This window comes from Pseudomonas sp. 10(2024) (genome assembly GCF_045164175.1).
Classification (GTDB): Bacteria; Pseudomonadota; Gammaproteobacteria; order Pseudomonadales; family Pseudomonadaceae; genus Aquipseudomonas; species Aquipseudomonas alloputida.
The window spans coordinates 337,063-452,405 of record NZ_CP174006.1; the positions used below are offsets into that span (position 1 = coordinate 337,063).

Annotated in this window: 89 protein-coding genes, 1 tRNA gene and 5 pseudogenes (2 of these 95 only partly in view); 48 read left to right on the forward strand and 47 right to left on the reverse strand. The window is 61.8% G+C overall.

Annotated features, from left to right (window positions below; genetic code table 11):
- The 4 genes from dgcB to ACI7M0_RS01470 form a co-directional block, all read left to right on the forward strand.
- A protein-coding gene (gene dgcB / locus ACI7M0_RS01455; RefSeq protein ID WP_129932080.1) for a dimethylglycine demethylation protein DgcB crosses the window boundary here: on the forward strand, positions 1-743 show its end. 1,210 nt of this gene lie to the left of the window's left edge; 743 of the gene's 1,953 nt are visible here — the last part of the coding sequence; the start codon falls outside the window, past its left edge; the stop codon is at positions 741-743.
- Positions 743-1,975 carry an electron transfer flavoprotein subunit alpha/FixB family protein gene (locus tag ACI7M0_RS01460; RefSeq protein WP_129932081.1) on the forward strand — a complete coding sequence of 411 codons (1,233 nt, stop codon included), beginning with the start codon at positions 743-745 and terminating at the stop codon, positions 1,973-1,975. The genes dgcB and ACI7M0_RS01460 overlap by 1 nt, the downstream gene beginning before the upstream one ends.
- 10 nt (positions 1,976-1,985) lie before the next feature.
- On the forward strand, positions 1,986-2,756 hold the full coding sequence (locus ACI7M0_RS01465; RefSeq protein WP_003255694.1) for an electron transfer flavoprotein subunit beta: 771 nt from the start codon (positions 1,986-1,988) through the stop codon (positions 2,754-2,756).
- Positions 2,757-3,399: 643 nt separating this feature from the next.
- Positions 3,400-4,254 carry an RHS repeat-associated core domain-containing protein gene (locus ACI7M0_RS01470; RefSeq protein WP_223843614.1) on the forward strand — a complete coding sequence of 285 codons (855 nt, stop codon included), beginning with the start codon at positions 3,400-3,402 and terminating at the stop codon, positions 4,252-4,254.
- Between the two features lie 43 nt (positions 4,255-4,297).
- Here ACI7M0_RS01470 and gbcA read toward each other — a convergent pair whose 3' ends face one another.
- Positions 4,298-5,590: a glycine-betaine demethylase subunit GbcA gene (gbcA, locus tag ACI7M0_RS01475; RefSeq protein ID WP_014589386.1), complete on the reverse strand. Its 1,293-nt coding sequence runs from the start codon at positions 5,588-5,590 to the stop codon at positions 4,298-4,300.
- A gap of 295 nt (positions 5,591-5,885) precedes the next feature.
- Here gbcA and gbcB point away from each other — a divergent pair, with 295 nt between their 5' ends.
- On the forward strand, positions 5,886-6,986 hold the full coding sequence (gene gbcB, locus ACI7M0_RS01480) for a glycine-betaine demethylase subunit GbcB (RefSeq protein WP_129932083.1): 1,101 nt from the start codon (positions 5,886-5,888) through the stop codon (positions 6,984-6,986).
- Positions 6,987-7,094: 108 nt separating this feature from the next.
- On the opposite strand, the gene ACI7M0_RS01485 is transcribed toward gbcB, so the two are convergent.
- Together ACI7M0_RS01485 and ACI7M0_RS01490 are read right to left on the reverse strand one after the other, a co-directional pair.
- The gene (locus ACI7M0_RS01485; protein WP_405314607.1) at positions 7,095-7,967 is read right to left on the reverse strand and encodes a methyl-accepting chemotaxis protein; all 873 of its coding nucleotides are present in this window, start codon (positions 7,965-7,967) and stop codon (positions 7,095-7,097) included.
- Between the two features lie 30 nt (positions 7,968-7,997).
- Positions 7,998-8,720 (reverse strand): annotated as a pseudogene (locus ACI7M0_RS01490) (MCP four helix bundle domain-containing protein); the annotation flags it as partial.
- Positions 8,721-8,986: 266 nt separating this feature from the next.
- On the opposite strand from ACI7M0_RS01490, the gene ACI7M0_RS01495 reads away from it, so the two are divergent.
- The 4 genes and pseudogenes from ACI7M0_RS01495 to ACI7M0_RS01510 all read left to right on the forward strand — a co-directional run bounded on the left by ACI7M0_RS01495 (position 8,987) and on the right by ACI7M0_RS01510 (position 11,807).
- Positions 8,987-9,217, forward strand: a complete 231-nt coding sequence (locus tag ACI7M0_RS01495; RefSeq protein WP_003255686.1) for a hypothetical protein — start codon at positions 8,987-8,989, stop codon at positions 9,215-9,217.
- Positions 9,214-9,516 (forward strand): cell division protein ZapA, encoded by a 303-nt coding sequence (locus ACI7M0_RS01500; RefSeq protein WP_003255684.1) that lies wholly within the window; start codon positions 9,214-9,216, stop codon positions 9,514-9,516. The genes ACI7M0_RS01495 and ACI7M0_RS01500 overlap by 4 nt, the downstream gene beginning before the upstream one ends.
- 536 nt (positions 9,517-10,052) lie before the next feature.
- Positions 10,053-10,895 (forward strand): annotated as a pseudogene (mcpH, locus tag ACI7M0_RS01505) (methyl-accepting chemotaxis protein McpH); the annotation flags it as partial.
- A gap of 207 nt (positions 10,896-11,102) precedes the next feature.
- Entirely contained in the window at positions 11,103-11,807 is a 705-nt protein-coding gene (locus tag ACI7M0_RS01510; protein WP_371920356.1) for a methyl-accepting chemotaxis protein, read from the forward strand.
- A 34-nt stretch (positions 11,808-11,841) separates the two neighbouring features.
- On the opposite strand, the gene ACI7M0_RS01515 is transcribed toward ACI7M0_RS01510, so the two are convergent.
- Positions 11,842-12,882 carry a low specificity L-threonine aldolase gene (locus tag ACI7M0_RS01515; protein ID WP_104960629.1) on the reverse strand — a complete coding sequence of 347 codons (1,041 nt, stop codon included), beginning with the start codon at positions 12,880-12,882 and terminating at the stop codon, positions 11,842-11,844.
- Positions 12,883-13,205: 323 nt separating this feature from the next.
- Here ACI7M0_RS01515 and ACI7M0_RS01520 point away from each other — a divergent pair, with 323 nt between their 5' ends.
- From ACI7M0_RS01520 to fdhA, 7 genes are all read left to right on the forward strand, one after another.
- Positions 13,206-14,459, forward strand: a complete 1,254-nt coding sequence (locus ACI7M0_RS01520; protein WP_003255681.1) for a serine hydroxymethyltransferase — start codon at positions 13,206-13,208, stop codon at positions 14,457-14,459.
- 15 nt (positions 14,460-14,474) lie between these two features.
- Positions 14,475-15,725 carry a sarcosine oxidase subunit beta family protein gene (locus tag ACI7M0_RS01525; RefSeq protein WP_003255680.1) on the forward strand — a complete coding sequence of 417 codons (1,251 nt, stop codon included), beginning with the start codon at positions 14,475-14,477 and terminating at the stop codon, positions 15,723-15,725.
- 14 nt (positions 15,726-15,739) lie between these two features.
- Entirely contained in the window at positions 15,740-16,075 is a 336-nt protein-coding gene (locus ACI7M0_RS01530; protein ID WP_010951682.1) for a sarcosine oxidase subunit delta, read from the forward strand.
- Positions 16,072-19,086: a sarcosine oxidase subunit alpha gene (locus tag ACI7M0_RS01535; protein WP_104960630.1), complete on the forward strand. Its 3,015-nt coding sequence runs from the start codon at positions 16,072-16,074 to the stop codon at positions 19,084-19,086. The genes ACI7M0_RS01530 and ACI7M0_RS01535 overlap by 4 nt, the downstream gene beginning before the upstream one ends.
- 170 nt (positions 19,087-19,256) lie before the next feature.
- A complete protein-coding gene (locus tag ACI7M0_RS01540; protein WP_014589391.1) occupies positions 19,257-19,889 on the forward strand; it encodes a sarcosine oxidase subunit gamma in 633 nt (210 codons plus the stop codon).
- An 11-nt stretch (positions 19,890-19,900) separates the two neighbouring features.
- Positions 19,901-20,758, forward strand: a complete 858-nt coding sequence (purU, locus tag ACI7M0_RS01545; RefSeq protein WP_016714526.1) for a formyltetrahydrofolate deformylase — start codon at positions 19,901-19,903, stop codon at positions 20,756-20,758.
- Positions 20,759-21,060: 302 nt separating this feature from the next.
- Positions 21,061-22,260 (forward strand): formaldehyde dehydrogenase, glutathione-independent, encoded by a 1,200-nt coding sequence (fdhA, locus tag ACI7M0_RS01550; protein WP_011953256.1) that lies wholly within the window; start codon positions 21,061-21,063, stop codon positions 22,258-22,260.
- A gap of 160 nt (positions 22,261-22,420) precedes the next feature.
- Here fdhA and ACI7M0_RS01555 read toward each other — a convergent pair whose 3' ends face one another.
- Positions 22,421-23,380 (reverse strand): RHS repeat-associated core domain-containing protein, encoded by a 960-nt coding sequence (locus tag ACI7M0_RS01555; RefSeq protein WP_165366972.1) that lies wholly within the window; start codon positions 23,378-23,380, stop codon positions 22,421-22,423.
- Positions 23,381-23,555: 175 nt separating this feature from the next.
- Between ACI7M0_RS01555 and ACI7M0_RS01560 the strand changes: the two genes are divergently transcribed.
- Complete coding sequence (locus ACI7M0_RS01560) at positions 23,556-24,131, forward strand: DUF2780 domain-containing protein (protein ID WP_064490905.1); 576 nt, start codon at positions 23,556-23,558, stop codon at positions 24,129-24,131.
- A 96-nt stretch (positions 24,132-24,227) separates the two neighbouring features.
- On the opposite strand, the gene ACI7M0_RS01565 is transcribed toward ACI7M0_RS01560, so the two are convergent.
- Positions 24,228-25,577, reverse strand: a complete 1,350-nt coding sequence (locus tag ACI7M0_RS01565; protein ID WP_129932088.1) for an APC family permease — start codon at positions 25,575-25,577, stop codon at positions 24,228-24,230.
- A 239-nt stretch (positions 25,578-25,816) separates the two neighbouring features.
- A complete protein-coding gene (locus ACI7M0_RS01570; protein ID WP_014589394.1) occupies positions 25,817-26,704 on the reverse strand; it encodes an acyltransferase in 888 nt (295 codons plus the stop codon).
- Between the two features lie 182 nt (positions 26,705-26,886).
- On the opposite strand from ACI7M0_RS01570, the gene ACI7M0_RS01575 reads away from it, so the two are divergent.
- From ACI7M0_RS01575 to creD, 4 genes are all read left to right on the forward strand, one after another.
- On the forward strand, positions 26,887-27,387 hold the full coding sequence (locus ACI7M0_RS01575; protein WP_014589395.1) for an ATP-dependent zinc protease: 501 nt from the start codon (positions 26,887-26,889) through the stop codon (positions 27,385-27,387).
- A gap of 132 nt (positions 27,388-27,519) precedes the next feature.
- Complete coding sequence (creB, locus tag ACI7M0_RS01580) at positions 27,520-28,200, forward strand: two-component system response regulator CreB (protein WP_019437093.1); 681 nt, start codon at positions 27,520-27,522, stop codon at positions 28,198-28,200.
- Complete coding sequence (gene creC / locus ACI7M0_RS01585) at positions 28,200-29,636, forward strand: two-component system sensor histidine kinase CreC (RefSeq protein ID WP_020192503.1); 1,437 nt, start codon at positions 28,200-28,202, stop codon at positions 29,634-29,636. The genes creB and creC overlap by 1 nt, the downstream gene beginning before the upstream one ends.
- Before the next feature lie 106 nt (positions 29,637-29,742).
- Positions 29,743-31,071 (forward strand): cell envelope integrity protein CreD, encoded by a 1,329-nt coding sequence (gene creD / locus ACI7M0_RS01590; protein ID WP_129932089.1) that lies wholly within the window; start codon positions 29,743-29,745, stop codon positions 31,069-31,071.
- A gap of 167 nt (positions 31,072-31,238) precedes the next feature.
- Here the strand turns inward: creD and ACI7M0_RS01595 are convergent, their stop codons facing one another.
- From ACI7M0_RS01595 to aceE, 5 genes are all read right to left on the reverse strand, one after another.
- The gene (locus tag ACI7M0_RS01595; RefSeq protein ID WP_104960635.1) at positions 31,239-31,862 is read right to left on the reverse strand and encodes a glutathione S-transferase; all 624 of its coding nucleotides are present in this window, start codon (positions 31,860-31,862) and stop codon (positions 31,239-31,241) included.
- 3 nt (positions 31,863-31,865) lie between these two features.
- Positions 31,866-32,534: a peptide-methionine (S)-S-oxide reductase MsrA gene (msrA, locus tag ACI7M0_RS01600; protein ID WP_010951691.1), complete on the reverse strand. Its 669-nt coding sequence runs from the start codon at positions 32,532-32,534 to the stop codon at positions 31,866-31,868.
- Between the two features lie 168 nt (positions 32,535-32,702).
- Complete coding sequence (locus tag ACI7M0_RS01605; RefSeq protein WP_129932090.1) at positions 32,703-35,393, reverse strand: bifunctional diguanylate cyclase/phosphodiesterase; 2,691 nt, start codon at positions 35,391-35,393, stop codon at positions 32,703-32,705.
- A gap of 306 nt (positions 35,394-35,699) precedes the next feature.
- A complete protein-coding gene (gene aceF, locus ACI7M0_RS01610) occupies positions 35,700-37,343 on the reverse strand; it encodes a dihydrolipoyllysine-residue acetyltransferase (RefSeq protein WP_104886797.1) in 1,644 nt (547 codons plus the stop codon).
- Positions 37,344-37,356: 13 nt separating this feature from the next.
- Positions 37,357-40,002: a pyruvate dehydrogenase (acetyl-transferring), homodimeric type gene (aceE, locus tag ACI7M0_RS01615; RefSeq protein WP_003255651.1), complete on the reverse strand. Its 2,646-nt coding sequence runs from the start codon at positions 40,000-40,002 to the stop codon at positions 37,357-37,359.
- A 383-nt stretch (positions 40,003-40,385) separates the two neighbouring features.
- On the opposite strand from aceE, the gene glnE reads away from it, so the two are divergent.
- The 8 genes from glnE (at position 40,386) to ACI7M0_RS01655 (ending at position 50,482) form a co-directional block, all read left to right on the forward strand.
- A complete protein-coding gene (gene glnE, locus ACI7M0_RS01620; protein ID WP_010951694.1) occupies positions 40,386-43,319 on the forward strand; it encodes a bifunctional [glutamate--ammonia ligase]-adenylyl-L-tyrosine phosphorylase/[glutamate--ammonia-ligase] adenylyltransferase in 2,934 nt (977 codons plus the stop codon).
- A gap of 202 nt (positions 43,320-43,521) precedes the next feature.
- Positions 43,522-44,571: a lipopolysaccharide heptosyltransferase II gene (gene waaF, locus ACI7M0_RS01625; RefSeq protein ID WP_064492516.1), complete on the forward strand. Its 1,050-nt coding sequence runs from the start codon at positions 43,522-43,524 to the stop codon at positions 44,569-44,571.
- Entirely contained in the window at positions 44,572-45,630 is a 1,059-nt protein-coding gene (waaC, locus tag ACI7M0_RS01630; RefSeq protein ID WP_129932091.1) for a lipopolysaccharide heptosyltransferase I, read from the forward strand.
- The gene (locus ACI7M0_RS01635; RefSeq protein WP_129932092.1) at positions 45,630-46,754 is read left to right on the forward strand and encodes a glycosyltransferase family 4 protein; all 1,125 of its coding nucleotides are present in this window, start codon (positions 45,630-45,632) and stop codon (positions 46,752-46,754) included. Before waaC ends, ACI7M0_RS01635 begins: the two co-directional genes overlap by 1 nt.
- Positions 46,751-47,557, forward strand: a complete 807-nt coding sequence (gene rfaP / locus ACI7M0_RS01640; RefSeq protein ID WP_010951697.1) for a lipopolysaccharide core heptose(I) kinase RfaP — start codon at positions 46,751-46,753, stop codon at positions 47,555-47,557. The genes ACI7M0_RS01635 and rfaP overlap by 4 nt, the downstream gene beginning before the upstream one ends.
- The gene (locus tag ACI7M0_RS01645) at positions 47,557-48,291 is read left to right on the forward strand and encodes a lipopolysaccharide kinase InaA family protein (protein WP_010951698.1); all 735 of its coding nucleotides are present in this window, start codon (positions 47,557-47,559) and stop codon (positions 48,289-48,291) included. The genes rfaP and ACI7M0_RS01645 overlap by 1 nt, the downstream gene beginning before the upstream one ends.
- Positions 48,288-49,040, forward strand: coding sequence for a lipopolysaccharide kinase InaA family protein (locus tag ACI7M0_RS01650; RefSeq protein ID WP_003255640.1), 753 nt, complete (start codon positions 48,288-48,290; stop codon positions 49,038-49,040). Before ACI7M0_RS01645 ends, ACI7M0_RS01650 begins: the two co-directional genes overlap by 4 nt.
- Entirely contained in the window at positions 49,040-50,482 is a 1,443-nt protein-coding gene (locus tag ACI7M0_RS01655) for a lipopolysaccharide kinase InaA family protein (protein WP_129932093.1), read from the forward strand. Before ACI7M0_RS01650 ends, ACI7M0_RS01655 begins: the two co-directional genes overlap by 1 nt.
- 17 nt (positions 50,483-50,499) lie before the next feature.
- Here ACI7M0_RS01655 and ACI7M0_RS01660 read toward each other — a convergent pair whose 3' ends face one another.
- The 8 genes from ACI7M0_RS01660 to ACI7M0_RS01695 form a co-directional block, all read right to left on the reverse strand.
- Complete coding sequence (locus ACI7M0_RS01660) at positions 50,500-53,286, reverse strand: dermonecrotic toxin domain-containing protein (protein ID WP_129932094.1); 2,787 nt, start codon at positions 53,284-53,286, stop codon at positions 50,500-50,502.
- Between the two features lie 67 nt (positions 53,287-53,353).
- On the reverse strand, positions 53,354-53,539 hold the full coding sequence (locus ACI7M0_RS01665; RefSeq protein WP_014860432.1) for a hypothetical protein: 186 nt from the start codon (positions 53,537-53,539) through the stop codon (positions 53,354-53,356).
- Entirely contained in the window at positions 53,536-54,648 is a 1,113-nt protein-coding gene (locus ACI7M0_RS01670) for a PepSY domain-containing protein (RefSeq protein ID WP_129932095.1), read from the reverse strand. Before ACI7M0_RS01670 ends, ACI7M0_RS01665 begins: the two co-directional genes overlap by 4 nt.
- A 56-nt stretch (positions 54,649-54,704) precedes the next feature.
- Complete coding sequence (locus ACI7M0_RS01675; RefSeq protein WP_104960644.1) at positions 54,705-57,137, reverse strand: TonB-dependent siderophore receptor; 2,433 nt, start codon at positions 57,135-57,137, stop codon at positions 54,705-54,707.
- 517 nt (positions 57,138-57,654) lie between these two features.
- Positions 57,655-58,611: a FecR domain-containing protein gene (locus ACI7M0_RS01680; RefSeq protein ID WP_020192758.1), complete on the reverse strand. Its 957-nt coding sequence runs from the start codon at positions 58,609-58,611 to the stop codon at positions 57,655-57,657.
- The gene (locus ACI7M0_RS01685) at positions 58,608-59,126 is read right to left on the reverse strand and encodes an RNA polymerase sigma factor (protein WP_129933717.1); all 519 of its coding nucleotides are present in this window, start codon (positions 59,124-59,126) and stop codon (positions 58,608-58,610) included. The genes ACI7M0_RS01680 and ACI7M0_RS01685 overlap by 4 nt, the downstream gene beginning before the upstream one ends.
- 147 nt (positions 59,127-59,273) lie before the next feature.
- The gene (locus ACI7M0_RS01690) at positions 59,274-59,984 is read right to left on the reverse strand and encodes a PolC-type DNA polymerase III (protein ID WP_104960646.1); all 711 of its coding nucleotides are present in this window, start codon (positions 59,982-59,984) and stop codon (positions 59,274-59,276) included.
- The gene (locus ACI7M0_RS01695; protein ID WP_129933718.1) at positions 59,981-61,918 is read right to left on the reverse strand and encodes a putative nucleotidyltransferase substrate binding domain-containing protein; all 1,938 of its coding nucleotides are present in this window, start codon (positions 61,916-61,918) and stop codon (positions 59,981-59,983) included. Before ACI7M0_RS01695 ends, ACI7M0_RS01690 begins: the two co-directional genes overlap by 4 nt.
- Before the next feature lie 116 nt (positions 61,919-62,034).
- On the opposite strand from ACI7M0_RS01695, the gene ACI7M0_RS01700 reads away from it, so the two are divergent.
- A complete protein-coding gene (locus tag ACI7M0_RS01700; RefSeq protein WP_129933719.1) occupies positions 62,035-62,580 on the forward strand; it encodes a response regulator in 546 nt (181 codons plus the stop codon).
- Between the two features lie 45 nt (positions 62,581-62,625).
- On the opposite strand, the gene ACI7M0_RS01705 is transcribed toward ACI7M0_RS01700, so the two are convergent.
- A complete protein-coding gene (locus tag ACI7M0_RS01705; protein WP_104960648.1) occupies positions 62,626-64,803 on the reverse strand; it encodes a malate synthase G in 2,178 nt (725 codons plus the stop codon).
- Positions 64,804-65,252: 449 nt separating this feature from the next.
- Here ACI7M0_RS01705 and ACI7M0_RS01710 point away from each other — a divergent pair, with 449 nt between their 5' ends.
- On the forward strand, positions 65,253-65,771 hold the full coding sequence (locus ACI7M0_RS01710) for a glycine cleavage system protein R (RefSeq protein WP_010951709.1): 519 nt from the start codon (positions 65,253-65,255) through the stop codon (positions 65,769-65,771).
- A 325-nt stretch (positions 65,772-66,096) separates the two neighbouring features.
- Here ACI7M0_RS01710 and rarD read toward each other — a convergent pair whose 3' ends face one another.
- From rarD to ACI7M0_RS01730, 4 genes are all read right to left on the reverse strand, one after another.
- Positions 66,097-66,984, reverse strand: a complete 888-nt coding sequence (gene rarD, locus ACI7M0_RS01715; RefSeq protein ID WP_003255619.1) for an EamA family transporter RarD — start codon at positions 66,982-66,984, stop codon at positions 66,097-66,099.
- Between the two features lie 64 nt (positions 66,985-67,048).
- On the reverse strand, positions 67,049-68,023 hold the full coding sequence (locus ACI7M0_RS01720; protein WP_129933720.1) for a serine/threonine protein kinase: 975 nt from the start codon (positions 68,021-68,023) through the stop codon (positions 67,049-67,051).
- 158 nt (positions 68,024-68,181) lie between these two features.
- A complete protein-coding gene (locus tag ACI7M0_RS01725) occupies positions 68,182-68,946 on the reverse strand; it encodes a TOBE domain-containing protein (protein ID WP_104960650.1) in 765 nt (254 codons plus the stop codon).
- A gap of 49 nt (positions 68,947-68,995) precedes the next feature.
- Positions 68,996-69,727, reverse strand: coding sequence for a ComF family protein (locus tag ACI7M0_RS01730; protein WP_129933721.1), 732 nt, complete (start codon positions 69,725-69,727; stop codon positions 68,996-68,998).
- An 89-nt stretch (positions 69,728-69,816) separates the two neighbouring features.
- Between ACI7M0_RS01730 and bioB the strand changes: the two genes are divergently transcribed.
- The 9 genes from bioB (at position 69,817) to ACI7M0_RS01775 (ending at position 80,731) form a co-directional block, all read left to right on the forward strand.
- Complete coding sequence (bioB, locus tag ACI7M0_RS01735) at positions 69,817-70,875, forward strand: biotin synthase BioB (RefSeq protein ID WP_014589423.1); 1,059 nt, start codon at positions 69,817-69,819, stop codon at positions 70,873-70,875.
- A 1-nt stretch (position 70,876) separates the two neighbouring features.
- Positions 70,877-72,049, forward strand: a complete 1,173-nt coding sequence (gene bioF / locus ACI7M0_RS01740; protein WP_064490768.1) for an 8-amino-7-oxononanoate synthase — start codon at positions 70,877-70,879, stop codon at positions 72,047-72,049.
- Positions 72,042-72,773, forward strand: coding sequence for an alpha/beta fold hydrolase (locus tag ACI7M0_RS01745; RefSeq protein WP_004577121.1), 732 nt, complete (start codon positions 72,042-72,044; stop codon positions 72,771-72,773). The genes bioF and ACI7M0_RS01745 overlap by 8 nt, the downstream gene beginning before the upstream one ends.
- Positions 72,766-73,584, forward strand: coding sequence for a malonyl-ACP O-methyltransferase BioC (bioC, locus tag ACI7M0_RS01750; RefSeq protein WP_104960652.1), 819 nt, complete (start codon positions 72,766-72,768; stop codon positions 73,582-73,584). The genes ACI7M0_RS01745 and bioC overlap by 8 nt, the downstream gene beginning before the upstream one ends.
- Before the next feature lie 10 nt (positions 73,585-73,594).
- Positions 73,595-74,275, forward strand: a complete 681-nt coding sequence (gene bioD / locus ACI7M0_RS01755) for a dethiobiotin synthase (RefSeq protein WP_003255605.1) — start codon at positions 73,595-73,597, stop codon at positions 74,273-74,275.
- 212 nt (positions 74,276-74,487) lie between these two features.
- The gene (locus ACI7M0_RS01760) at positions 74,488-74,784 is read left to right on the forward strand and encodes a pyrroloquinoline quinone biosynthesis protein PqqE (protein WP_129933722.1); all 297 of its coding nucleotides are present in this window, start codon (positions 74,488-74,490) and stop codon (positions 74,782-74,784) included.
- Positions 74,785-75,072: 288 nt separating this feature from the next.
- Positions 75,073-76,878, forward strand: a complete 1,806-nt coding sequence (locus tag ACI7M0_RS01765) for a phenylacyl-CoA dehydrogenase (protein ID WP_010951720.1) — start codon at positions 75,073-75,075, stop codon at positions 76,876-76,878.
- Positions 76,879-77,544: 666 nt separating this feature from the next.
- A complete protein-coding gene (locus ACI7M0_RS01770) occupies positions 77,545-78,828 on the forward strand; it encodes a diguanylate cyclase (protein ID WP_064491642.1) in 1,284 nt (427 codons plus the stop codon).
- Positions 78,829-78,952: 124 nt separating this feature from the next.
- Positions 78,953-80,731 (forward strand): acyl-CoA dehydrogenase C-terminal domain-containing protein, encoded by a 1,779-nt coding sequence (locus tag ACI7M0_RS01775; RefSeq protein WP_064491643.1) that lies wholly within the window; start codon positions 78,953-78,955, stop codon positions 80,729-80,731.
- A gap of 369 nt (positions 80,732-81,100) precedes the next feature.
- Here the strand turns inward: ACI7M0_RS01775 and ACI7M0_RS01780 are convergent, their stop codons facing one another.
- Complete coding sequence (locus tag ACI7M0_RS01780) at positions 81,101-82,024, reverse strand: LysR family transcriptional regulator (protein WP_010951723.1); 924 nt, start codon at positions 82,022-82,024, stop codon at positions 81,101-81,103.
- 210 nt (positions 82,025-82,234) lie between these two features.
- Here ACI7M0_RS01780 and ACI7M0_RS01785 point away from each other — a divergent pair, with 210 nt between their 5' ends.
- Positions 82,235-83,515: an aspartate aminotransferase family protein gene (locus ACI7M0_RS01785; RefSeq protein ID WP_129932926.1), complete on the forward strand. Its 1,281-nt coding sequence runs from the start codon at positions 82,235-82,237 to the stop codon at positions 83,513-83,515.
- A 147-nt stretch (positions 83,516-83,662) separates the two neighbouring features.
- The gene (locus tag ACI7M0_RS01790; protein ID WP_003177654.1) at positions 83,663-83,821 is read left to right on the forward strand and encodes a YqaE/Pmp3 family membrane protein; all 159 of its coding nucleotides are present in this window, start codon (positions 83,663-83,665) and stop codon (positions 83,819-83,821) included.
- A gap of 63 nt (positions 83,822-83,884) precedes the next feature.
- Here the strand turns inward: ACI7M0_RS01790 and ACI7M0_RS01795 are convergent, their stop codons facing one another.
- The 10 genes from ACI7M0_RS01795 to ACI7M0_RS01840 form a co-directional block, all read right to left on the reverse strand.
- On the reverse strand, positions 83,885-85,708 hold the full coding sequence (locus ACI7M0_RS01795; RefSeq protein ID WP_129932925.1) for a S9 family peptidase: 1,824 nt from the start codon (positions 85,706-85,708) through the stop codon (positions 83,885-83,887).
- Positions 85,674-86,834: a pyrroloquinoline quinone biosynthesis protein PqqE gene (gene pqqE / locus ACI7M0_RS01800; protein ID WP_014860209.1), complete on the reverse strand. Its 1,161-nt coding sequence runs from the start codon at positions 86,832-86,834 to the stop codon at positions 85,674-85,676. Before pqqE ends, ACI7M0_RS01795 begins: the two co-directional genes overlap by 35 nt.
- Entirely contained in the window at positions 86,806-87,081 is a 276-nt protein-coding gene (pqqD, locus tag ACI7M0_RS01805) for a pyrroloquinoline quinone biosynthesis peptide chaperone PqqD (RefSeq protein WP_010951728.1), read from the reverse strand. Before pqqD ends, pqqE begins: the two co-directional genes overlap by 29 nt.
- Positions 87,078-87,833 carry a pyrroloquinoline-quinone synthase PqqC gene (gene pqqC / locus ACI7M0_RS01810; RefSeq protein WP_003255592.1) on the reverse strand — a complete coding sequence of 252 codons (756 nt, stop codon included), beginning with the start codon at positions 87,831-87,833 and terminating at the stop codon, positions 87,078-87,080. Before pqqC ends, pqqD begins: the two co-directional genes overlap by 4 nt.
- Before the next feature lie 162 nt (positions 87,834-87,995).
- Entirely contained in the window at positions 87,996-88,907 is a 912-nt protein-coding gene (gene pqqB / locus ACI7M0_RS01815; protein WP_010951729.1) for a pyrroloquinoline quinone biosynthesis protein PqqB, read from the reverse strand.
- A gap of 78 nt (positions 88,908-88,985) precedes the next feature.
- A complete protein-coding gene (gene pqqA / locus ACI7M0_RS01820) occupies positions 88,986-89,057 on the reverse strand; it encodes a pyrroloquinoline quinone precursor peptide PqqA (protein WP_003243383.1) in 72 nt (23 codons plus the stop codon).
- Positions 89,058-89,216: 159 nt separating this feature from the next.
- A complete protein-coding gene (pqqF, locus tag ACI7M0_RS01825) occupies positions 89,217-91,517 on the reverse strand; it encodes a pyrroloquinoline quinone biosynthesis protein PqqF (protein ID WP_129932924.1) in 2,301 nt (766 codons plus the stop codon).
- Positions 91,518-91,657: 140 nt separating this feature from the next.
- Positions 91,658-92,452: a carbon-nitrogen hydrolase family protein gene (locus ACI7M0_RS01830; protein WP_104960658.1), complete on the reverse strand. Its 795-nt coding sequence runs from the start codon at positions 92,450-92,452 to the stop codon at positions 91,658-91,660.
- A gap of 14 nt (positions 92,453-92,466) precedes the next feature.
- Entirely contained in the window at positions 92,467-94,149 is a 1,683-nt protein-coding gene (locus ACI7M0_RS01835) for an NAD(P)/FAD-dependent oxidoreductase (RefSeq protein ID WP_003255585.1), read from the reverse strand.
- A 339-nt stretch (positions 94,150-94,488) separates the two neighbouring features.
- Positions 94,489-94,950 carry an Lrp/AsnC family transcriptional regulator gene (locus ACI7M0_RS01840; protein ID WP_003255583.1) on the reverse strand — a complete coding sequence of 154 codons (462 nt, stop codon included), beginning with the start codon at positions 94,948-94,950 and terminating at the stop codon, positions 94,489-94,491.
- Between the two features lie 187 nt (positions 94,951-95,137).
- On the opposite strand from ACI7M0_RS01840, the pseudogene ACI7M0_RS01845 reads away from it, so the two are divergent.
- Positions 95,138-95,529, forward strand: a pseudogene (locus ACI7M0_RS01845) (serine acetyltransferase).
- Positions 95,530-95,872: 343 nt separating this feature from the next.
- Here the strand turns inward: ACI7M0_RS01845 and ACI7M0_RS01850 are convergent.
- From ACI7M0_RS01850 to ACI7M0_RS01865, 4 genes and pseudogenes are all read right to left on the reverse strand, one after another.
- A pseudogene (locus ACI7M0_RS01850) lies at positions 95,873-95,992 on the reverse strand (site-specific integrase); the annotation flags it as partial.
- 295 nt (positions 95,993-96,287) lie between these two features.
- A complete protein-coding gene (locus ACI7M0_RS01855; protein WP_129932922.1) occupies positions 96,288-98,819 on the reverse strand; it encodes a S8 family peptidase in 2,532 nt (843 codons plus the stop codon).
- Between the two features lie 21 nt (positions 98,820-98,840).
- Entirely contained in the window at positions 98,841-99,830 is a 990-nt protein-coding gene (locus ACI7M0_RS01860) for an AAA family ATPase (RefSeq protein ID WP_129932921.1), read from the reverse strand.
- Between the two features lie 537 nt (positions 99,831-100,367).
- Positions 100,368-101,551: pseudogene (locus tag ACI7M0_RS01865) on the reverse strand (IS256 family transposase).
- A 202-nt stretch (positions 101,552-101,753) separates the two neighbouring features.
- Between ACI7M0_RS01865 and ACI7M0_RS01870 the strand changes: the two are divergent.
- Entirely contained in the window at positions 101,754-102,653 is a 900-nt protein-coding gene (locus ACI7M0_RS01870) for an endonuclease/exonuclease/phosphatase family protein (protein WP_129932920.1), read from the forward strand.
- On the forward strand, positions 102,646-103,098 hold the full coding sequence (locus ACI7M0_RS01875; protein ID WP_129932919.1) for a hypothetical protein: 453 nt from the start codon (positions 102,646-102,648) through the stop codon (positions 103,096-103,098). The genes ACI7M0_RS01870 and ACI7M0_RS01875 overlap by 8 nt, the downstream gene beginning before the upstream one ends.
- 537 nt (positions 103,099-103,635) lie before the next feature.
- Here ACI7M0_RS01875 and ACI7M0_RS01880 read toward each other — a convergent pair.
- The 5 genes from ACI7M0_RS01880 to rpsU all read right to left on the reverse strand — a co-directional run bounded on the left by ACI7M0_RS01880 (position 103,636) and on the right by rpsU (position 112,020).
- A tRNA-Ile gene (locus tag ACI7M0_RS01880) sits at positions 103,636-103,712 on the reverse strand.
- A 16-nt stretch (positions 103,713-103,728) separates the two neighbouring features.
- Positions 103,729-107,472, reverse strand: coding sequence for a bifunctional diguanylate cyclase/phosphodiesterase (locus ACI7M0_RS01885; RefSeq protein ID WP_129932918.1), 3,744 nt, complete (start codon positions 107,470-107,472; stop codon positions 103,729-103,731).
- Between the two features lie 127 nt (positions 107,473-107,599).
- A complete protein-coding gene (gene rpoD / locus ACI7M0_RS01890) occupies positions 107,600-109,450 on the reverse strand; it encodes an RNA polymerase sigma factor RpoD (protein WP_003255578.1) in 1,851 nt (616 codons plus the stop codon).
- Positions 109,451-109,517: 67 nt separating this feature from the next.
- Positions 109,518-111,500 (reverse strand): DNA primase, encoded by a 1,983-nt coding sequence (gene dnaG, locus ACI7M0_RS01895; protein WP_020190522.1) that lies wholly within the window; start codon positions 111,498-111,500, stop codon positions 109,518-109,520.
- A gap of 304 nt (positions 111,501-111,804) precedes the next feature.
- Positions 111,805-112,020, reverse strand: coding sequence for a 30S ribosomal protein S21 (rpsU, locus tag ACI7M0_RS01900; protein WP_003255575.1), 216 nt, complete (start codon positions 112,018-112,020; stop codon positions 111,805-111,807).
- A 204-nt stretch (positions 112,021-112,224) separates the two neighbouring features.
- Between rpsU and tsaD the strand changes: the two genes are divergently transcribed.
- Positions 112,225-113,250 (forward strand): tRNA (adenosine(37)-N6)-threonylcarbamoyltransferase complex transferase subunit TsaD, encoded by a 1,026-nt coding sequence (gene tsaD / locus ACI7M0_RS01905; protein ID WP_010951736.1) that lies wholly within the window; start codon positions 112,225-112,227, stop codon positions 113,248-113,250.
- Between the two features lie 17 nt (positions 113,251-113,267).
- Here the strand turns inward: tsaD and plsY are convergent, their stop codons facing one another.
- On the reverse strand, positions 113,268-113,837 hold the full coding sequence (gene plsY / locus ACI7M0_RS01910; protein ID WP_010951737.1) for a glycerol-3-phosphate 1-O-acyltransferase PlsY: 570 nt from the start codon (positions 113,835-113,837) through the stop codon (positions 113,268-113,270).
- Positions 113,838-113,911: 74 nt separating this feature from the next.
- Here plsY and folB point away from each other — a divergent pair, with 74 nt between their 5' ends.
- Both folB and folK read left to right on the forward strand, forming a co-directional pair.
- Complete coding sequence (gene folB / locus ACI7M0_RS01915; RefSeq protein ID WP_004576188.1) at positions 113,912-114,268, forward strand: dihydroneopterin aldolase; 357 nt, start codon at positions 113,912-113,914, stop codon at positions 114,266-114,268.
- Positions 114,259-114,768 carry a 2-amino-4-hydroxy-6-hydroxymethyldihydropteridine diphosphokinase gene (gene folK, locus ACI7M0_RS01920; protein ID WP_003255569.1) on the forward strand — a complete coding sequence of 170 codons (510 nt, stop codon included), beginning with the start codon at positions 114,259-114,261 and terminating at the stop codon, positions 114,766-114,768. Before folB ends, folK begins: the two co-directional genes overlap by 10 nt.
- 248 nt (positions 114,769-115,016) lie before the next feature.
- On the opposite strand, the gene ACI7M0_RS01925 is transcribed toward folK, so the two are convergent.
- Positions 115,017-115,343 carry the 3' end of a multifunctional CCA addition/repair protein gene (locus tag ACI7M0_RS01925; RefSeq protein ID WP_129932917.1) on the reverse strand. It continues 780 nt past the right edge of the window, so the window shows 327 of its 1,107 coding nt (coding positions 781-1,107); its start codon lies off the right edge, out of view; the stop codon is at positions 115,017-115,019.

The window sequence follows — 115,343 nt, forward strand, 5'->3', positions numbered from 1 at the left end:
ATGGTGCCTTCGACATGCGTAACCAGCGCACTTTGCGTTCGTTTGTCAAAGTATTGAAAGCCTCGGGTGTGGACTTCGCCGTACTCGGCCTGGAAGAGCGCGACAGCGGCGACGTGGCGCGCCGCCTGGGCGATGAGGCAACCTTCCAGCAACTGGCCAAGCGCAACATCCAGACCCTGGCCAAGTACAAGTTCCAGCGCATCGTCACCTGCGATCCGCACAGCTTCCATGTGCTGAAGAACGAATACGGCGCCCTGGGCGGTGACTACCAGGTGCAGCACCACAGCACCTACATCGCCGAACTGATCGCGGCCAAGAAGCTGAACCTGGGCCAGCACAAGGGCGGCAGCGTCACCTACCACGATCCGTGCTACCTGGGCCGCTACAACGGCGAGTACGAAGCCCCGCGCGAAGTGCTCAAGGCGCTGGGTATCGAGGTGCGCGAGATGCAGCGCTCGGGCTTCCGTTCCCGTTGCTGCGGTGGTGGTGGCGGTGCGCCGATCACTGACATCCCTGGCAAGCAGCGTATTCCCGATATGCGCATGGACGACATCCGTGAGACCGAGGCCGAGCTGGTAGCCGTGGGTTGCCCGCAGTGCACCGCCATGCTTGAAGGCGTGGTCGAGCCGCGCCCACAGATCAAGGACTTGGCCGAACTGGTGGCCGACGTGCTGATCGAGGAGGACGCATCCACTGTCCCAAAGCCGCAAACGGCTAAACGTGAACCTGCGGAGGTGCACTGATGAGCGACATTATCCGCCGCGATCCACGCGCCGAGTGGATCGCCCGTAACCGTCTGCACCCGCTGCATGCCGCGATGCAGACGCAACAGACCAGCTGGATGGGGCCCAACGGCATCATCCGCAAGAACCCACATGCGATTGCCGCAGGCTTTGTCGGCCCGGCCGGCATCAAGCGCATCGACCGCAGCGGCGCCCAGCAGGGCACCGGCGCGGGCGGGCGGCGCACGGCAGCAGCCGAGGTCAAGTTGCCACTGCACCAGGTGGCGGCGCCGGCGTTCTACATTGCCGTCGTGCCGGACATGGTTGGCGGCCGCCTGAGCAGCCACGACCGCGACCTGCTTGGCCTGGCCCACAGCCTGGCCGGCAGCGACGGGGCGGTGCTGGCCGTGGTGTTCAACGAGCACAAGGAAAGCAACTTTTCCACAGCCGGTGTCGATCGCCTGCTGGTTATCGAAGGCGAGGCCTTTGAAGGTTATGCACCGGAGCAACTGGTGCAAGGCCTGCGGGCTGTGGATAACCAGTTCGCTCCGCGCCACTGGCTGCTGCCTGACAGCCGCACCGGTGGCGGCGAACTGGGTCGGCGCCTGGGCGCCGCGCTGGGCGAGCGCCCGGCAACGCGGGTATGGCAGGTCAAGGACGGCCAGTGCATCGGCCGCGCCGGCGCCGGCCAGCAAGACCTGCAACGCACTGTGCCGCGCCTGATCCTGGCGGCGGCCGAGTGCGCCGAGCCGGTCAGCGAAACCCGTCACGAAGCGTTGCCGGTGGAGTTGTCCATAAGTGTGGTGCGCAGCCTGCCGCGCATCGAAGACCTTGGCTCGGTGGCCGTCGACCCGGCCACCATTGCCATGGCCGAAGCGGAGTTCATCGTCTCGGGCGGCAACGGTGTCAAGGACTGGGACCTGTACCACAAGGCCACCGCAGCCCTCGGCGCTACCGAAGGTGCCTCGCGGGTGGCGGTGGACGACGGCTTCATGCCGCGCAACCGCCAGGTGGGGGCTACCGGCACCTGGGTTACCGCGCGTGTCTACGTGGCTGTGGGTATCTCGGGCGCGATCCAGCACCTGCAGGGTATCGGTGCCTGCGACAAGGTGGTGGCGATCAACATGGATCCGGGCTGCGACATGATCAAACGGGCTGACCTGTCGGTGATTGGCGACAGCTCGGCGATTCTCAAGGCGCTGATCGAGGCTGTGGACAACTACCGCAGCGGCGGCCAGCGCGACGCGGCATAAGGGCACGAGCATGAGTACGAAAGTGATCAGCCTGGTTTCCATTGGTGCCCACCCCAGCTCCGGCCGCGCCCGCCGCGCCGAGCAGGATGCCCGCGCCGTGGAGTTGGGTTTGCAGCTGGCTGGGGATAACTTGCAGGTGGTGCATGCGGGCGATCCACAGGAAGAGGCCTTGCGCGCTTACCTGGGCATGGGCCTGGACCACCTCGACGTGCTGGAGCAACCGGCCGGGGCCGATGTGCTGGGCGTGCTGGGCGATTATCTGCGCGACGCCGGGGCCCAACTGGTGCTGACCGGCAGCCAGGCCGAGACTGGCGAGGGTTCGGGCATGTTGCCGTTCCTGCTGGCCGAAAAGCTCGGCTGGCCGCTGATTGTCGGGCTGGCTGAGGTGGAGTCGATCGACAACGGCACCGCGCAGGTATTGCAGGCCCTGCCGCGTGGTCAGCGGCGTCGGCTGAAGGTACGTCTGCCATTGCTGGCGACTGTGGATAACGCTGCGCCCAAGCCGCGCCAGAGCGCTTTTGGGCCTGCGCGCCGGGGGGTATTGGCGGCGCGTAACGTGGCCATTGTCGAAGATGAGCTGTTGGCTGAAGCCGAGCTGCAACCGGCCCGTCCAAGGCCCAAGCGTTTGAAGGTGATCAAGGCCAAGAGCGGCGCCGACCGCATGAAGGCCGCGACGGCCAAGGCCAGTGGCGGTGGTGGCAAGGTGCTGAAGGACGTTTCGCCGCAGGAAGGCGCTGAGGCGATCCTCAAGCTGCTGGTGGAAGAGGGCGTATTGCGCTGAGTCCCGTGGGAGCGGCCTGTGTGACGCGATGGGCCGCTTAGCAGCCCTGACAATCCTGAGCCAGACTCGAGATCCTGGGGCCCGCTGCGGCCCCTGCGACACAATTCATAGCCCAGTCCCCTGTGTATAAGTTATTCACTTCCCCCCTCACATGCCTGGATTCCAGCAAACTGGCCGAATGTCAGGTACGCTCCGTTTTGCCCACGGAATCTGTTCGCCAAGGTGTGGATAAATTGTTGGTGCATGGCTGGAAGCCTTATATAACGGCGCTTACACGGTTTAGATCATAAAATGATCAGCTTCCCTTGGCATCGCCTGATGCGGGCATGCTGCTTTTTGCCAGGATTTTCCCACAATCTCTGTGAGCCGGTCTGTGGATAATCTGTTTGATACCGGCTGTAGGCCCCGCCGTTCCTGTCTTCGAGTGCTTTGATCAGAAAACAGCCAATCGGGGCTCACACACGCTTGAACCCTGAGGGCAGGTAAAAATTCAGGATCACCTGAGTCAAAACCTGTGAATAAGTAACAAGAACCTATCATTTCTATCAGTTAGCAGTCCTGTTTCAGGCGAGTAGAATGAGCGATCACTATCGGCTGAGCGTTCATCATGCATGGCATGCTGCAACCCGTTATCCCTACCCACATGGGCGGGATTCCAAGGTCGTATTCAGCATACGGGGCCTATGCTGGTGCAAGAAATATTGCCTTCGCCGGGCAGATGGTCGATCGCCTGACGGGTTGCTATCACCTGGGCAATGGCCGGCGAACCTACAACCCTGTGCTGATGCGCTTTCACTCTGCCGACTCACTCAGCCCTTTCTCGGAGGGTGGGTTGAATGCCTATGCCTACTGCGGTGGCGACCCGATCAACCGGGTCGACCCCAGTGGCGCCGTCCCGGCCATCCGGTCCGCCCGCCCCCAGGTCGACGTGATTAGCCCGGCGATCAGTGGCATAAGCATGTTTTCAAGTTCGGTGACGCTGGGCGGGGCTATCGCGCGAACGGCCAGAAACGTGGTCGCCGACTTGCAAAGACCGCATTCCGGTCCGGAATATACCGCGCCGAGCCTAAGATCCCGGATTGGTAATACTAGCCTTTTCTACACAGGAGTAATGGGGGTTGCAGGCACCGCAATGAGCGGAGTCGAACAAGGGTGGATTGGTAATGTACTGACCAGTCACGGCCGTCGCCTGGGGCTGGGCAACGCAATTGGGAACATCAGCGGTGGCTTGTTCTCCAACGCCGAGGCGGCACAGGCTGTGTGGAGGGGGGTAGGACAGCCCGGAGTGTCGGGGGTAAGGGTAGCCTGGGAGACATTCTATGAAGTCACCGGTGTGCGCATGGTTGTCGAAGGGGCTTCGTACGTGTGGGGCAGAGGCACGGCACTCGGGGCCAGGATCGCTTCGGCAGGTCGAGCAGCTATTGATGCATGGCGTCGCTGGGGTACTGAACCCAGTGCGCCGCCTCCGTCTCCGAATCGGGACATAAGGCGACCATAAACCCACTGGCACGGCAATTTGCCCTGCCAGTGGGTGGTACAGGTTATTGCGCCTGCACCTCCTTCAGATACGGCGCAGGCTCTGCTCCCAGGTTGTTCAGTAGCCGCCCGCTGTACCAGTCAATGAAGTTCACCACACCAAACTCGTAAGTCTTCGAATACGGGCCAGGCTGGTACGCCGTGGAGTTGATCCCACGCTGGTTCTCTTCGGCCAGACGGCGGTCCTGGTCGTTGGTGGCGTCCCATACCTTGCGCATGTTCTCGGGGTTGTAGTCCACACCTTCGACGGCATCCTTGTGCACCAGCCACTTGGTGGTGACCATGGTCTCCTGGGCGCTGATCGGCCACACGGTGAACACGATCATGTGGTCGCCCATGCAGTGGTTCCACGAGTGCGGCAGGTGCAGGATGCGCATCGAGCCAAGGTCCGGGTTCTTGATGCGACCCATCAGCTTCTGGCAGGCCTGCTTGCCGTCCATGGTCATCGACACGGTGCCCTTGAGCAGCGGCATACGCACGATGCGGTTACGCAGGCCGTGGCTCTTGTGCAGGTACGGGATCTTCTCGGCTTCCCAGGCAGCGGCGGAGGCGGCCACATGGTCCTTGAATTCCTGGCTGGCGCGCGGGTCGTTGGTGTCGTCCCACTCCAGCAGGGTTTGCAGCAGTTCCGGGTGCGAACCGTTGCAGTGGTAGCACTCGCGGTTGTTTTCCAGCACCAGTTTCCAGTTGGCCTTTTCCATCAAGGTGGTTTGCACCGCCACCTTGGTGTTCTCCATGTCGTACGGTTCCATGTAATGGTCCAGCGTGGCCAGGAACTCGTCGATGGCAGGCGGGTTTTCCGCCAGGCTGATGAAGATGTAGCCGCCGGCCACCTTCACGTTCACGGGCTTGAGGCCGTACTGGTTCATATCGAAGTCAGCACCCATCTCGGTGCCGGCGAACAGCAGGCGGCCGTCCAACTCGTAAGTCCACTGGTGATATGGGCACACCAGTTTGGCCACCTTGCCTTTCTCGCTGACGCACAGGCGCGAACCGCGGTGGCGGCAGACGTTGTGGAAGGCATGCACCTTGCCTTCGGCACCGCGCACCACAATGATCGGGTTCTTGCCGATCTGCAGGGTGATGTAGTTGCCCTTGGCCGGGATCTCGCAGGTCATGCCGGCGATCAACCATTCTTTATGGAAGATCTCCTGCATGTCGATCTGGAACAGACGCTCGTCGGTGTAGAAAGGCTGGGGCAGCGAGTAGGTGCGCTCGCGGGTCTGCAGCATCTCGGCGGTAGCCTTGCGTGCAGGTTCAAGTGGATCGCCCAGGCTCAGGGTTGCGGTGACGTCCATCGTGTATTCCTCGGGGCCGTATGCGGCCGGCAAAAGGTGGCTAATCGTTGTTGTGGTGCCGCAAGGCTGCTTCAGATAAAACAGCTAGTTCTTTTGCCGTGGAGTGTGCGTCCGAAGACGCCGCGAACCGTATCCATGGGCGACATGGCCGATTTGAATAACGACGCGCCAGCCCTTGTGCCACGGGGCTGGTCGCGATAAGCACGTCGATGTCGCAGGCAGGAATGTGCGTCGTCTTCAGCTTGCGCATTATCGCAGCCATGAAAAGGGCCATAGTCGGCCGCTGGAGATGAACATGTCCGATACCTTCCTCAATCCGGTCACTACCCAGACCTGGGCCAACGGCCGCCACATTGTGCGCTGCGTCAAGGTCATCCAGGAGACCTGGGACGTGCGCACCTTCTGCTTCATGGCCGACCAGCCGATCATGTTCTTCTTCAAGCCAGGGCAGTTCGTCACCCTGGAGCTGGAGATCGAAGGCAAGCCCGTGATGCGGTCCTACACCATCTCCAGTTCGCCGTCAGTGCCCTACAGCTTCTCGATCACCGTCAAGCGCGTGCCGGGCGGCCTGGTCTCCAACTTCCTGCACGACACCATGCACGAAGGCCTCGAGCTGCCGGTGCACGGCCCTGTGGGCCTGTTCAACGCCATCGACTTCCCGTCGGGCAAGGTGCTTTACCTGTCGGGTGGCGTGGGCATTACCCCGGTGATGTCGATGGCGCGCTGGTTCTACGACACCAACGCCAATGTCGACATGGTGTTCGTGCACAGCGCCCGTTCGCCGAAGGACATCATCTATCACCGCGAGCTGGAGCAGATGGCTTCGCGCATCCCCAACTTCAGCCTGCACATCATTTGCGAAAAGCACGGCCTGGGCGAGCCGTGGGCGGGTTACCGCGGTTACCTGAACCAGCGGCTGATGGAACTGATCGCGCCGGACTACATGGAGCGCGTGGTGTTCTGCTGCGGCCCGACGCCGTACATGACAGCGGTCAAGCGCCTGCTCGAAGCGGTCGGCTTCGACATGGCGAATTACCACGAGGAGTCGTTCGGTGCCACGCCGCCAGAGGCCAAGGCTGATGCGGTGGAGCACGCCGAGCAGGCAGCCGATGCGCCTGAGCTGGATGTTTCCGACCTCAACCTGGTGGAGTTCATCGGCAGCGAGAAGAGCATCCGCATCGCCCCGGGCGAGACAGTGCATGCGGCGGCAGCCAAGGTTGGCCTGATGATCCCGAAAGCCTGCGGCATGGGCATCTGCGGCACCTGCAAGGTGCTCAAGCTGGGCGGCGAGGTGGAGATGGAGCACAACGGCGGGATTACCGAAGAGGACGAAGCCGAGGGCTACATCCTGTCGTGCTGCAGCGTGCCGAAAGGGGATGTGCGGATCGATTACTGATCCAGTGGCCAGTCTGGCTTCTTCGCGGGCACGCCCGCTCCCACAGGGTCATCGCTATCTTCAGGACTGCGGTGCACCTTGTGGGAGCGGGCGTGCCCGCGAATGCTTCTAGGTGCGGAACCGGGCTACCAGGCCATTGAGGCCTACCGCCAGGCGCGACAGCTCGGCACTCGCCGCGCTGGTCTGATGCGCCCCGGTAGCACTCTGCACCGACAGGTCATTGATGTTCACCAGGTTGCGGTCCACTTCCCGCGCTACCTGGGCCTGCTCTTCCGCCGCACTGGCAATCACCAGGTTGCGCTCGTTGATCTGCGCCACCGCGCCGGCGATGGTATCCAGTGCCATGCCCGCGCCACGGGCGATGTTCAGTGTCGACTCCGCACGCTCGGTGCTGGTGCGCATCGATTCTACCGCCTCTTCCGTACCGCCCTGGATGCTGCCGATCATGCGCTCGATTTCGCTGGTCGACTGTTGTGTCCGATGGGCTAGTGCCCGCACTTCATCGGCGACCACGGCAAAACCACGGCCCGCTTCACCGGCCCGCGCGGCTTCGATGGCTGCGTTGAGCGCCAGCAGGTTGGTCTGGTCGGCCAGGCCACGAATCACGTCAAGCACCTTGCCAATGTCGCGCGACTGTTCGGCCAGGTGGGTAATAAGCTTGGCGGTGGCCTGCACATCACCACTCATGCGCTCGATCGCACCCACGGTTTCCATCACCAGGTCACGACCATCACCGGTGGAGCGGCTGGCTTCACTGGAGGCTTCTGAAGTGCTCACGGCATTGCGCGCCACTTCTTCCACCGCACTGGTCATTTCGGTGACTGCAGTGGCGGCCTGTTCAATCTCATTGTTCTGCTGCTGCAGGCCACGGGCACTTTCGTCGGTGACGGCATTCAACTCTTCTGCCGCCGAGGCCAGCTGGGTGGCGGAGCCGGCGATCTGCTGCAAGGTGTCGCGCAGCTTGTCCTGCATGCGCGCCATGGCGCGCAACAGCCGGGCGGCTTCGTCGGTGCCCTCTGCGCGGATGACGTGGGTCAGGTCGCCGTCGGCGACTTGCTCGGCGCATTTGAGTGCTTCTTCGATCGGCTTGACGATACTGCGGGTCAGCAGGAAAGCACAGGCGAAGGTCAGTACGGTGGCGGCAACCAGCAGGCCGATCACCAGAGCGAAAGCGCCGGCATACTGGTTGGCGGCTTTTTCGTTGGTGGCGCGAGTCTGGTCAGTGTTGATGCGTACCAAGGTGCCCATGACCTTGTTGATCTGCTCGGAGTTGGCCAGCAGGTCGCGGTTGAGCAGGTCACGCAATTCATCCAGGCGGTCGGCCTGGCTCAGTGTGCGCATGCGCGATTCCAACTGGCGGTACTGGTTGAGCAACTGACCGTACTGGTCGAATGCTGCCTGTTCGTCGGCGGCGACGATCATTGGCAGATAGGCCTGGCGTGCACGGTCGATCTGGCTGTTGCGCTGGTCCAGCAGATCGAGGGTATCGCGTTGGGTTGCCGGCTCGCGGTTGAGCAGCAGGCGGTAGGAAAGCGTGCGCATGCGCAGGTTCAGCGCGGTGAGTTCGTCGAGGATCTTGATGCTGGGCACGCTGACTTGCTCGATGGCAACGCCCGCCTGGCGGATGTTGCCCATCTGCACCAGGGAGAAGATACCAAGGCCGAGCATCAGCAGGCCGATGAGCGCGAAGCCGAGAAGCGCGCGCGGGGCGATATTCATGTTGCGTAGGGACATGGAGAGGAGGATCCAGGCAAGTGGGAAAAGAGCGACAAAATATGACTTGCCGGGCTATCGGTCGTGACTGGCCAGTCTTGAATGCGTTCGGGGAAAATGGTGCAACCGCTGACCTTTTCCTGACCGGCGGTTGATCCAGGTCGGAACAAGGGGTCGATTACCCTGTCAATCTGCGGGTTCGACACCTTATGAATCCGATATTTAATGGCGATAGGGCGCACTTTTCTTTATCGTGTGTGCCCCTCGCAACAACCTGAGATAGACCCATGCTGGAAGCTTCCCTGAATCAAATCGAGCAACTGGTCAGCGACCTGATGCAGAAAAACGCTCAACTCATCGAGCAGAACACCGCCCTTGGCCAGGAACTGGCCCAGGCCAAGGAAGAGAACGAAACCCTGCAGCTGTCGCTGATGGAGCAGGAAGAGAAGAACGGCGCTACCGCAGCACGCATCCAGGCCCTGGTCGAGCGCGCCAGCGCGGGCGTTGTTGGCGCATGAGACTGCAGGAGCAGCCGATCAATGTCGTGTCGATCCTCGGCATCGACTATTCGATCAAGGCGCCCGAAGGCCAGGAAGAAACCCTGGCCCAGGCGGTACGGATGCTCAACAAAGCCCTTAACGAGACCAAGCGTCAGTACCCGACTTTGATCGGTGACAAATTGCTGGTGCTGGCTGCCCTTAACCTGTGCTCCAAGCAGGTCGAACTGCAGAAAGAGCATCAGCAGACCCTTGCGCGAACTCAAGCGCAGATCGACGCCACGGTGGATGCCATCGTGCGGACCATCGCTGAGCAATAAGGCCGTACACCGTCCCCCCGTAGGAGCGGGTTCACCCGCGAATGCGTCAGTGGCTTCAACATCGCATTCGCGGGTAAACCCGCTCCTACAGGCATCAGCAGATCCTTGCGCGAACTCAAGCGCAGATCGACGCCACGGTGGATGCCATCGTGCGGCCATCGCTCAACAATAAGCCCGTACACCGCCCCCCCGTAGGAGCGGGTTCACCCGCGAATGCGTCAGTGGCTTCAACACCGCATTCGCGGGTAAACCCGCTCCTACAGGGTGCATCTGATTGCCTCAGATCACTGGATTAACTGGATACGCAAGTGTATACACTTTCCGCAAAACAATAATGTGCGGGGAGTAGGGGCATGCGTATCTGGCGTAAGAGCATCCAGTTGCAATTGATCACCAGCATGGGCGCTGCCCTGCTGGCGAGCATCCTGGTGGTGGTCATTATCTTCACTGTGGCGCTGAACCGCCTCACCGACCGCTACCTGGTCGACACTGCCCTGCCAGCCAGCATCGAAGCCATCCGCAACGACATCGAGCGCATGCTGGGCCAACCACTGGTCGCTGCCGCGGACATTGCCGGTAACACCCTGCTGCGCGACTGGCTTGCTGCCGGTGAAGATCCCGCGCGGGCACCCCAATTCATCGAATACCTGGCCGCCGCCAAACAGCGCAACCACGCCTTCACTGCGCTGTTCGCCTCGACCGAAACCGGCCACTACTACAACGAGAACGGCCTGGACCGCACCCTCAGCCGCAGCAACCCCAAGGACAAGTGGTTTTACGGTTACATCGACAGCGGCGCCGAGCGCTTCATCAACATCGACATCGATGGTGCCACCGGCGAACTGGCTCTGTTCATCGACTATCGCGTGGAAAAGGAAGGCAAGCTGGTGGGTGTGGCCGGCATGGGCCTGCGCATGACCGAGTTATCGAAGCTGATCCACGATTTCAGCTTTGGCGAGCACGGCAAGGTGTTCCTGGTGCGCAACGATGGCCTGATCCAGGTGCATCCCGATGCTGCCTTCAGTGGCAAGCGCCAGCTTGCCGAGCAGCTTGGCGCGGACGCAGCCAAAGGCGTCATGACCGGAGGCGAGAGCCTGCGTAGCAGCCGCTTCAGCCGTGACGGTGAGCGCTACCTGGCGCTGGGCCTGCCGCTGCGCGACCTCAACTGGACCCTTGTGGCCGAAGTGCCAGAGTCGGAAATTTACGCGCAAATGCATCAGGCCGTCTGGCTGACCAGCCTGATCGGTGGCGCCGTCGCGTTGGTGTCGCTGCTGTTGGTGGTACTGCTGGCGCGTGGCCTGGTGCGGCCGATCCGCCGCGTTACCGCCGCATTGGTTCAGATTGGCAGTGGAGCGGGTGATCTCAGCCACCGCCTGGACGATTCGCGTCAGGATGAGCTGGGTGACCTGGCCCGTGGTTTCAACCGCTTTCTGGACAGCCAACGCAGCCTGATCGGCGAGGTGTTGAGTACCTCCGAGCGGCTGCGACGGGCCGTGGAGCAGGTAACCCAGGTGGTGGACAACACCGCCGAGCGCTCCGGGCGCCAGCAGGAGATGACCGAAATGGTCGCCACTGCTGTACACGAGATGGGCCTGACCGTGCAGGACATCGCCCGCAATGCCGGCGATGCGGCCCAGGCGTCGCAGTCGGCACGAGACGAGGCGTTGCAGGCCCGCGAGGTGGTGCAACGATCCATTCGTGGTATCGAGGGCATGTCGGGCGACATCGGCAAGGCGGCCGATGCGGTCAGCCAGCTGGCCGACGAAGTCGCTTCGGTCGATGAAGTGCTCGCGGTAATCCGCAGCATTTCCGAGCAAACCAACCTGCTCGCGTTGAACGCTGCCATCGAGGCCGCGCGGGCAGGTGAGATGGGGCGCGGGTTCGCTGTGGTGGCCGATGAAGTACGTACGCTGGCCCGGCGCACACAGCTGTCCACCGACGAAGTGCAGCAGATGATCCAGCGCCTGAAGCTGGGTGCAGGTTCGGCGGTGAGTTCAATGCAGGCAGGGCAGCAGGCGACCGGCAGTGGCGTGGAATCGAGCCAGCGCACCGGGGCATCACTGAGCGCGATTACCGACCAGGTAGAGCACATCAGTGACATGAACCACCAGGTGGCCACGGCTACCGAGGAGCAGTCGGCGGTGACCGAGGAAATCAACCGGACGGTGCAGGGGATTTCCGATTTGGCGCGTGAGACGGCGGCGGAGGTGCGAGGGTGCCGCGAGGAGTGCCAGGCGTTGCGTGGCTTGGCTGATGACCTGGCGCGGCAGATGGGTGGGTTCAAGCTCTAGATCGCCGGGGCCGCAAGGCGGCCCCAGCACTCGCTCAGCCACCAATGATCGCGCGGATATCCGCCGCCAGCTCTCGCACCCGCGCTTCTTCGGTATCCCACGAGCACATGAAGCGCGCGCCACCGCTGCCGATAAAGGTATAGAAGCGCCAGCCCTTGCCCCGCAGCGCCTCGATGGCGTGCTCCGGCATCTGCAGGAATACCCCGTTCGCCTCCACCGGGAACATCAGCTCTACCCCCGGCAGGTCACTGACCAACGATGCCAGCAGCTGCGCGCAATGGTTGGCGTGGTTGCCATGGCGTAACCAGGCGCCACCTTCCAGCAGCCCGACCCATGGCGCCGACAAGAAGCGCATTTTCGACGCCAGCTGCCCGGCCTGCTTGCAGCGATAATCGAAGTCTTCGGCCAGTTGACGGTTGAAGAACAGAATTGCCTCGCCCACCGCCATGCCGTTCTTGGTGCCGCCAAAGCACAGCACATCCACACCGGCCTTCCAGGTCAGTTCGGCCGGGCTGCAGCCCAGGAAAGCACAGGCGTTGGTAAAGCGTGCGCCGTCCATGTGCAGGTTCAGGCCCAGCTCCTTGCAGGTGGCGCTGATCGCCTTCAGCTCGTCGGGGCGGTACACCGTGCCGACTTCGGTGGCCTGGGTAATGGTCACCACGCGCGGCTTGGGGTAGTGGATATCCTGGCGTTTGAGCGCCACTTCACGAATAGACTGTGGCGTCAGCTTGCCGTTGACGCTGGCCGCCGTCAGCAGCTTGGAGCCGTTGGAGAAAAACTCCGGCGCACCGCATTCGTCGGTTTCGACGTGGGCGGTCTCGGAGCAGATCACGCTGTGATAGCTCTGGCACAGCGATGCCAGGGCCAGGGAGTTGGCCGCGGTGCCGTTGAAGGCAAAGAACACCTCGCAGTCGGTTTCGAACAGATTGCGGAAGTACTCCGATGCACGCTCGGTCCACTGGTCGTCGCCGTAGGCGCGGTCGTGGCCGCGGTTGGCTTTCTCCATCGCCGCCCAGGCTTCGGGGCAGATACCGGAATAGTTGTCGCTGGCGAATTGTTGGCTCTTGTCTGTCATGGCACGGTCCTGTGAACGACGCAGATCAGCACTCTAAACCATCGATTCGGCACTTGCCTATACAACCCGTGCAGCGATTTCTGTTCATTACTGGCCGGCCTCTTCGCGGACACGCCCGCCCCCACAATGGTCCTGCACACGCCAATCACTGTGGGAGCGGGCGCGCCCGCGAAGGGGCCCGCATGGGCGGCACAAAGAGAATGTCGTAAACGCGCCATTGCAAGGCGTGCGCAGGCATCTGACCCGACCCCACCAGTCATAACATCGCCACAAAGGGCCACAGTGCCCCACGACAAAAAACGATCGCTGCCGGGAGATACACAATGTTCAGCAAGCAAGACCAGATCCAGGGTTACGACGATGCACTGCTGGCGGCGATGAATGCCGAAGAACAGCGCCAGGAAGATCACATCGAGCTGATCGCCTCGGAGAACTACACCAGCAAGCGCGTCATGCAGGCCCAAGGCAGCGGCCTGACCAACAAGTACGCCGAAGGCTACCCTGGCAAGCGTTACTACGGTGGCTGCGAGCACGTAGACAAGGTAGAAGCCCTGGCCATCGAGCGCGCCAAGCAGCTGTTCGGTGCCGACTACGCAAACGTCCAGCCGCACTCCGGCTCGTCGGCCAACGGCGCGGTCTACCTGGCCCTGCTGCAAGCCGGTGACACCATCCTGGGCATGAGCCTGGCCCACGGCGGTCACCTGACCCACGGCGCCAAGGTGTCGTCCTCGGGCAAACTGTACAACGCAGTCCAGTACGGCATCGACACCAACACCGGCCTGATCGACTACGACGAAGTCGAGCGCCTGGCGGTCGAGCACAAACCGAAAATGATCGTTGCCGGTTTCTCGGCCTACTCCAAGACCCTCGACTTCCCACGCTTCCGCGCCATCGCCGACAAGGTGGGCGCACTGCTGTTCGTCGACATGGCCCACGTTGCCGGCCTGGTTGCCGCTGGCCTGTACCCGAACCCGATCCCGTTCGCCGACGTGGTCACCACCACTACCCACAAGACCCTGCGCGGTCCGCGTGGCGGCCTGATCCTGGCCAAGTCGAACGAAGAGATCGAGAAAAAGCTGAACGCCGCTGTATTCCCGGGTGCCCAGGGTGGCCCGCTGATGCACGTGATCGCTGCCAAGGCGGTGTGCTTCAAGGAAGCGCTGGAGCCTGGATTCAAGGCCTACCAGCAGCAAGTGATCGAAAACGCCCAGGCCATGGCCCAGGTGTTCATCGACCGTGGCTACGATGTGGTTTCCGGTGGCACCGACAACCACCTGTTCCTGGTCAGCCTGATCCGTCAGGGCCTGACTGGCAAAGACGCCGACGCCGCCCTGGGTCGTGCGCATATCACCGTCAACAAGAACGCCGTGCCGAACGACCCGCAGTCGCCGTTCGTCACTTCGGGCCTGCGTATCGGCACCCCGGCCGTCACCACCCGCGGCTTCAAGGTCGCCCAGTGCGTGGCCCTGGCTGGCTGGATTTGCGACATCCTCGACAACCTCGGTGACGCAGACGTCGAAGCCGATGTGGCGAAGAACGTCGCGGCCCTGTGCGCAGATTTCCCTGTCTACCGCTGAGTGGAGTCACACACCATGCAACGTTACTCGGGCTTCGGCCTTTTCAAGCACTCCCTCAGCCACCACGAAAACTGGCAGCGCATGTGGCGCACGCCAACCCCTAAAAAGGTTTACGACGTGGTCATTGTCGGCGGTGGCGGCCATGGCCTGGCCACGGCCTACTACCTGGCCAAAGAGCACGGCATCACCAACGTCGCCGTGATCGAGAAGGGCTACCTGGGCGGCGGCAACACCGCCCGTAACACCACCATCGTGCGTTCCAACTACCTGTGGGACGAGTCGGCGCACCTGTACGAGCACGCCATGAAGCTGTGGGAGGGCCTGTCCCAGGACCTCAACTACAACGTGATGTTCTCCCAGCGCGGTGTTTACAACCTGTGCCACACCCTGCAGGACATGCGTGACTCCGAGCGTCGGGTCAGCGCCAACCGCCTCAACGGCGTGGATGGCGAGCTGCTGAACACTGCCCAGGTTGCGGCCGAAATCCCGTACCTGGACTGCTCGAAGAACACCCGCTACCCGATCCTCGGCGCCACCGTACAGCGCCGTGGCGGCGTTGCCCGTCACGATGCCGTGGCCTGGGGCTTCGCCCGCGCTGCCGACGCCCTGGGCGTCGACCTGATCCAGCAAACCGAAGTGATCGGCTTCCGCAAGGAAAACGGCGCGGTCATCGGTGTGGAAACCAACAAAGGCTTCATCGGCGCCAAGCGCGTCGGCGTGGTCACCGCCGGTAACTCCGGGCACATGGCCAAGCTGGCCGGCTTCCGCCTGCCGCTGGAATCGCACCCGCTGCAAGCGCTGGTATCCGAGCCGATCAAGCCGATCATCGACAGCGTGATCATGTCCAACGCCGTACACGGCTACATCAGCCAGTCCGACAAAGGCGACCTGGTGATCGGTGCCGGTATCGACGGCTGGGTCGGCTACGGCCAGCGCGGTTCGTACCCGGTGATCGAGCACACCCTGCAGGCCATCGTCGAGATGTTCCCCAACCTGTCGCGTGTTCGCATGAACCGCCAGTGGGGCGGCATCGTAGACACTTCGCCGGACGCTTGCCCGATCATCACCAAAACCCCGGTCAAGAACATGTTCTTCAACTGCGGTTGGGGTACTGGCGGCTTCAAGGCGACCCCGGGTTCGGGCAACGTCTTCGCCGCGAGCCTGGCCAAGGGCGAAATGCACCCACTGGCCGCGCCGTTCTCCATGGACCGTTTCTACAACGGCGCACTGATCGACGAACACGGCGCCGCCGCCGTCGCCCACTAACCGGAGACACCGTCATGTTGCATATTTTCTGTCCCCACTGCGGCGAGCTGCGCTCCGAAGAAGAGTTCCACGCCTCTGGCCAGGCGCACATCGCCCGCCCGCTGGACCCTAACGCCTGCTCCGACGAGGAGTGGGGTACCTACATGTTCTACCGTGACAACCCGCGCGGTATTCACCATGAACTGTGGGACCACGTTGCCGGCTGCCGCCAGTACTTCAACGTCACCCGTGACACCGTGACCTACGAAATTCTGGAAACCTACAAGATTGGCGAGAAGCCGCAAGTGACCGCCAGCGGCAAAGCCACCAGCGCCGCGTCGACCGTCAAAGGCCAAGGGGAAAAAGTATGAGCCAGACCTATCGCCTCGCCAGCGGCGGCCGTATCGACCGCAGCAAGGTCCTGAACTTCACCTTCAACGGCAAGACCTACCAGGGTTATGCCGGTGACAGCCTGGCCGCCGCGTTGCTGGCCAACGGCGTCGACATTGTCGGCCGTAGCTTCAAGTACTCGCGCCCGCGCGGCATCATCGCCGCCGGTACCGAAGAGCCGAACGCCATCCTGCAGATCGGCTCCAGCGAAGCTACCCAGATCCCCAACGTGCGCGCCACCCAACAGGCACTGTACGCGGGCCTTGTCGCCACCAGCACCAACGGTTGGCCGAACGTCAACAACGACGTCATGGGCATCCTCGGCAAGGTTGGCGGCAGCATGATGCCGCCGGGCTTCTACTACAAAACCTTCATGTACCCCAAATCGTTCTGGATGACTTACGAGAAGTACATCCGTAAAGCCGCCGGCCTGGGCCGTGCGCCGCTGCAGAACGATCCTGACAGCTACGACTACATGAACCGGCACTGCGACGTGCTGATCGTCGGCGCCGGCCCTGCTGGCCTGGCTGCCGCACTGGCCGCTGCGCGTAGCGGTGCCCGCGTGATCCTGGCTGACGAGCAGGAAGAGTTCGGCGGCAGCCTGCTCGACACCCGCGAAACCCTCGACGGCAAGCCTGCTGCCGACTGGGTCAACGCCGTGGTCAAAGAGCTGGAAGGCCTGCCGGAAGTGACCCTGCTGCCACGTGCCACGGTCAACGGCTACCACGACCATAACTTCCTGACCATTCACGAGCGCCTCACCGACCACCTCGGCGACCGCGCCCCGATTGGCCAGGTTCGCCACCGCGTGCACCGCGTTCGCGCCAAGCGCGTGGTACTGGCTGCCGGCGCCCACGAGCGCCCGCTGGTGTACGGCAACAACGACGTGCCGGGCAACATGCTGGCCGGTGCTGTTTCCACCTATGTTCGCCGCTATGGCGTGGCGCCGGGCCGCAAGCTGGTACTGTCGACCAACAACGACCACGCCTATCGCGCCGCGCTGGACTGGCACGACGCAGGCCTGCAAGTGGTCGCCATCGCCGACGCCCGCCACAACCCACGTGGCTCGCTGGTTGAAGAAGCGCGTGCCAAAGGCATTCGCATCCTCACCTCCAGCGCCGTGGTCGAGGCCAAAGGCAGCAAGCACGTCACCGGCGCCCGTGTGGCGGCGATCGATGTGCAGGCGCACAAAGTCACCAGCCCAGGCGAAGTCCTCGAGTGCGACCTGATCGCGTCCTCGGGCGGTTACAGCCCGATCGTGCACCTGGCTTCGCACTTGGGCGGTCGCCCGGTATGGCGTGACGATATCCTTGGCTTCGTGCCGGGCGATGCGCCGCAGAAGCGTGAGTGCGTCGGTGGTATCAACGGCGTGTATGCCTTGGGCGATGTGATTGCCGATGGCTTCGAAGGCGGCGTCCGCGCAGCCACCGAGGCCGGTTTCAAGGCCACTGTCGGCACCCTGCCAAAAACCGTGGCGCGCAAGGAAGAGGCCACCGTGGCACTGTTCCTGGTACCGCACGACAAAGGCACCAAGGGGCCGAAGCAGTTCGTCGACCAGCAGAACGACGTGACCGCAGCCGGTATCGAGCTGGCCACCCGTGAAGGCTTCGAGTCGGTCGAGCACGTGAAGCGCTACACCGCGCTGGGCTTCGGTACCGACCAGGGCAAACTGGGCAACATCAACGGCCTGGCCATCGCCGCCCGTTCGATCGGCATCACCATCCCGGAAATGGGTACCACCATGTTCCGCCCCAACTACACGCCGGTGACGTTCGGCGCGGTAGCGGGCCGTCACTGTGGTCACCTGTTCGAGCCTGTGCGCTTCACTGCCCTGCATGCCTGGCACGTGAAGAACGGCGCCGAGTTCGAAGACGTCGGCCAGTGGAAGCGCCCGTGGTACTTCCCGAAAGCCGGCGAAGACATCCATGCTGCCGTCACGCGTGAATGCAAGGCCGTGCGCGACAGCGTGGGCCTGCTGGACGCCTCGACCCTGGGCAAGATCGATATCCAGGGCCCGGACGCGCGCGAATTCCTCAACCGCATCTACACCAACGCCTGGACCAAGCTCGACGTGGGCAAGGCCCGCTACGGCCTGATGTGCAAGGAAGACGGCATGGTCTTCGACGACGGCGTAACCGCCTGCGTCGGCGACAACCACTTCATCATGACCACCACCACCGGCGGCGCTGCTCGCGTGCTGCAGTGGATGGAGCTGTATCACCAGACCGAATGGCCAGAGCTGAAGGTGTACTTCACTTCGGTCACCGACCACTGGGCCACCATGACCCTGTCCGGCCCTAACAGCCGCAAGCTGCTGAGCGAGCTGACCGACATCGACATGGACAAGGAAGCCTTCCCGTTCATGACCTGGAAGGAAGGCAACGTCGGTGGCGTGCCGGCCCGCGTGTTCCGTATCTCGTTCACCGGCGAGCTGTCGTACGAAGTGAACGTGCAGGCCAACTACGCGATGGGCGTGCTGGAACAGATCATCGAGGCCGGCAAGAAGTACAACCTGACCCCGTACGGCACCGAGACCATGCACGTACTGCGTGCAGAGAAGGGCTTCATCATCGTTGGCCAGGACACCGATGGTTCGATGAACCCGGACGACCTGAACATGAGCTGGTGCGTTGGCCGCAACAAGCCGTTCTCGTGGATCGGCCTGCGTGGCATGAACCGCGAAGACTGCGTACGTGAGAACCGCAAGCAGCTGGTGGGCCTGAAGCCGGTCGACCCGACCAAGTGGCTGCCGGAAGGCGCCCAACTGGTGTTCGACCCGAAACAGCCAATCCCGATGGACATGGTCGGCCACGTCACCTCCAGCTACGCGTCCAACTCCCTGGGCTACTCGTTCGCCATGGGTGTGGTCAAAGGCGGCCTCAAGCGCATGGGCGAGCGTGTCTACTCGCCGCAGGCAGATGGCAGCGTGATCGAGGCGGAGATCGTGTCTTCGGTGTTCTTCGATCCGAAGGGTGAGCGGCAGAACGTCTAAGGCCCCCGGTCCAACCGGTGCCAAGCGTGGAATGAGGTCTCTGTGGGAGCGGGCGTGCCCGCGAAGAGGGCGGTGAATTCAACATCGCATTCGCGGGCATGCCCGCTCCCACAGGATGGCCGTCTCCCGCAGGCATCGTGGTCGAATCCAGAATTCAAGGCAGGTAAGAAATGAGCGCTATCAACGTCTTCCAGCAAAACCCCGGCGCCGAGGCCAAAGCCCAGTCGCCACTGCACCATGCCGACCTGGCCAGCCTGGTAGGCAAAGGCCGCAAGAACGCAGGCGTGACCCTGCGTGAACGCAAGTTCCTCGGTCACCTCACCCTGCGCGGTGATGGCCACAACCCGGAATTCGCCGCCGGCGTGCACAAGGCCCTTGGCCTGGAGCTGCCCGTGGCGCTGACCGTGGTCGCCAACAAGGACATGTCGCTGCAATGGGTCGGCCCCGACGAGTGGTTGCTGATCGTACCCGGCGGTCAGGAGCTGGCAGTCGAGCAAAAGCTGCGCGCGGCCCTTGAAGGCCAGCACATTCAGGTCGTCAATGTCAGTGGCGGGCAAAGCCTGCTGGAACTGCGCGGCCCGAACGTGCGCGACGTGCTGATGAAGTCCACCAGCTATGATGTTCACCCGAACAACTTCCCGGTGGGCAAGGCCGTGGGCACCGTGTTCGCCAAGTCGCAACTGGTGATCCGCCGCACTGCAGAAGACACCTGGGAGCTGGTAATTCGCCGCAGCTTCGCCGATTACTGGTGGCTGTGGCTGCAGGACGCTTCTGCCGAATACGGCCTGAGCATCGAAGCCTAAGGAGCAAGAACATGAGTCGGGCACCGGATACCTGGATTCTCACCGCCGACTGCCCGAGCATGCTCGGCACCGTCGACGTGGTGACGCGTTACCTCTTCGAGCAGCGCTGCTACGTGACGGAGCACCACTCCTTCGATGACCGGCAGTCGGGACGCTTCTTCATTCGCGTCGAGTTCCGCCAGCCGGACGATTTCGACGAGGCAGGCTTCCGGGCCGGCCTCGCCGAGCGCAGCGAAGCGTTCGGCATGGCTTTCGAGCTGACCGCACCCAACCACCGCCCCAAGGTGGTGATCATGGTGTCCAAGGCCGACCATTGCCTGAATGACCTGCTGTATCGCCAGCGTATTGGGCAACTGGGCATGGATGTGGTCGCGGTGGTGTCCAACCACCCTGATCTCGAACCGCTGGCGCAGTGGCACAAGATCCCTTACTACCACTTCGCCCTCGACCCCAAGGACAAGCCTGGGCAAGAGCGCAAGGTGCTGCAGGTGATCGAGGAGACTGGTGCTGAGCTGGTCATTCTTGCCCGCTATATGCAGGTACTGTCGCCTGAGCTTTGCCGTCGTCTGGATGGTTGGGCGATCAATATTCACCACTCGCTGTTGCCGGGTTTCAAAGGCGCCAAGCCTTATCACCAGGCGTACAACAAGGGCGTGAAAATGGTTGGTGCCACGGCGCACTACATCAACAACGACCTGGACGAAGGGCCGATCATTGCCCAGGGCGTCGAGGTGGTGGATCACAGTCACTATCCCGAAGACCTGATTGCCAAAGGGCGGGATATCGAATGCCTGACCCTGGCGCGGGCGGTGGGTTATCACATCGAGCGGCGGGTGTTCCTGAACGCCAACCGGACTGTCGTTCTGTAGTAACCGGTACCGGCCTTTTCGCGGCTAAAGCCGCTCCTACAGGTACAGCACAGCCCTCGGGTTGGTGCGGTCCCCCGTAGGAGCGGCTTTAGCCGCGAAGAGGCCCGCACAGGCCGCCCCTCCGTTTGCCCATATTCCCCAACGACACCCCTGCCGCTAAAAGGCATCTCCCTGTCGCTTCCAGTCAGTGCGTCCGGCGCCATCCGGCCCACAATTCCCTGCATTCCAGTAGTACATGCCGCCCACGGATGGCGGTGCTTCAACCAACGCTGCATAAATAATAATCAAGCGAGGTACAAGCAATGTCTGGCAATCGTGGAGTGGTATATCTCGGCGCCGGCAAGGTCGAAGTGCAACACATCGACTACCCGAAAATGCAGGACCCGCGCGGCAAGAAAATCGAACATGGCGTCATCCTTAAGGTGGTCTCCACCAACATCTGCGGCTCCGACCAGCACATGGTCCGTGGTCGCACCACTGCCCAGGTCGGCCTGGTCCTGGGCCACGAAATCACCGGTGAAATCGTCGAGAAGGGCCGCGACGTCGAGCGCATGCAGATCGGCGACCTGGTATCGGTCCCGTTCAACGTCGCCTGCGGTCGCTGCCGCTCCTGCAAAGAGATGCACACCGGTGTCTGCCTCACTGTAAACCCGGCCCGAGCCGGCGGTGCCTACGGCTACGTCGACATGGGCGACTGGACCGGTGGCCAGGCCGAATACGTGCTGGTGCCATACGCCGACTTCAACCTGCTGAAGCTGCCTGAGCGCGACAAGGCCATGGAAAAGATCCGTGACCTGACCTGCCTGTCCGACATCCTGCCCACCGGCTACCACGGTGCCGTAACCGCTGGCGTTGGCCCAGGCAGCACTGTCTACGTTGCTGGTGCCGGCCCGGTCGGCCTGGCCGCCGCGGCCTCGGCGCGCCTGCTGGGCGCCGCCTGCGTGATCGTCGGTGACCTCAACCCGGCCCGTCTGGCCCACGCCAAGTCGCAAGGCTTCGAAGTGGTCGACCTGTCCAAGGACACCCCGCTGCACGAGCAGATCGTCGACATCCTCGGCGAGCCGGAAGTGGACTGCGCCGTCGACGCCGTCGGCTTCGAGGCCCGTGGCCATGGCCACGAAGGTGCCAAGCACGAGGCCCCGGCCACCGTGCTGAACTCGCTGATGCAAGTGACCCGCGTGGCCGGCAACATCGGTATCCCGGGCCTGTACGTGACCGAAGACCCAGGCGCGGTGGATGCTGCAGCCAAGATCGGCGCGCTGAGCATCCGCTTTGGCCTGGGCTGGGCCAAGTCGCACAGCTTCCACACCGGCCAGACCCCGACCATGAAATACAACCGCCAGTTGATGCAGGCGATCATGTGGGACCGCATCAACATTGCTGAGGTTGTAGGTGTGCAGGTGATCAACCTGGATCAGGCGCCGGAAGGGTATGGCGAGTTTGATGCGGGTGTGCCTAAGAAGTTTGTGATCGACCCGCACAAGATGTGGGGTGCTGCGTAAAAAGCAGTTGTCTGACAAGAGCCCCTCAATTTGAGGGGCTTTTTTATATATAACTGATCAAAGTCCGCACTGGCGCACTGTAGATGCAGCCTTGCGCTGCGAAAGGGCCGCTGCCTTAAGTGTTGCACGTTCTCATTGATAATGGCTTGACATGAGTTTGCTAGTCGTACTTATCTGTTCGTTTGCTGTTGAACCAAAAGTGGCTTGGCGTGGATGCGGTGCTTCGAATGTTTCTATTTTGTTGCGCACCCTGCGAAGGCTTCCAGTATTCTACATCTTTTGCAATTTTATCTAATTCGATTGAATGCTCTTTTATTAGATCTTTCGATTGCTTCAAATAGGGGATTTGGTCATTACTGATATCTTCGAGGGTTTTTTCATGCTTGGCGGCATAGGCCTTATCTTTTCCTGATAGTGTTTGGCTGGGTTTTGAAGGCATTTTATTGATTAAATTTCTATTCCTATATAATCTATAAATATCAAGATTTCCTTCTTCGTCAAATGGGTCGAGTAGTCCCATCTCTTTGCGCTCGTTGTTGAAGTCGGTGGCAGACTTATTGTAATTATTGATACGTTCAATTTTTTTGGCTTTTCGTCCAAAAAGATTTTTAAATGACTTAGATAGATTGAATGCCTTGTGCCCAGATGGATCGATATTGTTGATAGGGTCGTTCAAACAATATGCATAAGGATTCAATCCTCCGACCTCAAAGGGGCTAAGTGTGTCAGGGCTAGTAAATCGCCGTAGTCTTGGGTTGTATGTTCGATAGCCATTGCCCAATACATATCCTTGGAGAACCCTATCGAAGCGCTGTCCGCTGAATGCGAGTAATGTTGACAGGCTGTCGCTTTCAATATAGCCATAGGGTAAATATTTCATCGAGCCATGGCCTATGCCGAGTACGGAGTTAGCTCGATCTACCGACATTATTTTGGCTGTCTGTGCTTGATCTAATTGCGCCAGTTTTATGTTTTGTTCTGCTACTATCCGACCACTGTAATTTGTAGATATGAAGCTTGCTAAGTTACGATTTTTATAAAAGAATGTGATCCCGTCCTCCGTTATTCTTGGCTGCTCATTTGTACATGACGCCGCCTGCGCTATTGTCTCGTTACTCACGTTGCTCGTCATTTTCTGATGCCTCTGAGACGATTTGAGATTCTCAATCTGCGCTAATGTGCATAGGGTCACAACTGGCAAATTTGTCAGGTGACAGGCAGTTCGGAACAAACCCTGTAACAATCAGTCAAAGCAATCGTTTACTTGGCCATCCCGGCCAACGAGGTCCCTTCCGATGAAAGCAATCACCCTGGCAACCCTGATGACCCTGGCTGCAAGCCCGGTGTTCGCCTTCAACCTCAGCGACGCCGCCAACGCCGTGTCCGCCATGCAGAACCAGCAACAGCAGGGCCAGGTACAGGCACCCGAAGCGCAGGCCAATCTGCTCAACACCCTGGGCAGCCAGCTGAACATCACCCCCGAACAGGCGGTAGGCGGAGCAGGAGCCATGCTGGGGCTGGCGCGCAACAACCTTAGCAGCGATGACTATGGGCAACTGACCAAGGCGGTGCCGGGCCTGGACCTGCTGGCCGGTGCAAATGCGCTGGGCGGGTTGAGTGGTTTGGGGGATTTGCTCGGCAAGAACAGCGAGAGCCAGTCAGCGCTGAGCAACGCACTGGGCAACAACGTGGAAAACCGTAGCGACCTGGACAATGCGTTCAAGGCGCTGGGGATGGATACCGGGATGATCGGGCAGTTTGCGCCACTGATTCTGCAGTATCTGGGGCAGCAGGGCATTGCCGGGTCGTTGTTGCAGAATCTGGGGAGTTTGTGGACTACCCCAGCGCCATTGGCCCAGCCTTCGGTCTGAGGATTCTAGCGACAGCCCTCAAGCCATGGGCTGAGTGCTGTAGGGGCGGCTTGCGTCGCGAAAGGGCTGCCCCCACAAAAGCGAAATTGCATCAGGTCAGACAGCTTCGGAGAAATCCACCAGGCGGACGGGGCGGCGGAAGCCCGCTGTCAGAACTGCCAGGTACGCAAGGCCCAAGGCAAACCAGCACAGGCCAATCACCAGCGTCAGCGCCGACAGGCTGGTCCACAGCCACAAGGTCAACCCCAGCCCTACCAGCGGCACCAGACCATAGCTCAGCAGGCCTTTGAAGTTGCGCTGCGAGGCATCATCCATCAGGTGCGTTTTCACCACCGCCAGGTTCACCGCCGAAAACGCCACCAGCGCACCAAAGCTGATCAGCGAGGCGAGGGTAGAAAGGTCGATCACCAGCGCCAGCAGCGAGAACGCCGACACCAGCGCAATGGCGAACACCGGCGTACCAAAGCGCGGCGACAGGTAACCAAAGCTGCGCCGTGGTAGCACGTTGTCACGCCCCATGGTGAACAGGATGCGCGACACCGCGGCCTGCGAGGCCAGCGCCGAACCCAGGCTGCCCGCCACATAAGCAGCGGTGAAGAAGTTGGTGAGAAACTGCCCGCCAGCTTTGAACATCACTTCGTTGGCCGCTGCATCGGCATTGGCGAAGCTGCTGCCTGGCAGCACCAACTGGCTGACGTAAGCCAGCACGGTGAACAGCAACCCGGCGAACAGGGTGGTGAGGATGATCGCCCGTGGCACGTCGCGGCGTGCGTCGCGGCATTCTTCGGCCAGGGTCGATACGGCGTCGAAGCCCAGGAACGACAAGCACAACACCGCTGCGCCAGCCATCAGGTGGCCAAAGCCAGGTTTGCTGCCATCGCCGATTAGCGGCGACAGCAGGTCGAGCGGCTGGCCAGCCAATGTCTGGCAGGACAGCGCGACAAACACGCCAATGAACACGATCTGCGCGCCGACGATCAGGTTGCTGGTCTTGGCCACCGAGTTGATACCGACCACGTTCAGCAGTGTCACCAAAGCGATGCATGCGAGCACGAAGGCCCAGGCAGGCACTGCGGGGAACGCAATGTTGAGAAACAGGCCGATCAGCAGGTAGTTGATCATCGGCAGGAACAGGTAATCCAGCAACAGCGACCAGCCGGCCAGGAAGCCGACATTGGGGCCGAAGGCCATGTTGGTGTAGGAATAGGCCGAGCCCGCGACCGGGAAGCGCTTGACCATGAAACTGTAGGACGCGGCGGTGAACAGCATGGCCACCAGGGTGACCAGGTAGGCGCCGGCGGTGCGGCCACCGGTAAGTTCGGTGACGATGCCGTAGGTGGTGAAAATGGTCAGCGGGACCATGTACACCAGGCCGAAGAACACCAGGGCGGGGAGGCCGAGAACACGGCGAAGCTGGGCGGGGTTAGAGCTGGGTGGGTTGGCCATTGATCGATCCAGGCATTTTTGTAGTTGTGCTGTGGTCGATTTTTATCCACTTAGGTGGGGTAAGACAAAAAAGTAATCCTTATGCTGATTATTAGCCTGGGTTTTGATCGGATTCTGGCTATGGCAGGTCCGGCCTCTTCGCGGGTGAACCCGCTCCTACAAGGGGCAGCGCATGCCTGAATGTAGCGGTTGTAGGAGCGGGTTCACCCGCGAATGGGCCAGTTCAGGCGGCAGAGGTGTTAGCCCATCTCCGCCCGCAGCTGCTCGATCCGCTGGTCCTTCGCCACCCACAACTGGTTCACCCAGGCCTGTACCGTCTGCCTGAACTCAGGATCATTCTCGTAATCCCCCGCCCACAACGCCGGGTCCAGCTCCCGCACCTGAATGTCGATAATCACCCGGCTAATGCTGCCATTGAGCAGGTCCCAGAACCCCGGCGCCTTATTACCGGGGTACACGATGGTCACATCCAGCAGGGCATCCAGCTGTTCGCCCAATGCCGCGAGCACAAACGCTACACCACCCGCCTTGGGCTTGAGCAGGTAGCGATACGGCGACTGCTGCTCCTGGCGCTTGGCTTCGGTAAACCGGGTGCCCTCCAGGTAATTGACCACGGTCACCGGCTGGCGCTTGAACAGCTCGCAGGCCGCCTTGGTGATTTCCAGGTCCTTGCCCTTGAGCTCCGGGTGCTTTTCCAGAAACGCCTTGCTGTAGCGCTTCATGAACGGGTAATCCAGCCCCCACCAGGCCAGGCCCAGCAACGGTACCCAGATCAGTTCCTTTTTCAGGAAGAACTTGAAGAACGGTGTACGGCGGTTGAGGCTTTCGATCAACGCCGGGATGTCGACCCAGGTCTGGTGGTTGCTCACGGCCAGGTACGAGGTGTCCTTGCGCAGGTTTTCCACACCGCGGATGTCCCACTGGGTAGGGATGCACAGGGCGAAGATGGCTTTGTCGATTTCCGACCAGGTTTCGGCCACCCACATCACCGCCCAGGACGCGTAGTCACGGCCACGGCCCGGCAACACCAGCTTGAGCAGGGCGAAGACCAGCAGCGGGCAGATCAATACCACAGTATTGAGCAGCAGCAGGGTGGTAGTGAGAATGCCGGTCAGCAGGCGACGCATAAAAAGACTCTTGTTGTGGGAGATAAACGGTTGGCAATGATAAGCAGGGCGGTCGTCTACGCCAAATGTCCAATGCCCGGCGGCGGGAACAAATGTTTCACGTTATGTTGTTTAGTCTTGTGAAAGCGAACCTATCTTGCCAGTGCAGTCTAAGCACTGACCCTTTTCAAGGAAGCCTGCCTGTGAAACCACTGCTAGCCCTGTTGTCGTTGTTGGCGCTGCCGGTAATGGCCGCCGAGCCCACCCTCTACGGCCGTTACGAGAACATCGCCCTGCCCGAGCTGGGCGAAACCCTGAAAGCCAAGATGGACACCGGCGCCTTCACCGCGTCGCTGTCGGCCAAGGATATCGAGCTGTTCACCCGCGATGGCGACGAGTGGGTGCGCTTCCGCCTGGCGACCAAGGACTCGGACGGCAAGGTGTACGAGCACAAGGTCTCGCGCATCAGCAAGATCAAGGGCCGTGCCGATGAAGAGGACGAAGGGGATGCGCCAGAGGTCTCCAAGCGCCCGGTGGTCGACCTGGAGTTGTGCCTGGGGGATGTGAAGCGCACCGTCGAGGTGAATCTGGTGGACCGCAGCAACTTCAACTACCCGCTGCTGGTGGGTTCCAAGGCGCTGCGCGAGTTCAAGGCGGCGGTCAACCCGGCGAAGAAGTTCACTGCTGGCAAGCCAGGCTGTTGATTTGAAGCGGGCGCAATACAATGTAGCGAACACACATGATGTGGTGTCAGGCACCGGTTTCGCCGGTGTTCGCGGGCAAGCCCGCTCCTACACTGAGATGTGCCAACCTTCAAAACCGCAAGGCCGGACGCCATGCCCCATATCCTCATCGTCGAAGACGAAGCCGCCATCGCCGACACCCTGGTCTACGCCTTGCAGGCCGATGGTCACAGCACCGAGTGGGTAACCCTGGGCAGTGCCGCCCTCGACCAGCAGCGCCAGCGCCCGGCCGACCTGGTCATTCTCGACATCGGCCTGCCCGACATCAGCGGCTTCGAAACCTGTCGCCAGCTGCGCCGGTTCACCGAGGTGCCAGTGATGTTTCTCAGCGCCCGGGACGGTGAAATCGACCGCGTAGTAGGCCTGGAAATCGGCGCCGATGACTACGTGGTAAAACCTTTCAGCCCTCGTGAAGTGGCAGCGCGCGTTCGGGCGATCCTCAAACGCATGGCCCCGAGGGCCGAGGCTGCCGGCGGAACCACCTTGTTCCAGCTCGACACCCTGCGCATGCAGATCACCTACCGCAGCCAGCCGCTCACGCTGACCCGGCATGAGTTCCGCCTGCTGCAATGCCTGCTCGAACAACCGCAGCGGGTGTTCAGCCGCGAACAGCTGCTCGACGCTTTGGGCGTGGCCTCCGACGTGGGCTATGAGCGCACCATCGACAGCCATATCAAGAGCCTGCGCGCCAAACTGCGCCAGGTAGCGGGTGATGCCGAGCCGATCCAGACCCATCGCGGCCTCGGTTACAGCTATAGCCCGGAGCACGCCTGATGCGCTTGGGTATTCGCATCTTCCTGGTGTACTTCCTGTTCGTCGGTTTGGCCGGTTACTTCTTGCTCAATACCGTACGCGAACAGATTCGCCCGGTAGTGCGCCAATCCTCCGAAGAAACATTGGTAGACACTGCCAACCTGCTGGCAGAAATCCTGCGGGATGACGTCAAGGCCGGCACCCTGAACCAGGGCCGCCTGCCCGAGGTGCTCGAGGCCTACGGCTCGCGCAGCCCGGGCGCACAGATCTGGGGGCTGGCCAAGAACCAGGTCAGCCACCGCATCTACGTCACTGACGCCAAGGGCATCGTGTTGCTGGACTCCAGCGGCGAGGCCCTGGGCAAGGATTACTCGCAGTGGAATGACGTGCTGCTGACCCTGCGTGGCCAGTATGGCGCCCGCTCCACCCGCAGCGACCCCAACGACGAAAGCACCTCGGTGATGCACGTTGGCGCGCCGATCATCGACAACGGCAAGATCATCGGCGTCGTCACCGTCGCCAAGCCCAATAGCTCATTGCAACCCTACATCGACCGCTCCGAGCGACGCCTGCTCACCCTGGGGCTGGGGCTGATCGGCCTGGGCTTGCTGATCGGCGCGGCTCTGTCGTGGTGGCTTGCGCGCTCGCTGCGCAAGTTGGCAGGTTATGCGCAGGCGGTCAGCGAAGGTGAGCGTGCGGAGCTTCCGCATTACAAGGGCGGCGAGCTGGCGAACCTGGCACAGGCAGTGGAACGCATGCGCACCCAGCTGGAAGGCAAGGCCTATGTCGAGCGCTACGTGCACACCCTGACTCACGAGCTGAAAAGCCCGCTGGCGGCCATCCGCGGTGCTTCCGAGCTGTTGCAGGGCGAGGACATGCCCGCTGATCAGCGGGCGCGCTTTGCCGGCAATATCGAGCGCGAGAGCGAGCGTTTGCAGCAGATGATCGAGCGGCTGCTCAACCTGGCCAGGGTCGAGCAGATGCAGGCGCTGGAGGACGAGCAGCAGGTGGCGCTGGCGGCGTTGGTCGATGAGTTGCTGCTGGCCCATGCGGCGCGGATCGAAGGCGCCCGTTTGCAGGTACGTCAGCGGGTGCCTGCCACTTTGCGCTTGCTTTGCGATCCGTTTCTGATGCGCCAGGCGTTGGCCAACCTGCTCGACAACGCACTGGACTTCACCCCGGAAGGGGGCACGCTGCTGTTCGACCTGGAGCGCGCTGGCGAACGCGTGGCGTTGAGTTTGTTCAACCAAGGGCAAGCGATACCGGCCTATGCCATTGGGCGGGTCAGCGAGCGGTTCTACTCGCTGCCGCGGCCCGGGAGCGGGCGCAAGAGCACCGGGCTGGGGCTGAACTTCGTGGCCGAGGTGATGCAGCTGCACGGCGGGGCCTTGGCGGTGGACAACGTCGATGGCGGGGTACGGGTGCGGTTGTGGCTGCCGCTGCGGCGCATTAGCTGAGATAGCCGGGCTGCTCAGCAGTCTCAATTACACGTAAATCACACACGTGCTCCACAAAGCCTCCACGCAAGGCGCAGACACTGCGCCCACTGCCACAGGAGGCCACATGAACAAGACCCTCGGTTTCAAACTCGGCATGATCGCCATGCTGATGTTGCTGTTGCTCATCCCGCTACTGCTGATCAACGGCCTGATCGACGACCGCCAGACCATGCGCGACGGCGTGCTGCGCGATATTGCCCAGAGCACCAGCTTCGATCAGCAACTCACCGGCCCGTTGCTGGTGGTGCCGTACCGCAAGTACCAGCGCCGCTGGATCGAAAAGGACGGTGAGCGTACCCAGGAAACCAGCACGATCGCCGGCCACCTGTACTTCCTGCCGGAAACCTTCGACGCCGACCTGGGTGTGGACACCGAACTGCGCGCCCGCGGCATCTACCAGGCCCGGTTGTTTCACACCAAAGGCCGTATCAGCGGCCGCTTCAAGCTCCCGGCGCATTGGGGCATCGACAAGGACTTTGACGACTACCGCTTCGACAAGCCGTTCCTGGTGGTGGGCATCAGTGATATCCGCGGTATCGAAAGTGGTCTGGAGCTGAGTATGGACGAGCAAAAAGTGCCGTTCGAGCCCGGCACCCAGCTCGACTGGATGCGCGGCGGCGTGCACGCCAGCCTGCCGGGGCTGGACGGGTTACAGGCGCGAGCGTTCAGCTATGGCTTTGACCTGGCGTTGCAAGGTACCGGCCAGTTGCACGTGGTACCCGTGGGCCGTACCAGCAGCGTGGACATGCGCGCCAACTGGCCACACCCGAGCTTCGTCGGCAACTACTTGCCCAACCGCCGCGAAATCGATGCTCAAGGCTTCAGTGCCCATTGGCAAACCTCGTTCTTTGCCACCAACCTTGAGGATGCCATACGCCAGTGCGCTAACGCCGGGCAGTGTACAGATTTCAGTGAGCGCAGCTTTGGCGTGAGTTTTATAGACCCGGTGGACCAATACCTGAAAAGCGAGCGGGCGATCAAATACGCGTTGTTGTTCATTGCCCTGACCTTTGCCGGCTTCTTCCTGTTCGAGGTAATGAAGAACCTGAGTGTGCACCCGGTGCAGTACAGCCTGGTGGGCGTGGCGCTGGCGTTCTTCTATCTGTTGCTGCTGTCGTTGTCCGAGCACATTGGCTTTGGTTTGGCGTATGGGCTGTCGGCTTCAGCCTGTGTGCTGCTGATCGGTTTCTACCTGAGCCATGTATTGCGCAGTCTGGGGCGAGGGGTGGGTTTTGCAGCGGGTTTGGCGGCGTTGTACGCGCTGCTCTACGGGCTGCTGAGTGCCGAAGACTATGCGCTGCTGATGGGGTCGTTGCTGTGTTTCGGTTTGCTTGGGGTGTTCATGGTGCTGACCCGGCGGCTGGACTGGGCACGGGTGGGGAGGGCGACATGAGGGAGGACAAAGAGATCGGGCGCTGGTTGGCCCTCAGGATCGGGCTGTTGTTTCCTGTGATACCGAGGTGAGGCCTTCGCGGGCACGCCCGCTCCCACAAGCCCACCACAGATAGCGAACACTGTGGAGAACCTTGTAGGAGCGGGTTCACCCGCGAAGGGGCCCTGTCAGGCCACTGGCGCTGTAGCGACCATCGACGGCCGCTTGACCACCTCGGCATACCACGCCGCCAACCCAGGCTGGTGTTCACGCCAGCCAAACCCGGGCTGACGCAAATCCAGATAGCCCAGCGCACAGGCCACGCCAATCGCCGCCAGGTCGAAGCCGGACATCAGCTCAGGCAAGTGCTCCTGCTCCAGGTTGGCCAGGCTACGGCGGATCTTGTCACCCTGTGCCTGCAGCCAGCCATCCCAGCGCTTGTCTTCTGGCCGCAGGAAGCTCTCATACCGGCTCGACACCGCCGCATCCATGATCGCATCGGCCTGTGAGACCAAGGTCATGCGCCGCCAGCGCGCCGAGCCTTCTCGTGGCAGCAGCGGCAGGCCTACGTGCTGCATGTCGAGGTACTCGCAAATCACCCGGCTGTCATGCAGCACGGTGCCGTCTTCCAGCCGCAGGGCCGGGATCTTGCCGATCGGGTTGTCCAGGTTAAGCTGCGGGTCGCCGCTCACCGGGCTGATGTTCACCGGCTGCAGTTGCACACGCTCAAGCTGGCCGGTCTCGTGCAACACCACCATGACCTTGCGCACGAAAGGCGACAACGGCGAGTGGAACAGGGTCATCGTGCTCATGCTTCAGTTACCTTGCAGGCTGGGTGGCAGGCACACGCCGGTGCCGCCGATGCCGCAGTAGCCGTCCGGGTTCTTGGCCAGATACTGCTGGTGGTAGGCCTCGGCGAAATAGACGGTCGGTGCCTGGTCGATTTCGGTGGTGATCTCACCGAAGCCGGCCTTGCTCAGCTCGGCCTGGAAGGCGTCGCGGCTGGCCTTGGCCTGTTCCAGCTGTTCCGGGCTGGTGCAGTAGATGGCCGAGCGGTACTGGGTGCCGATGTCGTTGCCCTGGCGCATACCTTGGGTGGGGTTGTGCAGCTCCCAGAACATTGCCAGCAGTTCGCGGTAGCTGACCTTGTCCTTGTCGAACACCACCAGCACCACTTCGGTGTGGCCGGTCAGGCCCGAGCAGACTTCTTCGTAGGTAGGGTGCGGGGTGAAGCCGCCGGCGTAGCCGACCACGGTGCTGACCACACCTTCACGCTGCCAGAAGCGGCGCTCCGCGCCCCAGAAGCAGCCCAGGCCGAAGATGGCGAAGTCGATGGCGCCTTCGAAGAACGGGCCGAGCAGTGGGGTGTCTTTGAAGACGTAGTGGAACTCGGGCAGGCTCATTGGCGTGTCGCGGCCAGGCAGGGCCTGTTCCGCAGTGGGCATGACGTTTTTGTTCACCAGGATTTCCGAACGCAGGACCATGGCCGTTCCTCTGTGTTTATTCAGTGGGGTAGGGGTTTGGGCCCTCGCGGGCATGCCCGCTCCCACAGGTACAGCACAGGTTCCAAAGGTTGTGGTGTTCCTGTGGGAGCGGGCGTGCCCGCGAAGGGACCCGAATGGCTTCTATAGTGCCCGAGGATTACGCAGCTGTCAGGCCACCGGGCCACGCGGATAGCGCTTCAGCCGTTCGGCCAGCTCGCGCCCGGGAATCGGCCGGTCGAACAGGTAACCCTGGCCCACGTCGCAGCGGTGACGGCGCAGGAACGCCAGCTGCTCTGGCGTCTCGATCCCTTCGGCCACCACCTTCAGCTTCAGGTTGTGGGCCATGGCCACCACCGCCGAGGTGATTTCCATGTCGTCCTGGTTGTCGGGGATTTCGTTGATGAAGCTGCGATCGATCTTGAGGATGTCGATCGGAAACTTCTTCAGGTAGCTCAGCGACGAATAACCGGTGCCGAAGTCGTCCATGGCCAAGGTCAGGCCCAGGGCCTTCAGTTCGTCCAGCTGGCGGTGGGTGTCTTCGCTGGCTTCCAGCAGCAGGCCTTCGGTCAGCTCCAGCTCCAGCAGGTGCGGGGGCAGGGCTTCTTCCTTGAGGATGGTGCTGATCGACGCCACCAGGTCCGGGTCGGAGAACTGTTTGGGCGACAGGTTGATGGCTACATGCAGGTTGCCCAGGCCGGCCTTGCGCAGTTGCTGGCTCATGCAGCACGCCTGGCGCACCACCCATTTGCCGATAGGGATGATCAGGCCGGTTTCCTCGGCCACGCTGATGAACTGGTCCGGGCGGATCATGCCGCGTTCGGGGTGGTTCCAGCGCAGCAGCGCTTCCAGGCCCAGCAGGCGACCGCTGCGCAGGCACAGCTTGGGCTGGTAGAACACGTCCAGCTCATTCTGGGTCAGGGCACGACGCAGGTTGTTCTCGACGAACAGCTTGTAGCTGGCTTCGGCGTTGAGCACCTCGGTAAACACCTGTACCTGGTGTTTACCGTTGGCCTTGGCCTTGTGCAATGCAAGGCCGGCATTCTTCATCAGGCTGGCCGGGTCGACGCCGTGCAACGGAGCACAGGCCAGGCCTACCGAGGCGGTGACGTTGATCAGCTGGTTGTCGACGAACATCGGCTTGTCGAGGGTACACAACAACTGCTGGGCAACGCCTTGGCCATCTTCAAGGCTGGTGTCGTCGAGCAGCACGGCGAACTCGTTACTGGCAAAGCGCGCCAGGATGCCACCGCTGTGCAGGCTGTTGCGCAGACGCCTGGCCAGGCTGATCAGCAGCTTGTCGCCGGTCTGGTGGCCAAGGCTGTCGTTGATGCGCTTGAAGTTGTCGATGTCCACCAGCAGCAGGCACATAGAGCTTTCGCCATCGCGGGCGAAGCGCTCGTCCAGGCTGCGGATGAACGCCGGGCGGTTGCCCAGGTTGGTGAGGTTGTCGGTGTAAGCCAGGCGTTCGATGCGTTGTTGGGCCAGCTTGGTCTGGGTGACGTCTTCGTAGATGCCGATGTAGTGGGTCAGCTCACGGTTGTCACCGTACACCTTGGAAATCGACAACTGGCCCCAGTACGGCTCCAGGTTTTTGCGCCGGCTCTTGAACTCGCCCTGCCAACTGTTGCCCATGGCCAGGCTCGACGGCGAGTCGAACAACAGTTCGCTGAGGTTCTCCAGTGCCGGTAGCTCACCCAGCTGGCGGCCCTGCACTTCGTCGGTACTGTACTGGGTGATGGCGGTGAAGCTGGGGTTGACGTACTCCACCCGGCCGTCGCGGTTCACCAGCAGGAAGGCGCTGGCGCTCTGCTCGACCGCACGCTGGAACAGGTGCAGGGCGCTGGCCGCGGCCCGTCGTTTGTGGTTTGTGATCACTTGGGCGAACTGGTCGGCCAGCTCACCGGCAAAGGCAATCTCGTCCGACTGCCAGGCCCTTGGCTGGCCGCTTTGCTCCAGGCACAACACGCCGATCACCTGGCCATCGACACGGATGCTGGCGTCGAGCATGGCCTTGTTTTCCGGGCGCATGCTTTGCGCCAGGGCGCGGGTGCGCGGGTCGTGGCCGGCGTTGTGAGCGTCGATGGCGCGGCTTGCGTGCAGTGCATCCAGGTAGTCGGGGAAGCGGCTGGCATCGATGGCTTCGGGCTGACGGTGCTCCTGGGCGTCGCGGTACCAGGCGATGATCGGTTCCAGGCGTTGGTCTTCCAGGTGCCAGATGCTGGCGCAGTCGACCTTGTAGATTTCGCAGGCGCTCTGGGTGATCAGCTGGGCCGCTTCGAGCAGCGAGTTGCCCGCGCTGTAGCGATGGCGGGCGAGGCGCAGGATAAGGTCCTGCTGGCCGCGCACCCGCTCCAGGTGCTCCAGCTGTTCTTGCTGCGTGCGCTGGTTCAGCTGCAGGGCCAGCTGCAGGCGGTTGTTGCGTGACTCCAGGTCGCTGGCGCCGGTTTCGCCGGGCTCTTCCTGCTGGTCGTCGAGCACGCTCAGGTAGCCGCGCAACAGCTGGCGGTTGTGTTGCTTGTAGGCTTCACCCGCTTCCAGCAGACGCAGCGAGGTGCTCGGTGTGTGCAGGGTGTAGCGCACGCGATAGTAGCCGCGCTGGGCCAGTTGCAACTGGATTTCGTCGTGCAGCCGGTAGCGTGCTTCGGGTTCCATCAGGCTGGCGTAGGGCGCGTCAATCAGGGCACACAGCTCGCCGGTTTTCAGGCCGAACTGGCGCTCACAGGCTGGGTCAAGGTAGAGCATGGCCCAGGTGGCTTCGTTGAGCCTTTCGAAACGCAGCATGCCGAGCCGCGAGGGCACGGGTAACTGTGTCACGACCTCGGCCGCCACACGGCTGGCGGCATCGGGTTGGCTTTTCATCGAAGACTCGCTTGAAGAGGGAACGCTGCCTTGTGGCTGCGGCGGATTTGGCAAGGTTGCATCATGTCCCGAGGGCTGGCAAGCGGCCATGCTTGATGCTGTGGACAGGTTATCGGCTGACGTGGCCGATTCTGTAGTTTGGCTGGAGATTTTGGGGCCGCTTTGCGGCCTTGTGTCGCGAAAGGAGGGCGAAGCCCTCCCAGCTTTTCCCAGGCAAAAAAAGCCCCGCCAATCGACGGGGTTGAGGTACGAGCGTGGCAGCTCGAAAAGGGTACTGCCCCTCGCAAGGAGGGGCAGTGTGCTGGCTTACAGCAGCATGGTGCGGATATCGCCCAGCACGTCGCCCAGGCGCTTGGTGAAGCGCGCGGCGGCAGCGCCGTTGATCACACGGTGATCGTAGGACAGCGACAGCGGCAGCATCAGCTTTGGCTGGAAGGCCTTGCCATCCCAGACTGGCTGCATGGTCGCCTTGGAGACGCCCAGGATAGCCACTTCCGGCGCATTGACGATCGGCGTGAAGCCGGTGCCGCCAATGTGGCCGAGGCTGGAGATGGTGAAGCAAGCGCCTTGCATCTCGTCAGCCGACAGCTTCTTGGTGCGCGCCTTCTCGGCCAGTGCAGCGGCTTCGGCAGCCAGTTGCAGCAGGCTCTTCTGGTCGACGTTCTTGATCACAGGGACCAGCAGGCCGTCCGGGGTGTCCACGGCGAAGCCGATGTGCACGTACTTCTTGCGGATGATGGCCTTGCCGCTTGGCGCCAGCGAGCTGTTGAAGTCCGGCAGTTCCTTGAGCAGGAAGGCGCAGGCCTTGAGCAGCAGTGGCAGCACGGTCAGCTTCACCCCAGCCTTCTCGGCCACGGCCTTCTGCGCAACGCGGAAGGCTTCCAGCTCGGTGATGTCGGCAGAGTCGAACTGGGTCACGTGCGGCACGTTGAGCCAGCTGCGGTGCAGGTTGGCAGCACCGACCTGCATCAGGCGGGTCAGGGCCACTTCTTCCACTTCACCGAACTTGCTGAAGTCCACGGCAGGGATCGGCGGGATGCCAGCACCACCGGTCGCACCGGCGGCTGCCGGCGCTTCCTTGGCCTTCTGCATCATGGCCTTGACGTAGACCTGCACGTCTTCTTTCAGGATGCGACCGTGCGGGCCGGTGGCAGCAACTGCACCCAGCTCGACACCGAATTCACGGGCCAGCTGACGAACAGCAGGGCCTGCGTGAACCTTGGCATTGCTGCCAGCGGCCGGTGCGGTAGCAGCCGGTGCAGGGGCAGCAGCCGGGGCTGCAGCAGCAGGTGCGGCAGCCGGAGCAGCCTCAGCCTTGGCTGGTGCAGGAGCAGCAGCCGGTGCCGGCGCGGCAGCCGGGGCGGCACCCGCCACTTTCAGCTTGAAGATCAGGTCGCCAGTGCCGACTTCGTCTTCCAGCTTGCACAGCACTTCTTCGACCACGCCGGCGGCCGGCGACGGGATTTCCATGGAAGCCTTGTCGGACTCCAGGGTAATCAGCGACTGGTCGGCTTCGACGGTGTCGCCGACTTTGACCAGCACTTCGATGATCTTGGCCTTGCCCGACGAACCGATGTCCGGCACGTGGATGTCCTGCACGCTGGCGGCAGCCGGGGCTGCTGCCGGAGCAGGGGCAGCTTCGGCGGCCGGAGCCGGCGCAGCAGCCTGAGCTGGAGCAGCGGCAGCAGCCGGTGCCTCAGGGGCCGCAGCAGCGGCGCCCTCGGCTTCCAGGACCAGCAGTTCGTCGCCTTCTTTCAGGCGGTCGCCCAGCTTGACCTTCAGTTCCTTGATCACGCCAGCCTTGGGCGCCGGAATTTCCATGGAGGCCTTGTCGGACTCCAGGGTCAGCAGGCTCTGGTCAGCCTCGATACGATCACCGACCTTGACGAACAGCTCGATGATTTCACCTTCACCGCTGCCGATGTCAGGTACGCGAATGAGTTCGCTCACTTAAAAATACTCCTCAGCAGTCCAGTGGGTTGCGCTTGTCCGGGTCGATACCGAACTTGACGATAGCGTCTGCGACAACCTTGGGTTCGATCTCGCCACGGTCAGCCAGGGCTTCCAGGGCAGCCAGCACCACGAAGTGGCGGTCGACTTCGAAGAAGTGACGCAGCTTCTTGCGGCTGTCGCTGCGACCGTAACCGTCGGTACCCAGGACTTTGAACTCTTTGCTCGGTACCCACTGACGAATCTGCTCGGCGAACAGCTTCATGTAGTCGGTAGAGGCGATAACCGGGCCTTTGCGACCGTTCAGGCACTGCTCGACGTAGGTCTGCTGTGGCTTCTGGCCAGGCTTCAGGCGGTTGGCGCGTTCCACGGCCAGGCCGTCGCGGCGCAGTTCGTTGAAGCTGGTGACGCTCCACACGTCGGCACCGACGTTGAACTCTTCACGCAGGATCTTCGCGGCTTCGCGGACTTCGCGCAGGATGGTGCCGGAGCCCATCAGCTGTACGTGGTGTGCAGCTTCGCGGGTGTCCTCTTCCAGCAGGTACATGCCCTTGATGATGCCTTCCTCGACACCGGCCGGCATGGCTGGCTGCTGGTAGGATTCGTTCATCACGGTGATGTAGTAGAAGATGTCCTGTTGCTCTTCGGTCATCTTCTTCATGCCGTCCTGAATGATCACCGCCAGCTCGTAGCCGTAGGTCGGATCGTAGGTGCGGCAGTTCGGGATGGTGCCCGCCATCATGTGGCTGTGACCGTCTTCGTGCTGCAGGCCTTCACCGTTGAGGGTGGTACGGCCGGCGGTACCGCCGATCAGGAAGCCACGGGTGCGGCTGTCGCCAGCGGCCCAGGCCAGGTCGCCAATACGCTGGAAACCGAACATCGAGTAGAAGATGTAGAACGGCAGCATCGGCTGGTTGTGGCAGCTGTACGAGGTACCGGCAGCGATGAACGACGACATGGCGCCGGCTTCGTTGATGCCTTCCTCGAGGATCTGGCCCTTCTTGTCTTCGCGGTAGAACATCACCTGGTCTTTATCGACTGGCTCGTAGAGCTGGCCGACCGACGAGTAGATGCCCAACTGGCGGAACATGCCTTCCATACCGAAGGTACGGGCTTCGTCCGGGATGATCGGAACGATGCGCTGGCCAATGTCCTTGTCCTTGACCAGTTGCGCCAGAATACGCACGAAGGCCATGGTGGTGGAGATTTCGCGGTCGCCCGAGCCGTCCAGGATCGCTTTCAGCGTTTCCAGTGGCGGGGTCGGCACGCTGAAGCTCTTGGCACGGCGCTGTGGCACGAAACCGCCCAGGGCAGCACGGCGCTCGGCCAAGTACTTGGCTTCGGCAGAACCTTCTTCCGGCTTGAAGAACGGCAGGTTCTCCAGGTCGGCATCCTTGACCGGGATGTCGAAGCGGTCACGGAAGTGACGCAGGCTGTCGACGTCGACCTTCTTGGTGTTGTGCGCGGTGTTCTTGGCTTCGCCAGCACCGGTGCCGTAACCCTTGATGGTCTTGGCCAGGATGACGGTCGGCTGCTCCTTGTGGTTCACAGCCTGGTGATACGCCGCGTAGACCTTGTACGGGTCGTGACCGCCACGGTTGAGCTTCCAGATCTCTTCGTCGGACAGGTCTTCGACCATGGCCTTGAGTTCCGGGGTGTTGAAGAAGTGCTCGCGAACGTACGCGCCGTCTTTGGCTTTGTAGTTCTGGTATTCGCCGTCGATGACTTCGTCCATGCGGCGCTGCAGGGCACCGTTGGTGTCCTTGGCCAGCAGTGGGTCCCAGAAACGGCCCCAGACGACTTTGTTGACGTTCCAGCCACCGCCACGGAACACGCCTTCGAGTTCCTGGATGATCTTGCCGTTGCCGCGAACCGGGCCGTCGAGGCGCTGCAGGTTGCAGTTGATGACGAAGATCAGGTTGTCCAGCTTCTCGCGGCCGGCCAGGGCGATTGCACCCAGGGATTCCGGCTCGTCGCACTCACCGTCGCCCATGAAGCACCAGACCTTCTGCTTGCCGGCCGGGATGAAGCCACGAGCTTCCAGGTACTTCATGAAGCGTGCCTGGTAGATCGCCTGGATCGGGCCCAGACCCATCGAAACGGTCGGGAACTGCCAGAAATCAGGCATCAACCATGGGTGCGGGTACGAAGACAGGCCGTTGCCGTCCACTTCCTGACGGAAGTTGTTCATCTGGTCTTCGCTGATACGGCCTTCCATGAAGGCACGGGCGTAGACGCCTGGCGATGCGTGGCCCTGGAAGAAGACCAGGTCGCCGCCGTGTTCTTCGGTAGGGGCCTGGAAGAAGTAGTTGAAGCCGATGTCGTACAGGGTGGCACTGGAGGCGAAGCTAGAGATGTGTCCGCCCAGGTCCGAGTCTTTCAGGTTGGTACGCATGACCATGGCCAGCGCGTTCCAACGCACCATCGAGCGAATGCGGCGTTCCATGAACAGGTCGCCAGGCATGCGTGCTTCGTGGGTGACAGGGATGGTGTTGCGGTATGGCGTGGTGATCGCATATGGCAGCTGGGAGCCACTACGGGTGGCCAGCTCGCCCATACGGGTCATCAGGTAATGAGCGCGGTCTTCGCCTTCTTTGTCGAGGACCGACTCCAGGGCATCCAGCCATTCCTGGGTTTCGATTGGATCGAGGTCTTGCATGGCTTGCTCCAGGGCGGAAAGGCAACCAGAATCGATTGCCTGAGATTGCGACTGGCCTTATGGGCAGACGTCGTGAATTCTTGGATTACCGGGGTGTCTTCCGGCGCGTTGTAGTTTTACTACATTTGCTTTCGCATTTCATGCTTTTACACGACACGAGTAGTAGTAAAACTACATTTGTGCGACGTTTGGTCGCACCTTGGCTTGTGAGGAAAAACGTTCATGTTGGTTGGCATTGTGTCGCGAACGGGTGGTTCTTGATGTTTGTTGCCAAGTTTTCGTTTTTTTCAGCTATTTCCAACTTTTGTACGACAGTCCAACCGTGGTCCGGCTTCCCCTTGGCCGCTTTTTCCCCTCTATTTCACGCCGATCAAGGATAGACCATGCGCCTACCTTTGCCCTCCGATCTGCCTGCCACCTTGCAGCCGCTGGTCACTCGCAACCAGCAGTTCATCAGCGATGCCGTGGCCGGCCACCCCGAACTCGACCTGCAGGCCTGGAGCCCGCTGCACCGGCAGCAGTTCGATCAGGTGGCTGCTGCCAGTGAATTCGTGCTCAGTTTGGCCCAGCGCGAGCCCGCCATGCTGTTCGCCCTGCTGGCCAGCGGCGAGCTGGAGCGGCGTTACGCCCCGGGTGAGCTGCGCGGGCAAATCGCCGCAACAGCCCAGGCGGCACAGAGTGAGGACGAGCTGGCGCGCAATCTGCGCCGCGCGCGCAACCGCCAGCAGCTGCGCATTATCTGGCGCGACATTACCCGTCAGGCGGAACTTGGCGAAACCTGCCGTGACCTGTCGGACCTTGCCGATGCGGCCATCGACGAAGCCTACCAATGGCTGTACCCGCGCCATTGCCAGCAATTCGGCACGCCCATCGGCAACCGCAGCGGCCAGCCGCAGCACATGGTGGTGCTGGGCATGGGCAAGCTGGGAGCGGTAGAGCTTAACCTGTCGTCGGACATCGACCTGATCTTCGGTTTCCCCGAGGGAGGTGAAACCGAAGGCGTGAAGCGCTCGCTGGACAACCAGGAGTTCTTCACGCGCCTGGGCCAAAGGCTGATCAAGGCACTGGACCCGGTTACCGTCGACGGCTTTGTGTTCCGCGTTGACATGCGCCTGCGTCCCTATGGTTCGGCGGGTGCCCTGGTGCTCAGCTTCAATGCACTGGAGCAGTACTACCAGGACCAGGGCCGTGACTGGGAACGTTACGCGATGATCAAGGCGCGGGTGGTAGCCGGCGACCAGGCGGCCGGCGCGCAGTTGCAGGAGATGCTGCGCCCGTTCGTGTACCGCCGCTACCTGGACTTTTCCGCAATCGAAGCGCTGCGCACCATGAAGCAGCTGATCCAGCAGGAAGTGCGGCGCAAGGGCATGGCCGAGAACATCAAGCTGGGTGCCGGTGGTATTCGCGAAGTAGAGTTCATCGCCCAAGCCTTCCAGCTGATCCACGGCGGGCGTGACCTCAGCCTGCAGCAGCGGCCGTTGCTCAAGGTGCTGGCCACCCTGGAAGGCCAAGGCTACCTGCCGCCAGCAGTGGTGGCTGAGTTGCGCGAGGGTTATGAGTTCCTGCGCTATACCGAGCACGCCATCCAGGCCATTGCCGACCGCCAGACGCAAATGTTGCCGGAAGGTGAGACCGATCAGGCACGCGTGGCCTACGTGCTCGGTTTTGCCGACTGGCAGAGCTTCCACGACCAGTTGATGTACTGGCGTGGCCGTATCGACTGGCATTTCCGCCAGGTCATTGCCGACCCGGATGATGAAGACGGCGAAGGCGAACTGGTGGTGGGTGGCGAGTGGTCGCCGTTGTGGGAGCAGGCGCAGGATGAAGAAGCCGCCGGCCGGCAATTGCAAGAGGCTGGCTTCAAGCAACCCGCCGAAGCCTTGAGGCGCCTGGCCGGGCTGCGTTCCAGCCCGCAGTTGCGCTCGATGCAGCGCATCGGCCGTGAGCGACTTGACGCATTCATCCCACGGCTGTTGGCCCAGGCGGTGGAGCATGACAACCCTGACCTGGTGCTTGAGCGGGTGTTGCCATTGGTCGAGGCTGTGGCACGGCGTTCGGCCTACCTGGTACTGCTGACCGAAAACCCCGGTGCCTTGCGCCGTTTGCTGACGCTGTGCGCCGCCAGCCCGTGGATTGCCGAGCAGATTGCCCTTTACCCGCTGCTGCTCGACGAACTGCTCAATGAGGGCCGCTTGTTCAGCCCGCCCTTGGCGCCAGAGCTGGCCAGCGAGCTGCGCGAGCGCCTGACTCGCATCCCCGAGGACGACCTGGAGCAGCAGATGGAGGCGCTGCGCCATTTCAAGCTGGCCCACAGCCTGCGCGTGGCCGCCTCGGAAATCAGCGGCAACCTGCCGTTGATGAAAGTCAGCGACTACCTGACCTGGCTGGCTGAAGCCATCCTCGACCAGGTGCTGGCCCTGGCCTGGCGCCAGACCGTGGCCCGCCACGGCCAACCCAAGCGCAGCGACGGCAGCCTGTGCGACCCGGGTTTCATCATCATCGGTTACGGCAAGATGGGCGGCCTGGAGCTAGGCCACGGTTCGGACCTGGACCTGGTCTTCATCCATGACGGCGATCCGCAGGCGGAAACCGACGGTGCGAAGCCTATCGACAGCGCGCAGTTCTTCACGCGTCTGGGGCAGCGCATCATCCACCTGCTGACCACCCAGACCAACTCGGGCCAACTGTACGACGTGGATATGCGCCTGCGCCCGTCCGGCGCCTCGGGCCTGCTGGTCAGCTCGCTGGGCGCCTTCGAGCGCTACCAGCAGAACGAAGCCTGGACCTGGGAGCACCAGGCGCTGGTACGGGCCCGTGTGCTGGTGGGTTGCAAGCAGGTGGGGGCGGCATTCGAAGGTGTGCGTGCCAAGGTACTGGGCCAGGCCCGCGACCTGGAAAAACTGCGCGGCGAGGTGAGTGAAATGCGCGCCAAGATGCGTGACAACCTCGGTACCAAGGCTACGGCTGCCGGTACTGCGGCGAACGCTTTCGACGCCGGCGTACCCTTCGATATCAAGCAGGATGCCGGCGGTATCGTCGATATCGAATTTATGGTGCAATACGCCGCTTTGGCCTGGTCCCATGACCATCCGGCCATACTTCGATGGACCGATAACATCCGCATTCTGGAAGAGCTGGAGCAGGCGAACTTGATGCCGGCCAGTGACGCGGTGCTGTTGCGTGAAGTGTACAAGGCGTTCCGCTCGGCCTCCCACCGCCAGGCCCTGCAGAAGGAGGCCGGGGTGATCGATGCGGCGCAGTTTGCCGATGAACGCCGTGAAGTGCGGCGGATCTGGGGTGAGTTGGGTTTAAGCTGATACCGTGTTGGCCTATTCGCGGGCAAGCCCGCTCCCACAGGTACTGCACAGGCCCTGAGCAGTGTGCAATCCCTGTGGGAGCGGGCTTGCCCGCGAATAGGCCATGTGAGTGGTACACTGTCCGCCACATAGCCTGAATATAAAGAGGGGAGGCCAGGCTGTACCGCAGCCTGTAGCCTCCCCGAGCGTTTCTGGACTAAGCATGAGAATACTGATCATTGGCCCCAGCTGGGTCGGCGACATGGTGATGGCGCAGACCCTGTTCCAGTGCCTGAAACAGCAGCACCCCGACTGCGTGATCGACGTGCTGGCCCCTGAATGGAGCCGGCCGATCCTCGAGCGCATGCCTGAAGTGCGCCAGGCCTTGAGCTTCCCGCTCGGCCACGGCGCGCTGGAGCTGGCCACCCGGCGGCGCATCGGCAAGTCCCTGGCCGGCCAGTACGACCAGGCCATCCTGCTGCCCAATTCGCTCAAGTCGGCGCTGGTGCCCTTTTTTGCCGGCATTCCCAAACGCACCGGCTGGCGCGGTGAAATGCGCTTCGGCCTGCTGAACGATGTGCGCAAGCTGGACAAGGCCCGCTACCCGCTGATGATCGAGCGCTTCATGGCCCTGGCTTACGCGCCCGACACCGAGCTGCCGCAGCCATACCCCCGCCCCAACCTGCAGATCGAAGCGCAAAGCCGTGACGCCGCCCTGGCCAAGTTCGGCCTGGAACTGGACCGTCCGGTACTGGCGCTGTGCCCTGGCGCCGAGTTTGGCGAAGCCAAGCGCTGGCCGGCAGAGCACTATGCCGCTGTGGCCGATGCGATGATTCGCCAAGGCTGGCAAGTGTGGCTGTTTGGCTCGAAGAACGATCACCCGGTCGGTGAGCAGATCCGCGACCGGCTGATTCCGGGGCTCCGTGAAGAATCGTCAAACCTGGCCGGTGAGACCTCGCTGGCCGAGGCCATCGACCTGATGTCTTGCGCCCATGCCGTGGTGTCCAACGACTCCGGCCTGATGCACGTGGCCGCTGCGCTGAACCGTCCATTGGTGGCGGTGTACGGCTCGACTTCACCCGGCTTCACCCCGCCCCTGGCCGAACAGGTGGAAGTGGTGCGCACCGGTATCGAGTGCAGCCCGTGCTTTGACCGCACCTGTCGCTTCGGCCATTACAATTGCCTGCGTCTGCTGGAACCGGGCAAAGTGATCGCCGCCCTGCACAGCCTCAGCGGACCGGACCTGATCGATACCGTGGCCGAGGTCGACTAAGTGCGGGTACTGATCATCAAGACCTCGTCGCTGGGGGACGTAATCCACACCCTGCCGGCGCTTACCGATGCCGCCCATGCCATTCCCGGCATCCGTTTCGATTGGGTGGTGGAAGAAGGCTTCGCCGAAATCCCCGGTTGGCACCCTGCGGTCGACCAGGTCATCCCGGTGGCGATCCGTCGCTGGCGCAAGAACCTCTGGCAAACCATCAAGAGTGGCGAGTGGAAGGCGTTCAAGCAGCGCGTGCGCGAGCGCAAGTATGACCTTGTGATCGACGCCCAGGGCCTGGTCAAGTCGGCCTGGTTGACCCGTTACGTGAAGGCACCCGTAGCCGGCCTGGACCGCTACTCGGCGCGCGAAGGCTGGGCCAGCCGCTTCTACGACCGGCCTCTGTCGGTCGCTACCGGCCAGCACGCGGTGGAGCGGGTGCGCCAACTGTTTGCCATGGCCCTGGCTTATGACCTGCCAGAAGGCATCGGCAACTACGGCCTGGACCTCGACCGCCTGCAACTGCCGCCAGCTGCGCCCTATGTGGTGTTCCTGCATGGCACCACCTGGGCGACCAAGCACTGGCCCGAAGCCTACTGGCGCGAACTGGCCGAGCGCATGGGCCGGCGCAAGCTGGAAGTGCGCCTGCCCTGGGGTAATCCGGCTGAGAAGGCGCGGGCCGAGCGAATTGCCCAAGGCTTGAACAACTGCCAGGTGCTCCCCAAATTGAACCTTGCCGGCGTCGCTCGTGTTCTGGCGGCGGCAAAGGCCTGCGTGGCGGTCGATACCGGCCTTGGCCACCTGGCGGCGGCACTCGATGTGCCCACCCTTTCGCTGTTTGGCCCTACCAACCCGGGCCTGACTGGCGCCTACGGACGGACCCAGATTCACCAGGCCAGTGACTGGCCTTGCGCTCCCTGCCTGCAGAAGAAGTGCACCTACAAACCGAGCGCCGATGACCTGGCCCGGTTCGATCTGAAACGCGAGTGGCCACTGTGCTTCACTCGCCTGAATCCCGAGCATGTGGCGAGCCGCTTGAGCGCGTTGCTGCTGGCTGAGGATGTCCGTTGATGCAACTGGCTTTCGTGCTTTACAAATATTTCCCCTTCGGCGGGCTGCAGCGCGACTTCATGCGCATTGCCCTGGAATGCCAGAAGCGGGGCCACCAGATCCGTGTGTATACGCTGATCTGGGAGGGTGACATTCCACCGGGTTTCGAAGTGCTGGTGGCGCCGGTGAAGGCGATCTTCAACCACCGCCGCAATGAGAAGCTCAGCGCCTGGATGGCCGCCGACCTGGCCAAGCGCCCGGTCGACCGCCTGATCGGCTTCAACAAGATGCCAGGGCTGGACGTGTACTACGCCGCCGACGGCTGCTTCGAGGACAAGGCACAGACCCTGCGCGGTGGGCTGTACCGCCGCTGGGGCCGCTACCGGCACTTTGCCGAGTACGAGCGTGCGGTGTTTGCCAAGGACGCCCATACCGAAGTGCTGATGATTTCCGAAGTGCAGCAGCCGCTGTTCATCAAGCATTACGGCACCCCGGTAGAACGTTTCCACCTGCTGCCGCCAGGCATTTCCCAGGATCGCCGTGCGCCGGCCAATGCCGCCGAGATCCGCACCGAGTTCCGCAAGGAATTCAACCTGGGGGATGACGACCTGCTGCTGGTGCAGATTGGTTCAGGCTTCAAGACCAAAGGCGTGGACCGCAGCCTCAAGGCACTGGCCGCGCTGCCGTCAGCCCTGCGCAAACGCACCAGGCTGATGGTGATCGGCCAGGACGACCCCAAGGTATTCCAGCTGCAAAGCGCTACCCTGGGCCTGGGCGACCAGGTGCAGTTCCTCAAGGGCCGCAGCGATATCCCGCGCTTCCTGCTGGGCGCCGACCTGCTGATTCACCCGGCGTACAACGAGAATACCGGTACGGTGCTGCTCGAAGCCTTGGTCGCCGGCTTGCCGGTGCTGGTGTCCAAGGTGTGCGGTTATGCCCACTACATTGCCGAGGCCGACAGCGGCCTGGTGCTGGACGAGCCGTTCGAACAAGACCAGCTCAACGGCTATCTGCAGCGCATGCTCGAAGACCCGCAGGCGCGTGCCAGCTGGTCGCGCAATGGCCTGGCATTTGCTGATAGCGCCGATCTGTACAGCATGCCGCAGCATGCTGCCGACGTGATCCTGGGGCAAAAGACCGCATGAAGCTGATATTGGCCGAACCCTTCAAACGCCTGTGGGCCGGGCGTGATGCTTTCGACGCCGTGGAGGCGCTGCAAGGCGAGGTCTATCGCGAGCTGGAAGGGCGCCGCACGCTGCGCACCGAAGTGGCTGGCGAGGGCTTTTTCGTCAAGATCCACCGTGGCATCGGCTGGGGCGAGATCTTCAAGAACCTGTTCACCGCCAAGTTGCCGGTGCTCGGGGCCGGCCAGGAATGGCGGGCGATCCAACGCCTGCATGAAGTGGGCGTGCCGACCATGACCGCAGTCGCCTACGGCGAGCGTGGCAGCAACCCGGCCGCGCAGCACTCGTTCATCATCACCGAAGAGCTGGCGCCGACCATCAGCCTGGAAGACTTCAGCATCGACTGGGTCAAACAGCCGCCCGAGCCGCGCCTGAAGCGTGCACTTATCGCCGAGGTGGCGAAGATGACCGGCGGCATGCACCGCGCCGGGGTCAACCACCGCGATTGCTACATCTGCCATTTCCTGTTGCACACCGACCGACCGGTGACGGCGGATGACTTCAAGCTGTCGGTGATCGACCTGCACCGCGCGCAAACCCGTGCCAGAATCAGCCGTCGCTGGCGCGACAAGGACCTGGCTGCGCTGTACTTTTCGGCCCTGGACATCGGCCTGACCCAACGCGACAAGCTGCGCTTCCTGCGTGGTTACTTCCAGCGTCCGCTGCGGCAGGTGCTGAAGGACGAAGCCGCGCTGCTCGCCTGGCTGGAGCGCAAGGCCCAGAAACTCTACGATCGCAAGCAACGCTATGGGGATGCACTCTGATGGCGAGTTGGACACTGGCGCCGGGGTACGAACACCTGGCGGCGGACTTCGGCAGCCTCGACGCGGTGTTCGCCCTCCAGGGCGAACGGCTGACCCGCGACCCGCTCAGTGAAGTGGTACGCATTGAGCGTGACGGGATCAACTACTACGTCAAGCGCTACACCGGCGCCGGCAAGCACATGCGCCGGTACCTGGGGCGGCCACGCATCAAGGCCGAATGGCAAAACCTCAAGCAGTTCGCCAAATGGGGTATCCCCACTGCCGAAGTCGTGGCCTGGGGCCTGGAGCGCAACGGCCTGGCCTTTGGCCGTGGCGCGATGATCACCCGTGAACTGCCGCACACCGAAGACCTGTCGGCCCTGGCCGAACACAACGATGCGCGCTTGGCCGACCGCGCCTGGGTCGACCATGTCAGCCGTCAGCTGGCGCGCCATACCCGGGTCATGCACGAACACCGCTTTGCCCATAACGACCTGAAGTGGCGCAACCTGCTGGTCGATGACCAAGGCACGCTATTCTTCATTGACTGTCCCACCGGCGACTTCTGGCGCGGTTTCATGTGGCGCCACCGGATGATCAAGGACCTGGCATGCCTGGACAAAGTGGCCAAATACCACCTGTCAGCTACCCAGCGCTTGCGCTTCTACCTGCAATACCGTGGCCGCGACCGCCTGAATGTGCGTGACAAGAAGCGCATTCACCGGGTACTGGGCTTTTTCGAGGGAAGGGAATGACCGATTACCTGGCCAGCGCGGACCTCGCGCTGCTCAAGCGCCATGGCCTGGACAACTTCGAGGCGCTGTGGGCGCTGCAACTTGATGCTGTGGACGAACCCAACACCGGCCGTGGTGGCTGGAGCAGCGTCTTCCGTCTGGAACTCGAAGGCAAGGGCTACTACCTCAAGCGCCAGAGCGACTACCTGACCCGTACCTTGCACCGGCCGTTCGGCGAGCCCACCTTCGCCCGCGAATTCCGTAACATCAGTCGCTACCAGAAGCTGCGCATTCCGGCATTGCAGGCGGTGTTCTACGGCGAGCGCAAGCAGGGCGGCAAGCACCGGGCCATCCTGATGACCCGCGCTCTGGACGAGTGGGCCGACCTCGACAGCCTGCTGGCGCAGTGGCCGCGGTTGGGTGAAGCCGAGCGCACTGGCATCCTGCAGGCCTGCGGTCAGCTGGCGCGTACCCTGCACAGCGCCGGCCAGGTGCATGGCTGCTTCTATCCCAAGCACATTTTCCTGCGTCAACGCCGCGAGGGTTGGGACGCGCAATTGATCGACCTGGAAAAGACCCGGCCGCTGCTGTTCGGCATGCGTGACCGCCTCAAGGACCTGGAACCGCTGCTGCGCCGCGCGCAGGCCTGGCGCGTGCAGGATGTACGTACTTTGCTGGCTACCTACCTGGGGCAGCCGGCTGACGGCGCGCTGGTCGACACCTGGCTGCAACGGCTGACGCAACGCCGTCGTGAAAAAGAGGCCCGCTGATGCGTTTGTCTGAACTGAAGGATGCCGGGCGCAGCCCGGCGCTGCCCCTGAGTATCACGTTGGTTGATGCCGCCGGCAGCGCCGACTTGCAATTGCTCAGCCTGCTGCGCGTACTACCGGGCCAGCGTTATGTGGGCGCTGGTGTCTGGCGTGGCACACCGGTGTTGGCGAAGTTGCTGGTCGGGGGTAACGCCGCGCGGCATTTCCAGCGCGAACTGCAGGGTGTGAAGTTGTTGGCCGAACAAGGCCTGACCACACCGACGCTACTGGCCGACGGCCTCAAGGAAGGCGAGGGCGGCTGGCTGCTGTTCGAGTTCCTTGACGGTGCCCAAAGCCTGGCCGATGCCTGGGCCGCAGTGGAAAACCTGCCTGTGCTGGCGGACGAGCAGCACCTGGTACTGGGCGAAGCGCTCACGGCTGTGGCGCACATGCACGCCCGAGGCCTTTGGCAGGAAGACCTGCACCTGGACAACCTGCTGCGCCATGCCGGCAAGCTGTACCTGATCGACGGTGCGGGCATCAGGGCGGAAACACCCGGTCAGCAGTTGTCGCGTCCACGCGTGCTGGAAAACCTCGGGGTGTTCTTCGCCCAGTTGCCCAAGCGCCTGGAGCCGTTCATCGAAGAGCTGCTGGTGCATTACCTGCTGGCCAATGCCGAGCATGCCTTGCCGCTGGAAGCGCTGCAGAAACAGGTGGACAAGGTGCGCAACTGGCGCCAGAAGGACTATCTGGACAAGGCTGGCCGCGAGTGCAGCCTGTTCAGCGTCCAGCGCACCCTCTCGGGCTTGCAGGCGATCCGCCGCAGTGAGGTCGAGGCCATGCAGCCTGTACTGGAGCAGGCCGATGCGCTGATCGACAAGGGCCATTTGTACAAGACCGGTGGCGCTGCCAGCGTGGCGCGCATCGAGGTCAATGGTCGCCAGTTGGTGATCAAGCGCTACAACATCAAGAACACCGCACATTGGTTCAAGCGCTTCTGGCGCCCGAGCCGGGCCTGGCATTCCTGGATTGAAGGCCACCGCCTGGAATTCCTCGACATCGCCACGCCACGCCCCCTCGCGGTGCTGGAACAGCGGGTGCTGGGCCTGCGCAGCCGTGCTTACCTGGTCACCGAGTATGTCGACGGCCCGGACCTGACGGCATGCTTCGCGCCCTACGTCGAAAGCGGCGATGCGCCCGAGGAACAGGTGGATGCCTTGGTGCACGTGATGCAGCAGCTGATTCGAGAGCGCATCAGCCACGGCGACTTCAAAGGCCATAACCTGTTCTGGCACAACGGCCAGTGGTCGCTGATCGACCTCGATGCCATGTGCCAGCACGCCACCCAGCTCAGCTTCGCCCCGGCCTATGCCCGTGACCGGGCACGGCTGCTGCGCAACTGGCCCAATGGCAGTGCCTTGCATCAGCGGCTGGACCGGCTGTTGCCAAAACTGGTCGACTGAGGCCGCCGGCTCCGCTGTCAGTGGGCCGGCGGTGGTTGATCTGGCAGTGTCAGCCAGTCACTGCTGCGCCCTGCCTGGCGAACGCGTATCAGCCACTGGCCGTTTTCGTGGCGCAGCACCGCCCACGGCACCACCCCGGCGTTGCTGGCAACGGCAATCTCCAAGTGGTAATGATCCGGTAGCAGGTGGCGGCGCACAGGCAACTGCCCGTTCTCGAGTGCCAGGTACAGCTGATCGTCAGCCTGAAAAAGCCCTTGTTCGATGTTTACCGGCAGGCCGGCCACAGGCGTTTGCAGATAACAGTCCTGCAGTAATTGCGTCAGGTCGGGCAGCCCGTCGTACCAGAGCACCGGTGAGTCGATCACCCACTGCCCGTCGGCTTTGCGCTTGAGCGGTTGCTGCAGATAGGCATCTGGCTGGTCGGGGTCGATGGCCCGCCAGCGGTAGCCGTCGAAGCTGACCTGGTAGTAGCGGTTGTCGCTGTCCTTGACGAAATATAGCGACAGCCCACCAAACGCCGAGCTTTGCTCGTATACACCCTCACCGTAGATACCGTTTATGCGATACCGGAGGCTGCTGCTGTCCGGTTGCGCCTGGAAGCGTGCGGGCAGCGGCAGTGGCGGTTGTTTGGGTATTCCGCGCAGGGACCGGCGTAGCAATCTGGAACCGAGAAAACTGGTACCTGCATCGTTGAGGTGGCTAAGCGCCTGATAGGAATGCCGCATCACCCCTTCGACATCCTCTTGGTTGAAGGCCTCGATGCCGTCCAGGATATCGATTGCCATGCGGCCAATCGACAGCACCAGCAACGCGCGGTTGGGCAGCAGCAGGCTGATGAAATCCAGCAAACGCCAGCTCAGCGCCATGACCGACTCCGCATTCACTTCGCTGGTCGTCATGCTGTCGGCATCGGCCTGGGCGATCAGCGCCCGGGCCTCGGCCATGTAGTAGTCGAAGAAAAGGTCGTCTTTGACCTCGGGCGTGGTCAAATGCGTGCTCAGGCGCCCCTTGTCCAGCAACCGCTGCACCGTGGCGACAGGCAGCAATGGCAGGCGCTGGGCTACGTATGCTCTCAACGCGGGCTGTTGGCGCAATGTGCGAAGCAGTTCGCGGGTGGTGCGAAAACGGCGCCAGGCCCTGCGGTCCGGGGCATCCGGGGTGTACAGCACGCATGCTGGAGACTTGTAGGGGAGGCTGTTGAGCAGAAGCACGCCCTGCAGGGTATGGCCCATGATGTTCAACTGCCGAACAGTGACCGGGTAGCCTGCTACTGGCGCACGCAAGGCATTGTGTGGTTGGTCCAGCACTGCGCGCACCCAGTTGTAGCCATGTTCGAAAGGGTCTTCGCCAAAGTGTCCGGCGTAGCGCGCCTTGACTGCTTCAGCGTGCATGCGTGCACGGTTGACCTTGCTGTGCGCAGTCAGGCGCCATTTGCCCGCTCTGGAACTAATCAGTTGGGTGTGCAGGTACTTTGCGTAGCTGTCACCCACGTTCAGTTCCCGGACCATGTGCTTGATATACGGCGGCGTGAGCCCGGCGGGCATGGCTTTGCCGTGGGCATGGATCACCCGGGCAGTCAGCCAGTAGTCGGTATCGAACCACGGCAAGTTCTTGAGGGCGATCTCTTCGAGGGTGTTGATTTCCTCGACCATCTCCACCATCTCGTGGCCCACGCGTCGCATGCCTACATAGGTGACATAGGATGAGAGGGCGAAGGGATGCATGATGGCGCCCGTGCGGCGGGCGCGCACGACGATGATATTGATCTCGCGAGGGTCTGTGTCATACCCCAGGTCATGGCTCAGGCGCTCGCGAAGGCGTGCGTTGGCCCAGGCCAACAGGCTATTGCGTTGCTTGAAGTCGTCAAGGCTCAGCACTCCCGGGGCAGCAGCCTGCTCGGCGATTGCCACCAGCGTTTGCATTGCCTGCATCATATGGCTCAGGCCTTGCGCAGATGTATTGCGCAGCCAGTTGGGCAGGTGCTTCTCAAGCAATTGGGAGTAGCGTGTTTGCAGGATGGGTTTGGCGCCGACTTCGGGCCATAGCGCCAGGGCTTTATGTATTCGGGTGTGCTGGTCGGGTGAGCCGTTGCTCCACAAGCCGGTGTCACTCAGGCGTTGGCGTTGGGCTTCTATCACACTGTCGATCTGGGCCTCCAGCAGGCTGTCGGCGTACCAGTCATAGCGCAGGCGCTGTGACCGGCGAGCGCGGTCCGCCTGCGTATCAGTGTACAGATGCAGCAGCGGTCTGCTCTGGAGTGGGTCTTCCAGGCGTTCGCAAAGCTCCTGGTGCAGTGCGCCCAGGGAGTCGAAAGCCTCGATGCCTTGTGACAGGCTGCACAGCAAGGCAGCGCCTGCGGCATCCTGAGGAGTGAGCATAGGGCCTTCGGCGGTACCGGCAACGATGATCAGTGTGCCTGGCAGGTAGCTTCGCCAGTTGGGCCGTAGGCCTTCCAGCAGAACGCGGTAGACCTGTGGCCTTTTGGCCAGGGGCATATGCCTGCGCTGGGAGGGTAGTGGCTGTTGCAGGCAGGCCCATAATTGATCGGCTGAGCGGTAGCCCAAGGTCTCGTCGCCCAGGCGCAGTTCAACCTCGGCCAGCATCAGCGCCTTGCGCAGTGCCAGCAGCTTTTGTCTGGGGGTTTCACCATGCTCATCGGCCGTGGTCCAGAAGCTGGCCAGTTCGCCGTGCAGCCAGGTGCGTGTGTCGGGGTTGATGGATTGTTGAAGGTCGAGGGTCGGAAGGCCGTCGAGCAGGTCACCGATCTGTCGGTCGATCTGTTCCAGTTGTTCGAGGGGGCGCATGGGGCGGGTCCTTGGTTGAGGAAAACCCCATGCTTGGCAATACCTGCGGTTGCGGGGTGGTAGCGGGCTAGCGCCCCCGACGCCAGAGCAGCCCGCGCAGGCTCAGCAGGGCCGGCAGGCCCAGGCCAGCCCATGCCAGAACGTCCCAGCCACCGTCGCCGAGCAGGGCGGCGAACAGGCCCAGGAAGCCAAGCAGGGCAATCAACGCTGGCCAGGCGAAGAGGCGTGCCGTGGGTTGCGACCTGTGGCTCATGCGCGTGCGTCCCTGGGTTTACGCTGCTTGCCCCACCACAGGTAGAGGCCGCTACCGAGCACGATGATTGTCAGCACGTCCAGTAACGCCCAGAGGATCTGCATCGGTCGCCCGCCGTAATCGCCGAAATGCAGTGGCTGCGACAGGCCCATGGCATCCATGTACCAGGGACGGTCACCTACGGCAGTCACTGCCAGGGTGCGAGCATCGATCAGAACCGGCGTGAACAGGTGGGAACTCAGGTGGGTGGCACCGTTCATGAACACCGCATAGTGGTGCTCGCTGGAGAAACGCGTGCCTGGAAACGCGATGAAATCCGGGCGCATGCCGGGCGCGGCCTGCTCGGCAATTTCCAGCAGGCGAGTGGCTGGGGCGCGCTCGACGAGCGGCGGGGCGTCGCGGTAGGGGGCAACCATCGCAGCCAGGCTGTCGTTGCGCCAGGTCGCGATGACCAGGTCGGACAGGGCACTGATTACCCCGGTCACGCTCACCGTCAATGCCCAGGCCAGGGTGACCACGCCAATCAGGTTGTGCAGGTCGAGCCAGCGCAGGCGGCGGGATTTCTTGTGGCGTACGGTGCCGAATTCCAGGCGGCGCATGAACGGCGCATAGAGCACGGTGCCGGAGACAATCGCGACAATGAACAATACGCCCATGAAGGCCAGCAGCAGCTTGCCCGGCAGGCCTGCGAACATGTCCACATGCAGGCGCAGCATCACCATCATGAATCCACCATTGGCGGCCGGCATGGCCACCGCCTCGCCGGTGCGTGCATCGAGCATGAAGGTGTGCGACAGGTTGGGGTCGGTGCCGGCGGTGGCGGCGGTAATGGCGACCACGCCGTTGGGCTCGTCTTCATCGTAGCCGAAGTACTGCATGACCTCGCCGGGACGATGTTGTTCGGCCTTGAGCACCAGTTGCTGCAGGTCGAGGTGCGGGGTGCCTGGCGGCATTTCACGCAGTTCAGGGGCGTCGCCTAGCAGGTGTTCGAGTTCGTGGTGGAAGATCAGCGGCAGGCCGGTGACTGCCAGCAACAGCAGGAACAGGGTACAGACCAGGCTGCTCCAGGTGTGGATCAAGGACCAGCGGCGGATGGTGGGGCTCTTCATCACGGTACCGATTGTTGTCGGTTGGAACCCGGGGCCGCAAGGCGGCCCCAGCTCACTCAGAACTTGTAAGTGGCGCTGGCGACGACGCTGCGCTCATCGCCGTAGTAGCAGTAGTACGCGTCACAAGTAGAGAGGTAATCCTTGTTCAGCAGGTTGGTGGCGGTGACCGCGACCGACGCGCCCTTCAGGCTGCCGTTCAGGCGACCCAGGTCGTAATGCACCGACCCATCGAAGACGGTGTAGGCCTTGGCCTTGCCCAGGTAGGTATTGCCTTGGTCGCCGTAGGTATTGCCGGTATAACGCGCGCCCAGGCCGATGCCGAAGCCGTCGAGTACGCCCGAGTGCCAGGTGTAGTCGCCCCAGATGGACGCTTGCTGGTTAGGCATCAGTTGCAGGCGGTTACCTTTGAAATCGCCGTCCTGCACCTCGGACTTGGCCAGGGTGTAGGCGGCAATGACCTTCAGGTTGTCGGTCACATCGGAAACCGCTTCCAGCTCAAGGCCGCGGACTTTCACTTCACCGGTCTGGCTGGTGATGGTCACACCACCGACCGTGTTGGTGACCGAGACGTTTTTCTGAGTCAGGTCGTACACGGCTGCCGACAACAGGGTATTGGACCCCGGCGGCTGATACTTCACGCCCAGCTCCCACTGCTTGCCTTCGGTGGGCTTGAACGAGTCCGAGGCCGACACACTGGCATTGCTGGACGGCTGGAACGACTCGGCATAGGACAGGTACGGCACGAAGCCCGAATCGAACACGTAGCTGATGGCTGCGTTGCCGCTGAACTTCTTGTCCCGCTGGGTATTGGTGGCATCGCCCTGGTTGAAGAACTTGGTGCCGGTGTGCACCCAGTCTTCACGACCGCCCAGGGTCAGGCGCCAGTTACCAAGCGCCATCTGGTCCTGCACATACAGGCCGGTCTGACGGGTTTTCTGGTTGTAGTCGTAAAACGCGGTCGAGCGATCAGGGCGAGTGATCGGCAGCCCGTAGACCGGGTTGTTGACGTTGCTGTCCGGCACGTTGAAGTCGAAGATCGACAGGTAGTTGGTGTTGATGCGCTGGTGGTCCAGGCCGATCAACAGCGTGTGGTCGATGTCCCCGGTGGCGAAGTCTGCCTGGAAGTTGTTGTCCACCGCGAACTGGCTGATGTCTTCATCGGTGTTGGTGGACATGCGGCTGACAGTGCCATCGTCCTGCACCGGCGGCGAGCTCTTGTTGTAGCTGCCAGGGGTGATGGTCTGGAACGACAGGTCCGACTTGGTGTAGCGCAGGTTCTGGCGGAACTGCCAGACGTCATTGATGCGGTGTTCGAAGGCGTAACCCAGCGCGTAGTAAGTGCGGTCGTAGAACTCGTAATCCGGGTCACCCAGGTTCTTGTGGTGCGAGATCTTGCCGAACGGCATGTCGATCTTGGTGCCCTGGATGGGCCGGAACTGGCTGGTGGCACCGGTATCGTCACGGGTGAACTGGGTGAGGAAGGTCAGCGTCGTGTCTTCGTCGATGTTCCAGGTCAGGCTTGGGGCAATGTTGTAGCGCTTGTTGTCAATGTGGTCAATTTGCGTGCCACTGTCACGGATAACGCCACTGAGGCCATAGAGAAAGCGACCTTCATCGTCGATCTTGCCGGTGCTGGCGAAGTTGATCTGGCGATGGTTGTCGCTGCCGTATTGAAGCTCGATTTCGTGAGCGCTTTCCGCTTGCGGGCGGCGGCTGACCATGTCCAGCAGGCCGCCAGGTGGGGTCTGGCCGTAGATCGAAGAGGCCGGGCCGCGCAGCAGGGCGAGGCGGTCGAGGTTCCAGGTTTCGGCTTTCGGGTTGGCGTACACGCCGCGGGGCAGCGGCAGGCCATCGAGGAACTGCGTTGGCTCGAAGCCGCGCACGCGCATCCAGTCATAACGGGTGTCGCTGCCGAAGCTGGCGGAGACGATGCCTGGCATGTAGCGCACTGCATCATCCAGGCTGTGTACACCGCGGTCTTTCATTTGCTCGCGGGTGGCGACAGAGATGGAGCGGGGGACTTCCACAAGTGCCGTGTCAGTCTTGGTGCCAGCAGCGGTGCGCTTGGCCACGTAGCCTTCAACCGGGCCCCAGGCGCTTTCGCTGGCGCTGGGGGCATTCACGGTGGTTTCCGGCAAGGCCAGGGTGCCATCCGGCACGGCCACCAGGCTGTAGCTGCCCGCAGTGCTCTGCTGCAACTGCAGGCCGGTACCGCTGAGGGCGGCTTGCAGGGCGCCCAGGCCGTCGTATTGGCCGCTGACCGGGGCCGAGGTGCGGCCGCTGACCAGTGCCGGGTCGATGGCCAAGGCAATGCCGGCCTGGCTGGCGATCTGGTTGAGGGTGGTGGCCAGTGGCGCGCTGGGCAGGTTGTAGGCGCGCGACGTGGATTGCTCGGCGGCGAACAAGACAGGGCTGGTCAGCGGGGCAGCCAGGCCGATGGCCAGGGCCATCAGGCTGGGGCGCAGGATATGATCAACGGCACGGGACATGCGGCGGTTCCTCGACGGGTAAGTGCTTGCTGCTTCCTTGCCGAGCGAGATCTGAAAAGTGACAGGGCGAATCTGAAAAATATTGAGAATTATTTAAAAGGTATTTTGCCAGCACCGGCCTCTTCGCGGGTAAACCCGCTCCTACGACGACCCCGATGTGTGCCCACCACCGTGGTAGGAGCGGGTTTACCCGCGAATACGGTGGTGGCGGCAACGCTGAACGACTGGTGGAGATTGGCCAGCAGGCCCGGCCTCTTCGCGGGTGAACCCGCTCCTACGACGACCCCGATGTGTGCCCACCACCGTGGTAGGAGCGGGCTTACCCGCGAATACGGTGGCGGCGGCAACGGTGAACGGCTAGTGGAATTGGCCAGCAGGCCCGGCCTCTTCGCGGGTGAACCCGCTCCTACGACGACCCCGATGTGTGCCCACCACCGTGGTAGGAGCGGGTTTACCCGCGAATACGGTGGCGGCTGCAACGCTGAACGGCTAGCGGAGATTGGCCAGCAGGCCCGGCCTATTTGGAAGTGACGTTCACCCACCACTGGGTATGCCGCTCGATCTTCACCGGCAACGCCGGCACCAGCGAGGCCAGCGCCAGGTCGGTGTTGGTCAGCGGGAAGCTGCCGGTCACGCGCAGGTCGGCGACCTTGGCATCCACCCCGAGGTAGCCGCTGCGGTACTGGCCCAATGTGGCGAGCAGGTCGCCCAGGCGTACGTTGTCGACCACCAGCATGCCGCGGGTCCAGGCATCGGCACCGGCAGGCACCGTGCCAACCTCGCCGAGGCCATTGGCGTTCATCAACACCTGCTGGCCTTCGCGCAGCACCTGTTCGTCGCCGCTGTCATGCGGCATGGCGGCGACCGAGGCTTGCAGCACTTCCAGGCGCGTACCGCCGGCTTCGCGGCGCACCAGGAAGCGCGTGCCCAGTGGCCGCAAGCGACCGTCTTCAGTGCGTACCAGCAGCGGGCGCGGGTCCTGGTGGCCGGTTTCGACCGAGATTTCGCCCTGGTGCAGCACGATCACCCGTTGCGCGCCGGCGTAGTCGATGTCCACGGCGGTGTGGGTGTTCAGGCTCAGCAGTGTGCCGTCTTCCAGGCGCAAGGTGCGCAATTCACCCGTGGCGGTGCGCTGGTCGGCCAGCCAGTAGCTGGGTGCCAGCGACGGGGCGCCGACCCATGCCAGCAGCGCGCCGAGCAGAAATGTGCCGGCCAGCCCGCCGCCAACCTTGCCAATGCGTCGCCGCAGGCTGGCGCGCGATTGCAGCAGCGCCTGGCGTGCCGGGCCAGCCGCCGCGCTAACGCGTTGGTCCATGGCGCCGAGCTGGCGCCAGGCACGTGCGTGCTCTTCGCTGGCGGCATGCCAGCGCATGAATTCATTGCGTTCATCAGGCGTGCCGCTGCTGTCGCCAAGGCTGAGTTTCCAGGCAATCGCGGCTTCCAGGACCCGGGACGAAACCGGGAGGTTGCTCACGTCGGCTCCCCGTACAAGGCCACGTAGCACTGGCGCATGCCTTGGGCGATGTACTGGCGCACCCGCGATACCGAAACGCCAAGGCGCTCGCCAATTTCGGCATGGCCCATGCCGTCCAGACGGCTGTGCAGAAACGCCGCGCGAGCCTTGCTCGACAGCTTGCCGAGCAGGCGGTCGATGGCTTTGAGGTCTTCAAGGATCAGGTGCTGCATTTCTGGCGAGGGCTGTTCGGCTTCAGGGATCAGTGCCAGCTCGGCCAGGTAGGCCTGTTCCAGCGCGGCGCGGCGGAAGTGGTCGAACATCAGCCCCTTGGCCACGGCGGCCAGAAACGCGCGGGGTTCGCGGGGTGTGTCCAGTTGCTCACGACCAAGCAGGCGCACGAAGGTGTCCTGGCTCAGGTCTTCAGCACGTTGGCGGCAGGCCATGCTGCGTTGCAGCCAGGCGAGCAGCCAGCCGCGGTGGTCGCGGTACAGCGCACCGACCAGATCGGCGTGTGGGCTTTGTGCAGAAGACAAGCAGCGTCCCCCCGGAACGAATGCATTAACTAACGATAATTATTCGCGATTGTTGCAGAGGGGAGGGGGTGGGTGCAATGGACGCTTATCGGATCGCCATCATGGAAAAGGCTGAAGGGTATGCCTTGGAATTTTCAGTGCCTATCCCTACAAACCATGACTCTGCATCTTGCGCCGTCGCCATCCGCGCAACCGTTGCTCCAGCTGCAGCGGGCTGTCCAGCTGCTGGCGCCGGGCCTGGCTGAACAGGATCAGCGCCAGTTCTGCGGTCACCTGGGCATCGGCACTGGCATGATGGCGTTCTTCAACCTGCAAGCCAAACCGTGCAACCCAGTCATCCAGCCCTGCCTCGCGCAGCACGGTGTCGGGGTTGAGCATCGGCGCCAGCTCGGCGATATCGAGGAATGGCGACTGCAAGCGGTAACCCAGGCTCTCTTTCAGCGCACGCGCCAGCATGCGCTGGTCGAATGGCGCGTGAAACGCCAGCACCGGGCTGTTGCCAATGAAATCGAGCAAATCCAGCAGGGCCTCGGCCGGGTCGCAACCGGCAGCCAGGGCGCTGGGGCCCAAACCGTGGATCAGTACGCTGGCGTTGGTCTTCTGCAAAGGCCGGTGCAATGTGCGTTCGAACTGCTGGGCGAAGTCGATGGCACCGTCTTCGATGGCCACCGCCCCGATCGACAGTACCTGATCACGGTTGGGGTTGAGCCCGCTGGTTTCCAGGTCCAGCACCACCCAGCGCTGCTCGCGCAGGGTACATACCCCCAACGGCACGGGCTTGGGCAACCGGGCCAGGCGCTGGCGCTTGGCGTGGTCCAGCTCGGGCGCACTTGGGCGCAGCCAGGCGAACAGGCTCATAGCTGATACCGCAAGGCCAGGCTGCTTTGCAGGCGCTGAGCCTGGCGCAGGGATTCGCGCAGGATGCGCCGGTCCAGGTGGTTGAGGCTGTCCGGGTCGAGCCGGTTGGAGTAAGGCAGGTTGTCGCGTATCTGGCGCTGGTGCTGCTGCATGCGGGTTTGCTGGATGAAGTGGTAGGCCTCTTCATAGGCGGCGCCGTCCAACGGTTCGATCACGCCCTTGGCTACCAGTTGGCGCAGGCGCTCCAGGGTATTGCAGGCAGCTATGCCATTGGCCAGGGCCAGCAAACGGGCACCATCCACGAAGGGCGTCAGGCCCTGGACCTTGAGGTCGAGGGTCGCCGCCTTGTCGTTGCCCTGGCGTGTCAGCACGAACTCGCGCAACCGGCCCACCGGCGGGCGTTGGCGCAGGGCGTTGTCAGCCATCATGCGCTGGAAGATGCGGTTGTCGGCTACCTGTGCCAGCAGGCCCTGGCGCAGCTGCTCGCAGCCTTGCTCGTCGCCCCACACTACACGCAGGTCGAAGTAGATGCTCGAGCCCAGCAGGTTCTCCGGGCTGGCTTCGCGAACAAACCCGGCAAAGCGCCGCGCCCACTCGCTGCGCGACAGGCACAGTTCGGGGTTGCCGGCCATGACGTTACCCATGCACAGGGTGAAACCGCACTGGGCCAGGCATTGGTTGATGTATTGCGCCAGCGGCAGCAGGCGAGCGCGGATCGCGTCGGCCTCGGCGCCGTCGACTGCTTCGAAGAGGATGCCGTTGTCCTGGTCGGTGTGCAGGGTCTGCTCGCGTCGCCCTTCGCTGCCAAAGCACAGCCAGCTGAACGGCACGCCCGGGTCGCCACGTTCGGCCAGGGCCAGTTCGATGACCCGGCACACGGTATGGTCGTTGAGCAAAGTAATGATCTGGGTGATCTGCGTCGACGATGCGCCATGGGCCAGCATGCGTTCCACAAGCTGGCTGATTTCGCCGCGCAGTGAAACCAACGTATCCAGGCGTGGCGCATGGCGTATGGTGCGCGCCAGGTGAACCAGATCGACCCGTTGCAGGGAGAACAGGTCGCGCTCGGAAACCACGCCGCACAGGCGCCGGTTTTCCACCAGGCATACATGGGCAATATGCCGCTCGGTCATGGCCATGGCGGCGTCGAAGGCGCTGGCCTGGGGTGGGAGGTAGAACGGTTTGGCGGTCATGTGCCGGTCGATGGCGGCGCCCAGGTCTGCATCTATTGTCGCCACCACCTGGCGCAGGTCGCGCAAGGTGAAGATACCGATGGGGTAGCGCTGCGGGTCGACCACCACGATGCTGCCTACCTGTTGCTCGTGCATCAGCCGCACGGCTTCGCGCAGGGGCGTATCGGCGCTGCACACCACCGGGTGACGCATGGCCAGTTCACCCAGGGGGGTGTTCAGCGAGTACTGGGTACCAAGGGTTTCCACAGCGCGCTGGCGTACTTGCTGGTTGACCTGATCAAGCAGGCTGCTGACACCGCGCAGGGCAAAATCCCGAAACACATCAGACATCGAGAACACGCGGATGAATGCGGCCTTGTTCAGTTGCAGGCAGAAGGTGTCTTCCCCGGCCAGGTGCTCGGTGCGGGTTGCCCGCTCACCCAGCAGGGCTGCCAGCGGGAAGCACTCGCCGCTGGTGATCTCGAACGTGGTCTCGACGCCTGGTTTGGCCAGGTGCTGGCGCTCGCCAACCACGCGGCCCTGCTTGACGATGTAGAAGTGCTCGACCGGCCCGTCGGCAGGTTTGACGATGCTTTCACCGCAGGCGTAGAAGCGCAGCTGGCACTGCTCGACCAAGAAGGCCAGGTGGCTGTGCTCCATTTGGTTGAACGGCGGAAAGCGCTGCAGGAACTGCAATGTGCCTTGGATGTTTTGCAGTACCGCTGTCTTGCCCGCCTGGCTGTAGGCGTCCTTTTTGCTCATGAAACTGACCGTATCGCTATGCCGAACTATATATATCTATATATAGGTACCGGCCATGTTGTTCTCTGCCTCCATGGTCGGCTTGCGGCGGGGTGGTGCCCATTGGACGTAAGTCTATGAGCGCCCTTGTCAAAGACCCGACGAAAGGCGAAACGGGTTACGCAAGTAATGCGGTCCTAATGCTGAAGCGGAATTATTTTGACGAGACAAGCATGCCTGAGCACACCGACATCCTGAGCGACGCCGAGCGCGAGGCCTTGGCCGTGATAAACCAAAGTGCGCCTGTGGCAGCCAGACCGTTGGTGCTGGTGGTGGATGACAACGCGGTTAACCGGGAGGCGCTGATCCTGTACCTGAAAAGCCGGGGCATCGATGCGGTGGGGGCGGATGGGGCCGAGGAAGCCAGGTTGTACCTGCACTACCAGAAGCGTATCGGCTTGATGATTACCGATTTGCGCATGCAGCCTGAAAGTGGGCTGGACTTGATCAGGACAATTCGCGCGTCGGAGCGGGCGGCGTTGTCGATCATTGTGGTGTCGGGCGACACCGATGTGGAAGAAGCAGTGGATGTGATGCACCTGGGCGTGGTGGATTTCCTGCTCAAGCCGGTGGATTTGGGCAAGCTGTTGGAGCTGGTGAAGAGAGAATTGAAAATGGATTGATGCGCAGTGGGGGCCGCAAAACGGCCCCCTTGGCGCAGATGTTACTTACAACCCGTTACGCGCCTTGAACTCGCGGCGACGGCGGTGCAGTACCGGCTCGGTATAACCGTTCGGTTGCTTGCCACCTTCCACTACCAGTTCCACAGCCGCCTGGAACGCCACGTTGTCGTCGAAGTTCGGCGCCATCGGGCGGTACAGGGCGTCGCCAGCGTTCTGCTGATCGACCACCACGGCCATGCGCTTGAGGCTTTCCAGCACCTGTTCCTGGCTGACCACGCCGTGGCGCAGCCAGTTGGCCAGCAGCTGGGCAGAGATGCGCAGGGTGGCACGGTCTTCCATCAGGCCGACGTTGTTGATGTCCGGCACCTTCGAGCAACCCACGCCCTGGTCGATCCAGCGCACCACATAGCCGAGAATGCCCTGGGCGTTGTTGTCCAGCTCGTTGCGGATCTCTTCGGCCGACCAGTTGGTGTCGGCAGCCAGCGGGATGGCCAGAATGTCGTCCACCGACGCCGGGGTACGTGAAGCCAGTTCACGCTGGCGCGCCTGTACGTCCACCTTGTGGTAGTGCAGGGCGTGCAGGGTGGCGGCAGTTGGCGACGGTACCCAGGCGGTGTTGGCACCGGCCAGTGGGTGGGCGATCTTCTGCTCGAGCATGGCGGCCATCAGGTCAGGCATGGCCCACATGCCTTTGCCGATCTGCGCACGGCCTTGCAGGCCGGTGGCCAGGCCAACGTCGACGTTGTTGTTTTCGTAGGCGCCGATCCACTTCTCGTTCTTCATGGCACCTTTGCGCACCACGGCGCCGGCTTCCATCGAGGTGTGGATTTCATCGCCAGTGCGGTCAAGGAAACCGGTGTTGATGAACGCCACGCGCTCGGCGGCTGCCTTGATGCAGGATTTGAGGTTGACCGTGGTACGGCGTTCCTCGTCCATGATGCCGACCTTGACTGTGTTGCGCGGCATGCCCAGCAGGTCTTCGACCTGGCTGAAGATCTCGGCGGCGAAGGCCACTTCCTCAGGGCCGTGCATCTTCGGCTTGACGATGTACACGCTGCCGCTGCGGGTATTCTTGCGGCTAGTGTTACCGTTGAGGTTGTGCAGGGCGATCAGGTTGGTGAACAGCCCGTCCTGGATACCTTCGGGGATTTCGTTGCCTTGGGCATCGAGGATCGCCGGGTTGGTCATCAGGTGGCCAACGTTGCGCACGAACAGCAACGAACGACCGTGCAGGGTCACGCTGCCGCCGTTAGGCGCCGCGTACTCGCGGTCCGGGTTCATGGTGCGGGTGAAGGTTTTGCCACCCTTGCTCACGCTTTCGGCCAAGTCGCCTTTCATCAAGCCCAGCCAGTTGCGGTAGACGATGACTTTGTCGTCAGCGTCTACGGCTGCAACCGAGTCTTCGCAGTCCATGATGGTGGTCAGTGCCGACTCCATCAGGATGTCTTTGACGCCAGCGGCGTCGGTGCTGCCGACGGGGGTGCTGGCATCGACCTGGATTTCGAAGTGCAGGCCGTTGTGCTTGAGCAGCACGGCAGTGGGCGCGGCGGCGTCGCCGTGGAAGCCGATCAGTTGCGCATCGTCGCGCAGGCCAGTGTTGCTGCCGCCTTTCAGGGCAACAACCAGCTTGCCGCCTTCGATGCGATAGCCCGTGGAGTCGACGTGCGAGCCGGCGGCCAGTGGCGCGGCTTCGTCGAGGAAGGCGCGGGCGAAGGCGATGACCTTGTCGCCGCGCACCTTGTTGTAACCCTGGCCTTTTTCGGCGCCGCCTTCATCGCTGATGGCATCGGTGCCGTACAGGGCGTCGTACAGCGAACCCCAGCGGGCGTTGGCGGCGTTCAGGGCGAAGCGGGCGTTCATCACCGGCACCACCAGTTGCGGGCCGGCCATGTGGGCGATTTCTTCGTCCACGTTCTGGGTGGTGGCCTGGAAATCGTCGGCTTGTGGCAGCAGGTAGCCGATTTCCTGGAGGAATGCTTTGTAGGCTGCGGCGTCGTGGGCCTGGCCTTTGCGTGCCTGGTGCCAGGCGTCGATCTTGGCTTGCAGCTCGTCGCGCTTGGCGAGCAGGGCTTTGTTCTTTGGAGCGAGGTCATTGATGATCTTCTCTGCACCCGCCCAGAACTGCTCGGCGACGATGCCGGTCCCGGGGATGGCTTCGTTGTTCACGAAGTCGTACAGGACCTTGGCGACCTGAAGGCCACCGACTTGAACGTATCCAGTCATTGCTTGCCTCACTCTGCTCAGCTATTTCGCTCTTCTGTATTAAGCCTGTAGCGCTTCTCTAAACACGGCACCAGTGCATGCCCCCGGGGTTGCTTGGGGGCGGCTGGGTGCGGCCTGCCAGACAGGCTGGCGGGCAGTGTGCGTATTTTCACAGGCGCCTTGGCAGACATCCAAACGACGTTTTGTAGTCCGCGCCACGGGATACTACATGAAGCAGTAGGCGGGGCAAAATCAGACTAAAAGCGCCGTTATGCGACCCGTTGGTCGCGTATGGTCACGCTGGGAGTAGGTATGTTCGCAAAAAACAGGTGGATTGTTCCAGATAAATCTTGAAACAGTACACGATTGGCTGTGCAGATTGCCCTGCGGCAGGTTGCCGCGCCTTGCCTATACTGACTCGATCCCCCGATTTTCTGCCGCCCGGCGCGGTCCGACACGAGGAAGGGCTTGTGGATCATCTTGTACTGACTGTAATTGCCCCTGACAAGGCCGGCCAGGTCGAACGTATTGCCCAGTGCATCGCCGACCACAGTGGTAACTGGCTGGAAAGCCGCATGTCGCGTATGGCCGGGCAGTTTGCTGGCATTCTGCGGGTGGCGGTGCCGGCAGAGAATTACGCCGAGCTTGTGGCCTCGCTGCAGGGGCTGGCCAGGTATGACATTCGCGTGCTGATCGCCGAGAGCGGGATTGAGCCGTCGTGCACCTGGAAGCCAATTGCCATGGAGCTGGTGGGTAACGACCGGCCGGGGATCGTGCGGGACATTACCCGCTTGCTGGCTGAGCTGCAGGTAAACGTCGAGCGGTTTTCCACAGAAGTGCGGCCGGCGCCGATGAGCAGTGAGCCGTTGTTCCACGCCGACGCATTGCTGGCGTTGCCGTTGACCTTGCCGCTGGAAGAACTGCAGCAGCGGCTGGAGAGCCTGGCGGATGACTTGATGGTGGAGTTGAAGCTGCGGGCAGAGGATTGATCAGCGATTGCCGGGGCCGCTTTGCGGCCCAATCGCGACACAAGGCTCCCACATGGTCCTGCGTACACCGGACAAATGTGGGGCGGCCTTTTGTTGCGAGGCGGCCATCTGCGGTTATCCCGATATCACGGGGAAGGCCCTGTGGATAACCTGGGGGTGTACCTCTCCAGCCCAGGTATCACGTGCCTTGTACTGTTTTGCTCAAAAAATGCCCAATTATCAGCAGCTTGTGCACAAAGCGCGGGGACGAGGGTGTGGATAACCTATGGAGATGTCTCTGCAGGCCAGGCGCTACATGACCTGCAGAGTTTTGATCGTTTTCTGATCAGCTACGTTTGCGCAAGTTCAGCCATGCATCGACGCTGTATATCGCCAAACCTGCCCAGATGAACATGAAGGCCGCCAGGGTGCTCGACGACAAATGCTCATCGAACAGCACTACGGCCTGCAACAGCACCAAGGTCGGCGCCAGGTACTGCAGGAAGCCCAGCGTGGTGTACGGCAGGTGCCGTGCGGCGGCGTTGAAGCATACCAGCGGCACCAGCGTCACCGGCCCGGCCGCCATCAGCCACAGCGCCTCGCTGCTGGTATAGAACGCGCCCTGGGCACTCATCGCGGCCGGGTGCAGCAGCAGCCAGCCAAGGGCCAGTGGTACCAGCATCCAGGTTTCCACCACCAGGCCGGGCAGTGCCGCCACCGGTGCCTGCTTACGGATCAGCCCATAGAAGCCAAAGCTCAACGCCAGTACCAGTGACACCCACGGCAGGCTGCCCACTTGCCACACCTGCTGCGCCACACCCACGGCAGCCATGCCCACCGCCAGCCATTGCAGGCGGCGCAGGCGCTCGCCAAGAATCAGCATGCCCAGCAGTACGTTGATCAGCGGGTTGATGTAATAGCCCAGGCTGGCCTCGAGCATACGGCCGTTGTTCACCGACCACACGTAGGTCAGCCAGTTACCGGCGATCAGTGCCCCGCTCAGTGCCAGGATGCCCAGCCGGCGCGGGTTGTTGCGCAGTTCACGCCACCAGCCGGGGTGTTTCCACACCAGTAGCAGCAGCGAGCCGAACAGTGCTGACCAGAGCACCCGGTGGACAATGATCTCCACCGCCGGGACGCTCTGGATTGCCTTGAAGTAGAGGGGGAAAAGGCCCCAGATGATGTAGGCGCTCAAGCCCAGTATGTACCCGCGACGCGGGTTTGCGGCGTGCATGCAGAATCCTTGCTTAGGTTGCTAAATAAAGCGACGCCTATTGTAGACAGAGGCGGGCGTGCTTCTAGAACAATTTCAGCGGAGCTTCATCCAGCGCAGCCATCTGTTCGCGCAAGGCGAGAACCTGGTCGCCCCAGTAGCGTGGCTGGCCGAACCAAGGGAAGCTGGGCGGGAACGCCGGGTCGTCCCAACGCCTTGCCAGCCAGGCGCTATAGTGCAGCTGGCGCAGGGCGCGCAGGGGCTCGATCAGGGCCAGTTCGCGCGGGTCGAAGTCGTGGAACTCGTTGTAGCCGTCGATCAGCTCGGCCAGTTGCCCCAGGCGCTCCTCGCGGTTGCCGGCCAGCATCATCCACAGGTCTTGCACCGCTGGGCCCATGCGGCAATCGTCGAGGTCGACCACGTGATACACCTCGTCACGGTGCATCAGGTTGCCGGGGTGCAGGTCGCCGTGCAGGCGAATGAGCTGGTGTGGTGTGCGAGCGTAGATGTCCTCCACCCGCTTGAGCAGATCGCGGGCCACGGACTCGAACGCCGGCAGCAGTTCACGTGGGACAAAATTACCCTCCAGCAAGGTGTTCAGCGAGGCGTGGCCAAAGTTGTCCACAGCCAGTGCCTCGCGGTGCTTGAACGGTTTGCTGGCGCCCACGGCATGCAGGCGGCCAAGTAACTGGCCCAGGCGATACAACTGGTCGAGGTTGCCAGGTTCGGGGGCGTGGCCGCCGCGACGGGGGAACAGCGTGAAGCGAAAGCCCTTGTGTTCGAACAAGGTGCGGTCATCGTGCTGCATGGGCGCAACCACCGGGACTTCACAGTCGGCGAGTTCGGCCGTGAAGGCGTGTTCTTCAAGGATGGCTGCATCGCTCCAGCGGCCTGGGCGGTAGAACTTGGCAATCAGCGGCTGCGCGTCTTCGATGCCCACCTGGTACACGCGGTTCTCGTAGCTGTTCAGCGCCAGCACCCGAGCGTCGCTGAGAAAGCCCAGGCTTTCCACTGCGTCCAGGACCAGGTCGGGGGTGAGGGTGTCGAAGGGGTGGGACATGGTGGCTCCGGAGGGTAAGCGGCGTGGGGACATGGTACCGCTTTATACCGGTGCCGGCCCCTTCGCGGGCGTGCCCGCACATTACGGCCCAGATGCATCGGGTGGTGCGGTCCCTGTGGGAGCGGGCAAGCCCGCGAACCGCGCACCGCACGGCCAGACTATGCGGGAACCCCGATCAACACATAAGACGGGTGAAACTGCACCCGCACCACACTGCCATCCACGACCTGCTGGGCAGCCAACCAGTGCGCATCAGCCATTGCACACAGGGTCTGCCCGTTGCCTAACGCCAGCCTGACTTCACTGGGCCCATCGACCTCTGCCAGCACTTCCTCCACCTTCGTGCAAAGGCAATTGCTCCCCGCTTCGGCCTCTTCCCCCTCCGCCAACAAGCGCACCCACCCGGCCTTTAGCAGCGCCACCACCATCGTTCCCGGTGTCAGCTCCAGGCGCGCCGTGCTGTCGTGGGTGATCAGTGCATCGATCTCCAGCCCGCCACCCAATGCCAGGCTGACGCGGTCATACCGGCCTTCAGGGCGCAGGCCGCTGACCTGGCCCTGCAACTGGTTGCGCGCACTGGTGCGCAGCATCAGGCGCCCGAGCAGGTCGAGGTCGCCGGATTCTTCGGCGGCTTCAAGGATTTGTGCCTGCAGGGCCTGCAGCCTTTGGTACAGGCGCAACACCCGCTCGCCTTCCGCCGACAAGTGCGCACCGCCACCGCCGCGGCCACCGGTGCTGCGCTTGACCAAGGGCTGGCTGGCCAGGTTGTTGAGCTCGTCAATGGCATCCCAGGCCGCCTTGTAGCTGATACCCGCGGCCTTGGCGGCGCGGGTGATCGAGCCTTGTTCGGCAATGTGCTGCAGCAGCGCGATGCGCTGTGGGCGGCGGGCGATGTGCTGGGTGAGAACGGGGGGTAGGGACATGGGTATTCCGTATACAAGGGTGCTTTACAAATGGGCAGGTCGCGCCTGGTCATACATACCCCGGTTTGGGCGTACGTGCCAGGCAATACACATCCACCCGCCGCGCACCTGCCTTGCGCAGTGCCTGGGCGATAGCCTGCGCAGTGGCACCGGTGGTCAACACATCATCGACGATGGCGACATGCTTGCCTTCCAGTTCGCCCTGTACCGCGAACGCCTGGCGCAAATTGCGCCGCCGTGCCTTGGCGCCCAGATGTTGCTGTGCCGGTGTCTCGCGGGTGCGGGCCAGCAAACGCTCGTTGCAGGTTACCCCGACGTGCGACGACAACCACCGCCCAAGCATCCCCGCCTGGTTGAACCCCCGCTCGCGCAGTCGACGCCTGGCCAAAGGCACAGGCAACAGCAGGTCAGGGCGAGGCAACCCTTCGGCATAGCGATACTGCAGCCCCTGCCCCAGCAGCTCAGCCATCAGGCGCCCCAAAGGCCATTGGCGATTGTGCTTGAAACGGCTGATCAACGTGTCCACCGGAAAGCCGAAATGCCACAGGGCAATGACCTGATCGAAGGCCGGCAAGCAGCGGCCACACGGGGCGCAGGTCAAGCCGGCCATGGGCAAGGGCAGGGCGCAATGCTGGCACTGATCACCCAGCCAGGGCAGCGCCTGTTCGCAGGTGATGCACAGCGGGTAATGCTGCTCGGCAGGTTCATCGCATAACAAGCACATCTGATTAATAAGTGAGCACTTGTAAACCAGTCGCTTCCAGTGCAGTTGACAGTTCATAGGCCTTCCATGACTATGCGAGCTATCCGTGATGCGCTGGCGGGCTTTCCTCTCCCGGCGCCAGCTACAGCCTAAACAAGGAAACGCCGATGAGCGCCAGCACAACTGCAACAACACGTCACGACTGGTCCCTGGCCGAGGTCAAGGCGCTGTTCCAGCAACCGTTCAATGACTTGCTGTTCCAGGCGCAGACCGTGCACCGCGCGCATTTCGACCCCAACCGCGTGCAGGTTTCGACCTTGCTGTCGATCAAGACCGGCGCCTGCCCGGAAGATTGCAAATATTGTCCGCAGTCCGGCCACTACAACACCGGGCTGGAGAAACAGAAGCTGATGGAAGTGCAGAAGGTGCTGGAAGAAGCTGCCCGCGCCAAAGCCATCGGTTCTACCCGTTTCTGCATGGGGGCGGCGTGGAAGCACCCGTCGGCCAAAGACATGCCCTACGTGCTGGAGATGGTCAAAGGCGTCAAGGCCATGGGTCTGGAAACCTGCATGACCCTCGGCAAACTCGACCAGGAGCAGACCAAGGCCCTGGCCCAGGCTGGGCTGGACTACTACAACCACAACCTCGACACCTCGCCGGAGTTCTACGGCAGCATCATCACCACGCGTACCTACAGCGAGCGCCTGCAGACCCTGGCCTACGTGCGCGACGCGGGGATGAAAATCTGCTCTGGTGGCATTCTGGGCATGGGTGAGTCGCTGGATGACCGCGCCGGCCTGCTGATCCAGCTGGCCAACCTGCCGGAGCACCCGGAGTCGGTGCCGATCAACATGCTGGTCAAGGTGGCCGGCACGCCGTTGGCTGAGGAAGAGGACGTCGACCCGTTCGACTTTATCCGTATGCTGGCCGTGGCCCGGATCCTCATGCCCAAGTCTCACGTGCGCCTGTCCGCCGGCCGCGAGCAGATGAACGAGCAGATGCAGGCCCTGGCCTTCATGGCGGGCGCCAACTCGATCTTCTACGGCGAAAAGCTGCTGACCACTGCCAACCCCCAGGCCGACAAGGACATGCAGCTGTTCGCACGCCTGGGCATCAAGCCCGAAGCGCGTGAAGAGCACGCCGACGAAGTGCACCAGGCAGCCATCGAGCAAGCGCTGGTCGAGCAGCGCAGCAGCGAGATGTTCTACGACGCCGCGACAGCCTGATATGGCTTTCGACCTGGCAGCGCGCCTGGCCGAACGGCGCGCCGCAGACCTGTATCGGCAGCGGCCATTGCTGGAAAGCCCGCAAGGGCCGGAAGTGGTGGTCGACGGCCAGCGGTTGCTGGCCTTCTGCAGCAATGACTACCTGGGCCTTGCCAACCACCCCGAGGTGATCGCCGCCTGGCAGGCCGGCGCCGAGCGCTGGGGGGTTGGTGGTGGTGCCTCGCACCTGGTGGTTGGCCACAGCACCCCGCACCATCAGGTTGAAGAGGCACTGGCTGAACTCACCGGCCGCCCGCGCGCCCTGCTGTTCTCCACCGGCTATATGGCCAATCTGGGCGCCATCACCGCGCTGGTGGGGCAGGGCGACACGGTACTGCAAGACCGCCTCAACCATGCCTCGCTGCTGGATGGCGGGCTGCTCAGTGGTGCCCGCTTCAACCGCTACCTGCATAACGACCCGGCCAGCCTGGCCAGCCGCCTGGACAAGGCAGTCGGCAATACCCTGGTGGTGACCGATGGCGTATTCAGCATGGACGGTGACCTCGCCGACCTGCCGGCGCTGGCTGATGTCGCCCGTGCCCGCGGAGCCTGGCTGATGGTTGACGATGCCCATGGCCTGGGTACCTTGGGCGCACAGGGCGGCGGCATCGTCGAGCACTTTGGCCTGGGCGTGGATGACGTACCGGTGCTGATCGGCACGCTGGGCAAGGCTTGCGGCACTGCGGGCGCCTTTGTTGCTGGCAGCGAAGAGCTGATCGAGGCGTTGGTACAGTTCGCCCGCCCCTATATCTACACCACCAGCCAGCCTCCGGCGCTGGCCTGCGCCACACTCAAGAGCCTGGAGCTGCTGCGCCGCGAAACCTGGCGTCGTGAGCACCTGGCAGCCTTGATTCGCCAGTTCCGAGAAGGCGCGCAGCAGCTGGGGCTGCAGTTGATGGACAGCCCGACGCCGATCCAGCCCATCGTGATCGGCGACAGTGCGCAGGCGTTGCGCCTGTCACGCCTGCTGCGTGAGCGCGGCTTGCTGGTGACGGCCATCCGCCCACCCACCGTGCCGGCTGGCAGCGCACGCCTGCGGGTAACCCTGAGCGCCGCACACAGCGAGGCGCAGGTGCAGCTATTGTTGAATGCATTGGCCGAGTGTTATCCACAGTTGGAGAACGCCGATGCGTAATCGACTTGTTCTATTGCCCGGCTGGGGCTTGGGAACTGCTGCGCTGGAGCCGCTGGCCGCTAGCCTGCGTGCTCAGGACGCCCGCCTGCAGGTAGAGCTGATGCCCCTGCCAGAACTGGCCCACAGCGATGTGCAGGCCTGGATCGACCATCTGGACCGCAAGCTGCCCAACAATGTCTGGCTGGGTGGCTGGTCACTGGGTGGCATGTTGGCCAGCGCGCTGGCGCACAAGCGTGGCGACCACTGCTGCGGGCTGCTGACCTTGGCCAGCAACCCCAGCTTCCTGGCCCGGCCAGATTGGCCCCATGGCATGGCCGAAGACACCTTCGGCACCTTTCTCGACGGCTGCCGCAACCATACCCAGGTCACCCTCAAGCGCTTCCGTACCTTGTGCAGCGATGGCGCCCTGCAGCCGCGCACCCTGTTGCGCCAACTGGGTGTCGGTGTGCCGGATACCGACCCGTTGTACCTGGCCACTGGCCTTGAAGTGCTGGCCAAGCTGGACACCCGTGAAGCCTTGCAGGCCTATGGTGGCCCGCAGCTGCACCTGTTCGCCGGCAGCGACGCGCTAGTGCCGGCAGAGGCGGCAAAGGCGTTGAGCGAGCTGTTGCCCGATGTAGAAGTGGGCCTGGTCGAAGACAGTTCCCACGCGTTCCTGCTGGAGTACCCGCAGGAACTGGCGGCGGGCATCAAGAGTTTTCTGCATGAGAGTGGCGATGACTGACCTTTCCCGTCCGACCCTGCCCGGCGCATTGCCCGACAAGCGCCAGGTGGCGGCCTCGTTCTCCCGCGCCGCGGCCAGCTACGACAGCGTGGCGGCCCTTCAGCGTGCTGTAGGCCTGAGCCTGCTGGAGCAATTGCCGGCAGGCCTGAAGCCGTCTCACTGGCTGGACCTGGGCAGCGGCACCGGCCATTTCAGCCGCATGCTGGCTGAGCGTTTCGCCCAGGCCAGTGGCGTGGCGGTGGATATTGCCGAGGGCATGTTGCTTCATGCCCGTCATGTAAAGGGTGGAGCGCAGTATCACGTGGTTGGCGACGCCGAGCGTCTGCCGCTGCGCGATGCCAGTGTCGACCTGGTGTTTTCCAGCCTGGCGGTGCAGTGGTGCGATCAGTTCGCCAGTGTGCTGGCCGAGGCGCAGCGGGTGCTGCGCCCAGGCGGTGTACTGGCCTTCAGCAGCCTGTGCGTGGGCACTCTCGACGAACTGCGCGCCAGTTGGCAGGCGGTGGATGGCCTGGTGCATGTAAACCGCTTCCGCCGTTTCGAAGACTATCAGCGCCTGTGCGCAGCCAGCGGTTTTGAACAGCTTGAGCTGGAGCGGTGCCCGCATGTGCTGCACTACCCGGATGTGCGCAGCCTGACCCACGAACTGAAGGCGTTGGGGGCGCACAATCTGAACCCTGGGCGACCTTCCGGCCTCACCGGCCGGGCGCGAATGCAGGGCCTGTTGCAGGCCTATGAGGCATTTCGCCAGCCCGCGGGGCTGCCAGCCACCTATCAAGTGGTCTATGGTGTGTTGCGCAAGCCACAGGTGTAAGGGGAGCACGATGAGCCAGGCCTTTTTCATTGCGGGTACCGATACTGATGTCGGCAAGACCACCATCGCTGCCGGCCTGCTGCATGCGGCGCGTTTGCAGGGCATGAGCACGCTGGGTGCCAAGCCGGTGGCCTCGGGCTGCACGATGACGCCGAAAGGCTTGCGCAATAGCGATGCCCTGGCGCTGATCGACGAAAGCACGGTCAAGCTGCCCTATGAGCAGGTCAATCCGTTTGCCTTCGAGCCTGCTATAGCCCCGCATGTGGCGGCGCGCGAGGCAGGGGTGACGCTGGCTGTGCCAGAACTGCTCGCGGCGATGCGCAATGTGCTGCAACAAAATGCCGACTTCACCTTGATAGAGGGGGCCGGCGGCTGGCGCGTACCGCTGTCGGGCCTGGAGAACCTGTCCGACCTTGCCGTTGCCCTGCGGTTGCCGGTGATTCTGGTGGTAGGCGTGCGCTTGGGTTGCATCAGCCATGCCTTGCTCAGCGCCGAAGCGATCGAGCGTGATGGGCTGCAGTTGGCGGGTTGGGTGGCAAACATCATCGAGCCGCGCACCTCACGCCTGGAAGAGAACCTGGCCAGCCTTGCAGAGCGCCTGCCAGCGCCTTGCCTGGGGCGGGTGCCCAAGCTCAAGCAGGCCAGTGCCGACATGGTGGCGGAGCATCTGCAGCTGGATCTGCTGGATTAGTGTGTTGCAGGCCCGGCCTCTTCGCGGGTAAACCCGCTCCTACGAGGGAACGCATACCGTTGTGGGCGCGGGTTTAACCGCGAAGCGGCCAGAACAGGAATACCCAAGGCCTATCAACTGGCATTGAGCCATTAGGGATTTAAACGGGCCTTTTTGCCCCCAGCCTGTTTTAATTGGGGCTGTTCGTCATCCAGCGTCAATGGAGTCCTGACATGGAAATCACCGGTAGCTCCGCCTACTACGCGGGCCTGAGCGCAATCCAGACCGGCCAGAACCGCGTCGATCAGGCCGCCAGCCAGATCGCCAACACCACTGCCGAACGTACCGCCACTAGCCAGTCCAGCGATTTTCAGGCCGAACGCCTGCGCGCGGTCGACCGCAGCCAGCAGCTGGACATGGCCACCAGTGTCGTGCAACAGGCGGTGGGCAAGACCGAAGTCGAACTCGGCGCAAAGGTCGCCAAGGCATCCGACGAAATGCTTGGCCGGATCATCGACACCTACGCCTGAACACTTGCGTCATCCCCTATTTCAGCGCCTGCCCTTGTAGGAGCGGGCTTGCCCGCGAATGCGTCCGATCAGACAACAATTTTGTCTGGTCGGGCCTCTTCGCGGGCAAGCCCGCTCCTACAAGGGTTTGTGCCATGGCATGACTGATTTGCCATTTTTCGTGGCGTAAATGGCACCATAGTCCATCCTTGACAGAAAGCTGAGCTAAACGTAAGTTTCAAACAACTGTTTGATCGGCTTCCGCCAAGCGCGGGTCACCCCACAGAACTCACCTAGAGGTTCATCGCAATGCCTGACTACAAAGCCCCCTTGCGTGATATCCGCTTCGTTCGCGACGAGCTGCTTGGCTATGAGGCGCACTATCAGAGCCTGCCGGGCTGCCAGGACGCCACGCCCGACATGGTCGACGCGATCCTTGAAGAAGGCGCGAAGTTCTGTGAGCAGGTGTTGTCGCCGCTGAACCGCGTGGGTGACCAGGAAGGCTGCACCTGGAGCGAATCGGGGGTGAAAACCCCAACCGGCTTCAAGGAAGCCTACCAGCAGTTCGTCGAAGGCGGCTGGCCGAGCCTGGCACATGACGTCGAGCATGGCGGCCAAGGCCTGCCAGAGTCGCTGGGCCTGGCCCTGAGCGAAATGGTCGGTGGCTCGAACTGGTCGTGGGGTATGTACCCAGGCCTGTCGCATGGCGCGATGAACACTATTTCTGCGCATGGCACTGCCGAGCAGCAGCACACCTACCTGACCAAGCTGGTGTCCGGCGAGTGGACCGGCACCATGTGCCTGACCGAACCGCACTGCGGCACCGACCTGGGCATGCTGCGCACCAAGGCCGAGCCACAGGCCGACGGCAGCTACAAAGTGTCGGGCACCAAGATCTTCATTTCGGCCGGTGAGCACGACATGGCCGACAACATCGTCCATATCGTCCTGGCCCGCCTGCCGGACGCACCGGCCGGTACCAAGGGGATTTCGCTGTTCATCGTGCCGAAGTTCCTGCCCAACGCCGAGGGCGGCGTGGGCGAGCGCAACGGCGTGAGCTGCGGCTCGATCGAACACAAGATGGGCATCCACGGTAACGCTACCTGCGTCATGAACTTCGATGCTGCCACCGGCTACCTGATCGGCCCAGCCAACAAAGGCCTGAACTGCATGTTCACCTTCATGAACACTGCTCGTCTGGGGACCGCGCTGCAAGGCCTGGCCCACGCCGAGGTGGCGTTCCAGGGTGGCCTGAAGTACGCCCGTGAGCGCCTGCAGATGCGTTCCCTGACCGGCCCGAAAGCACCGGACAAGGCCGCTGACCCGATCATCGTCCACCCGGACGTGCGTCGCATGCTGCTGACCATGAAGGCCTTCGCCGAAGGCAACCGCGCGATGGTGTACTTCACTGCCAAGCAGGTGGACATCGTCAAGTACAGCCAGGACGAAGAAGAGCGCAAGAAGGCTGACGCCCTGCTGGCGTTCCTGACCCCGATCGCCAAGGCATTCATGACCGAAGTCGGTTTCGAAGCCGCCAACCACGGCGTACAGATCTACGGCGGCCATGGCTTCATCGCCGAATGGGGCATGGAGCAGAACGTGCGCGACAGCCGTATCTCCATGCTGTACGAAGGCACTACCGGTATTCAGGCCCTCGACCTGCTCGGTCGTAAAGTGCTGATGACTCAGGGCGAAGCACTGAAGGGCTTCACCAAGATCGTGCACAAGTTCTGCCAGGCGCAGGAAGGTAACGAAGCGGTCAAGGAGTTCGTCGAACCGCTGGCGGCCATCAACAAGGAGTGGGGCGAGCTGACCATGAAAGTGGGCATGGCTGCCATGAAGGACCGTGAAGAAGTGGGTGCGGCTTCGGTCGATTACCTGATGTACTCCGGCTATGCCTGCCTGGCCTACTTCTGGGCCGACATCGCCCGCCTGGCCGCCGAGAAACTGGCAGCCGGTACCAGCGAGGAGGCGTTCTACACCGCCAAGCTGCAGACTGCCCGCTTCTACTTCCAGCGTATCCTGCCACGTACCCGTACCCATGTGGCGACCATGCTGTCGGGCGCCAACAACCTGATGGCGATGGACGAAGAGCACTTCGGCCTGTCGTACTGATACTGGCGCTGTAGCCAAAACCCGCCTGCCCTGACCGGCAGGCGGGTTTTTTGTCTTCAGGTTCAGCGTGGTCCCTCGTAGGAGCGGGTTTACCCGCGAAGAGGCCGGTCCTGCTGGCCAATCTCCACCCGCCGTTCACCGTTACCGCCACCACCGTATTCGCGGGTAAACCCGCTCCTACGCGGATTGGTGGTGGACCCACCTCAGGGGTTGAACACAGGCCGTCGTGTAGGAGCGGGTTCACCCGCGAAGAGGCCGGTCCTGCTGGCCAATCTCCACCCGCCGTTCACCGTTGCCGCCGCCACCGTATTCGCGGGTAAACCCGCTCCTACGCGGATTGGTGGTGGCCACAGATCAGGGGTTGGCCACAGGCCGTCGTGTAGGAGCGGGTTCACCCGCGAAGAGGCCGGTCCTGCTGGCCAATCTCCACCCGCCGTTCACCGTTGCCGGCGCTACCGTATTCGCGGGTAAACCCGCTCCTACCACGGTGGTGGCCACACCTCAGGGGTTGAACACAGGCCGTCGTAGGAGCGGGTTTACCCGCGAAGGATGCGACACGGTGCATGGGAAGTTCGTTCATCCAACCGCAAATTCAACTGTTCCAGTGCACTGCCGATGAAGTGAGGGCACAATGCCATTATTGATCTGCCGGGTTGGAGATTACCCTTGTTTCGTCTTAACGCTGTTCGCGCAAGCCACTTCCTGCCGTCGCTGTTCTTGTTGCTGGCAGGGCTCGCCGCAGCCTATGTGAGAGACCTCAGCGTCTTTTTCACATCGCTGTTCAATGTCCTGCCTACCTTGGTTCTGCTGCTGGGTGGCACCTACTGCGCGGTTTACCGCCGTCAGCGTGAGCTGTTCCTGATGCTGACGGTGTACATCGCCTACTTCCTGCTCGATACCCAGACCGACTTCTACCGTGACCATGGCCGCGTGCGTGAGGACGCCGCGGTGATCTTCCACCTTGTCTGCCTGTTGCTGCCGGCGCTGTTCGGGCTGTATGGCGCCTGGCAGGAGCGTACGCACCTGCTGCAGGACCTGGTCGCCCGCGGTGCGGTGCTGTTTGCCGTGGGCAGTGTGGCGGTGGCCCTCCAGCAAAGCTACCCCGAGGCGTTGCTGACCTGGTTGGCGGAGATCCGCTGGCCGGCTTTGCATGGCCACTGGATGAGCCTGATCCAGATGGTCTACCCACTGTTCCTGGGTGTGTTCATTCTGCTGGTGGTGCAGTACCTGCGTGCACCCCGGCCGCTGCACGCCGCGCAGTTGATCGGTCTGCTGGGGATTTTCTGGATGCTGCCGCAAACCTTCATCCTGCCGTTTACCTTGAACATCATGTGCAGCCAGGTAATGCTGATGATCGCCGCAGCGGTGGCGCACGAGGCTTATCAGATGGCCTTCCGTGACGAGCTGACTGGCCTGCCGGGGCGCCGTGCGCTGAACGAGCGCATGCAGCGCCTGGGGCGTAACTATGTGATCGCCATGACCGATGTCGACCACTTCAAGAAATTCAACGACACCCACGGCCACGATGTCGGGGACCAGGTGCTGCGGTTGGTCGCCAGCCGCTTGTCCAAGGTCACCGGCGGTGGCCGTGCCTACCGTTATGGCGGGGAGGAGTTCGCCCTGGTGTTCGCCGGCAAGACCGCCGCGGAATGCGTGCCGCATGTGGAAGCCGTGCGTGAAGTGATCGCCAATTACGTGATGCACCTGCGCGATCAGCACAACCGCCCGCAGGACGATACCGCCGGGCGCCAGCGCCGGGCTGGCAGCGCCGGCGGCACGGTCTCGGTCACCATCAGTATCGGCGTGGCCGAGCGCCAGGCCGATCATCGCAACCCCGAGGCGGTGCTGAAATCCGCCGACCAGGCGCTTTACAGTGCCAAAGGCGCGGGGCGCAATTGTGTCATGGTGCATGGGCGACAATCACCGCGTGGGGCAGTGCGCACGGCGTGACCGAATGAGACTATGCGGTCGATTGATGACCCTATGTCTCGCAAAAGTTGTTCGGTTACACTGCCAGTAACCCCAGTGTCGCGGTTCCCCGAGACCGCCCCGACCCGACTAGCGAGAGGTTGTCATGGCTGACTATAAAGCGCCGCTGCGCGACATGCGCTTCGTACTGAATGAAGTCTTCAACGTGGCCGAGCAGTGGACGCAGTTGCCCGGGCTGGCCGAGGTTGTCGATGCCGACACGGCCATGGCCGTGCTGGAAGAAGCCGGCAAGGTCACCGCCAGGACCATTGCGCCTCTCAGCCGCGCCGCCGACGAGGAGGGCTGCCACTGGGACAACGGCGCGGTACGCACCCCAGCCGGTTTCATCGAGGCCTACAACACCTACGCCGAAGGCGGCTGGGTGGGCGTGGGCGGCGACCCGCTGTTCGGTGGTATGGGTATGCCCAAGGCCATCTCGGCACAGGTCGAGGAAATGGTCAACGCGTCCAGCCTGGCCTTCGGCCTGTACCCGATGCTGACCGCCGGCGCCTGCCTGTCGATCAACGCCCACGCCAGCGAGGCCTTGAAGGAAAAATACCTTCCGAACATGTATGCCGGCGTTTGGGCCGGCTCCATGTGCCTGACCGAGCCGCATGCCGGCACCGACCTGGGCATCATCCGCACCAAGGCCGAGCCCCAGGCTGACGGCAGCTACAAGGTCAGCGGCACCAAGATCTTCATCACCGGTGGTGAACACGACCTGACCGAGAACATCATCCATCTGGTGCTGGCCAAGTTGCCGGATGCACCGGCGGGGCCGAAAGGGATTTCGCTGTTCCTGGTGCCGAAGTTCCTGGTCAATGAAGACGGTAGCCTCGGCGCACGGAACCCGGCCACTTGCGGCTCGATCGAGCACAAAATGGGCATCCAGGCTTCGGCTACCTGTGTGATGAACTTCGACGAAGCTGTCGGCTACATCGTCGGTGAGCCGAACAAAGGCCTGGCGGCCATGTTCACCATGATGAACTACGAGCGCCTGGGCGTCGGCATTCAAGGCCTGGCTTCGGCCGAGCGCTCCTACCAGAACGCCGTGGAGTACGCCCGCGATCGCCTGCAAAGCCGTGCCCCGACCGGCCCACAAGCCAAGGACAAGGCTGCCGACCCGATCATCGTCCACCCGGACGTGCGTCGCATGCTGTTGACCATGAAGGCGCTGATCGAGGGTGGCCGCGCTTTCTCCACCTACGTGGCCATGCAACTGGACAGTGCCAAGTACAGCGAAGACGCCAGCGTGCGCAAACGCAGCGAAGAGCTGGTGGCACTGCTGACACCGGTGGCCAAGGCCTTCCTCACCGACCTGGGCCTGGAGTGCGCAGTGCATGGCCAGCAGGTATTCGGCGGGCATGGTTACATTCGTGAGTGGGGGCAGGAGCAGTTGGTGCGCGATGTGCGCATTACCCAGATCTACGAGGGTACCAATGGCATCCAGGCCCTCGACCTGATGGGGCGTAAAGTGGTGGCCAGCGGCGGGGCATACTACAAGCTGTTCTCTGACGAGATTCGCCAGTTCATTACCGGTGCAGGCAGCGAACTGGACGAATTCGCCAAGCCACTGGGCGCTTCGCTCGACCAGCTCGACGGGTTGACCGAGTGGGTATTGCAGCAGGCCAAGGGCAACCCGAATGAAATTGGCGCGGCTTCGGTCGAGTACCTGCATGCCTTTGGCTATGTTGCCTATGGCTACATGTGGGCACTGATGGCGCGGGCGGCGCTGGCGGGCGAGGGGGATGCGCCGTTCTATTCGGGCAAGCTGGGTACGGCGCGGTTCTACTTTGCGCGGTTGCTGCCACGGGTGGATTCGCTGGTGGCTTCGGTGAAGGCGGGGAGTGAGTCGCTGTACCTGCTGGAAGCCGAGCAGTTCTGATCGATTTTTGGGGCTGCTGCGCAGCCCAATCGCGACGCAAGGCCGCTCCCACAGGTATCGCCTAAGTTTGGATATGTGGAGCGGCCTTGCGTCGGGACTGGGCCGCGAAGCGGCCCCAAGCCATCGCATATCTGTCAATGAATCTCCTGTGTAAGCTTTTTCCTACACGACGTGGTGACTTTTCACCACTGTTCTAAGATTGGATCCACGGTTAATCTTTACCACATGGACGTTGCGCAGGAAGCGCAAAGGACAGATCAAGGACGACGACGAAGGACCACCTGCCAGGATGGCGGGGCGATACGGATGTCACAGGGAAACAGTCTGGAAAACCCCGCTTCGGCGGGGTTTTCTTTGCGTGCGTGTTTTTCAGGCCAGCACATCCAGCGGTGATGCTCCCATCAGGCGAGCGTCCGTCTCTTCTTCCAGCAACGTGCGCAGCAGCTCCACAGAAGCCTGCTGGCGCTGGGCATCGCGAAATACCAGGCCGACCTTCAACGGCACGCGCGGCTCGCTCAACGGCTTCCACAGCAGCCCCTGATCATCTTCGGCGGCCTCCTTGGCGCGCCCCGGCAGAATGGTCGCCAGCGCAGTGTGCGCGAGGCTATCGAGAATCCCTGCCATATTGTTCATCTCTGCCTGCACCTGCGGCCGTCGGCCCTGGCTGGCCAGCTGCGCCTGCCAGATCTGACGGATCTGGAACTCCTCGCCCAGCATCAGCATGGGCAACTCGGCGGCTTGGCGGATGGACACCTTCTTGAAGTCCTTCAACGGGTGGGTATCGGGTATGACCAGTTGCAGCTCATCTTCGTACAACAGCAGGCCATGCAGCCCTGGCTGGCGCGGCGGCAAATAGCTGATGCCGATGTCCAGGTTGCCGTTGAGCAGGCGCCGTTCGATCTCCAACCCCGACAACTCGTAAATCTGCACGACCAGGTGAGGTTGAGCCTTGCGCAGCCGTTCAAGCAGCTGCGGTATCAGGCTTGGGCGCACGGTCTGCAATACACCGATAGCCAAGGTGCGCAGCGACTGGCCCTTGAAGTTGCGCATGGCCTCGTGGGCCCGCTGCAGGCCGTCGAGCAGCGGCAGGGCATGGTTGTACAAGGTGTGGGCGGCCAGGGTCGGCAGCAAGCGTTTGTTGCTGCGCTCGAACAGGCTCAGGTCGAGGCTGTGCTCCAACTGGCGGATCTGCTGGGAAAGCGCCGGCTGTGACAGCGACAGGCGTTCGGCGGCACGGCCTACGTGGCCTTCTTCGTACACCGCGACGAAATAACGCAGTTGGCGGAAATCCATAAGCAACACTTATCGAAAATGCTGGAAAAACGAAATGGTCGAAAACCCTGCTGAAGCCTAGTCTATCGCCGTATTCCAAAGGGTTACAGCGATGATTCGGTCGATTGTTACCCCGGATGAAAAACACTTTTGATAGGCAAGGCAAAATATCGAGTGCCGGCATCAAGACCGCACCGTGGCTGCCCTTTACCGTGATTGGTTGGAGCCCTGATGAACCTGTTCAACCTGCGCCGCTCGGCTCCTGCCCCCGCCGCCGAGCCCAAGCGTGCGCCGGTGATCGTGCCGCACGCGTCTGAGCTGTCGCCTGAGCGCCTGATGCCCGGCGCCGAACGTGCAGCGCAGGTATTCGTGCGTGGCCAGGGCTCGTGGTTGTGGGACAACGAAGGTCATGCCTACCTGGACTTCACTCAGGGCGGTGCGGTCAACAGCTTGGGCCACAGCCCCAGCGTGCTGGTCAAAGCGTTGGGCAACCAGGCTCAGGCCTTGATCAACCCGGGCTCGGGCTTCCACAACCGTGGCCTGCTGGGGCTGGTCAACCGGCTGTGTCAGAGTACCGGCAGTGACCAGGCCTACCTGCTCAACAGCGGTGCCGAGGCCTGTGAAGGGGCGATCAAGCTGGCGCGCAAGTGGGGCCAGCTGCACCGCAATGGCGCCTATCACATCATTACTGCCAGCCAAGCCTGCCATGGCCGGAGCCTGGGCGCGCTGTCCGCGTCCGACCCGTTGCCGTGCAATCGCTGCGAACCTGGCCTGCCGGGTTTCAGCAAGGTGCCGTTCAATGACCTGGCGGCGCTGCACGCCGAGGTGGATTCACGCACCGTGGCAATCATGCTCGAGCCGATACAGGGCGAGGCGGGCGTTATTCCCGCTACTCAGGAATACCTCAAGGGCGTGGAAACGCTCTGCCGCGAACTGGGCATCCTGCTGATCCTTGATGAGGTGCAGACCGGTATTGGTCGCTGTGGTGCGCTGCTGGCCGAAGAGCTCTATGGCGTGCGTGCCGACATCATCACCTTGGGCAAGGGCCTGGGGGGCGGCGTGCCGCTGGCCGCCTTGTTGGCGAGGGGCAAGGCATGCTGCGCCGAGCCTGGTGAGCTGGAAGGCAGCCATCACGGCAACGCGCTGATGTGCGCCGCCGGCCTGGCGGTGCTGGACAGCGTGCTGGAACCTGGCTTTCTGGCCCAGGTACAGGACAACGGTCGTCACCTGCGTGAAGGCCTGAGCCGCCTGACCGGGCGCTATGGTCAGGGTGAAGTGCGCGGTCACGGGCTGTTATGGGCCCTGCAACTGAAAGAAAACCTGGCCCGCGAACTGGTGGCCGCGGCCCTGCACGAAGGCCTGCTGCTCAACGCGCCGCAAGTGGATGTAGTGCGCTTTTCACCGGCGCTGACTGTGAGCAAAGGCAACATCGACGAAATGCTGCTGCGCCTGGCGCGCGCTTTCGCCCGCCTGCATGCCCAGCAGCAGGCCCGTCGCGAAGTGCCGGCGTAGCGGCCTGCCAAAGAATTCAACGAACCGTCTGGCGTTCCTGCGCATCGCCCCTGGCCTGTTTCATTCGGCCCGGGGCGTTTTTTTTTGCCTGTGGAACCTCTACGGCTGGGAGCTAGTCTTTGATGTAACCCTTCAGGAGAGACTCGCATGGACTTTATTCGCATCATCATCGCCATTCTTCTGCCACCGCTGGGCGTGTTTCTGCAGGTGGGGTTTGGCGGGGCGTTCTGGCTGAATATTCTGCTGACCTTGCTGGGATACATTCCGGGGATCGTGCATGCGGTGTATATCATCGCCAAGCGTTGATACAGGCAGAGATTGGCCCGAGCAGGAGCAGCGCAAGGTCGCTCCTGCTCGGGGCGACTAGAACTATTGCGCCAACACCCGGCAATAGAATTTCCACTCTTCTTCCAAGGCATGCGCCAGGTTCTCGGCCTTGCGGAACCCGTGCCGCTCCTGCGCATAAAAATGCCCTTCAGCGTCGATCCCGTTGGCCTGTAGCGCCGTCAACATGGCGCGTGTCTGCTCCGGCACCACCACCGCATCCAGCTCACCCTGGAAGAAAATCACCGGCACCTTGATGCGCTGCGCATGCAGCAGCGGCGTGCGCTGGCGATAGCGTTCAGCGTCGCGCTGCGGGTCGCCGATCAGCCAGTCCAGGTAATCCCCTTCGAACTTGTGCGTGGCACGGCCAAGGGCTAGCGGGTCGCTGACCCCATAGAGGCTGGCGCCAGCGCGGAACACGTCATGGAACGCCAAGGCGCACAAGGTGGTGTAGCCACCGGCGCTACCGCCGCGGATAAACGCCTTGTGCTTGTCGACCAGGCCTTGAGCAGCCAGGTATTCGACCGCCGCGCAGGCATCGGCCACGTCACTTTCGCCCCAGCGCAGGTGCAGTGCCTGGCGGTATTCCCGACCATAGCCGGTGCTGCCCCGGTAGTTGAGGTCGGCCACGGCAAAGCCACGCTGGGTCCAGTACTGGATGCGCGGGTCGAGCACGGGATAGCAGGCTGAGGTTGGCCCGCCGTGGATGAACACCACCAGCGGTGCGGCGCCTTGCGGCTGCGCTGGTGGGTAGAAGAAACCATGGGCCTGCTCGCCGCCACTGCCGTAGTGGATCGGCTGCGGTAGGCTGATTTGCCCTGCTGGCAGTATTTCGGCACCACCGGCCAGTACGCGTACTTCATGGTTGCTGCGGTCAATGGCAATGACTGCCGGTGGGCTGATGGGCGACGCGGCAATGGCATACAGGTGTTCGCTGTCCATGGCCAGGCTGCGAAAGCGTGTGTAGGCACTGGCGAAACGCTCCATACGGCCATCTTCACCACGCAGCCCCAATTGCCCGAAGCCGTCTTCGAACCAGCTGGCCAGGTAGCTTTGCGGGCCCAGTGCCAGCCAGGTACAGGTGCCCAATTGCCAAGGCGCAGCAGCATGGTCCGCCGGTGCAGCAGGCAACGCCTGCCATTGGCCATCGACCTCACCCCAGGGTTGCCAGAAGCCATTGCGGTCGGACAGGCAGTAGAGCCGACCTTCGGTATCGAAGCGTGGTTGTTGCAGCGATTCTTCGGCGGCGGCTACACATTGCGCCGGCCCCCAGTGGCCGCTGGCATCGCGCACGCGGCACATCAACCGGGTGACGGTCCAGGGCTGCGCCGGGCGGTCCCATTCGATCCACGCCAGGCGCTGGCCATCGGCACTGACGGCAGGCGAGGCGTAGAAGTCGGCGCCCTCGGCGAGCACCTCGCGGCTGCTGTCACCCAAAGCGACCAGGCGGTGCTCTACCTGCTCGGCATGGCGCTCTTCGACGGCCAGCACCTGGCCGTCGTGCCACTGCACATCGCCATAGCGGCAGCGGGCATCCTGGGTCAGTGCACGTGGTAACAGATCGTCCAGCGGCTGGGTGTAGACCTGCTGATCCTTTTCGTTGACGAACACCAGCCCGTCGCCACCCAGGCAGAAGCTGCCGCCGCCGTACTCATAGACCCGGCTGCGTACGCTGAAGCCGTCCGGGGTCAGGCAGCGGGCCTGGTAGTGCAGCCAGTGCCAGATACGGCACGCTCCATCGGCTGGGCGGAACTCGTTCCAGAACAGCCCGTCGGCACTGACCTTGAGTTCGGCGAAGTCGGTGCCGGCGGCAACCGCCTGGGCCGCGCTGAATTCAGCCGCGGGCGATGACACGGGAGTTTCGATCATTGCGGAAGGTCATCTGTTCGATCGCGAGCTGGGCGGTTTCTGCCTCCTCGCGGGCCTTGAGGATGATGCCGTGCTCGGTCGACTTGGCGCACACTGGGTCGGCGTTGCTGGCATCACCGGTCAGCATGAAGGCCTGGCAGCGACAGCCGCCGAAGTCCTTTTCTTTCTCGTCGCAGGAGCGGCACGGTTCGCGCATCCACTCATAGCCACGGAAGCGGTTGAAACCGAACGATTCATACCAGATATGGTGCAAGTCGTGGTCGCGTACATTCGGAAACTGCACCGGCAGCTGGCGGGCGCCGTGGCAGGGCAATGCGGTACCGTCCGGGGTGATGGTGAGGAACAGGTTGCCCCAGCCGTTCATGCAGGCCTTGGGGCGCTCTTCGTAGTAGTCAGGGGTAACGAAAATCAGCTTGCACGGGTTGCCCTCGGCCTTGAGCTTGTCCCGGTATTCGTTGGTGATACGTTCGGCCCGCTCGAGCTGCGCGCGGGTTGGCAGCAGCCCCAGGCGGTTGAGGTGCGCCCAGCCATAGAACTGGCAAGTGGCGAGCTCGACAAAGTCGGCCTCCAGGGCAATGCACAGCTCGATGATGCGGTCGATCTTGTCGATGTTGTGCCGATGGGTGACGAAGTTGAGCACCATCGGGTAGCCATGGGCTTTCACCGCGCGGGCCATTTCCAGCTTCTGTGCAAAAGCCTTTTTCGAGCCGGCCAGCAGGTTGTTCACCTGCTCGTCGCTGGCCTGGAAGCTGATCTGGATATGGTCCAGGCCGGCCTTCTTGAAGTCGGCGATGCGCGCCTCGGTCAGGCCAATGCCCGAGGTGATCAGGTTGGTGTAGTAACCCAGGCGGCGGGCCTCTGCGATCAGTTGAGCAAGGTCCTGGCGTACCAGCGGTTCACCGCCGGAAAAGCCGATTTGTGCGGCACCCATTTCCCGCGCTTCAGCCATGACCTTGAACCACTGTTCGGTGCTCAGCTCCTGGCCCTGGGCGGCGAAGTCCAGCGGGTTGGAGCAGTAAGGGCACTGCAGCGGGCAGCGGTAGGTGAGCTCGGCCAGCAGCCACAGCGGCAGGCCGACCTCGGGCGTGGGCGGCAACTCAGGCGAGGACGATCCAGTGTTCGGCACGGGCCACCTCCATGAACTGCTCGATGTCGTCCGCCACTTCCGGGACACCGGGGAATTGCTGTTCGAGTTCGCTGATGATCGCTGCCACGTCACGCTGGCCGTCGATCAGGCCACCGATCAGGCTCGCGCTGTCGTTGAGCTTGATCATGCCTTCGGGGTACAGCAACACATGGCCCTTTTGCGCCGGCTCGTACTGGAAGCGGTAGCCGGGGCGCCAGTTGGGTACCTGGTTACGGTCGAAACTCATAGGGTGATTCCCTTGTGCCACACCCGTTCCTGGGTGACGGAGTGATAGGGCGGGCGGTTCAGTTCGTAGGCCATGCTCATGGCATCGAGCATACTCCAGAGGATATCCAGCTTGAACTGCAGTATCTCCAGCATACGCTCCTGGCCCGCACGGGTGGTGTAGTGCTGCAGGGTAATCGCCAGGCCGTGTTCCACATCGCGTCGAGCCTGGCCCAGGCGGGTACGGAAATACTCATAGCCGGCGGGGTCGATCCACGGGTAGTGCTGCGGCCAGCTGTCCAGGCGTGACTGGTGGATTTGCGGGGCGAACAGCTCGGTCAGCGAGCTGCTGGCGGCTTCCTGCCAGCTGGCGCGGCGGGCGAAGTTGACGTAGGCGTCCACGGCAAAGCGCACGCCAGGCAATACCAGTTCTTGCGAGCGCAATTGGTCCGGGTCCAGCCCGACAGCCTGGCCTAGGCGCAGCCAGGCTTCGATGCCGCCATCCTCGCCGGGCGCACCATCGTGGTCGAGCAGGCGCTGGATCCACTCGCGGCGCACTTCGCGGTCCGGGCAGTTGGCCAGGATCGCGGCATCCTTCATCGGGATGTTGACCTGGTAATAGAAGCGGTTGGCCACCCAGCCCTGGATCTGCTCGCGGGTGGCGCGCCCCTGGTACATCGCCACGTGGTACGGGTGATGGATGTGGTAATAGGCGCCCTTGGCGCGCAGGGCCTGCTCGAATTCGGCAGGGGACATTGGCAGTGCGTCGCTCATTCGGCTGGCTCCTGTAGAACGATTATCTGGCCTGGCACATCTCTCTCCCTTGTGGGAGCGGGCGTGCCCGCGAACACCGGCGAAGCCGGTGCCATGGACCGTGTTGGCTTTTTCGCGGGCATGCCCGCTCCCACAGGGTCTGGTGTCGCCTCACAGACTGTTTTACAACTCGATGCTCATGCCATCGAAGGCAACTTCGACGCCCCGGCGCAGGACTTCGGCGCGCTCGGGTGAGTTTTCATCGAGAATCGGGTTGGTGTTGTTGATGTGGATAAGTACCTTGCGCTGGCGCGGGAAGCCGTCGAGCACTTCCAGCATGCCGCCAGGGCCGTTCTGGGCCAGGTGACCCATCTCGCGGCCGGTGCGGGTGCCCACGCCACGGCGCTGCATTTCGTCGTCTTCCCACAGGGTGCCGTCGACCAGCAGGCAGTCGGCACCGTGCATCATCGCCAGCAGCTTTTCGTCTACCTGGCCCAGGCCCGGGGCGTAGAACAGCTTGCCGCCGGTGCGGGTGTCTTCGACCATCAAACCCAGGTTATCGCCCGGGTGCGGGTCGAAGCGGTGTGGCGAATAAGGCGGCGCGGCGCTGCGCAGGGGGAAGGGGGTGAACTTGAGGTTGGGGCAGGCGTCGATCACGAAGCTGCCTTCCAGCTCGATACGGTTCCACTGCAGGCCACCGTTCCAGTGGCTGAGCATGTTGAACAGCGGGAAGCCGGTGGTCAGGTCCTGGTGGACCATGTCCGTGCACCACACCTGATGCGGGCAGCCTTCGCGCAGGCTGAGCAGGCCGGTGGTGTGGTCGATCTGGCTGTCCAGCAGGACGATGGCGTTGATACCGGTGTCGCGCAGTGCCCGGGCCGGCTGCATCGGCGCAAAGGCCTGCAGTTGGGCGCGGATATCGGGCGAGGCATTGCACAATATCCAGTGCACACCGTCGTCGGACAGGGCGATGGATGACTGGGTGCGCGCCGTGGCTTTCAGGGTGCCATCACGGTAGCCCTTGCAGTTGACGCAGTTGCAGTTCCACTGCGGGAACCCGCCACCGGCGGCGGAGCCGAGAACCTGGATGTACATGGCCACTCTCTATGCAGAAACCGGATCGAAAAAACGAAAACGCCCCGGCAGGCCGAGGCGTGAAACCCTAAGCCTGGCTTAGCGGTTAGCGAAGTACATGGTGACTTCGAAGCCGATACGCAGGTCAGTGTATGCAGGTTTGGTCCACATGGAATTACTCCTTCCGAATGAGGGTTGGGTTGTTCAGCTACTACTTGGGTACCGCCATGCGTTGGCAGTTCCGTGAAAACGGGATTGCGCTATCTTACAAGAAAAATTTGAACCGGAAGGTTAATTATTCGAGAAGCGCCGTTGCAGTTCGCGTAATAATCATCGATTTTCGCCCTGCCAGGAAGTGTCTGGCGCGGCAGCGTTGGCCAAACATAGCCAAGCGGAACCTGGGTCGAGCAGGGCGCTCAGCAGGTGGTCCAGATCCGTCTGCCGCGTAGTCAGGATAGACCTGCGCAGCACATCCAGCCGATCGGCTTGTGTGGCCAAGTGTGTCTGCCACGCCCATTCGGCGACATCGGCATTGGCCATGGCGGGCTCGTCGAATTGCCCAGCCAATGCCTGGCGAGCGGCCGGGTCAAGGGTGACGCCATGGCGCAGCAGGTTGAGCAGGTGGTCGAGCACCTGTGCCTGATCAGTGTGGGGGGATTGCACGCCGAACAGCAGCCCACCGACCCCCTCGACCTGACGAAAGGCGCTTAACACCGCGTAGCCGAGTTGCAAGTCTACCCGCAGGCGCTGGTAAACCGGCCCTTGCAGCAATTGGGCTAAAAGGCGGCCTGCGGCTTCTTTGGCCGCAGGCAACGGGCAGAACAGCAGCAGGGCATGTTCGCTGCCTGGCACTTGGGCATGCTGCCAGCGGTGGTTTGCCCAGGTTGGCAGGGGGCCAGGTCGCGAGCCCTGCCCAGGGCACTGCTGCAGCGCAGTGCCCAAAGCCTTTAGCGCGCTATCCTCGAAGCCTGCAGCCATGCCATGCCACTCGGTGTGCAGCCACAGGCTGTCAAGTTGCTGCTGGGTAAGCGTGCAGGCAGGCACCGCTGCGGACAGGCTACCCCGCACTGCGTCTGGCAGTTGCTTGAGCAGGGCCCTGATGGGGATCAGTGCCGGGGGCTGCGCCGTGCCGGGCAGCCAGCAACTGGCAGGTGGCTTGAGCATCAAGGCCAAGGCTTGTTCCACTGCCCGCAGCACTGCTGCTGGCAGGCCGGCGCAGTGCAACTGCCAGTATTCTCCGGCGCTGCTGTACTGCAGTTGCACGGAGGCGCGGTTACAGCGTTCCTGCAGTGGTGCCAGGGCCAGTTCCAGCACACGCTGTAGCTGCTGGCGCAACGGCGAAGGTACATGCCAGCGCAGGTACAGCGCAGCGTATTGGCGCGCGGGCGGGAGCTGGTCACTGATCTTCAGCGCTGCCGGCAGCGGCTGCGCCTTGGCATGGGGCAGGTCAGCCATCAGCAATGGGTCGACTGGCAAGCGCTGCCAGTTGCCATGGTCGCCACCTGGCAGGCTTTCCAGCAGGGCGCCAAGCGCCTGCAACCCTTGGGCATCCAGCTTGGCGAACGGCTGGCCTGTGCTGTCCCGGCGGGCCAGCTCGAGCGCGCTGGCACTGTGCGCACGGCTGCGCTGCAACAGGCCGAATTGGTGGTTCAACTGTTCGCGGTCGGCCTGGCGGATGAACCTCAACCAACCTTGCAGCAGGGCGCTGGCTTCGTCCGGGCAAGCGTCGGCACTGAGCTTCAGGTCAAGGTGCCACAGCAGCTGACCGGCGAACGCATACAACCTTTCGGCCGTGAAACGTTGTAGCCAGCCACGCTCGCGCAGCGTGCCCAGCCAGGTACCTGGGCGGCTGTCCTCCAGGTAAGCGATCAGCAGTTCCAGGGCGTGCTCGGCGCCGCTGGGGAGGCCTTGGTGAGTGAAGGTCAGGGAGCTAGCGATTGCTGGCAGTGGCGGCGGGGGCATTTGCGGCACGCGCTCACCTGCGGCGAACAGTTCGGCATGCTGCCGGGCAAGGTGTTCAAGTTCATCCAGCGGCTGCGGACCGCAAAGGCTCAAGCAGATCTGGCCGCCTTGGTAGAAGCGTTGATGAAAGCCCGCAAGCGCTTGCTGGAAAGCCGCGTCGTGCAAGGCCAGGGTGTATCGATTGCCAGCATGAAAAGCGCCCAGTGGATGCTTGGCCGACACTGACTGCAGCAAGGCGAACTGCTGTTGGGCCGATGGATTGCGCGACCAGGCGATGAATTCGGCATGGATCACTTCGCGTTCACGGCGTTGGCGTTCGATGCCCAGATCCGGTTCTGCCAGCATTTGGCACAGGCGCTCTAGACCGCCACCGAGCGTGTTGGGGGGCACCTCGAAGAAAAAGTCGGTGGCGCGTTCGCGCGTGCTGGCGTTGACCTGGCCGCCCAGGGCTTGCACGTAGCGCATCAGGCCGTCTTCCAGCGGGAAGCGCGGGGTACCGAGGAAGAACAGGTGTTCGAGGAAGTGCGCCAGACCGGGCCATTTGGCAGGCGCGTCGTGGCTGCCCGCGTGCACCCGCAGTGCGGCGGCCGAGCGCTTGAGGCGAGGGGCGTGGCGCAGGGTCAGTTGCAAGCCGTTGGCGAGGGTGAGTTGGCGGATGGCGTCAGGCATGGGGGCTCCGGTGGCTGCGCTCCATGCTAACCGATTTGTTTGCAGGCCCGGCCTTTTCGCGGGTATGGCGCCGGTATGAAAGGCAGCGCAGATCCCGTGGGAGCGGGCGTGCCCGCGAATGGGCCGCATAGCGGCCCCTGTCAGCCTTTACGCAGGTGCAGCTCCTGGCGCAAATCGGTCAGGTAGGGAAACGCCCTGCGCCCCTGTACCACCCGCTCATGTTCGAGCTCTGCCAACAACTGGCACTCATCCCGCCCAGCCATGGCCAGTAAACTGCCATCCGGGCCGATGATGCTGCTCTGCCCGCAATACTGGATCTCTTCTTCCGCGCCGCAGTAGTTGGCATATACCAGGTAGCACTGGTTTTCCTGCGCCCGTGCCCTCACGGTCACCTGGCAGGTAAAGTCGTACGGCGTCATGTTCGCCGTCGGCACCAGGATCAGCTCGGCGCCGTCCAGCGCCAGGCGTCGGGCGTTCTCCGGGAACTCGATGTCGTAGCAGATCAGCAGGCCAACCTTCCAGCCTTCCAGTTCCACCACCGGGAAGTGGTCCGCACCAGGGCTGAACATCGAGCGGTCCAGTTCACCGAACAGGTGGGTCTTGCGGTAATTGCTCAGGCTGCGGCCATGCGCATCGATCAGCTGCACGCTGTTGTAGATCGCCCCATCATCGCCGCGCTCCGGGTAGCCATAGACAATGGCGATGCGGTGCGCCTGGGCGATCTCCACCACGGTCATGGCTGCCGGGCCATCGGCGGCCTCGGCCAGGCGCTCGACCTGGGCCAGGCCGATGTTGTAGCCGGTCAGGAACATCTCCGGGCACACCAGCAACTGTGCGCCGCGTTCGGCTGCCAACTGCGCCTGGTGGCGCAGCCGTTGCAGGTTGCCGGGCACATCCAGTGGCTTGGGTGCGCCCTGGTACAGAGCGATGCGCATGGTGCCTCCTTGTCTCAATCCGCCAGGGCGATCGGGCCGATTTCGTTGAACACATCGCCCGGGCCGGGGTTGTCGGGGTGGGTGTGGCCACCAAAGTGGTTCATGATACCCCACACCGCGTTCAGCGACGTCTGTACCGCGCCTTCAACCCAGGCGGGGGTCCATGACACGTCGTCACCGGCAATGAAGATACCGCGCTGCTCCGCCGGCATGTCCTGCTGCATGAAGTGCGCGTACATGCGCTGGTTGTAGCGGTAATGGCCCGGAAGCGCGCCTTTGAAGGCGCCGAGGAAGTACGGGTCGGCCTCCCAGGAAACCGTGATCGGGTCGCCGATGATGTGCCCGGCGATATCAGTCTTCGGGTAGATCTTCTTCAGCGCATCCAGGGCCAGTTGTACGCGCTTTTCCACCGGGTGCGGCAGCATCTTCAGCGCGTCGCTCATCCACGAGTACGACAGGCAGATCACCCCGGGCTTGTCGTTGCCGTTGTCGAACAGGTAGGTGCCGCGGGTGAGGCGGTCGGTGAGGGTCATGCTCAGCAGGTCACGGCCGGTTTCCGGGTCCTTGTCTTTCCAGAACGGGCGGTCGACCATGACGAAGGTTTTCGACGACTGCATGTAGCGGGTACGGTCCAGGGCCATCCACATCTTTTGCGAGAACAGCGATTCCTCGCAGTCGATCTGGGTGGTCAGCAACCAGGTCTGGCAGGTGGCGAGTACTGCGCTGTAGTGGCGGGTATCGCCCCAGTTGTCGGTGACCGCCAGGCGGCCATCGGCGGCGCGGGCAATGCGCTTGACCCCGGTACGCGGTGCGCCGCCATGCAGTGTGCTCAGGCTGGTGCCCTCTGGCCAATGCACGCAGCGTTCCGGTACGTGGCGCCAGATGCCTTGTGGCACTTGTTCCACGCCCCCGACCACCAAGTGCTGGTGGTCGTCGCAGTTGGTCATCACCACGCGGAAGATTTCCAGCATCGAGTTGGGGAAGTCCGAGTCCCAACCGCCGGTGCCGAAACCGACCTGGCCGAACACTTCGCGGTGCTGGAAGCTCAGCTTGGCAAAAGAGCGCGAGGTGGCGACGAAGTCGTAGAAGGTGCGGTCGTCCCACAGCGGCACCAGCTTGTTCCAAAGTTCCTTCAGGCGCGGTACATCACGGTCGCGGATGGCCTGCTGGATATCGGCGAACTGCGCACCGCTCTCCAGCGCATCGGCCCAGGCGTCGGCTACCTCATGAAACAGTTGCGGCAGGTCGGTGGGCTTCTCGGCGTAGTAGGTCTGGCCTTCCAGGTCGATCACCGTGCTGCCCGAAGCCGGGGTCAGCGGGTTGGGGAAGGGCTTGGTCTCCAGGCCCAGCTTGTCGACGTAGTGGTAGAAGGCGGTGGACGACACCGGGAAGCGCATGCCACCCAGCTCGGCAACGATCCCGTCAGTGCCATTGAAGGCTTGCGAGCGCAGCCGGCCGCCCAGCTTGGAAGCCTCGTACACCACCGGCTTGAGGCCCAGCTTCATCAGCTCGTAGGCCGCTACCAGGCCGGCGATACCGGCACCGACAATGGCCACCTCTTCCCCATGGCGCTCAGCCGGAATGCTGCCCAGGCCTGCCGGGTGTTCCAGCCAGTCGTCGAAAGCAAAAGGGAAGTCCGGGCCGAAAATGGTGATCGGCTTCTTGCCGTCGGCGGGGTGGCGGTTCTTCTTATTCATGAAATGACCTTGCCAGAGAGGCTGCGCGAGGAGCGGAGCCTGAGTATAGGAGATGCCTGGCTGTCATTTTAGGGAGTGGGGTGTTCGTTATTAAGGTGCAGAGTGTTGTCTGAATGTAGTTAGTTTCGTCGTAATGATTAAGCTCATGTTCATTAAGACGAGGCAGGCGGTCGAGGTAGTTCAGAAACCGCCCTGGCCCTTTGTAGGAGCGGGTTCACCCGCGAATGCGTCGGTAGATTCTCTGCCCTATTCGCGGGTAAACCCGCTCCTACAACCGGCTCCTGCCGTGAAATCTAGAACTGACCCACGCCCGCTAACCTCACCCGAGCGCCAGTCCGTTCAAAGCGGCTGTCCACGGTCCACCTTGCTGCTGAGAATGATCGACGTGGTGGTTTTCTCCACCCCGTCGACACTGCCAATCTGGTCGAGCAACTGATCCAGCTGCTCGGGCGAGTCCGTACGCAGCCAGGCCACATAGTCGAATTCGCCGCTTACCGCACACAGCTGCTGCACCTGGCCCATGGCACTCAGGCGCCGCACCACGTCCTTGCCGGAGCGTGGTTGCACCTTGATCCCGACATACGCCTGCAACCCGCCGCCTATCACACTCTGGCCCAGGCGTACGCCATAGCCGGAGATAACCTTGTTTTTCTCCAGCCGCTCCAGGCGCGAATTGACGGTGGTGCGGGCGATGCCCAACTGGCGGGCGAGGGTGGCGACGCTTTCGCGGGCGTTGATCTGCAGCAGGGCGATCAGCTGGCGATCGATTTCATCCAGCGTGATGGAGCGGGAATCCGACATGGCGAGTCTCTACGGTTGGCCCGCTAGCCTAGCCAGCCTGTGCCAATCAGGGCAAGGCCAGGTACAGTCGATCACCGTTGACGGCGTCGGCTTGGCACTTTTGGTGAGAACGGCCGTGCATGTCCGAAGGCTGCGTCTTCGGCACTAATTCGGCATGATGAAGTGCTAGTCCAACGGGAACCTCAGCGTGAACCTCGACCACCTGCTCGAATGCTGGCGACTGGAAGTCTCCAACAAGAAAAAGCCCGGACGCCCTATCAGCCTGCTGTTCAACGTACTGCGCCGCGCACGCAAGGACAACAAACTGCGTTTCCTCTTCGCCTATCGCCTGGCCCAGTACCTCGACGCCCGCGGCGGCCTTGCCCGGCGTCACGCCCGGCGCCTGCCGATCGAGCAGTTCTGCCGGATGAAGAAGTTGCGCCCGATGCTCACATACCGGGTAATCACCACCCCCGGCAGGTGCGCGATGCGCAGGCTGACGTGGTGATTGGCGCGATGTCGTTGGTTACGCGGGATATTCCGCCTGGCATGACCTTCTACAACCCACGGCAGGTCGAGATGCGTCCGGGAGGGGATTAACCAACAGCGATACATTGCGGACGTTGGCAGAGGGGATGGTGGAGCAGGCTGGGAGGGTTCTTATGGGTTGCCCATGGTTGATGGCCTCGCCCGATGGACTGGATCGTGCAGTGGTGCGGCCTTCTTCGTTTATCCCCAGGCGCCTGGCTCTGTAGCCAGCTTCTTGGCGTCCGTTGTCACGGGACAGGCCCAGGTTCATTCATAGGCTTGCTCATCTGTGAGCCGATTAGCGAGCATATTCGGCTCATTTTGTGAGCTGATAATGGCGGCTATTCGGCTCATTGTCTGATCCTCAAGCTAGGGTGTTGGGCTTGAAGTATCGATAGGGCACCTTTCCGCGATCATCGGCGTGCTGGGTGATCGGCTTCTTGGTGGGGCTGATTTCGCTGAGATACCGTTTCAGCGCTAATTCCAAGGTCATGCGCTCGGCGCCGCTGCGCTGGATGTACACGCCCCTGATCATCTATTTCTTGCGGGAATGAAAAAGCCGCGCAGTGCGCGGCTTGTAAGCTGGTGGGCCCACACGGACTCGAACCGTGGATCAAACGGTACAATACGCGAAAGTACAGGGCAATCAGTACGTTAGCGAACGGTAGGTTACAGTTGAGGACATTCGTGATGTACCTCTAGTGTACCTCCAGAGGAGGTACACGTGGCAGGCTTAAGTACGGTGTTATCGTGGTTCGGCTCAGGTTCGGTGCTCCAACCCTCGACCGGCTGCGGCAGCAGAGCCGCCTTGGTCTCGGGTTTTCTATTTTTTACACCTCAATCTGCAGTTCGACTATATTTTGTACAGGCGTGTATATATCAACCTCTACTTCAGGAGTTTCGATCGTGACGATCAAGCTAAACCTAGCGGTTTTTTTCCAGTAATTATCCGAGGTTTTATGCTTCCACCATCCCCCTACGGGGTATACGGCGATGTAATTCATACTCGCCAGCTGCGCAGCATCCCCAGTCCAAGTGTCAGTGTGTACTGAACCTCGCTTCCTAAGCGCAGGGCCGAAGAACCAACCGGAGTTATCTCCCTCTGGGCCATCATACTCTTCGTCATCTTGACTGGCCAAACCGTTGATGAAGTTCTTAAAGTTTTGAAGGCTTTGATCCGGTCTTATAACTTCAAAGCGAAGGCCATGCGACTGGTAGGTATATCTGCTGCGGTATCCCTTGCGGCCAGGGTTCGGCTCTATATAGTAAGACAGAGTAACCTTTAATTTTACATTTTGGTGTCCCAGAGACTGCAGCACTTCTTCTGGCCAAGGAAGCTCATAAAGAACCATCTCATTCAACTTTGCATCTGTGGCGCTGTTTTCTTTGCCGCGCTCTTTGATGAATGGCTTTATAGTCTCTTGAGATATGAGTGTTAGTAGGTTGTCTGCGCTGTGGCGAGCTTTTTGAGCATCAATTATTCCGTAGCCTACAGTACGAAGCATTATCTCTTTAGCGTTGCCCCTTGTGTGCGACTTCAGCAGCAAACCATATCGCTCATACATTCTGTCAGTCCATGAGGCAGAATGTACAAGAAGGCCACGTATTGTCTCGGGCCAGTAATTAGGATACTCCGCAAGTAGAAGGCCGGCCTCTTTAGATACTACTGCGCAGGCCGAGCTCGTGTCTCTCGTTGTTTCTAATACTAATCCAGCAGTACGGCCGGAAGTTGTAAGTATGGAGACGCAATCAGCATCACTAACTTCAGTCTGGTCGGGCGACAGGAGCCGGTTTCCTCCCTCCGCCACGACTTCTGGTTTGTAAGGGGCTTGTCTCCGCCACTCCCAACTAACTGACGATCTCGATGACGGCGCTACGTCTCCGGGGTGCGCAAATGGAGCCCATCCACCGAAGGTTGGGTCATCTACTTCAGTTAAGAACGTAGACGCACCGACGGTAATTGAGTTCCAAGCTTGGGCTGGATCTTCAATTTCTGCGTTATTGACTTGGTCCCAGTAGTCTAGATCAGGGCGTAGCGCGGAGTTGTTTCCAGCAGAGATGATGAACAGCCGTTGTTTGTCATCTAAATAGCCGGAGCAGTAATAATCAATTTCCGCAGACCAAGAGGAGGGTTGACCAGTAGGGCCTGATGGTACAGCAGTAACTGCGAGGGAGTATGCTCTATTCCAATTGGGATTCTGGATCTCAATTTTGTTCGCGGTGTCAACAGTGACTGCGCCATAAAGCTGAGGATCATTTCTGCCAGTTGGAGGGAATATTCTTGCGGACTCTATGTGGTAAGTGCACTCTACTGGAGTATTAGAGAAAAGAAGTTCCTGCAGATGCTGCCCATATAATATTACGCCGGCTTGTTTTGAACCATGATCGTTGTATGGGGACGCCGGTGCGTAATTGTCGAAATGTGGCCATGTGGCATTCCAGCACTCGGAGTTCCTCGCGCTGCACACTACTGAAAGTAGTGGGTTGTTATAGTTTACTCCGGTGTCAAGAACGCAAATAGAGGCAGTAGAATTACGGTTGAACGTAACTCGTCCCTGAAGAGCCGTAGCGAGATCTTGCTGGTCGGTGGGGGAAAGAGTTATAGATAGGTTAGGTGAAGCTTGAGCCCGACGAAGCTCTGAGAGGTTGCCGATAAGCTCTGGAACTCTGGAAAGCTGTTCCGCAGTGCACTTAATCAGGAAGACTGCTGACTTAAAGAAAGTTAAGTAGCTACTAGAGATCTCTGCGCCGAGCCTCTCGCCGATATCTCTCGCAAGAGCTAGGGGGCTGCCCTGATTATCTTTCCAGTTTAGCCAAACTTCCCACCATATAACTTCGGTCGAGTTTGCTGGGAAAAGGTGTGGTTTGTCGGTCCAAAAAGAGCTTAAATCAGCAAGGCGAATTTCTTGAATACTGTCTATGAGTCGACGATTTTTTGGGTTTGACGTATTTTCTTTTTCGTTGACCACATCTTTGGCGGGGTTTAGATATGCTTCAATTTTTCCTGCTAGGTCATTTCTTTTGTTATCGGGGACAAATATAACAGCAACTTCGCTATCTCCTTCCATATGCCAGCTTTGCAAGCGATAGCTTTTTTTAGTGTCTAAGCTGTCTAGCTGGAGTTGGCAATTTGGAACGCCTTTGATTTTTAAATATATACCTGTGTCTTCTGTGAGAGGGACTTCGGCTTCCTTGCGAAGAATTCCTTGGTCGACAGCTTCTCTATACGCATTTTGGATGAAGGCCCCATGTGCAGTCCTATCCTGGACTGGTACTAGTGGATTTCTTCCGCGCCCTTTAGGTCTAAATGGCCCCTTTGCATTGAACCCAGAAACAACAATATGAGGCAGTCCTTCGCGCATATAAAACTTTACTCCCCGGTATTAATTGTGAATTTGCCTATATGAAATGGCGTCGCTCAATAGTTTTGTAGTTAGAATTGAATCGTTGTGAAGTACAGCCTCTTTAGCCGCGTCCTCACATGCCCTAGCTATTTCGGCAGAGCTAAGATTGTCAGCCTTGCTCAAAACGGCTTCCCACTTTATGTTGGTTAGCTTAAATTGGCTTAGTCGATTTTTTATTATTTTCCTAATATTTTCTTTGTCAGGTTTTTCGAATGGTATTATATCGTCAAATCGCCGGTATAAAGCCTTGTCCAGAAGCTCCGGATGGTTTGTTGCTGCAATTATTATGCTTTCAGAAGTGTCTTGTTCAACAAATAATAGGAATGAGTTTAGCACTCGGCGTATTTCTCCAACATCATTTGGGGAACCGCGCTGTGTGCCGATTGCGTCAAATTCGTCGAAAAAATAAATGGCGCGAGTTTGTCTTATTTGTTCAAATATTAGCCTAAGCTTTGATGCTGTTTCACCCATAAATCGAGTTATTAGTGAGTCAAGTACAATAGTGTACAAGGGGAGCTTTAGCTCCGCCGCCAATATTGATGCTGTAAGAGTTTTTCCGGTGCCCGGAGGCCCTGTAAATAGAATTTTTCTTCTGGGTGATAAGCCAAATTGAGAGAGCTTATCTTTTTGTCTTTGTTCAATAACAATTCTATCAATGCGGCTTTGCGTCTCGCTTGATAAGATTAACTCGGCCATCCGTGCTGCAGGATGAGAAAGTTCTAAAAGCCCGTTCAGTTCTTGCGGAGACCTATTGATCGGGCTTGCCGATATTGATCGGACCGTTCCCTTTTGCGGTTCCGCATTCTGTCGTTGAGCCTTCTCTACGAGATTTTTGATGTCTCCTGCGAGTTTTGTATGGCCAATACGGGCCTCTTTTGCTGCTACTTGTAGCGCAATTGAGTAGAAGCGATTTTCATCGCGTTCTATATGGCTCCTCAAGAGAGCTTTGATTTGTTCGGCCGTTGCCATGATTTATTCCAGAGTGGCGATGGATCAGGTGCGTGGATCCAATCTAGCTGAGCCCATCGCATTTGCTCAATTTCTTGAATAGTATGCCTCCTTAGGGAGGGTAGCAAAACGCTTTCAGGATCGGTGGCGGCAGTGGAAGCCTAGGACTGATGTCGACTTGAGGCTTTGCCCTTTGCGAGGCTTACCAGTGGGCTAGGACCTTCGCTTTGCTTGGGAATGGGCCGCTGGTCCTGGAAGGGGGCTGCGGGTACTCTGAACCTTCCTAGCTGAACGGATCGACTCAGGCGCCGTCCCCCCGCTGGCCCCAATTTGAAACTGTCCATAGATGCTGGAGGTCTTGTCCACGCAATGACCTAAGGCTGCCGATACCTCCTCTTTACTGATGCCAGATCGCTTGTAGTCGCTGGCAGCGGCATTTCGGAGGTGATAGGGACAGATCCGGAATGCGAGCCGTGGCCAGAGCTTATGATCAGCCGACGAGATCGTGTCCCGGGAAGTGGTGTAACTCATCATGGCTCTGGCCATTGAGCTCGCCGTTTAGTTGATCACGGCCGACAGCTTGGCTTGTGGATTATCGCTGACCGCCTCGAAGGCCTCCAACTGCATGTAACGTCTTTGCAGGCACCACTCGTCGTTCTGTCCCAGCATCATCGCCCCGACTAGCCGCGTGATAGCCGGATCGTTGGGGAAAATCCCCATGACATCGGTGCGACTCTTGATTTCGGCGTTCAAGCGTTCGAGCGGGTTGGTGCTGTGCAACTGCTGCCGGTGCGCCTTGGGAAACGCTATGTGCGCCAGTACCTTATCCTCGGAGCCGTCCATTAGCGTTGCGATCTTGGGGTACTTTTCACGCAGCTGATCAGCGACCAAGCGCCATTGCTGATGACATTCGGTACGGCTGTCCTGGGCGAAGACCGTGCGCAGCAGTGCCGCCACCATGGTGCGCTGACCTTTGCCGACGTGGGCCATGGTGTTGCGCATGAAGTGCACGCGACAACGCTGCCAGGTCGCATTGAAGACCTTGGAAACAGTTGCTTTCAGGCCTTCGTGAGCATCGGAAATAACCAGCTTCACGCCCCTCAAGCCTCGGCGCATGAGGCTGCGCAGGAAGTCTGTCCAGAACGGCTCGGCCTCAGACGGGTCGACCCGCATGCCCAGGACTTCGCGGCCACCGTCGGTGTTTACGGCCACAGCAATTATTACGGCGACCGAGACGATCCGCCCGGCCTCCCGCACCTTGACGTAGGTGGCATCAATTCAGAGGTAGGGCCAGTCACCTTTAAGCGGGCGATCAAGGAACGCGTGAACGCGTTGATCGATCTCGCCCGCCAGCCATGATACCTGACTCTTATGCCCATGGCCTTCACCAGCTCGTCCACCGAGCGCGTTGAGATGCCTAGGATGTAGGCCTCCTGAATGACCGCTGCCATGGCCTTTTCGGCGGTGCGTCGAGGTTCGAGGAAGCCAGGAAAGTAACTGCCTTGGCGCAGCTTAGGGATCTTCAGGTCGACGTCGCCGGCGTGGGTTTGCCACAGGCGGTCACGGTAGCCATTGCGGCTGTTTGTCCGGTCTGGGCTTTTGACATCGAAGCCAGCACCGCACAGGCCTTCGACGTCGAACTCCATCATACGCTGGGCAATGAACTGAATCATTTGCTTGAGCAAATCAGTATCTGCCCCTTTCTCAACCAACTCGGTCAATGCGATAGTCGGCTTGGTCATCGTGGGTTTCTCTGGTGAAGGTTAGGTCCGCAAACTCAACGTTAGCCAAGAACCACGATGACCATCCTCTTTCGCCCACAGGGCGCCTTCGGCTGGTTCAATTACACCACTTCCCGGGACACGATCTCGGGGCAATCTCGAAATTCCACGGAGCACACCAGTCACGGTATGCTTAGGCCTAATTCACGGAGGAGCGTCTTGGGTGACTTCTGAAAACCATCTCGTCTTCGCTTGGTGGAATACAAGCTTGGCTCCATCGGGCAATAGCAGATCTACGCCTGAGGAGCGGGCTCTCGCTTGTCAGGTGATATTGAATTTAATAACTATTGTTGGTGCTGACTTTATTGCGCTGGGCGAGATGTCTGATGTTGATCTTGAAGATGTAGCGCTAATCTGTGATCCATATGGTTACAGCGTGCATTCAGGGGTGACTAAAGCCGGGCGCTCGCAATTTGACATATGTTTCGCGGTTAACGAAAATAAACTATCTTTAATTCACTCAAAAGATATCGTATCTAAAAAGGGCGAAGCGACTCTCAAAATAGCCAAAAGAATAGATGTTGCGAGCTTGGCTGACGGTACCATTTTTCATTTGCTCATCTCTCATTGGCCTAGCAGGCTATGGTGCGAAGAGAATCACGCGGATCGTCACACCTACGGATTGCGACTCCGAGATTCAGTTGAAGATATTTTCGAATTATACGAATGTCCACCATTTGTAATCATGCTGGGAGACTATAACGATGAACCATTTGATAAATCTCTCAGCGACCAGGTCATGGCGAGTCGTGACATAGACTTGGTTAGACGAAAGCGGCATTTACTGTACAACCCTTTCTGGCAGCATTTGTGCAAAAGAACGGTGGAGCACTCAGGGGCCGGGAGTTACTACTATAAAGGCGGCAAGGTCACCAAATGGCACACTTTCGATCAGCTTATTTACTCCCATGCCTTCCTGACGTCATGCAGCTGGAACTATAAGGTGGATGACAATCTAGTTCACGAGTTGCCTGAGTTGGTGGAGCTAGTAACTAATCCAGTATTTATATTTGACCACTTGCCTGTTTACGGCAAGGTAGAGAGGAGTATCCAGCATGGCTAATTTTTTGGAGTCATTCAAAAAAGGGATGGTCGCGGCCGAAAAGGCTATAGCCAACAAAAATGATATAGATGCTGTATTTGAGCAGCTCAGCGAGGCACTTGAACAGGCCACTGACGGAAAGATAAATGTAAAAATTATAACAAAACAAGAGCCGCTTGCTACTTTTACAATGAGTCTCAAGGATGTAATAAATAGAAAAACATACCAAGCGATCGTGGCGTACAATCCTCTGGCAACTGGTGATGCTGTAGAGCTGGCACAGTGGAAGATATCTGAGACCGGTTACCCGTGCCGTGTTGTCCTCCCTGATGTAGAAATTTACTGCGAAGACCGGAGAGGATTGGAAGATGCATTGGCTAAGCTAATCTCTACCTCTACGACAGGAAAAATCTTCAAGGCGCTTATGGAAAGGCCACTTAAAGATCCAGTGGATGACGATATATAAAAATGCGCAAGTAACTAAAAACCCGCTCAGCGCGGGTTTTTGGGTCTAACAATTATTCGCTTGTATGAGATGCGTTTTCGAGTAGGGTCTGCTACAACCCGGTCTCCCATCGTTCAAGGGCCTGAAATATCTGGCCCTTTCCGAGATACCCAGCTGCTCCCCCAAAAGCACCAGTCGCGCTGCCGATCTGTGACAGCGAGTCAGTTAGAACCCTTGATGCCAGGTCGACGCCGTGGCCAAGGGTTTGGTGAGGTTCTGCACCTTCGTGAACATCTAACTGCTGATGCGCAGGCAGCGGACTGGAGACGTTGAATCTGGCTACCGTGAGCACCTGTCTAGGGCAGTTCTAGGAAACGTGGAGCCCAGCGCATCGGGCCAAAATCGGCGTCATGGTCGTGACTCATGTACTGTGCGTCGGGAATTGTCCAATAGATACCATCGCCAGGTGATGTGGACGAAACGGGGACAAAACGGGGAAAATTTGGGCCTAGAAACACGAATGGCTTACGCATATGACACGTAAGCCATTGATTTTATTGGTGGGCCCACACGGACTCGAACCGTGGACCAAAGGATTATGAGTCCTCTGCTCTAACCGACTGAGCTATAGGCCCTCAGTAAGTGGGCGGATTATAACGAGGGTTTCGCACCTGTGCCATCTGAAAGATCCGATAGTGCTATGCGAAGAAACGCGGCTGCGAATTCCTCTGGTGGTAGCGGGAGGCTGACGATGTAGCCCTGGATCTGCTCGCAGCCCTCGGCCGCCAGAAAACGTTGCTGGGCCTGGTTCTCCACGCCTTCGGCAATGATGGTCAACTGCATGCTGCGGCCCAGGGCAATGATCGCCCGGGCAATGGCGGCGTCGTGTGGATCGTCGGGCAGGCCGCGGATGAAGGACTTGTCGATCTTGAGGATGTCCAGCGGCAGGCGCTTTAGGTAGCTGAGCGAGGAATAGCCGGTGCCGAAGTCATCGATGGCCAGCTGTACGCCGAGTTTCTTCAGTTGGTACAGCACGGCCAGGGCCTCTTCTGCCTGGCTCATGATGAAGTTCTCGGTGATTTCCAACTGCAGGTCACCGGCCTTCAACTGATGGTGCTTGAGCAGTTGTTCGATGCGCCGTGCCAGGTGTGGGTGGCGCAGCTGGGCGCCGGCAAGGTTGATCGACAGCGGGCCGAAGGGTTGGTAGTGCTGCTTCCAGGCCTGCATCTGCCGGCAGGCTTGCTCCAGTACCCAGTCGCCGAGCTGCAGTATGGTGCCGTTCTCTTCCGCCAAGTGGATGAAGTGTTCCGGCGGTACCTCACCAAAGGTCGGGTGGCTCCAGCGGATCAGCGCTTCGGCACCCACCAGGCTCTGGGTCTTCAGGCTGAGCTTGGGCTGGAAGCACAGGCTCATTTCGTTGCGTTCGACGGCCCGGCGCAGCTCATGCTCCAGGGCGATGCGCTCGCTGGCCTGGGCGGTGAGGTCGCGGGTGTAGGCTTCGACGCGGTTGCGGCCTTTGGCCTTGGAGCGGTACATGGCAGCGTCGGCGTTGCGGATGAGTGTGGAGACGTCGGTGCCATCCTGTGGGTAAAGACTGATGCCGATGCTGGCGCTGGTGAAGAACTCATGCTCGCCGGCCTGGAACGGTGCGTTGAAGCAGGCCAGTAGTTTGTTGGCGATAGTGCTGGCGTCACTGGGCTTGTGCAAGCCGGGCAGCAGAATGATGAATTCGTCGCCACCCAGGCGGGCTACGGTGTCAACGTCGCGTACCTGCTCTTTCAGGCGCTGGGCGATGCCCTTGAGCAGCAGGTCGCCGACCGGGTGGCCAAGGCTGTCGTTGATGTGCTTGAAGCGGTCGAGGTCCAGGAACAGCACTGCGCCCTGGCGGTTGGACACCTGCGCACAGGTGAGTACGGCCTGTAGCCGGTTTTCGAACAAGGTGCGATTGGGCAGGCCGGTCAGCGGGTCGTGGTGGGCCTGATAGTCGAGTTTGGCCTGGGCGTGCTTGATGCTGGAAATGTCTGCAAAAACCGCCACGAAGTGGGTGATTTCGCGGTCGCTGTTGCGCACGGCGCTGATGGTCAGCCAGCTTGGGTAAAGTTCGCCGTTCTTGCGCTTGTTGTAGATTTCGCCCTGCCAGTGGCCCTCGGCGGTAAGCTGGTGCCACATGGCCAGGTAGAAAGCGCTGTCGTGCTGGCCAGAGGCGAGCAGGCGCGGGGTCTGGCCGAGGGCCTCGATCTCGCTGTAGCCGGTGATTTCGCTGAAGGCGCGGTTGACGGCACTGATGCGCTGGTCAATGTCGGTAATCAGCACCCCTTCGGCAGTGTTCTCGAACACAGTGGCGGCCAGCTGCAGTTTTTCTTGCATCAGGTGACGCTCGGTGATGTCGCGGGCGATGGTCAGCATGCAGTCAACGCCGGTAATCGGCAGGGGCCGGGCGGAGAGCTCGCACAGTCGGATCTGCCCGTCGCTGCGGCGGATATGACAGGTGAAGTCGCGCACGAAACCGTCGCGGTTGAGCTGGTCGACCAGGCGTTTGCGCTCGTTGAGGTCGACCCAGATACCCAGGTCCAGCGAGGTCTGGTCGATGGTTGGGTTGAGGTCGTAGCCGGTGAGGCGGCAGAAGCCTTCGTTCACCTCCAGCAGCAAACCGTCGCTCTGGCGCGACAGCAGCAGGCCGTCGGGCGAAGCGTGGAAAGCCTTTGCGAACTTTTCTTCCGAAGTTTGCAGCTGTTGCTGGGTCTCCTTGAGCTGGCTGATGTCGCGTACCGCCACTACCAGCGCGGGCGTGCCGTCCAGTTCGAAGGTTTCAGCCGAAGTCAGGCCGGTGAACAGTTGGCCGTTGCTGCGGCGGAAGCTCATTTCCAGGTTACGGATACCACCTTGGTGCAACCTTTCAAGCAGGACCGGGCCACTGCCCTCTACGCCCCACAGGTCAAGGTCGGTGGCAGTGCGGCCAATGACCTGGTCTGGGGGCAGTCCGATCTGCTCTTCGAAAGCCTCGTTCACCTCCAGCAGGCAGCCATCGCTGTGGCGAGCGATCAGCAAGATATCGGGGCACTGCTGGAATACCGAGGCGAACTTCTGTTCGGACAGGCGCAGGGCGTCCTCAGTGCGCTTGGTTTCGCTGATGTCGATCATCAGTCCGCGCATCACTGGCTGGTGGCCGTGCTCGATCATGCTGACGATGTTGCGTACCCAGAGGGGCTGACCGTCAGCCCGGATCACCCGGTAGTCCAGGCTGTGGTCGCGCCCCGCTGCGGTCTCGCTGTCGCAGTAGGCCTGGGCCCAGAGCGCGTCCTCCGGGTGCAGGATGCTGCGCCAGAAACCGGGCCTGAGCCAGTCACTCAATGGGTAGCCAAGCAGGTCTTCGGCATGGGGTGAAACGTAGCTGTAGGTGAAGTCGTTGGCATCGGCTTCCCAGGCGATCGCTGACAGGCTCTCGACCAGGCCACGGTAGTGGTATTCGCTGCTGCGCAGTTCTTGCTCAAGGGCGATGCGCCGGGAAATTTCCGAGCTGAGCCGGCGGTTGATGCGAATGACCACTGCCAGCACAGCCATCAGCAGCAGCACCGTTGGCAGGCCATACACCAGCAGGTCGGACCAGAACATCCGCTGGTCGACCACATTGCCCACCCAATGTTGCTGGATCTGGCTGATTTCGCTGCTGCTCATGTCGGCCATCACTTTGTCGAGGATGCCGACCAGCACGCTCTTGTCGCGGGGAACGGCCATCGCCAACTGGTAGCGGTAGGGCGTTTCGCCGCTGACGTAGAGGCCGTCGAGCTTGAGTTGGCGCAGGCTCCAGATACTGGAAGCGAGGTCGCCGACCACGGCATCCACTTGGTCGGTGGCCAGAGCTTGCAGCGTGGAGCTGACGTTTGGCAGGGCAACCAGGTTGAGGTCCGGGTGGTGGGTACGCAGCAACTCGTGCGGGGCGTAGTTCTCGACCACGGCAATTTTCAGGCCGTACAGGTCAGCCAGCTTGCGCGGTTGTGCGCCGCCTTTGTGCGCGAGGATGACAATGGGGAAGTCGAGGTACGGGCGAGTGAAAGCCAGGAAGCCCTGGCGTTCGGGGGTGGACATGATGCCGGGCAGCAGGTCGATACGGCTTTCCCGCGCCTGCGCCAGCACCTCGGTCCAGCTGCTGGGTTCGACCGGTTTGAACGTCACGCCCAGGCGCTGCTGGATCATGGCGATGTAGTCGGCGGCCAATCCCTGGTACCGGCCCTCCTGGTCGCGAAACTCGAACGGTGGCCAAGAGGCGTCTACGCCCAGTTTCAGCTGCGGGTGGGCAGCCAGCCAGGCGTTCTCCTCATCTGTCAGGGTCAGGGCGCCGGCCGTTGTGTTCCACAAAATCAGGATCAGCAACAGAATGGCCGGCTTCAAGGACATGGCAGCCTCGCACTCAGGTGGTCTGAAGTCGAGTGTAGACGGGCATTGCCGCAGGTGTGCAACGGAAGGCGGGCTTTATGTCACGGGCCACTAAAGAAAAACCCCGGCCTGGGCCGGGGTTTTGTCATCACTCGTCGAGGAAGGAGCGCAGGTGCTCGCTGCGAGTCGGGTGGCGCAGCTTGCGCAACGCCTTCGCTTCGATCTGACGGATCCGCTCACGCGTTACGTCAAACTGCTTGCCCACCTCTTCGAGGGTGTGGTCGGTGTTCATGTCGATACCGAAACGCATGCGCAGCACCTTGGCTTCGCGTGCAGTCAGGCCCGAGAGCACGTCACGGGTGGCTTCCTTGAGGCTTTCGACCGTGGCCACGTCGATCGGGGACTGCATGGTCGAGTCCTCGATGAAGTCGCCCAGGTGCGAATCTTCGTCGTCACCGATCGGGGTTTCCATGGAGATCGGCTCTTTGGCGATCTTCAATACCTTGCGGATTTTGTCCTCAGGCATTTCCATGCGCTCGCCAAGCTCTTCCGGAGTCGGTTCGCGACCCATTTCCTGCAGCATCTGGCGGGAAATACGGTTGAGCTTGTTGATCGTCTCGATCATGTGCACCGGAATGCGGATGGTGCGTGCCTGGTCGGCGATCGAACGGGTGATCGCCTGACGGATCCACCAGGTGGCATAGGTCGAGAACTTGTAGCCGCGACGGTATTCGAACTTGTCCACCGCCTTCATCAGACCGATGTTGCCTTCCTGGATCAGGTCGAGGAACTGCAGGCCACGGTTGGTGTACTTCTTGGCGATGGAAATCACCAGACGCAGGTTCGCCTCGACCATTTCTTTCTTGGCGCGGCGGGCCTTGGCTTCACCGATCGACATGCGACGGTTGATTTCCTTGATCTCGGCAACGGTCAGGCCGGTTTCGGTCTCAAGGTCGATCAGCTTCTGTTGGCAAGCGACGATGGCAGCGTTCTTTTCACCCAGGGCGGCAGCCCACTTGGTGTTGCGCTTGGCCAGGTCACCGCTCCAGGTCTGGTCGGTTTCGTTGCTTGGGAACATGCGCAGGAAGTCAGCTCGCGGCATGCGGGCGTCACGTACGCACAGCTGCATGATGGCGCGTTCTTGCTGTCGCAGACGGTTCAGGGCGTCACGGACACGCTCGACCAGTACCTCGAACTGCTTCGGTACCAGCTTGATCGGCATGAACAGGTCGGCCAGGGCCTGCAGGGCCTCGATGCTTTCCTTGTGGTTGCGACCATTTTTCTTCAGGACCTTGGAGGTTGCCTGAAGCTGATCGGAGACCGCACCGAAGCGTTGGGCTGCGACGACCGGATCCGGGCCGCTCTCGGCCTCTTCCTCGTCGTCACCGCTTTCGGATTCTTCTTCGTCGTCGTCGGACTCTTCCTTCGCCGCGGCGGCCTTGGCGCCTGGGATCGGCACTTCTTCGGTTGGCGCGGCAATGTTGTCGTCAGGGTCGATGTAACCGCTGAGAACGTCCGACAGGCGGCCACCCTCGGTGGTGACGCGGTCGTATTCGCCGAGAATGTAGTCGACAGTGCCCGGGAAGTGGGCGATAGCGCCCATGACTTCACGAATGCCTTCCTCGATACGCTTGGCGATTTCGATCTCGCCTTCGCGGGTCAGCAGCTCGACAGTACCCATTTCGCGCATGTACATGCGCACCGGGTCGGTCGTGCGGCCGATATCGGTTTCAACTGCCGCCAATGCAGCAGCGGCTTCTTCGGCCGCGGCTTCATCGGTGTCGGCTTCCGCCAACAGAAGGGCATCCGCATCCGGAGCACTCTCGAATACGTTGATCCCCATGTCGTTGATCATGCGGATGATGTCTTCCACCTGTTCCGGATCTGAAATATCCTCAGGCAGGTGGTCGTTGACCTCCGCGTAAGTCAGGTAGCCCTGCTCACGACCGCGGGTGATCAACTCTTTGATACGAGACTGCTGTTGCGCTTTTCCGGACATAACACCCTATCCACTGAAGGTCTTGGCGGGCAAAAAACAAGCCGAGGATTATACCCGAGCATGGGCCTCACGCGCCAGATGAGGTCGGCGTTTGTGCGGGAACATTTCGACTCAGCAGGGCGAGGAGCTGGGTTTTTTCCTCGCTGGTCAATTCGCTTTGACGTGATTTCCTGAGCAGTTGTTCCAGGCTGCGCTCGCGTTGGCGGGCGGACAAGCTAGTTATAGTGTCGAAAAACTGTTGTTCAAGGTTGTCGGCCACGATAAGCCATTCCTTTTCCGCCAGAGCCCGTAGCAGGCGGCCCTGTTCGGTGCCATGCCAACGTGCGATCAACTGCATTGAGCTTAGCCCAGGATTTTTCTGCGCGGCTTCGATCAATGCCACCAGCAGCTGGCTGTACAGGTGTTCTTCGTCGGCGAAGTGGCTGGCATCTTCCACCTTGCCGGCCAGCAGTGGGTGGTGCAGCAGGGTGCGTAGGGCGGCCAGCGTGGGCGGCTCGACCGGCGCTGGCACGCGGGGAGGCGCTTCGTCGCGTTGCTGCCAGGGCTTGCCGCCCTTGCGGTTCTTGTCCCAGGGTTTGTCGCTCCACGGCTTCTTGCTGCCCCCCTTGTTGGGTTTCCACGCCTGTTCCTGATGAACGGGGGCATAGTCGTGCTGCGGCATGTCGCCGTAGTCGGGGGTGTAGCTGGCCATGGCGTCGTAATCGTAGCCAGGGTCGTAGTCCGGCATGCTGCCGGTCGCAGGCGCTTGTTGCGCCAGCTGCTCGACCTGCTGCGGGTCGAGGCCGGTGATTTCCTTCAGGCGGTTGCGCATCAGCTGACGCAGGTTGGCGCCGGGGATCTTTTCGATCAACGGTGCGGCCAAGGTCGCCATATGCGCCTTGCCTTCCAGCGAGCGCGGGTCGGCTTCTACGCCAAGTTGCTCGAAGAAGTAGTCGGCCAGCGGTTGGGAATGCTGGTTGATACGGGCCATGAAGGCGTCGGTACCTTCGGCGCGCACCAGGCTGTCCGGGTCTTCGCCTTCGGGCAGGAACAGGAAGCGCGCGCGACGGCCGTCCTGAAGGTTCGACAATGTCGATTCCAGTGCGCGCCAGGCGGCCTTGCGCCCGGCCTGGTCGCCGTCAAAACAGAACAGCACGCTGGGCACCACGCGGAACAGGCGCTTGAGGTGCTCTTCGCTGGTGGCGGTGCCAAGGGTGGCCACGGCATTGCGCAGGCCTTGCTGGGCCAGGGCGATGACGTCCATGTAGCCCTCGACGACGATGATCTCGTCGAGGTTGCGGTTGTGCTTGCGCGCCTCGTACAGCCCGTACAGCTCCTGCCCCTTGTGGAACACCGGGGTTTCCGGGGAGTTCAGGTACTTGGGCTTGTCGTCGCCGAGCACCCGGCCACCGAAGGCGATGATGCGCCCGCGGCTGTCACGTATCGGGAACATCACCCGGTCGCGGAAGCGGTCGTAGCGCTTGCCGCTCTCGGCGTTCTCGATCAGCAGGCCGGCATCGATCATCACCTTCTGCTGCAGGGTGTCGGCACCCAGGTGCTTGAGCAGGTTGTCCCAGCCGGGCGGGGCAAAGCCCAGGCCGAAGTCGCGGGCAATTTCCCCGGACAGGCCGCGGCCCTTGAGGTAGTCCACCGCTGCCTTGCGGGACGGGTGGCTGCGCAGGGCCTGGCGGTAGAACTCCGAGGCGGCGTCCAGTAGCGGGTACAGTGGCGAGTCAGTGGGCTGGCGCGGCTTCTGGTCGCGGCGGCCTTGCTCGCGGGGCACTTCCATGCCGGCGGCGCGGGCCAGTTCCTCGACGGCCTGGGGGAAGTCCAGGTTGTCGTGGTCCATGACAAAGCCCAAGGCGTTGCCACCGGCGCCACAGCCGAAGCAGTAGTAGAACTGCTTGTCGGGGCTGACCGTGAAGGACGGGGTTTTTTCTTTGTGGAACGGGCAGCAGGCGGAGTAGTTCTTGCCGGTTTTTTTCAGCTGGACGCGCGAACTCACCACGTCGACGATGTCGAGGCGGTTGATCAGGTCGTCAATGAAACTCTGGGGAATCAGCCCGGCCATGGCAGTCTCGTTATCTGGCAACTGGCAAGTCTAATCGCTCACGCGCCGAAGGGGGCGAGTGCTGCTTGGGGAAGTGCGAGGGAATGTGTGCTCGTCGCCAGCCCCTAAGGGCTCGTCAGTCGGACGTGCACGTCTGGTCATACAGCAAGGAGGACCAGCTCTGACGTTTCAGGCAGGTTGCCCATGATGCAGTTCGCATGAAGCTTGTGCAGGGCCTTGAGCTAGCTGCTCAAGTTTGAAACGACCACTGCCATCGCCCGGGGGTTAGCCGGGCAGGGCAGAAGCTTTGCGTTGAACGCCTGTATTAGTACAGACGAACGGCGCGGCGCTGTTCGCGCTGAACTTTCTTGGCGTGACGCTTAACAGCAGCAGCTGCTTTGCGCTTACGCTCTGCGGTCGGCTTCTCGTAAAACTCGCGGCTACGAACTTCAGCCAGTACACCGGCTTTTTCGCAGGAGCGCTTGAAACGACGCAGAGCTACGTCGAAGGGTTCGTTCTCTTTAACTTTGACGGCTGGCATCCAGGGCTACCTTAATTCATTACCGGGGTAGACGTGCTCCTGGCAAAACAAAGGTGTGCTGGAGAACGTCGGTTTTCAAGGGTTGCGGATGTTAACCCTTAGCAAGCCGGAATGCAAAGCCTCTGATCGAAAACCGCTGGTCGGCACCCGACACGGGGACTATCATGCGCGGCTTCGAATTCAGCCCCCACAAGGGACGAGCCCATGCTAGTACTGGGATTGGAAACATCCTGCGACGAAACCGGCGTCGCATTATACGACAGTGAACGCGGTTTGTTGGCCGACGCACTGTTCAGCCAGATCGACCTGCACCGCGTCTTCGGCGGCGTGGTGCCCGAGCTTGCCTCGCGTGATCACGTCAAGCGCATGCTGCCGCTCATCCGCCAGGTGCTGGACGAGGCAGGCTGCGTTGCCACCGAAATCGACGCCATCGCCTACACCGCGGGCCCCGGCCTGGTCGGCGCCTTGCTGGTGGGCGCTTCCTGCGCCCAGGCGCTGGCCTTTGCCTGGGACATCCCGGCGATCGGTGTGCACCACATGGAGGGTCACTTGCTGGCACCCATGCTGGAAGAAAACCCGCCCGAGTTTCCGTTCGTCGCTTTGTTGGTTTCCGGTGGCCATACCCAGCTGGTTCGGGTCGATGGCATCGGTCAGTACGAACTGTTGGGCGAAAGCCTGGACGATGCTGCCGGTGAAGCGTTCGACAAGACCGCCAAGCTGATCGGCCTCAATTACCCGGGCGGTCCGGAAATCGCGCGTCTGGCCGAGCAAGGTGTGCCTGGGCGCTTCGTGTTCCCGCGGCCAATGACCGATCGGCCAGGCCTGGAATTCAGCTTCAGTGGCCTCAAGACCTTCGCCCTGAACACCTGGCAGCAATGCAAGAATGCTGGCGACGACAGTGAGCAAACCCGTTGCGACCTGTCCCTGGCATTCCAGCAGGCGGTGGTGGAGACTTTGACCATCAAGTGCAAGCGGGCGCTCAAGCAGACCGGCCTCAAGCGGCTGGTCATCGCGGGTGGCGTGAGTGCCAACAAGGCCCTGCGCGCGTCTCTGGAGGACATGCTCGGTAGCATCAAGGGCAACGTGTACTACGCGCGCCCGCAATTCTGTACCGACAATGGTGCGATGATCGCCTACGCCGGTTGCCAGCGCCTGCTGGCCGGGCAGCAGCAAGACCTGGCGATCAGCGTGCAGGCACGCTGGCCGATGGAACAGTTGCCGCCGCTGTAAGGTAGCGCGTCGAAGGTTCAGAAGTGCCGTTCGCGCCCTGCAAACAGGTCGCGCAGGTTGTTGCGGTGGCGCCACACGATCATCACTGTCAGTACGCTGATCGGCAGCAGGGCCTCGGGCTCGCGCCAGGCCAGCAATGGCAAGGTGAGTGGCGTGGCAATCAGTGCGGCCAGTGAGCTGGTGCGCGTGAGGTAGAAGGTCAGCAGCCAGGCGCCGATGGCCAGCAGCGCGGCCGGAAAGTACAGGGCCATGAGCATGCCGGCAGCCGTCGCCACGCCCTTGCCGCCCTTGAAACGGAAGTACAGGGGGAACAGGTGGCCCAGCACTGCGCATATGCCCACCCAGGCCTGCGCGTGCAGGTCCAGCCCGGCAGCGCGGGCGAGCAATACCGGCAAAAGGCCCTTGCACAGGTCGCCTAGCAGGGTCAGGATCGCCAGTTTACGGCCTGCCAGGCGTAGCATGTTGGTGGCGCCGGCATTGCCTGAGCCGCTGGAACGCGGGTCCGGGCTGCCCGAGAGGCGGCTGAGAACAATGGCGAAGGACAGCGAGCCGAGCAGGTAGGCGAGCAACGCCAGTAACCAAAACATGCTAACTATTCCGGGCGAGGACGCCCTGATTCTAACGGCGCCAGTCGCCCTTGTCGTGCTGTGGAGAGAAGTGCTTGGACAGAGTGTTCATCGAAGGCCTGGAAGTCGATACCGTCATCGGTGCCTATGACTGGGAGCGGGATATTCGCCAGTGCTTGCGCCTGGACCTGAGCTTTGCCTGGGACAACCGCCCGGCCGCCGCCGGAGACGACCTGAACCTGGCGCTGGATTACGCCAGTGTGTCGGCGCGCATCCAGGCGTTTGCCGAACAGGCCCGTTTCGAACTGGTTGAGACATTTGCCGAGCGCCTGGTGGCAACCCTGATGGACGAGTTCCACATCCCTTGGGTGCGCTTGAAGCTGACCAAGCCGGGCGCGGTGCCGGCGGCCCGTGGTGGTGTTGGCGTGGAGATCGAGCGCGGATGTCTCTGAGCACGGTTTACCTGGGGCTGGGCAGCAACATCGACCGTGAGGCGCATTTGTGCGCCGGGCTCGATGCGTTGGCTGGCATCCTGACTGACATGCGCTGTTCGCCGGCCTTCGAAAGCCAGGCGGTGGGCATCAAGAGCGGGCCGTTCATCAACTTCGTGGTGACGGGGCAAACCGCGTTGCCGTTGATCGAGCTGGACCGCCGGCTGAAGTTCATCGAGGCCGACAATGGCCGCTATGCACCTGATCGCAAGGGGCTGCCGCTGGATATCGACGTGCTGATGTATGACGATTTGCACGGTACCTTCGATGGGCTGGTACTGCCCCGGGCCGAGATTCTGAAGAACGCTTTTGTGCTGTGGCCGCTGTCGTTGCTGGCACCCGACCTGGTGCATCCGGGTGTGGGCAAGCGCATGGCGCAGCTATGGCAGGAAGCGCAGATTGATCAGGTACTGGCCCCGGTGGCCTTTGAGTGGCGCGGGTTACAGTTGACGCCCGCTTGAGCCTGTATCGGCCTCTTCGCGGGTAAACCCGCTCCTACAACGGGCTGAGCCCAACCTCTGATGTGTGCCCCCTGTAGGAGCGGGTTTACCCGCGAATACTGTGGCGGCTGCGACGGTGAACCGCGGGTGGAAATTGGCCAGCAGGTCCGGCCCTTTCGCGGGTAAACCCGCTCCTACGACGGGCTGAGCCCAACCTCTGATGTGTGCCCCCCGTAGGAGCGGGTTTACCCGCGAAGAGGCCGGTAGGTCTAACCGCGCTGGTAAGCCTCGAGCGCTTTCAGCCGTTCACCTTTGAGTGCTTCGCCAAGAGCCTGACCCGTCAGCCCGGCTTGCACCAACGGCTTCACATCCACCGCTCGCGCCGCCGCTGCTGCGCCTCGCAGGTAATCGGCCTGTGGGTAACCCTGCTCGCCATCGCCCCGCGCCGCCATCTCGCAAACGGCCAAAAAATCCTCAAATCGCTGCGGCCGTCGGTAAACATCGAACTTCTGCAACAGCTCCAGCAGTGCTGTGGCAGGCAGTTCGAGCGCCTGATTACCCTGCGCCAGGCATTCCCCGGCCAGCATGGCCAGTTC

Bases quoted from the DNA above. Each gene is read 5' to 3' on its own strand.
- ACI7M0_RS01460 (WP_129932081.1), top strand. From the start codon at position 743: ATGAGCGACATTATCCGCCGCGATCCACGCGCCGAGTGGATCGCCCGT.
- ACI7M0_RS01465 (WP_003255694.1), top strand. From the start codon at position 1,986: ATGAGTACGAAAGTGATCAGCCTGGTTTCCATTGGTGCCCACCCCAGC.
- ACI7M0_RS01470 (WP_223843614.1), top strand. From the start codon at position 3,400: ATGGGCGGGATTCCAAGGTCGTATTCAGCATACGGGGCCTATGCTGGT.
- gbcA (WP_014589386.1), bottom strand. From the start codon at position 5,590: ATGGACGTCACCGCAACCCTGAGCCTGGGCGATCCACTTGAACCTGCA.
- gbcB (WP_129932083.1), top strand. From the start codon at position 5,886: ATGTCCGATACCTTCCTCAATCCGGTCACTACCCAGACCTGGGCCAAC.
- ACI7M0_RS01485 (WP_405314607.1), bottom strand. From the start codon at position 7,967: ATGGCGCGCATGCAGGACAAGCTGCGCGACACCTTGCAGCAGATCGCC.
- ACI7M0_RS01495 (WP_003255686.1), top strand. From the start codon at position 8,987: ATGCTGGAAGCTTCCCTGAATCAAATCGAGCAACTGGTCAGCGACCTG.
- ACI7M0_RS01500 (WP_003255684.1), top strand. From the start codon at position 9,214: ATGAGACTGCAGGAGCAGCCGATCAATGTCGTGTCGATCCTCGGCATC.
- ACI7M0_RS01510 (WP_371920356.1), top strand. From the start codon at position 11,103: ATGGGCCTGACCGTGCAGGACATCGCCCGCAATGCCGGCGATGCGGCC.
- ACI7M0_RS01515 (WP_104960629.1), bottom strand. From the start codon at position 12,882: ATGACAGACAAGAGCCAACAATTCGCCAGCGACAACTATTCCGGTATC.
- ACI7M0_RS01520 (WP_003255681.1), top strand. From the start codon at position 13,206: ATGTTCAGCAAGCAAGACCAGATCCAGGGTTACGACGATGCACTGCTG.
- ACI7M0_RS01525 (WP_003255680.1), top strand. From the start codon at position 14,475: ATGCAACGTTACTCGGGCTTCGGCCTTTTCAAGCACTCCCTCAGCCAC.
- ACI7M0_RS01530 (WP_010951682.1), top strand. From the start codon at position 15,740: ATGTTGCATATTTTCTGTCCCCACTGCGGCGAGCTGCGCTCCGAAGAA.
- ACI7M0_RS01535 (WP_104960630.1), top strand. From the start codon at position 16,072: ATGAGCCAGACCTATCGCCTCGCCAGCGGCGGCCGTATCGACCGCAGC.
- ACI7M0_RS01540 (WP_014589391.1), top strand. From the start codon at position 19,257: ATGAGCGCTATCAACGTCTTCCAGCAAAACCCCGGCGCCGAGGCCAAA.
- purU (WP_016714526.1), top strand. From the start codon at position 19,901: ATGAGTCGGGCACCGGATACCTGGATTCTCACCGCCGACTGCCCGAGC.
- fdhA (WP_011953256.1), top strand. From the start codon at position 21,061: ATGTCTGGCAATCGTGGAGTGGTATATCTCGGCGCCGGCAAGGTCGAA.
- ACI7M0_RS01560 (WP_064490905.1), top strand. From the start codon at position 23,556: ATGAAAGCAATCACCCTGGCAACCCTGATGACCCTGGCTGCAAGCCCG.
- ACI7M0_RS01565 (WP_129932088.1), bottom strand. From the start codon at position 25,577: ATGGCCAACCCACCCAGCTCTAACCCCGCCCAGCTTCGCCGTGTTCTC.
- ACI7M0_RS01570 (WP_014589394.1), bottom strand. From the start codon at position 26,704: ATGCGTCGCCTGCTGACCGGCATTCTCACTACCACCCTGCTGCTGCTC.
- creB (WP_019437093.1), top strand. From the start codon at position 27,520: ATGCCCCATATCCTCATCGTCGAAGACGAAGCCGCCATCGCCGACACC.
- creC (WP_020192503.1), top strand. From the start codon at position 28,200: ATGCGCTTGGGTATTCGCATCTTCCTGGTGTACTTCCTGTTCGTCGGT.
- creD (WP_129932089.1), top strand. From the start codon at position 29,743: ATGAACAAGACCCTCGGTTTCAAACTCGGCATGATCGCCATGCTGATG.
- ACI7M0_RS01595 (WP_104960635.1), bottom strand. From the start codon at position 31,862: ATGAGCACGATGACCCTGTTCCACTCGCCGTTGTCGCCTTTCGTGCGC.
- msrA (WP_010951691.1), bottom strand. From the start codon at position 32,534: ATGGTCCTGCGTTCGGAAATCCTGGTGAACAAAAACGTCATGCCCACT.
- ACI7M0_RS01605 (WP_129932090.1), bottom strand. From the start codon at position 35,393: ATGAAAAGCCAACCCGATGCCGCCAGCCGTGTGGCGGCCGAGGTCGTG.
- aceE (WP_003255651.1), bottom strand. From the start codon at position 40,002: ATGCAAGACCTCGATCCAATCGAAACCCAGGAATGGCTGGATGCCCTG.
- glnE (WP_010951694.1), top strand. From the start codon at position 40,386: ATGCGCCTACCTTTGCCCTCCGATCTGCCTGCCACCTTGCAGCCGCTG.
- waaF (WP_064492516.1), top strand. From the start codon at position 43,522: ATGAGAATACTGATCATTGGCCCCAGCTGGGTCGGCGACATGGTGATG.
- ACI7M0_RS01635 (WP_129932092.1), top strand. From the start codon at position 45,630: ATGCAACTGGCTTTCGTGCTTTACAAATATTTCCCCTTCGGCGGGCTG.
- rfaP (WP_010951697.1), top strand. From the start codon at position 46,751: ATGAAGCTGATATTGGCCGAACCCTTCAAACGCCTGTGGGCCGGGCGT.
- ACI7M0_RS01645 (WP_010951698.1), top strand. From the start codon at position 47,557: ATGGCGAGTTGGACACTGGCGCCGGGGTACGAACACCTGGCGGCGGAC.
- ACI7M0_RS01650 (WP_003255640.1), top strand. From the start codon at position 48,288: ATGACCGATTACCTGGCCAGCGCGGACCTCGCGCTGCTCAAGCGCCAT.
- ACI7M0_RS01655 (WP_129932093.1), top strand. From the start codon at position 49,040: ATGCGTTTGTCTGAACTGAAGGATGCCGGGCGCAGCCCGGCGCTGCCC.
- ACI7M0_RS01660 (WP_129932094.1), bottom strand. From the start codon at position 53,286: ATGCGCCCCCTCGAACAACTGGAACAGATCGACCGACAGATCGGTGAC.
- ACI7M0_RS01665 (WP_014860432.1), bottom strand. From the start codon at position 53,539: ATGAGCCACAGGTCGCAACCCACGGCACGCCTCTTCGCCTGGCCAGCG.
- ACI7M0_RS01670 (WP_129932095.1), bottom strand. From the start codon at position 54,648: ATGAAGAGCCCCACCATCCGCCGCTGGTCCTTGATCCACACCTGGAGC.
- ACI7M0_RS01675 (WP_104960644.1), bottom strand. From the start codon at position 57,137: ATGTCCCGTGCCGTTGATCATATCCTGCGCCCCAGCCTGATGGCCCTG.
- ACI7M0_RS01690 (WP_104960646.1), bottom strand. From the start codon at position 59,984: ATGAGCCTGTTCGCCTGGCTGCGCCCAAGTGCGCCCGAGCTGGACCAC.
- ACI7M0_RS01695 (WP_129933718.1), bottom strand. From the start codon at position 61,918: ATGAGCAAAAAGGACGCCTACAGCCAGGCGGGCAAGACAGCGGTACTG.
- ACI7M0_RS01700 (WP_129933719.1), top strand. From the start codon at position 62,035: ATGAGCGCCCTTGTCAAAGACCCGACGAAAGGCGAAACGGGTTACGCA.
- ACI7M0_RS01705 (WP_104960648.1), bottom strand. From the start codon at position 64,803: ATGACTGGATACGTTCAAGTCGGTGGCCTTCAGGTCGCCAAGGTCCTG.
- rarD (WP_003255619.1), bottom strand. From the start codon at position 66,984: ATGCACGCCGCAAACCCGCGTCGCGGGTACATACTGGGCTTGAGCGCC.
- ACI7M0_RS01720 (WP_129933720.1), bottom strand. From the start codon at position 68,023: ATGTCCCACCCCTTCGACACCCTCACCCCCGACCTGGTCCTGGACGCA.
- ACI7M0_RS01725 (WP_104960650.1), bottom strand. From the start codon at position 68,946: ATGTCCCTACCCCCCGTTCTCACCCAGCACATCGCCCGCCGCCCACAG.
- ACI7M0_RS01730 (WP_129933721.1), bottom strand. From the start codon at position 69,727: ATGAACTGTCAACTGCACTGGAAGCGACTGGTTTACAAGTGCTCACTT.
- bioB (WP_014589423.1), top strand. From the start codon at position 69,817: ATGAGCGCCAGCACAACTGCAACAACACGTCACGACTGGTCCCTGGCC.
- bioF (WP_064490768.1), top strand. From the start codon at position 70,877: ATGGCTTTCGACCTGGCAGCGCGCCTGGCCGAACGGCGCGCCGCAGAC.
- ACI7M0_RS01745 (WP_004577121.1), top strand. From the start codon at position 72,042: ATGCGTAATCGACTTGTTCTATTGCCCGGCTGGGGCTTGGGAACTGCT.
- bioC (WP_104960652.1), top strand. From the start codon at position 72,766: ATGACTGACCTTTCCCGTCCGACCCTGCCCGGCGCATTGCCCGACAAG.
- bioD (WP_003255605.1), top strand. From the start codon at position 73,595: ATGAGCCAGGCCTTTTTCATTGCGGGTACCGATACTGATGTCGGCAAG.
- ACI7M0_RS01760 (WP_129933722.1), top strand. From the start codon at position 74,488: ATGGAAATCACCGGTAGCTCCGCCTACTACGCGGGCCTGAGCGCAATC.
- ACI7M0_RS01765 (WP_010951720.1), top strand. From the start codon at position 75,073: ATGCCTGACTACAAAGCCCCCTTGCGTGATATCCGCTTCGTTCGCGAC.
- ACI7M0_RS01775 (WP_064491643.1), top strand. From the start codon at position 78,953: ATGGCTGACTATAAAGCGCCGCTGCGCGACATGCGCTTCGTACTGAAT.
- ACI7M0_RS01780 (WP_010951723.1), bottom strand. From the start codon at position 82,024: ATGGATTTCCGCCAACTGCGTTATTTCGTCGCGGTGTACGAAGAAGGC.
- ACI7M0_RS01785 (WP_129932926.1), top strand. From the start codon at position 82,235: ATGAACCTGTTCAACCTGCGCCGCTCGGCTCCTGCCCCCGCCGCCGAG.
- ACI7M0_RS01790 (WP_003177654.1), top strand. From the start codon at position 83,663: ATGGACTTTATTCGCATCATCATCGCCATTCTTCTGCCACCGCTGGGC.
- ACI7M0_RS01795 (WP_129932925.1), bottom strand. From the start codon at position 85,708: ATGATCGAAACTCCCGTGTCATCGCCCGCGGCTGAATTCAGCGCGGCC.
- pqqD (WP_010951728.1), bottom strand. From the start codon at position 87,081: ATGAGTTTCGACCGTAACCAGGTACCCAACTGGCGCCCCGGCTACCGC.
- pqqC (WP_003255592.1), bottom strand. From the start codon at position 87,833: ATGAGCGACGCACTGCCAATGTCCCCTGCCGAATTCGAGCAGGCCCTG.
- pqqB (WP_010951729.1), bottom strand. From the start codon at position 88,907: ATGTACATCCAGGTTCTCGGCTCCGCCGCCGGTGGCGGGTTCCCGCAG.
- pqqF (WP_129932924.1), bottom strand. From the start codon at position 91,517: ATGCCTGACGCCATCCGCCAACTCACCCTCGCCAACGGCTTGCAACTG.
- ACI7M0_RS01830 (WP_104960658.1), bottom strand. From the start codon at position 92,452: ATGCGCATCGCTCTGTACCAGGGCGCACCCAAGCCACTGGATGTGCCC.
- ACI7M0_RS01835 (WP_003255585.1), bottom strand. From the start codon at position 94,149: ATGAATAAGAAGAACCGCCACCCCGCCGACGGCAAGAAGCCGATCACC.
- ACI7M0_RS01840 (WP_003255583.1), bottom strand. From the start codon at position 94,950: ATGTCGGATTCCCGCTCCATCACGCTGGATGAAATCGATCGCCAGCTG.
- ACI7M0_RS01855 (WP_129932922.1), bottom strand. From the start codon at position 98,819: ATGCGCGAAGGACTGCCTCATATTGTTGTTTCTGGGTTCAATGCAAAG.
- ACI7M0_RS01860 (WP_129932921.1), bottom strand. From the start codon at position 99,830: ATGGCAACGGCCGAACAAATCAAAGCTCTCTTGAGGAGCCATATAGAA.
- ACI7M0_RS01875 (WP_129932919.1), top strand. From the start codon at position 102,646: ATGGCTAATTTTTTGGAGTCATTCAAAAAAGGGATGGTCGCGGCCGAA.
- ACI7M0_RS01885 (WP_129932918.1), bottom strand. From the start codon at position 107,472: ATGTCCTTGAAGCCGGCCATTCTGTTGCTGATCCTGATTTTGTGGAAC.
- rpoD (WP_003255578.1), bottom strand. From the start codon at position 109,450: ATGTCCGGAAAAGCGCAACAGCAGTCTCGTATCAAAGAGTTGATCACC.
- dnaG (WP_020190522.1), bottom strand. From the start codon at position 111,500: ATGGCCGGGCTGATTCCCCAGAGTTTCATTGACGACCTGATCAACCGC.
- rpsU (WP_003255575.1), bottom strand. From the start codon at position 112,020: ATGCCAGCCGTCAAAGTTAAAGAGAACGAACCCTTCGACGTAGCTCTG.
- tsaD (WP_010951736.1), top strand. From the start codon at position 112,225: ATGCTAGTACTGGGATTGGAAACATCCTGCGACGAAACCGGCGTCGCA.
- plsY (WP_010951737.1), bottom strand. From the start codon at position 113,837: ATGTTTTGGTTACTGGCGTTGCTCGCCTACCTGCTCGGCTCGCTGTCC.
- folK (WP_003255569.1), top strand. From the start codon at position 114,259: ATGTCTCTGAGCACGGTTTACCTGGGGCTGGGCAGCAACATCGACCGT.